The organism is Flavobacterium resistens (genome assembly GCF_900182645.1).
Lineage (GTDB): Bacteria > Bacteroidota > Bacteroidia > Flavobacteriales > Flavobacteriaceae > Flavobacterium > Flavobacterium resistens.
Genome location: NZ_FXTA01000004.1, coordinates 57,672 through 173,014, shown reverse-complemented (window position 1 = coordinate 173,014; position 115,343 = coordinate 57,672). Strand labels below are relative to the sequence as shown.

Below are 115,343 nucleotides of genomic sequence, written 5' to 3'. Positions count from 1 at the left end.
ATGTACCTAAAGCTAATCCAGAAATTATTGGTGTACTAGATGAAAAAGGAACTGTAGTTATTGTGGTTCCATCATTTTGCAATAAATTCCCTGACGCAGGTAAACCACTTAATTGCACACTTCCTGTTGGTGTAGTACAGGTTGGATTTTGCAGTACTACTACAGTTGGAGCGGCAAAATTTGGTTTTACAGTTAATGTTATATTTATAGTCGCTGAACAAGTATTTCCGTTTGTAATTGTCATTACTCCCGTGTAAGTTCCTGATGCAGTCCCTGCTGGAACCTTAATTCCTGTTATTGTTCCTCCTCCATTGACAAAAGTAAAAGAAGTAGAAGTCTGATCTGTTAATAAAGCCCAATCAATACTGTAACTTGTAGCATTTCCTGTTGAAGCAGTATAAGCCAAATCTGTAGTTTGAGCAGCTGCACTTGCACAGATTGGAGTTACCACTGCTGGAGTTGCGGTTGTTGTTATTGTTGGTAATGAATTTACTGTAATATTTATTTGCTGCGATTTTGTTCCGCTGCAACCACCTGTTATTGTATACACGATGTTCGTTGTTCCCGCTGCTACCCCGGTTACATTTCCTGAAGCATCAACTGTTGCAACACCTGTATTCGTACTGCTCCATGCACCTGTTCCTCCTCCCAACACAACACCGTTAGCCGTGTATGCAGTAGCCGTTCCTCCAATACAAATCGCACTTGGACCTGTAACTGAAGTAATAGCCGCATTTGGATTAACAGTAATACTTATTTGCTGTGATTTTGTTCCGCTGCAGCCGCCTGTTATTGTATAGACGATGTTTGTTGTTCCTGCTGCTACCCCGGTTACATTTCCTGAAGCATCAACTGTTGCAACACCTGTACTGGTACTGCTCCATGCACCTGTTCCTCCTCCCAACACGATACCGTTAGCCGTGTATGCAGTAGCCGTTCCTCCAATACAAATCGTACTTGGACCTGTAACTGAAGTAATAGCCGCATTTGGATTAACAGTAATACTTATTTGTTGTGATTTTGTTCCGCTGCAGCCACCTGTTATTGTATAGACAATATTCGTCGTACCTGCTGCAACCCCGGTTACATTTCCTGAAGCATCAACTGTTGCTACACCTGTACTGGTGCTGCTCCATGCGCCTGTTCCTCCTCCCAACACAGCACCGTTAGCCGTGTATGCAGTAGCCGTTCCTCCAATACAGATCGTACTTGGACCTGTAACTGAAGTAATAGCCGCGTTTGGATTAACAGTAATACTTATTTGCTGTGATTTTGTTCCGCTACAGCCGCCTGTTATTGTATAGACGATGTTTGTTGTTCCTGCTGCTACCCCGGTTACATTTCCTGAAGCATCAACTGTTGCAACACCTGTACTGGTACTGCTCCATGCGCCTGTTCCTCCTCCCAACACAATACCGTTAGCCGTGTATGCAGTAGCCGTTCCCCCAATACAAATCGCACTTGGACCTGTAACTGAAGTAATAGCCGCGTTTGGATTAACAGTAATACTTATTTGTTGTGATTTTGTTCCGCTGCAGCCGCCTGTTATTGTATAGACAATATTTGTTGTTCCTGCTGCAACCCCGGTTACATTTCCTGAAGCATCAACTGTTGCTACACCTGTACTCGTGCTGCTCCATGCGCCTGTTCCTCCTCCCAACACAGCACCGTTAGCCGTGTATGCAGTAGCCGTTCCTCCAATACAGATCGTACTTGGACCTGTAACTGAAGTAATAGCCGCGTTTGGATTAACAGTAATACTTATTTGCTGTGATTTTGTTCCACTGCAACCACCTGTTATTGTATAGACAATGTTTGTTGTTCCTGCTGCTACTCCGGTTACATTTCCTGAAGCATCAACTGTTGCAACACCTGTACTGGTACTGCTCCATGCGCCTGTTCCTCCTCCCAACACAACACCGTTAGCTGTATATGCAGTAGCCGTTCCCCCAATACAAATCGCACTTGGACCTGTAACTGAGGTAATAGCCGCATTTACGTTAGTTGTATTAATTGTAGCTTGGGGACTTGATGAACAACCAGCTGCATCTGAATAATTAAAAGTATAGGTTCCGGCATCTAAACCAGTTCTATTTAAAGTAGTTGCTGCGTCGTTCCAAGAAACATCCAAAACATTAACATCAATATAATGTTGTGGTGTAGTTATATTTTCAAAAAGGTCTACTGTTTTAGAATAAATAACATTATTCGATGCATCAAGTAATTCCAACAACATATTTTGACCTCTTGTTTGGCAACAATCAGCGCGATTATAAATACGTATATAATCTAAATTCTTTGCTGATGCCAAATCAACCGTTATGTATTCATTAATATTTGTAGAATTGCTATGCCATATACTAGCTAAATTCCCGTCAATTGCTCTCAATGGTCCATATATGGCAAGATTATTACTATAATAAGAACTAGATGTAGCCGTAGCACCATTTGAAGACAAAGCAACATTAGTTCCAGTAAAAATTTCAAAAGCCTGTATTTCTGCTACTTGTTGCCATGCATCTACATTAACATATTTTTGCGTTAGTTTAATGTATCTAATATTTGTAAGTCCTCCTGAAAGAGTTGGGGTTATAGTTCCATTATTTGGTGATGGACAAGCTTTATCAGTTTTATTTAATGTAATGGTTGGAGATGAATTTACAATTACCGTTGCTGAACCCGAAATTGTCGTCGAACAAGTTGGAGCCGATTGGAATGCAACGCTAACCAAATTATAGACAAATACTCCAGAAGTTGTAGTTGGTGCTGCAATATTTGCAGTAGAACTAGCAGGAACATTTACAGTAGAATTTGATCCTCCATTTATATTATAAGTAACAGTAATTGGTAAAGTTTGCGGATTTGTAAAAACCACATTTGGTGAACTTGCATTTAAACAAACATTTCCCCCCCCACCAATTGTAGCGGATGGATTAGCAACAACAACAGTTTGAACTGTAGAAGAAGCCGCACTAGGATTGTTTCCACAACCATTATAGGATCTTACTCTATAATAATAAGTTCCAACACTCAATCCTGTAACATTATATGAAGTTACAAATCCAACATCTAAATTATTAACAACAAAACTTGAAAAAGTGCTACTTGTTGACACATCTATCCTATAACTGGTAGCATTTAATATTGAACCCCAATTCGCAGTAAAACTAGAACAAGTTATGTTAGTCCCAGCTGCTGAAGTTGGTGCTACAGGCGCTGAATTATTAGGGCTCGTAATAATAGCAACTGCATTTGTACTATAAACACATGCAGCAGAGTTTGTCGTTGAACCTTTAACATTTCTCCTATAGTAAATTCGCGTAGCAGAAGCAGGTGTAGTTCCTGGAACAGTATAATCTTTTGCTGTCGCACTAGATATATCACTCCAAGTTACATTATCAATAGAAGATTGCCATTGGTATAAAACGGGAGCAATTGAATTACTACCTTGTGTTGCTACAGTTGAGCCTGTTAATGCTGTTGTAGTAGATGAACACCTTACGATTGGTCCAACTGGAGTAATCGTATTCAAACTTGCTATTGTTGCTGATGCAGGAGTAATAGAAAAAGTTGATGTATTATTACTGTTTTTTTCATAAAAATCAAAAACAAGTTGGCTGTTTCCATTTAAATAAACCAATACATTATCATAAGTTGTTTCCGCTTGTTGAACCCATGCATCAAATACCAAGGTTCCATCAATATATAAGCGAACACCATCATCTCCTTTTATAGTTACAAAATAGCAACCTGCAGGATAAACTGCCGAAGTAGTTTGCATTTTATAGCGAACAGCAAAGGTTTCCGTATAAACAGATTGTGACGTTCCTGCTGCGGTAATAGGAAAACAAGTTGCAGTTGATGTACTAGTATTATAATCCTGAGTAAAAGAAATAGTTGAACCAGACACTGTATTTGCTTGATTAAAATATCCTAAATAACTCGCAAACGCATCAGTATCAATAAGAGGACTGACACCAGCTGCATCTGAAAAATTATAAACATGTCCAATCCATGAATTTGTACCGTATGTATTTTGATTATCTGCGGTATTATTACCTCCGATATAACTAACAGTAATATCATCTGTTTGTGCACTAGTTTGGCAATTTGCAGTATTAAAAGCTACATACAAAACTCCTGTAAAATTAGAAGTCCAATCAATGGTTGCTGCAGTGGTAGCAGAACTAGCATTAACAGTAGCTAAAGCAGTTGCCGTATTGCTGCCATTAAATAATGTCAATCGTTTTGTAAAAGTTCTATTTGTTGCTGTTGTAGCAATACGATATTGTACACCCTGAATAACATTCACAGCTACATAACGATCAACCGGAACAGCAGAAAAAGTCACTCCTCCAGTAGCTGGAGGTCCAGTTCTAACTGTTGAATCATAACAAATTGATTGTGTCGTTCCAAATATTGTATTACTTGCAAAAGGACAAAATGCAGGCACTATTTCACCTGTGTCCAAGATAGCCGCGTCTCTATTTTCAGCACCCACCTGAAACTTTATTTGCGCCAATTGTGATGTTGTCAAACCTGCCGCTGAACTACCAAGAAAAATTCTTCCCGAAGAACCAGATACCCCTGTCCAACCTGTAATTGTTAAGATTTTACCAGAAGTCCAAGCTATTCCATTACTTGCAGCAAGGTTTATTGTATGATTTGCTGCACCTAAAGCTATTGTAGAATTATCATTCAAAGTCAAAGTCCCCATAGTTTCGCTAAAACCACCTGTAGAATAGCTTCCACCATTTAAAACAACCTTAGTAGCATCCGAAATTCGGTTAGCGCCACCTGGAGCAAGCACTGCCGTACCAGAAACAGTCAAATTATTACTGACTGTTACACTTGGAGCGATAGTTTTGTTTCCTGAACCTGAAAGTGTAAGATTGCTATATGTAAAATTTGAAACTGTCTGTGCTGTACCATTATATTCTACTGTACTTCCTGTAAAAGTGGTCAAAGTACCATCAGCAGGAAGAAACATAGTTCCTCCAACTTTCAAAGTTCCAGTTCCTGTAAATGTAATTGAACCACTAGTATTTCCCCCAGATCCAATAATATTTCCAGTGACAGTAACAGTTCCTGTGGAAATAGTAATTTCATGTCGTACATTATTCCCCGTACTAGGAAACGAAATGCTAGCTGCATTCAAATTTCCTGAACCAACTGCAATCAAATTTTTAAAACTGTTGTTACCTGTCCTTGGAATTGTGATTGCTCCACCGACATTTAGAGTAATTCCTGAATTAATAGTTACTGTAGAGTTAGTATTATTTCCAGAAGTAAAATCAAGACTTGCACAATTAGCTGCTACGTTAACAGTAACAGAAATTCCACTATTAATAGTAACAGCATCACTAATAGTTGGTGTAGCAGCAGAACCTGCCACTCCTCCCGCAGTTGAAGCCCATATAGCTCCATCCCAATTTCCTGATGTTACTGCGAAACGAGGTGCTGCACTAGCAACTAAACCAACAAAAAATACCCCCAAACAAAGCATCCTCAAACTCGGTGTAAAAGATCTTTCTTTAGAAGAATTAGAAAAGTTTAAAAATAAAGAACGAACGAACAAAAGTAGTTTTCGAAGCATAGGCGTGGTATTAGATTTGTTTTGGCGTTAAAAGAAAACTAAATGATATGGCTTTTTTCGGGGCAATACTTTAATTTTGGCTTTTAAACTTTGATGTTTTTAAGTTAAAACACTGTTTTTCAAACTGGTTTCAACTTGTGATATTATCGTACAAAAATATTATAATTCCGCACACTCACAACATTTTAGGTAATTTCTTTTTTAGAAAAAGTGTAAGAATCGACGGAAATTTAACATCAAAATGACTATTTTTAGTATTTATAGTTAAAAAGCAGGAAAAAACTCATGAATTCAATTTATACTCCAAAAGAAGCTTTACAGAAATTAGAACACTTTTGCGCCTATCAGGAGCGTTGTCATGACGAAGTAATTGCGAAATTGCAGAGTTTAAAAATGACTTCTGATGAAATTGACTTTATTGTAGTAAAATTGATTGAAGATAACTTCCTAAATGAAACACGTTTTGCCTGCAGTTTTGCCCGAGGAAAACATAGAATTAAACATTGGGGTAAAATCAGAATTACAAACGAACTCAAAGCAAGGCATATTTCATCGACAAATATAACTTTGGCGCTTAAAGAAATTTCTGCCGAAGAATATGAAAACACTTTTAACGATCTTGCTGAAAGATGCTGGAATAGTATTCAAGAAAAAAACATTTTAAAGAAACGAAAAAAGTTCTGCGACTATCTTCTTCGTCGTGGTTATGAAAGCAATTTTGTTTATGAAAAGGTAAAAATGATGGAGCTAGAATAAGCTCCATTTTTTTTGAGAACTATAGACTTAAATCATTCTCAAACACCTCTAAAACATCAGAAAATACTTTCCTATACAAATATCAAATTGTTGCGAATATTTAGGCATATCTCGCGTTTTTGCATCAAAAAGTTTAATTAATTGTAAAATACACACCGCATTTTACGATTTTTCTTATATTTAAAAATCGATATTTATAAGAATTTCCACAAGAACACTATTTTCTTCATGCACTTCAACGAGTAATTTTTACACTTCATCGATTATTCGGCCATTCTAAAACCATCCTTTTTCGAAACTCGTAGATGTATATATCTTTGTTGGGTTAAATCCTATGCCAGCATAACATCCTGATTGAAACCACTTAACATGACTATTTGGCTTCCTTTAGATGTTGCTTTTTTTTAAGTAATTGATGGCAAACGAACGTTAAACAAAACAAAATAAAAAAACAGTTTTTAAAATTAAATGCCACGATTTAATTATGATTAGAAAATTACTTTTAAGTTTTTTATTTTTCCTGTTGTCTCTTTTTACCTTTGGAAAAAATACATCAGCACTCAACATCCCCACAATTAGAGCCAATTACTTTTCGGATAAAATTTCCATTGTCGCAGGTACTATAACTTCTACAAGTACTGGAGGAAATTGGAATAGTGCTAGTTCATGGGTTGGTGGCGTAGTTCCCACAGCAACTGACGATGTTGTAATAGCTAGTGGTGCAACAGTAACCAGTACCGGAACCATCAATGCTAAAACATTGACAATCAGCGGAAAGCTTATAGTATCTGGCACCGTAACGCTTAATTCTATAACTCAATTAACAATTAACGGTTTACTTACTTTTGCGGACAACACAAGTAGTATATACCTGCCATCTGGCACAGCCGTAAAAGTTAATTCTCCAGGAAAAGTTGATGATAGTGTAGGTTGTTCAAACAATGTCGCTATCTATATCGGAAGTACAAAAATTGCTGCTTGTAAAGGAAATGGTGGCGGTGCAGTATATGATTTTGATGCTTTTAATAGTAGTGGTGGAACATTGAATGCAATTGCAAATTCAAATTCCCCTGTTTGTCAAAATGGCACGATTAATCTAATCGGTTCTTACTCAGGATCATCAGGAACGAAAACTTCAGGAGGTTCAGCAGGCGTAAACTACTCTTGGAGCATGAAAGCACCCGATGGAACTACAACTACAAGTAATACACAAAATTATAATTTGACCGCAAGTCAGACAGGTAATTATACAGCCATCTTAACTTGCACAACATACTACGGAAACGATTTATATACAAGTACAAGCACGATTACTGTAGCAGTAAGTCAAGCTTTTAGTCTTACTTCAGTAACGGCTGTAAAATGTACTGCTTCAAGCACTCCCATTGTTACCTTAAATTCAACCGCAAGTAGTTTACCCACTGGAACCTACACTGTAACCTATAACACAACTAATCCATCCGCAACAGCTAAAACAGCAACAATGACCGTTAGTGCAGCTGGAAGCGGAACTTTTACAACTACAGATTTAACCACAGCAAGCTCTAGCACTATAACAATTACAAATTTGGCAAGTGGCTCATGTAGTAATACAATTTCAAGTGGAAATACAGCAACTTTACAAACACCTCCCTCACCACAATCTGGATATTTAGCTTATGTTGCTCCAGCTTGCTTTAATTCTCCAATTACAATCAACTTAACAGGAACTATTGTAGGAGCAGTTGTTAGATGGGAAAAAAGATTAAGCCCATCTACTACGTGGACAACTATTGCCAACACAACTAATTCATACACAGAAACACCAGCAACTGCGGGAACTTGGGAATATAGAGTAATGGTTGGAGATGTTAACTGTGGGATAGTTTATACAGGTGTCCTACAAGTCGAAATACGACCAGAATTAACTGTAACACTTAATTCGACCAACTCTCCAGTTTGTAAAGATGGTGTAAGTAGTACTTTAACGTATAGTGCCACAACCGGCTCTCCAAATGGATATGCATTAGTTTTTGACAGTGCCGCTAAGTCAGCTGGCTTTGGAGATCAGGGTGGTTCCTTTACCGCTGGTACAGGCACAATTACCATAAATGTACCTTATGGCGTAGCTGTTGGCACCTATAATGCAACTGTTAGAGTATTTATTTATTCCACATCTTGCACGAGCGTAACCTATCCTGTAACTGTCACTGTATCTGCTCAAATATCATCTGTATCAATAGCCTCAACAACAACTCAAAATTTTTGTACAACAGGTAACCTTTTAACTGTTACTGAATCAGGAGGTACCATAACTTCGAGACAATGGGGAAAAAGATCGGCTTCAGGAGGAACAATAACTCCGATTTCGGGAGCAACTTCTACAACATATACTCCAACAACAGCATCCCTAGGAGTCGGGACATGGTATGTAGTCTGCACATCAACAAATGGTGGCTGTACTGTAACTTCTAATGAAGTAATCGTCAATGCTGGTAACATCGTTAGCACTGCTTCTTCAACGCCAACAACATGTATTGGAGTTAATATGACATCTATTACTCACACAACAATAAATGCGAGCGGAATAAATAGCAGCGGTATTACTGGCTTACCTGCCGGAGTTACTGCAATTTGGAATAATAATACGATAACAATTAGTGGAACACCTACTGCAACTGGAACTTTCACATATAGCATTCCATTAACTGGCTGTTCAAATGCAGTAAATGCAACAGGAACAATCAAAGTAAACCCAACCAATACTATAACTTTAACTTCTGCCACAGGAACTGACGCTCAGAACATTTGTAAAGGTAGCGCTATAACAACCATAAGATATACTACCACAGGAGCGACTGGAACAAACGTTACAGGATTACCAGCAGGAGTTACAGGAACTTGGGCTTCTAATGTTTTAAATATAACAGGAACTCCAACAACTACAACAGGAGGTACATTTAATTATACCGTAACATTATTAAACGGATGTGGAAACGTAACAGCAACAGGAACAATTACTGTAGCAGTTCCTAACAGAGGACAAGTACATGGTGGAAAACACATTTGCCTTGGAGATGACAGTCCACAATTATACATGAGTACTTTTAGCGGTACTATTGTTAAATGGCAATATAGTGATGATCCGGCGGAATCTAGTGGAAGCTGGATTGACATCCCAAATACAGCAAATTTAACTACCTATCAACCTGCAAAATTAACAGCGCTAAGAACCTTCAGAACGGTTGTACAAAACGGAGCATGCCCTGCAGAAACAGCAATTCAAACAAGAATTGATGTTGATACAAGACCAACATTTACAGTATCGCCTTCAGCAACAAGTTGTCCAAATACGGATGTAACCTATACTACACAATCTGGCCAAGGTAATTATATATGGACTGTTCCTGGTACTTTAGGAACTGACTATAGCATAACTTCAGGAGGAATTGGAACGTCTAATAGTACTGTTACTTTAAAATGGCTGACAGCTGGTTCAAAAACGGTAACTGTAACCTATTCGAATGCTTGTTCTAATAATCCAGCAGCTAGTTCTACTACTATGATAAACGAATATAGTGTTTCTGGCCCTCAAAGTTCATCAGTTTGCATTAACAACCAAATGAATTCGATTACACATACTATAAAGGGGTTTAATGGTATAGGCACGGGTTCTTATAATCTTCCTTCAGGTTTGACGGTAAGTTATGACAATACTTCTAAATTATTAACTATAAGTGGAACACCTACTAGCCAAGGAACTTTCAATTACACAATTCCTTTAACTGCCAGCGGGTGCACTATCACTGGTGAAGCAAAAGGAACAATTACTGTAAATGGACTTCCTGCAGCTCCATCAGCAAGTGTAACCACTCAGCCTACTTGTTCAGGAACAAAAGGAACTATAACAATTACAGCAACCGCTGGATATACTTATAGTATCAATGGAACTGATTATTACAATCAATCTGTTTTCAGCTCTCTTGATCCGGCATTCTATACTGTAACAGCAAAAAACGCTTCTGGATGCATCTCAACTGGAACACTTCTACAAGTAAATTCTCCTGCGTCGAAAACATGGACTGGAGCAACTAGCACAGATTGGAACACAGCAACCAACTGGAGTCCTTCTGGAATTCCAACTTCATCTGACTGTGTAATTATACCTTCTGGAGTAACAAAAAGTCCTGTTATATCTGATACTAGTATAGATTCTAACGCTTATACGCTAACCGTAAACGACAAAGCTTCTTTAGTTGTTGAAGCGAGCAACACTTTAAAAGTCTATGGTGCCGTAAAAGTACTTTCATCGGCTACAACTTCGGGATCACTTTTGTTTAAAAACAATTCAAGCTTAATTCAAACAGACACTAGTCCAAGTATTAACAGCGGTAATATTTCATATCAGAGAACAAGTCTTCCTATTCGTCAGGCTGATTATGTGTATTGGTCAACACCAGTTCAAAATCAAACTTTACGAGAAGTATCTCCACTAACTGACCCTTCTAAATTATATGCTTATGATGGCAGTCAATGGGTATTTACTCCAAATTGGACTATCATGACTGTTGGTAAAGGGTACATTATTCGTGGTCCTGAAAATTACTCCAATACAAATAGACAGTCTTATGCAGCTACATTCATAGGGACACCAAATAATGGAACATTAACAGGTGAAGCTGTCTTAGCAAACAAATTTTATTTGGTAGGAAATCCATATCCATCAGCTTTAGATGCAAATAAGTTTATACTTGAAAATAAAAATATTTTAAAAGGAACCCTATATTTTTGGACACATAACACACCAGTAGTTCTTGGCGGTGCATATCAATATAATACCGACGATTATGCGAGCTATAATGTTACTGGAGGTGTAAAGACAGCGGCTCCTACAGGAACAGTTTCAGGAAATAACAATGACAAACCATCAGGTCAAATTGGTGCCGGACAAGCGTTTTTTGTTGGAACAAATGGTGCTGGGACAATTGCTTTTACCAATTTAATGCGATCTGGAGGCAACGACAATAGTCAATTCTTCAAACCTGGAAATACTTCTAAAACGGCTTCTACTGAAAAACACCGTGTTTGGCTGAATATGACAAATGAAGGAGGGGCTTTCAAACAATTATTAGTAGGGTATGTTGAAGGAGCAACCAATAATGTTGAAACAATTTATGATGGTGCAACTTTTGATGGAAATAAATATCTGGATTTCTATAGTGTAAATGGAAGCAGCAAGCTTGTAATTCAAGGTCGTGCACTGCCATTTTTAGATACAGATATTGTACCTTTAGGATACAAAACTACGATTGCGGGAGAATTTACCATTGCTATTGATGAAGCCGATGGAAATTTAGCTACGCAGAAAATCTATTTAGAAGATAAAACAACGGGGACAATTAATGATTTAACACAAAGCAATTATACTTTTACAACCACAGCAGGAACTTTTGCTGATCGCTTTGTACTTCGTTACACTAATAAATCTTTAGGAACTGGAGACTTCGAAAATATTGAAAACGGCGTTTTAATTTCTGTAAAAGATAAAACTATAAAAGTGCTATCGTCTAAAGAAAACTTAAAAGAAATTTCGGTTTATGACATTTCTGGCAGAGTACTTTACAACAAAACAAAAGTAAATTCTACTGAATTACAGATTTCAAACCTACAATCAAGTAATCAGGTTTTAATTGTAAAAGTAACTTTAGATAATGATTTTACTATTTCTAAAAAGGTTATTTTCAATTAATTTCTAAAAGCCTATCAAAAATCCGACAGCAAAAGCTGTCGGATTTTTCTATATAACAAGCAAACACTCTGAAGCTTTAAAACCTACTAAATCTTCAGTTTCATTTTAACCCCCAAATCAAAACCGCCCCAAAATCGTATGAGCCAAAAATTGCTTTTACCCTCTCGCTTTCTATTTTCAAAAAAAATAGTTTTCTTTTTTCTTTTCGCTACATTTCAAATGAGTGGCCAAAGCGACATCACCAGAATCTACACCGACTGGAAAACTTACTGGACCTCCAATAAAGCAACTCTTGAAGGAAATCGCCCAGATGATGCCAACAATTTATTAGCCTTTACTTGGAAAAATAAAACCTACTCTACTGGTGTCAACAATACAATACTTGACACTAAAGGTGTATCTTACATTCCTCAAAAATTCAGGGCTTTAAAAATTCAAAGTTTAGGATCAAGTACTCAGACCTACTTTTTGCAGGGCTCTATGATAGATGGATCACTAACAACTACAAAACTTGACCCTCCAATAGCAGGATCAACTGCAACAGGCGCTGAACTTGCCTCACGACTTACCGATGGAAGTTTCGGATTATCACTTGGAACTGGTATTGCAAATATTCCCGTAGGTAAAGCAGAATTTAAAATTGGAACAAACAATTTGAATCTGACTGGGCTTGACGATGGGATTCCCGACTTAATCGTGACTCAAGTAGCAGATACAGGAGGAAATCCTGATCTGTTTAAATTTGTAGATGCCGCAGGAAACACAGTAGGAACAGAAATCTCATTTCTGTTTCAACCAGTTCAGGTTGTCGGCACCTATAGTCTTGATCTTTTCAAAGTTGATGGAACGCTTAGCAATTTTGCTCCCGCTTCAACACGAGATATTAGAATATTAGGAATCGAAACAAGTTCATTTGGAATAACAGATGCTAATGCTGCTCAAGTAGACCGATTTGTTGTTACTTTCTCTGGAAGTTCTGATTGTGCTTTTATTGCTTTCAACCGAAATTCATTAAAAATAGCTGAATTAACACTAACAAAAAAAGCTACACTTTCTAACTGTGGTAAACTTGGAGATAAAGTAAACTACGAATTTGAAGTCACCAATACTGGAGAAGTAACAATCACAGATATAAATGTTACAGACCCAGACTCAGGAACAGTGATTACAGGAAATCCAATTGCTTCAATAGCACCTGGAGCAAAAGTAACTTTAACCGGAGTACATACGATTACTGCAACAGATGTAAATCTTGGAAAGGTAATCAACAATGTGAAAGTTACAGGAACTGACCCTTCTTTGAATACAGTAGAAGATCTATCTATACCCTTGACAACTATTTTATTGACACCACCATCCATTGGAACGATCACCAACATAACTTGTACCAATTCAGGAACAGTCGTTTTAAATGATTTACCAACTACAGGGACATGGACACTTGAAAGAAGTCCATCCGGAGCACCAATCTATGGCACTGGTTCCACTACAACCATTTCGAATTTACCAGCTGGAACTTATACTTTCAGAGTCACAAACAGTAATGGATGCAAATCACCAGCAAGTTCAGAAGTCAAAATTACAAATCAATCTTCAACAACTTGGAATGGCTCAACTTGGTCAAGCGGGAATCCAGACATAACAAAGAATATAATTTTCACAGGCGCTTACAACGTTACAGCAGATCTAGATGCTTGTTCTTGTACCATTAATTCAGGGGTCAATCTAACGATTCCATCAGGAAAAACCTTAACTATTGCTAATGGACTTACCGTAGCAACTGGTGGATCTTTAACATTCGAAAACAGTGCTAGTTTATTGCAAACAAATACAAGCACAAATATAAACAGCGGCTCTATTTCTTATATTCGCAATAGCCTTCCTATACGTCAAGCTGATTATGTGTATTGGTCAACACCTGTGCAAGGGCAAACTCTTTCAGGAGTTTCATCTGCAACTGCAAGCGATAAATATTTAGCTTACAATGGTTCACAATGGGTAGCTGTGCCAAATACAAGTGTAATGACTGTGGGTAAAGGTTATATTATTCGCGGACCTGAAAATTATTCAAATACACTACGACAAGCTTATTCTGCAACATTTAAAGGCATACCAAATAACGGAACTTTATCTGGTGAAACTGTTGCTGCAAGCAAATATTATTTAGTTGGAAATCCATATCCATCAGCTTTAGATGGCAATAAATTCATTCTTGATGTTAATAATAGAGATATATTAAAAGGAACACTATATTTTTGGACACATAACACTCCTGTCGTTTTGGGTGGTGCATATCAATATAATACAGATGATTATGCTAGCTACAATGTTAGTGGAGGAGTGAGAACGGCCGCACTAAGCGGAAACGCTTCAAATAACAATGAAAAACCTAGCGGTCAAATTGCAGCTGGACAATCATTTTTTGTTGGCACAAAAGCTGCAGGTACTATTACTTTCAACAACACAATGCGATCAGGAGGAAGCAACAATAGTCAGTTCTTCAAACCTGGAATTTCTAAATCAACTGCAATAGACAGGCATCGTTTATGGCTGAATATGACAAATGCGGGAGGTGCTTTCAAACAATTACTTGTAGGATATATCGAAGGCGCTACCAACGATGTTGATTTTGGTTATGATGGCGCAACTTTCGACGGAAATAAATATCTGGATTTTTATAGTATTAACCAAAGTAGTAAACTAGTAATTCAAGGAAGAGCTTTACCTTTTTCAGATACAGATACAGTTCCTTTAGGATATAAAACAACAATTGCAGGAGATTTCACAATTGCTATTGATGAGGCCGATGGAGAATTAGCTACTCAGAAAATCTATTTGGAAGACAAGTCAACAAATACAATTCATGACTTAACGCAGAGTAATTATACGTTTACGACAGCTATAGGAACTTTTACAGATCGTTTAGTTCTGCGCTACACGAATAAATCTTTAGGAACTGGCGATTTTGAAAACATCGAAAATGATGTTTTAGTTTCTGTAAAAAATAAAACTATAAAAGTGCTATCATCTAAAGAAAACTTAAAAGAAATTTCTGTTTATGATATTTCAGGCAGAATACTTTACAACAAAACAAAAGTAAATTCTACCGAATTACAAATTTCAAACCTACATTCAAATAATCAAGTTTTAATTGTAAAAGTAACTTTAGATAATGATTTTACTATTTCCAAAAAGATTATTTTTCAATAGATAAATTAAAAAAAATCCAGTCTAAAACAGACTGGATTTTTTTTTAGAAGTATATTTTAATTATCGTTTTTCAATCAAAACACTAACAGCATTTCCGCCAAACCCTACAGCATTGATTAAAACCTTTTTAATTGGTTTGCTTTGTTTTTGTTTTTCTCCAAACGGAACTCCAATAAAAGTATCATGTTGCATCATCAAAAGCGCCAATTCTAAACTCAAAATCCCTGAAGCCCCAAACGTATGTCCGATTTTCCATTTATTTGTTGTTAACAGTGGCAAATTAATTCCGAAGACTTTTTCAATCGCACGCAACTCAGTCAAATCTCCTTTTATCGTTCCTGGCGCATGCATTACGATTGCGTCAACACTTTCTAAATCTTCATTTTCTAAAGCCATTTTCATCGATTTCTGAAAACAGGTTGCTTCCGCAGAAATTGAAATGTTATGTTCCAAAACTTCAGTCGCATAACCAATACCTGTTACATATGCAATTGCATTATCTTTTTCTCCGGCCTCTAAACAACAAACTGCCGCGCCTTCGCCCAAAATCATTGTATTTTGCGTCTTTTCAAAATCAAAAGCCAGATTTGGCCAGGCTTCCTGATCCTGATCAATACGCGAATAGATTTTCAAAGCTCTCATTTGTGCAATGGTAAAATCTGTTAAAGGCGCTTCACTTCCACCCACTAAAAACTTATCTGACATTCCAGATTTTAACCACGCAACTCCATTTAATAAAGCATGAAGTGCCGTTGAACAAGTTATAGAATGCGAAATCTCGGGACCAGAACTTTGCAAATCATGAGCAATCCAAGAAGAGATATTCCCTAAAGTTGTTGTTGGAGACGCTAAAGTCTGTGCTCTTCCTGTGTCGATATATTCCTTATAATGTTTTTCGAATAAATCTGTTGCTCCTCTCGAAGAACCAATATTAATTCCGAAAACATCTTCTGAACTCCAATTTGCTTGTTTCACAGCTTCTCGAGAAGCCGCTAAAGCGAATAAAACAGAGTCATCCAAAAAATTATATTTAGGATCTGATTCCCTGATTTCGGCGATAATTTTTTTTGATTTCGCACCAAGTGCTGCCGTTGAAGTTTCCTGCTGATCCAAAAATTGTTTTGAAAAGCAATGATTTTCGTTCAGATAATTTGCCCAAACTTCTTCAGCATTATTTCCTAATGGCGAAATAGATGAAAAAGCGGTTATGGAGATTTTTTTATTCAATGTAAATTATTTAACCGCAAAGTTCGCAAAAGTTTACGCAAAGTTCGCCATATTTAAATGCAAAATTCAACCATATAAGTGATATAAGTATTTTTAAACAGGTTTTGTTAAATGAACTTATATCACTTATATGTTAAAAGTTATACCATTTCAATTGCTTCTTCGATTGTTTTATAAACTTTCTGAAGTTGTTCGTCTGTCATTATGTAAGGCGGTAAAATGTAAACAATATTTCCTACCGGCCTTAAAACAACACCATTTTCAATAAAGAAATTATACAATTTAGTACGCATCGAACCATAATAACTTTCCTCAGAATCTGATTTTATCTCGACCGCAAAAATAACTCCGAGTGTCCTCGCGGTAATTACTTTTGGATGATTTTCAATTTTCTTCTGAAACGCTAAATGACTTTTATTTATTCGAATAATATTATCCTGCATTTCTTCTGTCTGCAATAAATCTATACTTGCCAAAGCCGCCGCACAACCCGTTGGATTTGCAGTAAAAGTATGTCCGTGAAACAGCGCTTTGTTAATGTCATCATCATAAAAAGCGTCAAAAACTTCCTGAGTAAAAGTGGTAATCGCCATTGGTATAGTTCCTCCCGTTAAAGCTTTCGACAAACAAATCATATCCGGATTAACATTTACATAATCCATTGCAAAGGTTTTTCCTGTTTTACCAAAGCCAGTCATTACTTCATCGGCAATGGTTAGAACGTTGTTCTCTTTACAAATTTCAATCAGCTTTTGCAATGCTTCTGGTTCGTACATAACCATTCCAGCTGCGCCTTGCACCAAAGGCTCAAAAATAAATCCAGCGCAATTGTGTTTCTGAATTACCTCTTTTAAAGCATCAAAACTTGCTTCCTCCTTCCCTTTTATCGGAACCGGAATTCGGACAACATCAATAAACATTCCCTGAAAAGCTTGCGTATAAAATGAGATTCCGCTTGCCGCCATTGCTGCAAAAGTATCTCCGTGAAAAGCATTTTCAAAAGCAATTATTGTAGTGCGTTTTTCATTTTTATTGAAAAAATACTGCAGTGCAACTTTAATTGCTACTTCAACTGCAGTTGAACCATTATCTGAAAAAAAGATTTTTTGCTGATTTTTAGGTAAAATTTCCATTAGTTTTTCAGCCACTTTTATTGCAGGTTCGTGAGTGAAACCTCCAAATAAAACGTGTTCCAATGTCGTCAGTTGTTTGTAAATCGCATCAGCAATAAATTTATTACTATGCCCAAAAGGATTTACCCACCAAGATGCAATTGCATCTATATATTCTTTATTGTTTTCGTCCCAAAGCAACGCTCCTTCGCCTCTTGAAATTGCAATTGGAGTTTGTGAAGTTTTGTGCTGTGTATATGGATGCCAAAGGTATTGACTGTCTTTTTCTGTTAAAGTCATATTGTGAAATGATTTTTGTTAGATGTCAGTTGAAAGAATTTTACTTCTCACAAAACACATCTTACATTTTTAATAGATTTTCGCGAAACAAATCAGCATATTCCTTAATTACATTCTGATCAAAATAAGGTTCTTCATCAATCCTTCCAATACATTTTATTCCGGTTTTATTCAGAATCAGACTTTCGGTCGATTTGTTTTCGCTTCCGCTGAATATAATTCCGTCAACTTTAAAACCTCGATTCTGAATCGCTTCAATAGTTAACAAAGTATGATTGATGCTCCCGAGATAATGTCTTGAAACTACAATTATCTTATAATCTTCCTGAATCAAATCGGCAATGGTATCTTTTTCGTTTAACGGAACAAAAATTCCTCCCGCTCCTTCAATAACCAAATGATTTTCTGTTTTTGGCTCCTGAATATTCTTCAGGTCAATTGAAATTCCATCAATTTCAGCAGCAAAATGCGGACTTGCAGGTGTATTTAATTTATAACTGTTTTCGAAGATTTTTGTTTTTGAATTAGAAATTCGGGCTTGTATCTTATGACTATCTGAATTATCTAAATCCCCAGCCTGAATTGGTTTCCAATAATCTGCTTCCAGCGCTTCAACCACAATTGCAGAAGTTATTGTTTTTCCAACATCGGTTGAAATTCCGGTTATGAATATTTTCATGGTGCTGTTTTATTATACAGCAAAAATACCAATAAAAACAACAAACCCATCAATTACGATGGGTTCTGTTTTATTCTTCTTTTAATTCGTCTATCACTTTTCTAATTTCCTTCGCATATTTTCCGTAAAATAATTTTGTATGTCCTTCAGTCATAAACCACATCAAAATGACAAATACAAATACAATCAAAATAACTATTACTAAAACATATTCTTGATTTGTATTTGAAATAAGATTTAACAGTTTTCCTGATTTTTTACCTAAAGGCAATAAAAACATATAAAACAATCCAAAAGGAAAAAAGGTATAACTAGCAGATTTATAGGTCTCAATAAACAATCTTATATTATAATATATTTCATATAAATTATCTTTGGTTGTTGCCGCAACATTTGCAAAATTTTTATAATAGATATGTAATCTTATTGCAAATGCAATTGAGATTATTATTGAAACTGCATACAGCAAATAGTAAGCAAGAAAAAAACTATATTTCAAATTGATAAATAACGGAATTATCGGGACTAAAATCATCGAAATTACCTGAACGATGAATTCTTTTTTTAAATTTTTTCTAATTTTATCCAAAGGCATATTAACCGATTGAATTTTTTCTAAATTATTTGGAAGAACAACATTTTCTGTTGGTTCATTTTTCCATGCGTTTTGTATATCGTTAAAATCCATATCCCTGATTTTTAATTATTTCTTTTAATTTTTCTTTTGCTCTGTTTAATTTCACTCTCGCATTTCCTTCAGAAATTCCTAGATTTTCACCAATTTCCTTATGAGAAAAGCCTTCTAACTGATAGAAAATAATGGCCTTGTCAATTTTTTCCAATTTCTGAACTGCTTTATAAAAATGATCCAGCTGACTTTCTTTTATATGCGAGTCGCCTTCGTCATCTTTAATATTTTCCGAAGCAATTTCATATTTGTCAACTTTTCGCTTTTCTTTTCTAAGGAAAACAATTGCTGTATTAACGGCCACTCGATACATCCAGGTCGAAAATTGGCTCTCGTTTCGAAACGTATCATACGATTTCCAAAGCTGACATACAATTTCCTGAAACAAATCCTGCTGATCATCATAATTGTCCATGTACATTTTTGAAACTTTGTACAAAATCCCTTTGTGACTTTCTATCCGATTTAAAAACTCTTGTTCTTTCTCTTTCAAAATAGTTTTAATTCATTACTGGTTTTACACTATATCCTGCTTTTCTCAATAAATTAATCACTCCAAAATCACCACCCAAATGCGCCACACCAAATGCAAAAAAGACACTTTCTTTTTTCATCATTTCCGGCATTTCTTTTACCCAGTTACTATTTCTTTTGTCTAAGATAACTTTATTTGTTTTCTCTCCTGCCTTTTTCCCATCGGTTGTAGCATTATACAATTCCGTTATATTTTCGTTTTTATAAAATGCAACAGTTTTAGCTGTTTCGGAGGTATTCAATTCGGCTAGCATATTAATAAGTTCATCATCACTATAGGCATTTTCTAATATTGCTGATTGCCCTTTTACGGTTTCAAAACCACTAATTTCGATATTCCTCTTTTTAGCCTTTTCAATAAATTCCATCTCATAAAACTTAATATCATTACAGCCAAACGTTTTTCCAGAAATTAAACTCATTATTGTTGCCAAGCTATAAGCGTCTAATTGTTTTACCGACATTCCTGTAGTTTGTTGTAAAATTGCATCCAATTTAGCCAATTGTGCTGCATTTAATTTTTTACTCAAAGGTTCTTTTCCCATCATCATTTGCTGTGCATCTACCATTTCTTTAGGATCTGCAAAATTAATTTCAAGAACCAATTCACTCGAAGCATCAAATGCACTTTTTGTTTTTTCAGAAAGAAAATAATCTACGGAGCAAATCGTATGAATTGTTCCATAAACATAAGAAGGTTTTTCTAATCCGTTTCCTGAAACTTCCCACAGAAGGGAGTTTTCTAGTTTTGAAGAATTTGTTTGCGCTTGCGTAGTAGCGCTAAAAACGAATAAGATTATTACGATTGTTGATGTAAATAAATTTTTCATAATGTTGATTGATTTTGATTGTTTGATTTTTTGATTGATGACTGAAACCCGCTGTTATTACTTCATGTTTTTTTTTCGCTGCCAGGAAGCAATTGAAATCACAAATAAACAAATCATTACAATAAGTGTTTCTGTTCTTGGTTTATCTAAAATAAAATGGTTCACTAAAGTGTACCCTAATCCGAGAGAAGTACAAAATATAAATGCAAAGTTGGAAGTTCTCTCTTTTTTTGAAGTTGATTGTGTTTTCATAATTATTTTGGTTTATTTGATTACGGCTCGTAAGTAATCGAATAATCAAAACGTTACAAAAAAATTTAAACTTTTTTCAAAAAGTGAGGAAATATAAGGCTTGAGAAAGCAAATGTTTTTTTATTCTATCGAAGAACATAAGAAAGACACTCAAAAACAACGCTGTCAATCTTCTCGAAATAACCTAATCTTAAAATACAAAATCTCGAAGTAATCCTAAAATCTGGCTAATTTCTTCTTGAGAATTATAACTGTGAATACAAAAACGAAGACGTTCCTGACCTTCAGGAACAGTTGGAGATAAAATTGGTTTTACATCAAAACCTTTATCCTGTAGTTGCTGAGCAATGCGTTTGACATTTTCATTGCCTGGAACAATTGCCGATTGAATTGCCGATTTGCTTCTGACAAACATTGGCTTTAAACCCAATAAATTTTTCTGTTGATTAAAGAAAATTATATTTTGGCGAAGCTCATTAATTGTTTCTTTTTCAATTTCCAAATGTTGATAAGCAACCAAAATTGTAGCAACAGAATGCGGAGACAATCCTGTCGTGTAAATAAAACTTCGGGCGAAGTTTACTAAATATTCAGTCAATTCGGGACTTCCCAAAACAACAGCTCCATGACATCCGAGACCTTTTCCAAAAGTCATAATTCGGGCAAAAATTCTATTATGCAATTGAAGATGTTGCATGAGTCCTTCACCTTTTTCTCCAAAAACACCTAAAGTGTGCGCTTCATCAACAACTAAATAACAATTGTATTTTTCCGATAACTGTACTAATTCTTCCAAATTCGGGCTATCGCCATCCATTGAAAAAACAGTTTCAGTAACTATGTAGATATTGGTATCAGGAAATTTTAGAATCAAACGTTCTAAATCTTCAAAATCATTATGATTGAATTTGTATGATTTCGCATTCGACATTACAATTCCATCACGAATAGAAGCATGACTTAATTCATCATACAAAATAACATCATTTCGTTGCGGTACAGCACTAAAAAAGCCCGCATTGGCATCATAACCCGAATTAAAAATTAAAGCCGATTCAGCATCATGAAATTGCATTATAAACAATTCTGCAATTTGGTACAAAGAATGATTACCTGAAATCAATCTTGAACCTGTCGCTCCATTCTGAATTATTTCATTTTCAATTAAGTAATGATGAGCCTGTTTAAAAATAGATTCCGATTTTGAAAATCCAATATAATCGTTTGAAGAGAAATCGACAAGATTATTAAAACTTGGCAATTTTCTTAACGAATTATTTTGCTTCCTATTTTCAAGCTTTTGAATAAGATTTTCAGGTAATTTCATGAAAGCAAAGTTATGAAATTGAAATTTGATATAAACAAACAGCGGGATTTGATGTTCCCGCTGTTTTCTAATTTACTCTAAAAGGCACTTATAAAAGGCGACTTGCAACTATAATTTGATTCGGTGATTTCTTTAACCATAAATCGAGCAATATCAAATGCGCTGATTTTATCTCCCAGACAATCTTCAAGATTTACTGCAATCTCCGAACTATTATCATTAAATTCAATAAACGGAACCCGAACTAATGTCCAGTTACTATCGCTTTGAACTAAAAGATCATAAGCCTTTTGACGATCTTCCTGAATTATTGGAAAATTAGCTTTCATCCAATCAGTTGCCATAATCGTTTTTGGGCTTTTTTTATCAAATGGAGTATCGATGTTAAGACCAGCAAGAAGAACATAACGATTAATTCCATGTTCTTTCATGGCCTTCAAGACATGTTTTGTAACCGTACTTGCAACAAGAGGCTCGTCTTTTCTTTGACCAATTGTACTTACAACATCCTGACAGTCTTTTAGCAATAATTGTATGGATTCAAAATCGAGCGCATCACCCTGAATAATTTCAATTTTAGAATTTTGAATTTCGAAATTTTGAGGATTTCTTAGTAAAAGTTTTAAACTAAATCCTTCATTTAATAACTGGTCTACAAGAAACTTTCCAGTTCTTCCGCCACCGCCAAGAACGGCAACTTTTGATATATTTTTCATGATATTCTTTATAAAATTTGACATAAATAATTTACGCCTTATCAGATTGATAAAACGAAACTGCAAAAGCTTACTGAGCTTTTACATCCTAATCAATATTTTATAAAGAGATTTTAATAATTCAAAAGTAAAAAATATTTTTCAAAAAGATTTAAAATAAAAAAAGCCAAACAAAATTGTTTGGCTTTTAAAACTTGTTTTGAAATTGTTATTAGTCAACTAAAACAATTACTTTATTATCTTTCATTTCGATTGTACCTGACGTAATCTCTAATGTATAGGTTTGGTCATTAACTCTCACAAATTTACTTGCTACCTCTTTAGAAAAATTAAAGCTTGATGCTGCAATTTTTATAGTTCCTTTCTCAAGAATAGAAACAATAGGAGCGTGATTATTTAAAATCTGAAAGCTTCCATCAACTCCAGGAACCGTAACTGAAGTTACTTCTCCCGAAAATAATTTTGCTTCTGGTGATACTATATCTAAAATCATCTTTTTTTAGTTGAGATATAAGTTATGAGTTATAAGTGAGATGATACTCATAATTTATAACTCATAATTCATAATTAATATTAAGCTTCAGCTAACATTTTTTCTCCAGCTTCGATTGCATCTTGAATAGAACCTTTCAAGTTGAAAGCAGCTTCTGGAAGGTGATCTAACTCACCATCGATAATCATGTTGAAACCTTTGATAGTATCTTTAATATCAACTAATACACCTGGAATACCTGTAAATTGCTCTGCTACGTGGAATGGCTGAGACAAGAAACGTTGTACACGACGTGCTCTTGATACAGAAAGTTTATCTTCTTCAGATAACTCTTCCATACCTAAGATCGCGATGATATCTTGTAATTGTTTGTATTTTTGAAGAATTTCTTTTACTCTTTGTGCACAGTCGTAGTGCTCGTTTCCTAAAATTTGAGGAGTCAAAATTCTTGAAGTAGAATCTAACGGGTCAACCGCTGGATAAATACCTAGCTCAGCAATTTTACGAGACAATACAGTTGTTGCATCTAAGTGGGCGAAAGTTGTAGCCGGCGCCGGGTCAGTTAAGTCATCCGCAGGAACGTAAACCGCTTGTACAGATGTAATAGATCCTTTGTTTGTAGATGTAATACGCTCTTGCATAGCACCCATCTCTGTCGCCAAAGTTGGTTGGTAACCTACTGCAGATGGCATACGACCTAAAAGTGCTGATACCTCAGAACCTGCTTGTGTAAAACGGAAGATATTATCAACGAAGAATAATACATCTTTACCTTGGTCAGATCCAGCTCCATCACGGAAATACTCAGCGATAGATAATCCTGAAAGTGCCACACGTGCACGAGCTCCAGGTGGCTCATTCATTTGTCCGAAAACGAAAGTAGCTTTAGACTCTCTCATTCCTGGCATATCTACTTTAGATAAATCCCATCCTCCATTTTCCATAGAGTGCATGAAATCATCACCATATTTAATAATTCCTGACTCTAACATCTCACGAAGCAAGTCATTTCCTTCACGTGTTCTTTCACCTACTCCAGCGAATACTGAAAGTCCACCGTGACCTTTTGCGATATTGTTGATCAATTCCTGAATCAATACTGTTTTACCAACACCAGCACCACCAAACAATCCAATTTTACCTCCTTTTGCATAAGGTTCGATCAAATCGATTACTTTAATACCTGTGAATAAAACTTCAGATGAAGTTGATAAATCTTCAAATTTAGGAGCTTGTCTGTGAATTGGCAAACCATTTTCTCCAGTTTTTGGCAATTCGCCTAAACCATCAATTGCATCTCCAACAACATTAAATAAACGTCCATATACATCTGGACCGATTGGCATTTGGATTGGATTACCAGTTCCAACTACTTCATATCCTCTTGACAAACCGTCTGTAGAGTCCATAGAGATTGTACGAACAGTGTTTTCTCCAATGTGAGATTGTACTTCAAGAACTAATAATGTTCCATCTTTTTTTGTGATTTCTAATGAATCATAAATTTTTGGAAGTTCAACATCTTTACCGTTGAAAACTACGTCAACTACTGGTCCAATGATTTGAGCAACTTTTCCTATTACTTTTGACATTACTTATGTATTTATTAAATAGCTATTTAGGTTTATCGAAAATACCTCTTTTTTCAGAGCGCAAAGATAATTTTTTAAAATATAAAATCAATTTTTTTTTCATAAAAAATACCATGATTTTGTTTGATTCCTAAAACTTAGGCCTCAAATAACTAAAATTGCATTTTTTAGCTAAATAAAAAAAGCCACTTCATTTTAAAAACGAGTGGCTTTTTACTAAAAAAAATTGGCATTATTGTATTACTTGCGGGTATTGAATTGGATATGTAGCCAAATCAACATGACGCAATGTAGAACCATATTTTGCATTGATTGCATCGACGAAAATATTAGCGATCAAAGCATAACCTCTTGCACTTGGGTGTACTCCGTCTAAAGAGAAAGCTCCACCTGTAGCAAAAGAAGAAGACATAACGAAATTTCCAAATCGAATACCTCCACTTGACAATTGTGTCAACGTTGCTTTTGTATCAACGAAAGCAAGATCTTTTGCTTTAGCAACTGACTCAATAGTTACGTTATAAGCATCAGTAGCTTTTTTAACCTCTGCTATTTCTGTTGGAACCAACACATGTTTATCCTGCAATGGATATGTTATTCCAAATTTGTCCAAAGGTGCCGGCGGTGCAATTCCTAAACCAGAATTCGCAGCAGTTGGAGCAGTACCGATATCAGCTCTTGTTGTTAAAACTACCAAATCAGTAGCTTTAGCTTGTCTTGCTTGCCCAAACACAGTACCATAAAAAGCAGCTGTTTGCGCTCCTAATGTTGGAGTGAATGCCGCAGTTAGTTGTGCTGATAAGTTAGTCAAACTTTCATCTTTTATTAAAAGCGGAAGATTTGCAGCTGTTTCAGATAATAAATTAATCCTGTCTCCTGCACCAAAAGCAGTCAATGCTTGTTTTAGCGGACCATATAATTGAGCGTTCAACGCCTGTATTGTTGCTTTACCCACTGTTTCATTACCATTCCCAAGAATTTTCGCCGTAAGCGGATTGTAAGGAACTGTTGTAAAGTAAGGCAGAGCCGTAATGTATGGCAAATTTGCTACCACTCCTTTTGCCCCTTTAGCAGTCAAACTTGTAGCTAAAGCATTATATGCATTCGCAAACACAGTTGGATCTGTAATGTCATTTCCTCCATATGTTGCTGGGTTTGTATTTCCTGTTTGATCTTTTCCTACTCCTCCCGAAGTTGCATAGGCTAAAACATCATTTCCACCAATAAACAAAGAGAAAAAAGTTGGATTTTGCGCAACTGCATCAGCCAAAACCGATGTTGTAGACGAACTAGCAAATCTAGCAAAATAAGGATTTGCAGCACCAGTAGCAACTCCGGCAACATTTCCATAACCAGCAGCTAATAAGTGAAAACTTTTTGCACCCGGAACACCTAAGTTACCAAATGTACCTGTAAGATGCGTAGTAACTTCTGTTGTTGGTTTTCCTGGTACGTTTGTCGGAGTTTGAGTTTGTCCAACAAAATATAAACGTGTTCCAGCAATTACGTTTCCGCCCAACAACAATCCTCCTATATTATCATTTGCTAAAGGACTTTTAAATTCTCCTCCTCCAGCAGCAACAAATTGTTGTGCTAAAATATTAGGATACGCATTACTCTGTCCTTTTATAAACAAAGCATTATCACTATATCCTGCAGCAAAAGAATCACCAAGCGCCACATATTTAGTTAAAACTGCAGACCCAGGAACAACCGGCACTTCTGCTGGCGCATCACTTTCGTCATTATTACATGCTGCCATAAAGGTTAAAGAAACCAATAAAAGCATTTTTATATTTTTTTTCATGTCATTTAAAATTTAAAAAATTAATACTTCCCTCTACTTCATTTTCAATCGAAAGAATAGAAAGAAAACCTACTTCATCAAATTAACTTCTTTTAATTATGGATTAATTGTCCAAGAAGCAAACCACATCTGACCAATTGCTCCGGCACCAATTACCTGAAGATAATCTTTTCCGAAAAGGTTAGTTGCTCCCACTTTAATAACTGATTTCAGTTTTGGAAGACCGTAATTAACCTGCGCATCAAGAACTGTATTTTCCGGAATCATTCCATCTCCGAAAGAAGATTGCCATAAATATTCTGTGTTCCATCTCACATTTACATTAAATCCTAAATTTTTAGCCACTTTTGCGTTTCCTAAAGAAGCTTTGATTCTATGTTTTGGTGTATTAAATCCAGCCACGAAACTAGGATCTTGAGATTGATCGAAATCAAACTGTGCATAATTATAATTAACACCGAATTCAAAATCTTTATATACTTTTTTAGACAAACCAACTCCAAAACCAAATGATGTAATCTGTGCAGTTGTATTTGTGTAAACCTGATAAACTCTTCTGTCACCAAAAGCAAGTGCAGCATAAGTCATTTGTACATTTGGATCAGCAGCATTTGTTCCTACTGTTCCATAGTAAGGAGAAATTACTCTTGCAGTATTCATAAAATCATTATAAATGTTGTAGTAAGCATTCAAATCGATTGATAAATCATTTTGAACTACAGAACGATATCCTGCCTCAAAAGCCTGAACTTGTTCTGGTTTTACTAACCCAATATTTGCAACTACAAGATCTGCCGGATTAGCAGACGCAGCAAATGCCTGAACAGAAGCCACAGTATAAGCATTATGATATGCATTTTGGCCTGACAAATTCACTGTAGCAGGAGCTCCAGCAGCCTGACCCGCTAAACTAACTGGCATTGTCTCTTGAAATCTGTCTAAGTTTTCAGGTGCAGAACCAATTAAAGCGAATGGTCCTAAATCTAAACCAATATATTGATCCTGTGTTGTTGGGTTACGGAAACCTGTTTGATAAGACACTCTGAAGTTATGTCTTTTAGATTCACCTGCAGCATATGTAAACGAAACTCTTGGTGAAATCTTACCATCAAAATTCTGGCTTTTGTCATAACGCAAAGATCCTGTAAATTTCAATCTGTCTTCTAACCATTTTTTCTGCAATTGTGCATATGCCCCATATTCTTTATACTCAATTGGACCATCATAATCTGTAAAGATTGTTCCTTCTGAGTCCATAATATATTTTCTCCAAGAACCTCCTACTTGAATTTCTGCCCATTTAACCATATCTCTAAAATTATAATTCACATCTGAATGGTATAATTTTGAGTGATCGATAAATTTTGCTCCCTGAGTCAAATCAGGATTAGCGATAACTTTTGCAAGTGCACTATTGAACTGTGCTGAACCTGGCTCAAATCTAGGAGAACCGGTTGGCTTTGGAAGAAAAGAAAGCGCAGGAGGAAGAATATTGTAATCAGCAAAATTTCTTGCAATTGCAGCAGATTCATTTGCATTTGTTCCCATTACAGCTCCAGAATATTGATAAGCAGTCGCATAATTTGTAAACCATTCTGTATCTGATTTTGCAGATCTGTTTACGTTCCATGCCGCAAATCTCATATCATAAGAATCCCCGGCATCTTCACTAGTAAAATAAACTCTACCAAAGAAGTTTTTACCTTTTACCTCAAATTTACCTTGTTGCATTAAGAAATCTTTCAAAGCATATCTGTTTGCTCCTTGGTAAATTGTACTTCCTGTACCAATTTTATATTGCAGAATAAATTCAGTATCATCTTTCCAAGGTTTGAAGTGCGCACTGAAATCGGCTTTCATACTTTTAACTTTATTATCAGTTAAATCTTGTTCGCGATATCCAGTTCTACTTACTTGCCCAACATTTGGAATAAAAGTAGTAACCTCGTCACCATAGATATTTAATCCATCATAATTCTGATTCACTGCATGACTATCACCTCCGCTTGTCATACTTCTTTTGTCAGCAGCAATCCACTCCGTAGCTTCCATATAAGTGAAATTAGCTTTCAAGGCAAAAGTCTCTGTGAAAGCTTTTGCAGCTCTAATTCCAAAATCATTGTAATCATTAGTTCCGGCTGCATCCTGAGATGTTTGACCGTATTTATAGTAAACACTAATTCCTTCATTAGTAAAAGGGCTTTTACTATTCATAAACATAATACCGTTAAAAGCATTTGCACCATAAAGAGCTGAAGAAGCTCCAGGCAAAAGCTCAACACTAGCCACATCAATATCTGAAACACCAATTAAGTTACCCAAAACAAAATTTAGTGCTGGTGATGAATTATCCATTCCATCAACCAATTGCATAAAACGGGTATTTGCTACGGTTGCAAAACCACGTGTATTTATTGATTTGAATGAAATACTACTGGTATTAAAATGCACCTCTTTCAAATTCTCTAAACCATCATAAAATGTAGGTGCTGTCGTGTTTTTAATTTCCTGAATTCCCATTCTTTCAACAGTTACGGGAGATTCGATGATTCTTTCAGGAGTTCTTGAAGCAGAAACCACAATTTCATCCAATTTAGTCTCTTCATCTTTCAATACTACATCAATTTTTTGACTTAAAGACGTAACACTAATTGTTTTAGTTTCAAAACCTACTGCTGAAACCTTAAGAGTAAAAGGTGGTTTAGAAGCAGTATTCAATTTAAAAGTACCGTCAAAATCAGTTGAAGTTCCACCTGAACTTCCCACTATGTTGACATTGGCACCAGGGATAGATTGTTTGTTACTATCGGTAACAGAACCAGTAATTGAATTCTGCGCAAAGGAAACGCCGCAGAAAAACAACATAATCAGCAAATACACTCTCATTTGGGTTAGGTTTTTGGTTAGTTTATCTAGCCAAAATACAAATATTTTTGATATTAATAAAAAAACGTTAAAAAAAATTAATATTACGCATTAAAATTGTTAGTATTTTAACTTTTTCACATTGTGTTTTATTCAATTAACAGCAACAACGAGGCTTTTCAAATCTTAAATAGTATGCATACATATAAAATTTAATTAAAAAATTGAGGATTTAATAAAAATAACGGGGTCATAAAAAAAATTCGACAATAAAAAAAAGCGAGACCTAAATCTCGCTTTTTTAACATTTATATATTTTAAATAATTACTCTACAGTAACTGATTTTGCCAAATTTCTAGGCTGATCTACATTACAACCTCTCATAACAGCAATATAGTATGAAAGTAATTGTAATGGAATTGTAGTAATAAGTGGTGATAATGCATCTGAAGTTTCAGGAATTTCGATTACATAATCTGCTAATTCACGAACCTGAGTATCACCTTTAGTAACAACCGCGATGATTTTACCACTTCTAGATTTAATCTCCTGAATATTACTTACAATTTTATCATAATGACCTTGTTTAGGTGCAATTACAATAACAGGCATATGCTCATCGATCAAAGCAATAGGACCGTGTTTCATTTCAGCAGCAGGATATCCTTCTGCGTGAATATATGAAATTTCTTTAAGCTTTAAAGCACCTTCAAGAGCAACTGGGAAGTTGTATCCACGACCCAAATAAAGACAGTTTGGTGCATCTTTGAAAGCTGCAGCAATTTCTTTTGCTCTATCATTTGTTTCCAATGCTTCAGCAACTTTTTCAGGAATGATTTCTAATTCTTGTAAATAAGTATGGAAATCAGTATTTGACAAAGTTCCTTTCGCTTTTCCTAGTCTTAAAGCAATCATCGTTAAAACTGTGATCTGCGTAGTAAATGCTTTAGTAGAAGCTACCCCAATTTCTGGTCCGGCATGTGTATAAGCACCGGCATGGCTTTCTCTTGAAATAGATGAACCTACAACATTACAAACTCCAAAAACAAAAGCACCATTCTCTTTTGCCAATTTGATTGCTGCCATTGTATCAGCCGTTTCTCCTGATTGAGAAATTGCAATTACAACATCATCTTTGTTTATAATTGGGTTTCTGTATCTAAATTCAGAAGCATATTCAACTTCAACTGGAATACGTGTAAACTCTTCAAAAATGTATTCTGCTACTAAACCTGCGTGCCAAGAAGTACCGCAAGCTACAATAAGAATACGTTTTGCGTTTAAGAATTTTTCAAGATTATCTTCAACACCAGCCATTTGAACAATTCCTTCATTTGCATGAAGTCTTCCTCTGTAAGTATCTTTAATTACACTTGGTTGTTCGTAGATTTCTTTCAACATGAAATGGTCGTAACCTCCTTTTTCAATCTGCTCCAAGTTCATTTGAAGCTCCTGAATATAAGGATCAACTAACGAGTCGTCTTTAATTTTTCTAACTTTAAGAGGTTTGTGCAATCTAATGTTTGCCATTTCACCATCTTCAAGATAAATTGCATTAGAGGTATATTCAATAAACGGAGAAGCATCTGAAGCAACAAAATATTCACCGTCACCCACACCAATTGCCAAAGGGCTACCTAGTCTTGCAGCAACAATTTCATCAGGATTTTTTTTATCAAAAACTGCAATTGCATAAGCTCCTACAACTTGATTTAAAGCAATCTGAACTGCTTTTCCTAACTTAATATTTTCATTTTTCTGAACTTCTTCAATCAGGTTTACTAAAACTTCTGTATCTGTATCCGATTTAAAAGTATAACCTCTCTTGATTAATTCTTCTTTAAGCGGTGCATAGTTCTCAATAATTCCGTTATGAATTATCACCAATTCACCAGAATTAGAAAGATGCGGATGTGAATTCACATCATTTGGCACTCCGTGTGTTGCCCAGCGCGTATGCCCTATACCAATCGTTCCGTTTGTTGCTAAGTTATCTTTCGCTTTAGCTTCAAGATCCGAAACCTTACCTTTTGTTTTACAAAGTTTTACTCCGGTTTCGTTGTCAAACAACATTACACCGGCACTGTCGTAACCTCTGTATTCGAGTCGTTTTAATCCCTTGATAACAATAGGATACGCCTCTCTATGGCCAATATATCCAACAATTCCACACATATATATTTATTAATTTGGTTTCGTGTAGTAAATTTCAAGTTTCAGTCTTTTATCATCTGGAACAGAAGATTTCCCTCCGTACAAAATAGTTCCTAATGGCCCCATAACTGATCCTCTTGGCGCTGCTGTAAAATATACATCAGGATTTGTTCCAATCTTAACCTTATTCTTCAGTCTATTTGAAGTAATCACACCAATATCTTCAGTAACAACTAAACCTAATTTTACATTAACAGTTGTTGTATCTTTAATAAGATTTCGAATATGATTGGTAATTCTTACCTTATAATAATTTCCTCTTTTAGTCGCTTCATCAATATTGATAATACCACCAAAAATATATTTTGTAGCTTTAGGATCACCTGTAAGTGCACCAGAAGTACCATCAGAATAATCAATCAAAGGTATGTTATTAGTCAAATCATACAAATAAACTCTTTTAGGTTCATCTGCCTGTACATTCCCACTACCTTTCACGCCCATTTTTTCAGTATCAATATTGAAAACTAAATTTGCCTCATTTACCAATCCTTTTTTAGTTCTGTAAGCAAGCCTCAATTCATCCAATACATCAGAAACTCCGTTTGGCTTATTCACCAATTCTCCTTTCTTATTATATCCAATTAAATCTTTTTTATCAAAAAGTTCTATTACTGCAGCAGATCCCTGCCCTCCTTTAATATAAAGACGATCATCGCCTTCTGTTCGATTTATATTTGCATCAGCTATTGCATTCGCATAATTGGCATTCTTCGCATCTTGCTGAAGACTAGCTGTAGCACCAGTCAAGTTAATCGTGATACTCTTATCCTCCGTTGTCGTGTCAGGATCTGTAGTAATTGCCGTTTTTGCCTTATATTTAATGACAATTTTACCTGCTGTTGCAAAATTAATCAAAGCTAAGTTTGCAGGATTTGCTCCCGATCTTGCTACTTTGAAATATAATCCTCTAAAATAATCCTGGAATACATTTGCTGATGATAATTTTTCTGCAGGAGCATTTAAAATTTTATCCATGAAGAAGGCTTTATCTAACATCAAGCGCATTTCCGGCGCTACTTTAGTCAAAACCACTTTTCCGTTAGCATCTATAGTCCTGTCCGTTATTTCAGCTTTATTAAAAAAGAATTCTGTATTTTGACTTTTACTACTTGAGTTATTAAGTTTTGCACCAATATTACCGTCAAAATCTGCATTATCATTAGCGCTTGTATAATACAATTGAGGCAATTGAGTACCATTATCAAAAAAACTATTGCGCATTGCAACTTTGGACTCATAGATACTTAAATCGATTTTTCCGTCAGCAGGCCCAAAAACAGAATCTAATTCAAAAGTACGCTTACCATCAGCATCAGTAGATACTACATGGCTAAAATAAGGAACACTCAAATATACACTATCAATAACAGCACCTTCGCCAATTGTTGGCGCATATTCTGACAAAGCAACCTGAGTAACATAACTTCCTGTTGTTGTACCTAAAACCGGATTATCATAAATACCCAAAGCATTTATTGCCAATCCGTTTGACTCAATAGGCGTTACTTCTTGGTTATAAGCCAAAACATCATATTTTTCAGGTGTCAAATCAAAATGATTATCTCCAATTAAATCATCACCAATCGCATTAAAATCTCTATCGCATGAATATAAAAAAACTACCGTTGCAGCTACTAGAATTTTCTTAATAAAAGAAGTATTGTACATTTTTAAAATTAAAGTTAATTAAAGACCCATTTTTCTATAGAAATTTGTATACGCTTCAGCGAATGCATCTTTCGGGGTGAAAGGTAAAAAAGGTTTTCCTGAAGATTCTATAAATTTTGTTAAACTTGGGGAAACATTTTCAGAGGCAATGATTACTGCATCTGAGTGTAATATACTTGCTTTTAAAACATTCTCATAATTTGGAACTTCCAAGTCAGAAACAGATTCATGCGGCACACCATCAAATTTAACTTTGTTGATCATCTCCATGTCTAAGTTTTCATCAAAAGATTGTCCGTAGACTGATGTAACGATTTTAGTTTCTGAAAACAAAGCTTCATTTTTATAATAATGCTTCATATAAATAGGAAGCATTGCTGCCAACCATCCGTGAACATGAATGATATCTGGAACCCAGTTCAATTTTTTAACGGTTTCAACAACTCCCTTAGCAAAAAAGATTGCACGTTCATCATTGTCAGGATACAACGCACCTTCTTCGTCAGCAAAAGTTGCCTTACGCTTAAAATACTCATCATTATCAATAAAATAAACCTGAATTCTTTCTTTTGGAATTGAAGCAACTTTAATAATCAATGGCATATCTAAGTCATTCACTACCAAATTCATTCCAGAAAGCCTGATCACTTCGTGTAATTGATGTCTTCTCTCGTTGATATTTCCATATCTTGGCATGAAAATTCTTATCTGACCTCCTTGATCGTTAATCATTTTAGGAACGTCATAAGACATTAAAGAAACCTCATTTTCAGCCAAATAAGGCACGACTTCAGATGATACATATAATATCCTCTTATCTTTCATAATAGTATTTTACTTAATTTTTGGTAATAAAAACGTCGCAAAATTACAAAATTTTATGCAGTTTATAACTAATATATTATGTTTGCACTAAATTTTAATAATACTGCCATGCATATTTTTTACGGTAAAGTAGCTTTGATAGCTTATTTAAAAACTATCAAAACCGCAAATTCAACCATCGGATTTGTACCAACCATGGGAGCTTTACACCAAGGGCATCTGGCTTTAATGCAACGATCACTTAAAGAAAACGACGATACCGTTGTAAGTATTTTCGTAAACCCTACTCAGTTTAATAATCCTGAAGATTTAGAAAAATATCCTCGAACTCTTGAAGAAGATGTAAAAAAAATGAGAGGATTAAGTGACAAAATAATTTTATATGCTCCTTCAGTAGAAGATATTTATGAAGGAAATACAATTTCGCAATCCTTTGACTATGATGGTTTAGAAAATCAGATGGAAGGAAAATTCAGACCCGGGCATTTTAACGGAGTCGGAACAATTGTAAAACGCCTTTTTGAAATCGTAACGCCTACAAATGCTTATTTTGGAGAAAAGGATTTTCAGCAACTACAAATTGTTAAAAAATTAGTCGAAAAAAACAATTTACCTGTAAATATTGTTGGCTGCCCAATTTTCAGAGAAGACAATCTTTTAGCGATGAGCTCTCGAAATGAGCGCTTAACAGCGGAAGAAAGAAAAGAAGCTGCCATAATTTATAAAACCTTGACAGAAGCAAAAGAAATATTTCAAACTAAATCACCTCAAGAAACCATTCAATTTGTTGAAGACGCTTTCAAAAACAATGAAAGATTTGAGCTGGAATATTTTGTCATTGCTGACGAATCAACATTATTATCAATTGATCATAAAATTAATGACAAAAAATACCGTGCGTTTATAGCGGTATTTGTTAATTCTATAAGGTTAATTGACACCATTTCATTAAATTAAATTACCTTTGCTCCATGCAAATTCAAGTTATAAAATCAAAAATTCATCGAGTAAAAGTTACTGGTGCCGATTTAAATTATATTGGCAGTATTACTATTGATGAAACTCTACTAGAAGCTTCAAATATTATTGAAGGCGAAAAAGTATCTATTGTTAACATTAATAATGGCGAGCGTTTTGAAACTTATGCTATAAAAGGCATAAAAAATTCGGGCGAAATCACACTTAATGGTCCTGCCGCAAGAAAGGTTCAAAAAGACGATATCATTATTATCATTTCATATGCGACCCTGGAATTTGAAGAAGCCAAAACCTTCAAGCCATGGATTATTTTTCCAAATGAAAACGATAATTCGTTAACATAAAACAATAAATTAATCCTTATTTTTACTCACAGTTTGTTCAAAATATTTTGTACAAACAGATTTTCTGTTGCCTAAAATCAAAAAAATAAGCGTAGGAAATCATTGCTTTTTTTTAAGTCCCAAAATACCAAAAAGCAAATAAAGTATTATATTGCCATACAATTTCCAATACTTTTTAATTCACTGAAATGCCACCAATCATGAAAAAAGTCTACCTACTGCTTGCATTCATATCTGTTTCTGTTTTTTCTCAGAAAAAATTCGATAATATAAAATCTGAAAAACTGGGAGAAGAACGAAGAATAACAATTGGGCTTCCGCCATCTTATGATGAGAAATCGGATAGAAAATATCCTGTTTTATATCTTTTTGATGGAGATTATTTATTTGACCCGTTTTCGGGAGCAGTAAGTTATGGCGCATATTGGGATGATATTCCGGAAATGATTATTATTGGAATACATCAAAATAAAGACGGCGAACGTGAAGACGATTCGACAATCGATCAAAATGAAGGTCTGCCTTTTGAAAAAGGAGCGAAATTCTTTGAATTTGTAGGTGCTGAATTAATCCCGTACATCGAAAAAAAGTACCATACTGCGCCTTTCAGAATTATTGCAGGCCATGACATAACAGCGAGTTTTGCGAATTTTTATTTATATAAAGAAGAGCCAATTTTTAACGCATATATCTGTTTAAGCCCAGAACTTGCACCAAAAATGGAAGTTAGAATTGCTGAGAAATTTGCAAAAATCCAAAAACCAATATTCTATTATCTTTCTGCAGGAGAAGGTGATAATAAAAGAATTAAAGAACCTATTGAAAAACTGAACAGCAATATTAAGGTTGCCAATAATCCGTTAGTGAATTTTAAATATGATGTATTTAAAGGCGCAACGCATTACACTGAGGTTTTACATTCAATTCCGAATGCGTTATATCAAATTTTTGAATCGTACAGACCAATTAATTCTGCTGAATACAATGAAAAAATTGCAGTTCTAGAATCTGGCTATTCAGATTATTTAGAAAAAAAATACGCTACAATGTCTGAAATTTTAGGATTTCAGGTTCCGGTAAGAATGAGTGATTTCAAAGTAATAGAAAATATTATTTTGAAAAAAAATGCTTATGATGAATTAGGAAAAATGGCGGAAATTGGAAATGTAAATTATCCAAAAGCCATGTTAGGAGAATATGAATTGGGCTTGATGTACGAAAAAATGGGCGACCCAAAACATGCTTCAAAAAAATACCAAAATGCTTCTCAAATGGAGCCAATCGGAGATTTGAACAAAGATTTGATGTATGAGAAAATCGACGAAATGAATACGCTTGCTAAAAAAACTAAATAATGTCAAAAGTTAAAACTTCCTTTTTTTGCCAAAACTGCGGCACCCAATATTCTAAATGGCAGGGGCAATGCAACGCGTGCAAAGAATGGAATACAATTGCTGAAGAAATTATTCAGAAACAAGAAAAAGTGGCTTGGAAAAGCGAACCAACTTCAACAAACAAAGCACCAAGACCTTTAAAAATTGACGAAATTGATTCGGCTCAGGAAATCCGAATGGATACAACCGATGGCGAATTGAATCGTGTTTTAGGAGGCGGAATTGTTCCGGGATCTTTAACGCTTTTAGGCGGAGAACCTGGAATTGGAAAAAGCACACTTTTACTTCAAATCTCATTAAAATTACCTTATAAAACTTTATATGTTTCCGGCGAAGAAAGTCAGAAGCAAATAAAAATGCGCGCCGAAAGAATTACACCAAATAGCGACAATTGCTATATTCTGACGGAAACAAAAACGCAGAATATCTTCAAACAAATTGAAGCCATTCAGCCGGAAATTGTAATTATCGATTCCATTCAGACTTTACACACTGATTATATCGAATCGACAGCAGGAAGCATTTCTCAAATTAGAGAAACCACGGCCGAACTGATCAAATTTGCCAAAGAAACCAATATTCCCGTTATTTTAATCGGACATATTACCAAAGACGGAAACATTGCCGGACCAAAAATTTTGGAACATATGGTCGATACCGTTCTTCAATTTGAAGGCGACAGAAATCACATTTACCGAATTTTGCGTTCACTGAAAAACCGTTTTGGTTCAACATCAGAACTCGGAATTTATGAAATGCTCGGAAGCGGTTTGCGTGAAGTAAGCAATCCCTCTGAAATATTGATTTCTCATAAAGACGAAGAATTATCCGGAACTGCCATTGCAACAACACTTGAAGGCATGCGTCCGCTGATGATCGAAATTCAATCATTAGTGAGTACAGCAGTTTACGGAACTCCACAAAGAAGCACAACGGGTTATAACGCCAAAAGATTAAATATGATTTTGGCCGTTTTGGAAAAAAGAGCCGGCTTCCGACTTGGAGCTAAAGATGTTTTCTTGAACGTAACAGGCGGAATTTCTGTAGATGATCCAGCAATTGATTTGGCTGTTGTCGCAGCAATTTTATCATCAAATGAAGATATTCCTGTTGGGAAAGGTTTTTGTTTTGCCGGCGAAGTTGGGCTTTCGGGCGAAATTCGTCCTGTAAATCGTGTAGATCAACGAATACAGGAAGCCGAAAAATTAGGCTTTGACACTATTTTTGTTTCTAAATACAATAAAATTGCTTTAAAAAATACGGGAATCAAAATTGAACTTGTGGCAAAAATTGAAGATGTTGCGAGTATTCTTTTTGGTTGATTTCTGATAAAAATACCACTATGAATTTTCCAAAACAAAAAATATACAAACTCCTAAAAATACTTGCCGTACTACTTGTTTTACTTTGCATCGGACTGTATTTTTTTCGTGATTCGCTTTTAAAACAAGCCATTGCAAAAGTAAAACACAAAATGGCAGTGAGTTACAATAGTGATTTTTCTGTAAAAGAAGCTTCTTTCGACGGCTTATCAAGCATTAAATTAACCGATGTTATTTTAGTTCCAAAAGGCGCTGACACACTTCTTAAAATTGAAAAAATTGAAACTAGTGTCAGTTTAAGCAATTTATTGATTGGTGATGTTCAGGTTGGAACTTTGAAAATCAACAATGGCTATATTCAATTGGTAAAAAAAGGAAAAATCAGAAATTTTGATGCTTTCTTAAAAAGAAACAGTGATGATTCTGAAAAAAGTGAAAAACGCAAATACGGCGCTTTTGCTTACCGAATTATTTCAAAACTCCTAAATCTGGTCCCGACCGACATGCATTTAGAGAAATTTCAATTCAAAATTGATGACAATGGAAAAACAGCGTCAATAGCAATTGATAAATTAGTTTTAAATGATAAACAACTCGAAACTAATCTTCATGTTCAAAGCAAAAATTTCGATCAGCGCTGGAACATAAAAGGTTTTGCCGATCCGAGAAATGAAAAAGCCGATATTCGATTCTTCAATTTAGATACAGGCGCTATTCGCGTTCCTTATTTGGACGAACGTTATAGCTTAAAAGCCAGTTTTGATTCCATTAGACTGAACGTCGAAAAAATTGACAAAAGCGGCAGTGAACTTCACATTGACGGCTTTACTTCTATCACCAATTTAAAAATCAATCATCCAAAAATCGCCAGCAAAGATGTTGTAATCAAAAATGCCCGTTTTGATTACCGATTTTTATTAGGAGATAATTTCATTTCGATAGACAGTACCTCAACAATGCAGTTGAACAAAATCAAAGTAAAACCTTATATTTCATATGATACAGAAGAAGATACGGTTTATACTTTGAAAGTAAATATTCCAAAGATGAAGGCGCAGGATTTTATCGTTTCGCTTCCTGACGGATTATTTACGCATTTTCAAGGAATGCAGGCAACTGGAAATTTTGATTATAAACTCGATTTCAAATTCAATAAAAACAAACCAAACACACTTGTTTTTGACAGTAAACTCAACAAAGAAGATTTACGAATTACAAAATACGGCGAAGCCGATTTAAACAAACTAAATGGTGAATTTGTTTATCGTGCGATAATTCAAAATGTATTGCAACGCCCAATTTTGGTTGGAAATGCAAATCCGAATTACACGCCTTTAGACCAAATTTCGCCTTATTTGAGAAAATGCGTTTTAACGACTGAAGATCCATCATTCTTCTCACATCGCGGTTTCATTAATGAAGCCTTCAAGCAATCGATTCTTAAAAACATCAGAACCAAAAAATTCTCACGCGGTGCAAGCACGATCAGCATGCAGTTGATTAAAAACGTCTTCCTGACGCGTGAAAAAACGCTTTCGCGAAAGCTAGAAGAAATCTTATTGGTTTATATTTTAGAAAACAACCGAATTGTAAGCAAAGAAAGAATGCTGGAAGTATATTTCAACATTATCGAATGGGGACCAAATGTTTATGGAATTGGCGAAGCGAGTCATTTTTATTTTCAAAAAAGCCCATCTGATCTAAATGTAGATGAATGTTTATACTTGGCAACTATAATTCCGAAACCGAGAAAATTCATGTATCAATTTAATGATCAAGGCAATTTGAAAGATTATGCAATTAAAAATCAGAAGTTTTTAAAGAATTTAATGTTCCGCCGAGGTTTGTTAGTTCCTGAAGATACGCTTGGTCAATTGCCGGTTTATATTTCAGGAAGTGCGCGTTCACTGATAAAAATCAAAGCTCCTGATTCAACTGCAGTTAAAAATGATTCGTTGGCTGTTGATGATGAATTTGATTTATAATTGTAGTAAAGTTTAACCGCAAAGTTCGCAATGCTTTGATTAAAAAAATAATGGTAAAGCACACAAAGATTTTCCTTTTATAAGTTGAAAAACTTTGTGTGCTTTGCGTAAATCTTAGCGAACCTTACGGTTAAATAATACTTTAAGGCGCCGGATCAGGAATTATAGCCTGAACAGCATCAATCTCAGCAAGAATTTCTTTCGAAAGGACTACATCAATTGTGTCAATATTTTCTTTTAATTGTTCCAATGTTGTTGCGCCAATAATTGCACTTGTCAGGAAAGGCTGCTGCAATACAAATCCCATCGCTAATTGCGTTAACGTTAAACCATGTTTTTTAGCGATTTCCTGATACAATTTAGTCGCTTGAGTACATTGATCACTATTGTAACGTTTATATTGCGGAAAAAGATTAATTCTCGCTTTCGGATGAGCTTCTCCTGTTAAGAATTTCCCTGTCAAAACTCCAAATGCCAAAGGCGAATATCCTAATAAACCAACATTTTCATATTTTGAAACTTCGGCTGAATTCACTTCAAACAAACGATTCAATAAAGAATATGGATTTTGAACAGTTTTGATTCTTGGCAAATTATTGTACTTGCTTTCTTCCAAAAGACGCATCATCCCCCATGAATTTTCGTTTGAAACTCCAATGTGTTTAATTTTTCCTTCTTTAATTAATCCATCGAAAGTTTCAAGGATTTCTCTAAAATTATCTTCCCAAACATCATTATGTCCATGAAAAGCGCGCTGTCCGAAATTATTGGTTTTTCTTTCCGGCCAATGCATTTGGTATAAATCGATATAATCTGTCTGAAGTCTTTTCAAACTGTTTTCAACTGCATATTTAATACTTGCCGATGAAAAATCCAGTTTCTCACGCATGTAACCAAAACTTGGATTTGGACCTGCAATTTTAGATGCTAAAACAATTTTATCGCGATTTCCGGATTTCTTAAACCAGGTTCCAATTATTTTTTCTGTACTTCCATAAGTCGCTTCACTCGCCGGAACCGAATACATTTCGGCTGTATCAAAAAAATTGACTCCGCGTTCTAAAGCATAATCCATTTGAGCATGCCCCTCGGCTTCTGTATTCTGCTGACCAAAAGTCATTGTTCCGAGATTAATTTTACTAACTTTTATATCGGTGTTTGGTAATGTAGTGTATATCATATTTTTTAAAAGGTTCTAAGATGCTAAGTTACTAAGATTCTAAGTTTTCTTATTTTTGAGTAATAAAGCTTCAAAGTTACGAAGCGATTGGACAAAGCAAAAGAAGACAAAAGTTAAAAAAAGAATAAGATTCTTTTTTAGATACTAAGTTGCTAAAATTTTCTTTTCTGAAATAAAAAAAGGCTCAAAGTAAAACTTTGAGCCTTTTTAAAAATCTTAGCTTCTTAGCAACTTAGAACCTTAGCATCATTAATTAATACTATTAAGCATCTCCGCAATCTCATCTAATCTTGGTGTTAAGATGATTTCGATTCTACGGTTTTTCGCTTTTCCTTCCGGAGTTGCGTTGCTTGCCAACGGAGAAAATTCGCTTCGTCCTGCTGCCGTAAGTTTTTGTTTGTTGATTTTTGTATTTTCACTTAAAATTGCCACAATTGCAGTAGCTCTTTTTGTAGATAAATCCCAGTTGTTTGCAATTGGTCCAGAACCAGCATATGGATCATCATCTGTATGACCTTCAATTAAAACCGAAAGATCTGGATTATCGCCTAAAACTTTTCCAAGTTCTACAACTGCTTTTCTTCCTTCAGTTCCAACAGCCCAACTTCCTGAATTGAAAAGCAATTTGTTTTCCATAGAAACATAAACTTTTCCGTTTTTCTGTTCAACTGTCAAACCTTTTCCTTCAAAACCGTTTAAGGCTTTAGATAAAGTCTCTTTTAGTTTACGCATTGATTCTTCTTTAGCAGCAATCATATCTTCAAGCTCTTTCAATCGGTTTGCTGTTTTGTCTAAACGCGCTTGTTCATCTGCCAGCTTTTTAGATTTTGCTTCTAATTGTGCTAACAACTCGCGGTTTTTAGCCATATTGCTTTCTAATGCATCGTTGCTGTTTTTTTCTAATGCATTATAAGAATCCTGCAATACTTTATATTTTTTTTGCTCCGCTGCAAGATCAGCTTTTTGTTTTGCAAGATCATCTTTTGTACTTGCCAAATCTTTAGTCAGTTTATCTTTGTCTAATTCTAACTGATTTTTTGCAGTTTTTAAATTCGCATTTTCATCTGCAATAGATCGGCTTTCCTTTTTTAAATCTGAATATTTTGTTTCAAGATCATTGTAAATCTTTTTGGATACACAAGAAGTTGCAGACAAAGCTAAAACTACTAATCCAATGGAGGCTTTTTTAATCATTTTACTTTAGGTTTTTATTTGGGGCTTTATTAATAATTCAAAAAAATCTTGTTCAAAGAACACATTTTCAAACTTGTTTTCTTTAAACCGATACATTCTTAACAAGAACAATACCAAACTTTAATCGATTTCGACTAAAACCGGGCAATGATCCGAGTGAACAGCATCTGGAAGAATAACAGCTCGTTTTAAACGGTGTCCCATCGAATCGCTCACTAAATTGTAGTCAATACGCCAGCCTTTGTTATTTCCTCTCGCTCCGGCACGGTAACTCCACCAAGAATAATGATGAGGATCTTTATTGAAATGACGGAAACTATCAATAAAACCTGATTTCATAAAAGCATCAAGCCACGCACGTTCTGCAGGCAAAAACCCAGAAACTGTTTTATTTCGAACAGGGTCATGAATATCAATTGCTTCGTGGCAAATATTATAATCTCCACAAATAATTAAATTCGGAATCGTTAATTTCAGTTCGTTGATATACGTTTGAAAATCGTCCATAAACATAAATTTATGATCCAGTCTTTCAATATTAGTTCCTGACGGAAGATACAAACTCATCACTGAAACATCTTCAAAATCAGCACGAAGATTACGCCCTTCAAAATCCATATGATGAATTCCTGTTCCGTAAACAACTGATTTCGGTTCTATTTTAGATAAGATTGCAACACCACTGTAACCCTTTTTGGTTGCCGGATAATAATATTGATAAGGATAGCCAGCGGCCGTTATAGCTTCAACCGGAATTTGATCCTGTGTTGCCTTAATTTCCTGAAGGCAGATAACATCTGGGCTAGCCGCTTGTAGCCATTCGATAAATCCTTTAGTAATTGCTGCGCGAATTCCGTTTACATTATAAGAAATAATTTTCATCTTGGTAATTTTTTTAGGATTCCAAATGTAATAAAAAAGTGGAAAGTTTATAATTGAATAAAGGAAAAGTAGAGTTTTTTGTTATCTTTGTTCGCTACTCTAATAATTTAAAAATAGTACATGGGTTTAGTTACCGCGAAAGAAGTTGCAAAGGCAATAAATGTTGATAAGTACGGAGTATTCGGTACTTTTTCAGGCTGGATTCTTATGAAGGTTCTTAAGATCTCTACCCTTAATAAAATTTATGATCATAATAAACATTTAGAGGATGTTGCGTTTCTAAACGGAATTTTGGATGAGATGGAAATCAAATTTGAAATCCCGGAAGAAGATTTAAAACGTTTGCCAAAAGATGGCGCTTATATTACCATTTCTAATCATCCGCTTGGAGGAATTGACGGTATTTTGCTTTTGAAATTAATGCTTGAAAGAGAGCCTAATTTCAAAATTATTGCAAATTTCTTATTACACAGAATTGTTCCACTTAAAAAATACATCATGCCGGTTAATCCTTTTGAAAATCATAAGGATGCAAAATCAAGCGTGGTTGGAATCAAAGAAACTTTACGTCATTTAAGTGACGGAAAACCGTTGGGAATTTTTCCTGCCGGAGAAGTTTCAACTTACAAAGATGGGAAATTAATGGTTGATAAACCTTGGGAAGAAGGCGCTCTGAAATTAATCAGAAAAGCCAAAGTTCCGGTTGTACCCATCTATTTTCATGCTAAAAACAGTAAATTATTCTATTGGCTTTCAAAAATAGACGACACTTTACGTACTGCAAAACTTCCATCTGAATTGCTTACGCAGAAAGACCGTGTTATTAAAGTCCGTATAGGAAAACCGATTTCTGTAAGCGAACAAAATGAAATTGAATCGTTTGAAGAATACTCAGAATTTTTAAGAAAGAAAACCTACATGCTGGCGAATCCTTTTGAAAAGGACACCAAACTTATCGATACAGCAAGCTTGAAAATTCCGAAAGCGCCTAAAAAAATTGTTACTCCGGTGAACGAATCGAAATTGATTGCCGAAGTTCAAGCTTTAAGAGATAATGATTCCCGATTTTTACAAAGCAAAAATTATGAAGTGTTTTTTGCAAAAGCAAAATCAATTCCGAATATCTTGCATGAAATTGGACGTCTACGCGAAATAACTTTCCGTGAAGTTGGCGAAGGAACAAACGAATCTATCGACCTTGACGAGTACGACCAGTATTACCACCATATGTTTTTGTGGGACGATGAAACAAAAAAAATCGCTGGAGCTTATCGAATGGGATTAGGTTCTGAAATTTACCGTAAATACGGCATCGAAGGTTTTTATCTTACTGATCTTTTCAGATTTGAACCTGAACTTCATGATATGATGAGCAAATCTATCGAGATGGGCCGTGCCTTTATCACTCGTGAATATCAGCAAAAACCAATGCCTTTATTTTTATTATGGAAAGGTATTATCCATACAACGCTTCGTCATCCTGAACACAAATATTTAGTTGGTGGTGTAAGTATTAGTAATCAATTTTCTGATTTCTCTAAATCATTGATGATTGAGTTCATGAAATCAAACTATTACGATCCGTATATTGCACAATATATCCATCCGAAAAAAGCATATAAAGTTAAATTGAAAGACGCAGACAAGGACTTTATTTTCGACGAAGCCGAATCTGATTTGAACAAATTTGACAAAATTATTGACGAATTAGAACCAGGAAATTTACGTTTGCCTGTTTTAATTAAGAAATATATCAAACAAAACGCACGAGTTGTCGCATTTAACGTAGATCCTTTATTCAACAATGCCATCGATGGTTTAATGTATATCAGAATTGCCGATATCCCGGAAAGCACTATGAAACCTGTTATTGAAGAATTTCAACTTGAGCTAGAAAGAAAACTATCTGAAAAAGAAGATTAATCAGAATCTATTAAACATAAAAAAATCCCATTCCAGAAAGAGTGGGATTTTTTTATGTTTAAAACCAGCCTTTATAACCAACTTGGTAAGTCTGATAAAATTCTTCGTCAGTTTTTGTCAAATATAAAATTCCTTCAATAATTCCGATTACACCACCAATTCCACACATAAGTCCTAAAAGAAGCTGAATAATACCTTCTTTTGTATAACCAAGATAAAATTTGTGAATACCTAGCGCTCCTATTAAAATTGCCAATATTCCTGCAACAACTTTTTTATTTTCTTGCTCGTATTGCGGCGGGTTGTTCCAATGTTCTGTTTTTGTATTTTCCATTTTGTAATCTTTTAAATTTCTAATATAATGAACAAAAAAAATCCCATTCGAATAATGAATGGGATTTAAATATATAATTTAGAACCAGCCTTTTTTGCCTACCTGGTAAGTTTGATAGAACTCTTCATCTGATTTTGTCAAGTAAATGATTCCTTCAATAAATCCGATTATTCCACCTAATCCACAAGTAACAATACTAATTACCACTTGAATGATTCCTTCTTGAGTGTATCCTAATATAAATTTATGAATTCCTAAGTAACCAAAAATTATTCCCATAATTCCGGCTAGAACTTTTTTATTCTCTTGTCTTGGCTGTGATGGGGTATTCCACGCCTCTTGTTTGCTTGTTTCCATATTTATCTATATATTAATCTAATTCAACTTTCCCAATTTCATTAATATCTTCAAAATCATCTTTTGGATCTGCACCATAGGCATTTGACCCTCTGTCTCCTTCAGTACATAGAAGCACTAATAACCAAATAACACCTGCTAGTGGCAAAAGGATAATAAGAAAAAACCAACCGCTTTTTCCAACATCATGCAATCTTCTAACCATTACAGCTAAACCTGGCAATAAAACCAATAAGCCATAGATAGCTCTTAAAATACCAGCTCCCGAATCTCCAATAGTCAAACCTAAAGAAAAATCAAGAATCGCTAAAATGATTGAAATAATTATCGTTGCTAGTGTGTAATACCAGTATTCACTTCTTCTAGCTCTTCCACTAAAATTTGCATAATTTTCAAAGACCACTTTTTTGTACCATTCAATCATATTTAATAAAATTAGTTAGTTAATGCCTACTCTTTATAGGATTTTCGGTTGCTCCTTATTAAAATTTTGTTAAAAAAACGAGGAACAATATTAAACAAAAATAATTTTAAAAACTAATTCTCATGATTACTTTTACAGAAAAAGCTTGTTATAAAGACAAAAGCAATTCAAACAACAAATCATAATTAACTAACAATCAGCATTACGCTATTTATCCGTATAAACTGCTTTGATTTTATCTACAATTACCTGAGCTAAACGTTCGTGACTTTCAAAAGTCCAGCCTGCGATGTGCGGTGTAAGTAAAACATTTTTTGCTTCTAATAAATATTGAAAGGCTTCTGGCGTATTTTTATCCTGAAAAAGTGTTTCAAAAGATAATTTTTCATATTCCAAAACATCCAAACCTGCTCCTAACACCTTTTTCGACTTCATAGCGTTAACCAAATCTGCTGTAACGATATTTTTACCACGAGACGTATTTATAATCCAAAATGGCTTCGAAAATGCGTTTATAAAATTGGCATCAACCATTTTGTCTGTTTCTGGTGTCCAAGGCAAATGAAGACTTAAAACATCAGCTCTTTTTTGTAATTCGGCTAAAGAAACTTGTTTGGCATTTTCATCTCCAATATTTTCTAAAATATCATAAAACAAAACTTCAGTATCAAAACCACGAAGTTTTTTGGCAAAAGCTTTTCCCATGTTTCCATAACCGATAATTCCAACCGTTTTTCCATCAAGTTCATGACCACGATTACTTTCTCGATTCCAATGTCCTGCTCTAACTTCGGCATCGGCCTGATTTAAATTATTGAAAAGTGATAATATAACACCAAGCGAATGTTCGGCAACTGCATTTCGATTTCCTTCTGGCGCTGCAATTAAATGAATTCCTTTTGCAGAAGCATATTCACAATCAATACTTTCAAGGCCTGCACCCACTCTGGCAATAAATTGCAAGTTAGTTGCATTATCTAAAAAAGTCTTGTCAATCTTGAAACGGCTGCGAATTACAATTCCGTTGTAGTCCTGAATTTTAGCTTCGATTTCTTCTTTAGAAGATTTAAAATCGGCGTGATTTTCGAAACCAGCTTCTTCCAATTGATTCCAAAGAATTGGATTATTGCTGTCGATATGAAGAATTTTTATGCTCATTTTTATTGTATTTTATTGAAAACAAAAATACGGTAATTCTATAGAATTTGCTTTTATTATCAATCCATAAAAAACGCAAAACCATAATTCGTTTTATTTTTTTTAACTTTGAAAATAGGAGATTGAAAAAATCAACTCTTTCACCTCTCTGGAAAATCTACCAAAATGAAACTGACCAAGACTTTTAATTCTTTTTTTAACAACGAAAAATCTGGAGGACTTCTCTTATTATTTGTTACGATTATCTCATTATATCTTGCAAATTCATCTTATTCAGCAGAATATGTTGCTTTTTGGGAAAAAGATTTAGGCGGGCATTCTATTACGCATTGGATCAACGATGGATTAATGACGATTTTCTTTTTATTGATTGGCTTAGAATTGGAACGCGAAATTTATCACGGAGAATTATCCAACATAAAAAACGCTTCTTTACCAATAATGGCAGCACTTGGCGGTATGTTGGTTCCAGCTGCGATTTTTCTGGCTTTAAATTTTGGAACAGCAACGCAAAACGGAGCAGGAATTCCTATGGCAACCGACATTGCTTTTGCTATTGGAATTTTATCGCTTTTAGGCAAAAAAGTTTCACCTTCTTTAAAAGTATTTTTAACTGCGCTTGCTGTTATTGATGATTTGGGTGCCATAATTGTTATCGCTATTTTTTACACTACGTCAATTGCTTTTGTAAATCTTGCAATTGCTTTAGGAATCTGGGGCTTTCTTTTTGTTTTAAATCGAATGAAAATCAACAACATAATTCCATATTTAATTGGAGGAATTGTGATGTGGTATTTTATGTTGAATTCCGGCGTACATGCAACTATTACGGGTGTGATATTAGCATTTGTAATTCCGTTTGGAGACGGTGGCGAAAATTCGTCTTCTTATAAATTGCAGCACTTTTTACATAAGCCTGTCGCTTTCCTAATTTTGCCTTTGTTTGCGATTGCAAATACCTGCATTGCAATAACTCAGGATTGGCACGAAGGTTTAAATCATACAAATACTTACGGAATCATTCTTGGTTTAGTAGTTGGAAAACCTTTAGGAATTGTATTGTTTTCTTCTATTGGTGTAACAGCAGGTTTGTGTGTTCTTCCTAAAAACTTAAAATGGGCGCATATTTTAGGTGCCGGAATGTTGGGCGGAATTGGTTTTACGATGTCAATCTTTATTACCATTTTGGCTTTTAAAGATCCTGAAACGATTGTTTTTTCGAAGATTGCAATTCTCATCGCTTCAATGTTATCAGGATTCTTTGGATTTATCTATTTAAAATACACTTTGAACAAACCAAAAGCCTGAAATTATGATCGCAAGAATCTGGCACGGAAAAACAAAAATTGAAGATTATGAGGCTTACACCGAATTTATAATCAAAACGGCAATTCCAGATTATGAGAAAACAGCTGGATTTGTAAAGCTTTCTTTTTTAAAAAATATTAAAAACAATGAAGGCCATTTCACGCTTATAACGTATTGGAAAAATTGGGAAGTAATTAAAAATTTTGCCGGAGAAAATATCGAAAAAGCGAAATATTATCCGGAAGATGAACATTTTCTTTTAGAATTCGAAGAGAATGTAGAACATTTTGAAATTTTTGCTTAAATCAAAAATTTGAGATATTATGAAAAAAATCAGAATCCTACTTTTTTCTTTGACAGCTATAATAGTAGTCTCAACTGGAATAATTATGTATCTGAAGATCTTCAAAAAATCTGAAATTCCAGAATGTGGAACGCACGATTTGCCTTCTTGTGGAAATATTGATTTAACAGAAAATCAAAAAAAAGGAAAAGAAGTATTTAATTCTAATTGTGCTGCTTGTCATAAATTGAACTCAAAAATAACTGGTCCAGCGCTTCATGAAGTTGATTCTATTGTTTTTGTAAATTGGCTTACTAATAAAAAACACAAAATTGACAGTTCAAAAGTAGAAATATTAGCTATCGATTACCATAAAACGGTATTTTCAAAAACGTTATCCAAAGAAGATATCGCTCATTTGATTGAATATTGTCATTCGAAATAAATTTCAAAAAAAAAATTCCAAACTCCATTTTTAAAATTGGAATTTGGAATTTGATATTTCAAAAATTAAAGTTTTATTTCAACAATCCTTTGATTTGCTTTAAAGAAGTTTTAATTCCTTTTATCAATGATGAACTGAATCCATTGTGTTCCATTTCATTCAAACCTACAATTGTACAACCTTGAGGCGTTGTTACACGGTCGATTAATTGTTCTGGATGTACTTTTTCCTCTAAAAGCATTTTTGCAGCTCCTTTTGCCGTTTGAGCAGCAATTGCTAAAGCTGTACTAGAATCAAATCCAATTTCGATTCCAGCTTGCATTGAAGCACGAATATATCGCAATGCATAAGCTGTTCCGCAAGCGCCTAAAACAGTTGCGGCATCCATTAGTTTTTCATCAATAACCGGAGCAGTTCCCAAATCCTGAAACAAATCTACAATTGGCATCGCTTCCTCACGATCTGTTTCAGGGAAAGAAATACAAGTTGCCGATTCTCCAAACTGTGCCGCAATATTTGGCATAATACGTACAACTGGATATTCATTTTTTGTTTTTTCCTGAAGCATATCCAAAGATAATCCACTTACTGCCGAAGCAATTGTTTTATTTTGAATAACGGGTAAAATTTCAGCCAAAACCGTATCAACCTGATAAGGTTTTATGGTTAAAATCACTACATCAGCTTCCTGGATATTGTGTTTATTATCATTAGACACTGTAATTCCATATTCAGATAAATATTGAATACTAGCAATATTTCTTCTTGTAACGGTAACTTGGTTGTTTTTCGAAAATTTAGCAATTCCCAAGGCAATAGAAACCCCAAGGTTTCCTCCTCCAATAATGTGTACTTTCATGTTGCTGGGTTTTAATTTATTTCAGGCATATGAAGGCCTTTTATTCCGTTTGCAAATTACACAGAATTTAAAGATCTTAAATCACTGCATCTTATTAATTTGTGCCAAAAATCTAAAATCCAAGAATCATTTTGGCTACACCGAAATAAAGCATAATTCCAAAAACATCATTTGTTGTAGTAATAAACGGTCCCGTCGCAATTGCAGGATCGATTTTATTTTTATGAAGAAAAAGAGGTACAAGTGTCCCTAAAGTTGCAGCAAACAGAATCACAACAATCATGGAAATGGAAATGGCCAATCCAACAGAATATTGTTGATACATAAGTGAATGATAACCCAAAAGAAGCAAAGAAATAATACTTCCCGAAATCATTGAAACGGTAAGCTCCTTGCTGAAATAACTGCGACTGAATTCTTTCAAAGTACCGTTAGCCAAACCCTGCACCACAATTGCCGATGCCTGAACACCAATATTTCCAGCAGTTGCAGAAAGCAAAGGCACAAAAATAATTAATGTTGAATATTTCTGAAAAGCAGCTTCATTGTCTTTCAATACAAAAGAAGCCACAATTTCAATCACCATTCCGATTAATAACCAAGGTAAACGCGCTTTTGTAAGTTCAAGAACACTGTCATTACTTTCAATGTCTTGTGTAATACCGGCCGCTAATTGGTAATCTTTATCAGCTTCTTCCTTGATTACATCCAGGATATCGTCGATTGTAATTCTTCCAACCAAACGTCCCAATTCGTCGACAACCGGAATTGCCTCCAAATCATATTTCTGCATGATACGTGCGACTTCAACATCTTCAGTATCTACATTTACAAAATTTAATTTTCGGATATAAACGTCTCCAATTTGAGTTTTTGTAGAAGAAGTCAATAAATCTTTAAGCGATAATCTTCCTTTTAATCGGTTTTCGTCATCAACAACGTAGATCGAATGTACTCTCGAAACATTTTCTGCCTGAATACGCATTTCTTTTACACAAGTCAGAACGTTCCAGTTTTCATTCACTTTTACAAGCTCTTTTCCCATCAAACCACCTGCCGTGTTTTCATCGTAACGCAATAATTCGACAATGTCTTTTGCGTGTTCAACATCAACAAGTTCTGAGATTACCTCTGCTTTAATTTCATGCGAAAGTTCAGCTATAATATCGGCAGCATCATTAGTCTCAAGTTCATCGAGCTCTTCAGCAATCTCTTTTGGTGATAATCGGCTTAAGATGTTTTCACGAAGATCATCTTCTAATTCAAGAAGAATTTCAGCTGTTTTATCACTATCTAAAACTTTGAAAATATAGGTTGCTTCGTCAAAATCTAATTCCTCAAGAATTTCGGCGATATCAGCATGGTGAAGGTCATTAAGTAAAACTTCAAGTTCTTTGTCGTTTTTCTTAACAATATGTTCTTCTAGTTGGTGGATTAATTCTTTGCTAACTTTGAACTCCATCGGCTTCTATTTTTTGAGTCAAAACAATAAACTCTTCAACGCTAAGTTGCTCGGGACGTTTATCAAAGATAGTGTCTTCTCGCAAATTATCTGATAAATTTAATGTTTTCAAACTGTTACGTAATGTTTTTCGTCTTTGCTGAAAAGCCGTTTTTACAACCGTAAAAAACAACTTTTCACCACACGGAAGGCTATAATCTTCCTTTCGGGTCATTTTCATCACACCCGACTTGACCTTGGGCGGAGGAATAAAAACATTTTCGTCTACAGTAAACAAATACTCAGTATCATAGAAAGCCTGTGCAAGTACTGACAGGATTCCGTAGGTTTTTGATCCTTTTTTCTCGCAGATTCGCTCTGCAACTTCCTTTTGAAACATTCCAGAAAACTCCGGAATCTGATCTCTAAACTCTAATGTTCTAAAAACAATCTGAGAAGAAATATTATAAGGGAAATTACCAATAATGGCGAATTGTTTGTTCTCGTAAACCTGGTTTATATTATATTTCAGAAAGTCTTCTGAAATGATATTGTCTTTTAATTTTGGATAATTCGCATCCAGATACGCAACAGATTCCGTATCAATTTCGATTACTCGCGTATGGATTGGTTTGTCAAGTAAATATTTAGTAAGCACACCCATCCCTGGTCCTATTTCTAAAACCTCATCGTATCCCTTTAAACTCAAAGTATCTGCAATTGCTTTTGCGATGCTTTCGTCTTTAAGGAAGTGCTGTCCTAAATGTTTTTTGGCTTTTACTTTTTCCATTTTCTTTTCTTGTTTTGCCGCGAGGGCGCAAAAGTATTCTTTTTGCTTCGAAGGCTAAAGCTTATTTCATGTTTTTTTGTCACTAAGACACAAAGAAACGAAGCTTATTCTTCTTTAATGTTCTGAAATAACCTCCAATTCTGTTCTAAAAGAAAGCATTTTGTCTGCAAATAACTCTAAAGCTTCTCTGTCAAATTTTGGTTGATCTTCCAAATAATATTTTTCAAGAGTATCTTTACTATCTGTTGTATATTGAACCGAATATGTGATTCCGCCCATTTCTTCTTCAACTAAAACCTTAACAATTCTTGCCGATGAAAATTTTTCTGTCGCAAGAATTTCCGGAATATGTTTTTCCTGCATCCATTTCAACCATTGGTCGTGAACGCTTTCGTGTATATTTGTGGTGATGTTGTAAATAATCATTTTTTATTGTTTAATCGTTAATTCGGTTAACCGGTTAATCGATTCACCGGTTAAACCAAATTATAAATTCTTATCTCCTCTTAACTCGCGGTATTTTTTTCTTGCATCAACAAAGTAAATACTGTCCTGATGATTGAAAATTACCTTTTCATACAAAGGCTTTGCTTTTTCTGTATCTTTTAGTTCATCATTGTAAATTTCTGCCGAAAAAAACAATGCTTCATCAACATAAATGCCATCTCCATGATGATCAATGATCTGCTGATATTGGCTTAAAGCCGAATTATAATCTTTCAGACTTTCGTAAATTTTACCTAAACGCAACATTGTAACAGCTTCTATTTCCTGACCTTTATAGGTTTTCAGAATGTTTTGAAATTGCGTAATTGCTTCTGATTTTTTATTTTGATAAATTAAAAAATCACCTTTTGCAAACTGTTTTAATGCGGTTTGTGTCGAATCAGCGGCGGTGTTATCGTTTATCAACAAGAAATATTCAAGAGCATCATTGGCGATCAATTGCGTATTTGCCGATTTTAATTCTTTGAACTGTTTCAAAGCCCATTCAAAATCAGTTTTATAATAACTTGTTTTCGCCGCTTTCAAACTCGCTTCATGCGCCATAACATCATTCTTCAAATCCAATTGAATCTGCGAATAATAAATAAGCGCCTGATTGAATTTTTCCTGCAAAAGCAAAATATCTCCCAATTCCATTTTGGCATCTGCCTCCTGATAATCATTTAAATTGAGTTCTAAAGCACGTTTTACAATCGCAATACCTTCTTCTGGCTTTTTCAGATTAAAAGCAGTGAAATGCGCTTTAATCAATTGCAAAGATAAAGTAAAAGGCGTTATATCGTACGTTGTGAGCAATTGCTGTAGTTCGGCATCAATTGTCGGATAATCTTTTTCCTGTGCTTTGTCTATTTTGATTTCCATCAAATAATAATTGGACTGCACCAACAAATCTAAATCTTTGGTATTTAAAAGAATAAAATTCAGGATTTCAGCTGCAGTTTCAGTATCGTCTTCATTCAGTGCAAACTGACTCAAATTGACGATGCTCGAAAGTGATTCAGGTTCGCGTTTGTAAATCGCTTTTTCCTGAATAAAGGCTTTTTCAAATTCTTTCTGCTGAACATAAAACCAGCTTAAATAGTGATTCCAGAAAACATCCTGATCTTTCTGTGTTTTTAAAATCAGGGCTTTTCGCATAGCATCTTTAAACGCAGTATTATCCGTTTCGCCATTCATGAAACGTGATAATTGGGTCTGAATCAAATTAGCATTTTGCGGATTTTTATACGATTCTGTCAACAGAAGATCAATCATTTCGTCTGTCTTTCCTAATTGACCATACAACATTCCGATCTGGAAATTAAAATTGTAGTTCGGCTGAATTTGCATTGCAGTCTGATAGGCTTTTAAGGCATATTCGATCAATACTTTTTTCTCGAACGAATTTCCAATTCCATAAACATCATTCGGATTGGCTTTGATTTTTTCAATTGCCTGATCGTAATAATTTCTTGCTTTGGATTCGTTTTTTTGCAATTGGAAATTATAGCCCAATTCAACTAAAAAAACACCTTGTTTGTATTTGCTATAACGATCCTGAATTGCCTTTTCAGCCACAGCATATTGCTGTAATTGCTGATAGCAGTCGACAACTCTTAAAAAATATTGGGTATTTGATGGCACGCTGGCTAAAAGCTCTTCATAACTGACTTTTGCTTTTTCGAAATCGCCTTTGTCGAAATAATATTGAGCCAATTGCTCATTTTGGGAAAATGTAAGACTTGACCACAACAAAACGATATAGATAAAGATGTTTTTCATATTTCTATTTTTTAATGTGGTATTTTAAATAATTAAGAAATCTACGTAGTTTTAAAATCCCTTATTAATTTCAAGTTTTGACTTCCAAACAATCAAAGTTAATCCAATTAAAATAAAGGGAATACTTAAAATTTGTCCCATATTTATAATCATACTATTTTCAAAAGTTTCCTGATTTTCCTTGAAAAATTCAATTATAAATCTAGCCAAAAACAATAATGTTAGAAAACATCCGAATAGTAATCCGCTAGTTTTCTTTATTTTATCTGATTTGTACATCCAAAATAAAATTCCAAAAATCAACAGATACGAAAATGCTTCGTACAACTGCGTTGGATGTCTCGGAATTAAATCATCTCTTTGAAAAACAACACCCCAATTTCCATTAGTAGGTTTTCCGTAAATCTCCGAATTCATAAAATTTCCGAATCTAATAAAAGCACCTGTAACAGGAACGCCAATTGCCATTCGATCCAATAGCCATAAAAACTTTACTTTATATTTTCTACAATATAAAATCATCGCAATTAAAACCCCTATTGTTCCGCCATGACTTGCTAATCCCTGAAAACCAACAAACTTGTAAATTCCACCAATTTTCTGAATTGGCAAAAGTATTTCTATTGGATGCTTAAGAAAATATTCAGGTTCATAAAAAAAGCAATGTCCTAATCTTGCTCCTAAAATGGTTCCTACAATTACGTAAACCAATAAACTATCCAGATTTTCTATGGAAATATTTTCTTTTTTATAAATATTTCTAACAATATAATAGCCTAATAAAAGTCCAGAGGCAAAAAGAGCCCCATAATATTTCAGAGGAAAACTATCTGTAATCATTACTATTACAGGATCTACATCCCAATTTAAAATTGCGCTCATGTTGTTTTATTTATGCTCATTATTAAAACTAAGAAACCTAACAGGTTTAAAAACCTGTTAGGTTTAATTCCCTAAATTACGAAAAATTTAGTTTATAATATCAAATCCACAGTAAGGACGTAAAACTTCTGGAATTACGATTCCTTCTGGAGTTTGGTAATTTTCTAAAATTCCGGCCAAAACTCTTGGTAAAGCCAATGAACTTCCGTTTAATGTATGAGCCAATTGATTTTTTCCATCTTTATCTTTGAAACGTAATTTCAAACGATTTGCCTGAAAAGTTTCGAAGTTAGAAACAGAACTGATCTCTAACCAACGATCCTGCGCTGTAGAAAACACTTCAAAATCATAAGTCAAAGCCGATGTGAATCCCATATCGCCTCCGCAAAGACGTAAAATTCTGTATGGCAATTTTAATTCCTGAAGAATATTTTTTACGTGTTCAACCATTCCGTCAAGTGCTTCATACGACTTTTCAGGATGTTCGATACGTACAATTTCAACTTTGTCAAACTGGTGCAAACGGTTTAATCCACGAACGTGAGCTCCATAAGAACCTGCTTCACGACGGAAACATGGCGTGTAAGCAGTATGTAAAACTGGTAATTCGCTTTCGTTTAAAATAACGTCACGGAATAAATTTGTAACCGGAACCTCAGCAGTTGGAATTAAATATAAATCATCAACCGTTGCATGGTACATTTGTCCTTCTTTATCTGGCAATTGCCCTGTTCCGTAACCTGAAGCTTCATTTACCAAATGCGGCACCTGAACTTCATTATATCCTGCAGCAGTATTTTTATCTAAAAAATAATTGATCAAAGCACGTTGTAAACGAGCACCTTTTCCTTTGTAAACCGGAAAACCTGCACCAGTAATTTTTACACCCAATTCAAAATCGATGATATCATATTTTTTTACCAATTCCCAGTGCGGCTGTGCGCCTTCGTGTAAAACCGGAACTTCGCCTTCTTCAAAAACATTCAAATTGTCATCCGGAGTTTTTCCTTCAGGAACAATATCTGCTGGAAGATTTGGTAAAGTGTATAATTTATTTGTCAATTCAACAGCAAGAGCTTCGGCTTTTTCACCAAGTTCTTTGCTTTTTTCTTTTAATGAAACTGTTTTTTCTTTTAAAATCGCCGCTTTTGATTTCTCTCCAGCTTTCATTAATTCGCCGATGTCTTTGGACAATTTATTAGATTCAGATAAAACATTGTCTAATTCTACTTGCGCAGCACGACGGTTTTCATCTAATTGCACCACCTCTTCAACAACACTTTTAGCATCGATATTTCGTTTTGCCAAAGCCTTGATTACTTTCTCTTGATTCTCTCTAATAAATGCGATTTGTAACATAGCTTAATTTTTGTAACTATTTTATTTTATAACGGAAGCAAATTTAAGGAAATGTTTGTTAACAATCAGGACAAACTTTATGGTTTGATTTCTTTTTGTTACTTTCCGATTGAAATCTCTTCTAACTTTAAATATTAATTTCTTCCAAATCTAAAAATATACATTTTAAACTCTTAACGCTATTTCTATATATTTGTAATTGATCTTTTACAAAGCTTAAACCTATGAAAAAAACAATACTTTTCTTTTTAATTATTTTTTCGTTTGCAATCACAAGTTGTAATCAACAGACTCTTGAAACCTACAATAATACAATTGTTCGTGCCCATCAAAAATTGCTTTTCATCAATGATAATTTCTATGAAAAAGCAACAACTTATATAGGAAAACCGGAATCTAAAAAATTGTTAGCTGACTTAATCGAAGAAACAAAAAGAAAAGTAATAGAAGATAGAAAAGCGGTTGAAAATTTAGTTCCTTTTAAAGATCATGGTTTAAGAAGAACCATTTTAGAAATGTATTCTTCTACTGAAAATGCCATGTTCTTTTATGCCGCAAATACTGACCTGATTACAAAAACAGGCAATGCTGAAAAAGCATTCAAATTATTTGAAAAACCTCTCTCAGAATTCAGAGAACTCGATCAACTTATCCGTGAATTACAGGTTCAGTACGCTTATTACAACAAAGGTCAATTAAGATAAACCTAAACTATAAAAAAAACGGAAATAACTTTTAAAAAAGCCATTTCCGTTTCATTATAAATCCTGACAATTCAAGATTTAATTTTTATAAGATTATCTGGTATATACCGTAATCTTTCCACTTGCATCTCTAAGTTTAAGTTCTGAAAGCGTAAGATTTACAATATCTTGCGTTGTACTTGCACCACCTGTAATAGAAATGGTTAAATTATTATGTGATCTTGAATAGATTCCGGTTTGAGTTGTTAAAGCACAAGCGCTCACAGTTGAATCATAATCTCCGATTGTTGCAGTATTATCTAATTTCAACTGCAGATAATCTCTGTCGCATCCGCTTTGATTTTGTGGCGCATCGATTAAAGTTTCTGTACCTCCTACTACGGTTCCTGTTTTACTAAGATTCCATTTTCCTTCTAGGGGAATTAGCGTTTCTCCTTCATTATCATCACTACTGCACGAAACAGTTGATAATCCAATACATAGTAATAACCCGAATAATATACGTTTAGTTTTCATGTTTGATTTCTTTAAAAATTAATACTGCTAAATTAATTTTAAAGCTTCGCAGGTTTGTTACATAACTTGCTCAAACGTTTATATAATTATTACAAATTCGTAAGTAAATTCATAAAAATCATTAAAAATCTTAAATAATTAAAAATCAATCCTGTGAAAATTATATTATAAAGATAACTTACTAAAATAATTCTGATATATTTGTTTTAACAATAATTTACAACGTCAAAACTTATGAAAAAAATTACTTTATTGCTCTTATTTATTATTTCTACAACGTTTATAAGTTGTAATCAACAGACTACTACGAGTTATAACAATCAAATTGTTGATGCTCATAAAAAGCTTTTTGAAGCAAATGACGCATTCCTTACAAGTAGTTTAAACTATATTGGAAAGCCAGAATCAAAAAAAGATTTTCTGAAATTGATTGCTTCAACAAGAAATAAATTAGTTGCCGCACAAAAACCTGTTGATCTTTTAATGCCGTTAAGCACAGATAAAGGTCTTAGAAAAACAATGCTGGATATGTTTGACATTAGCATAGCCTCAATGGATGGTTTTGAAGCCAACATCGATATTTTAACAACTAAAGATAACGAAGTGAAAGCAGCCACAATGATGCAAGGTGCTTTTAGTGGATTATTAGAACTTGACGAAGAAATTAAAGCAATTCAGGTTGAATATGCAGATTCTAACAATGCTCAATTAAGGTAAAATCTTAATTGGGCATTTGTCCTTTTATTTTCCTTCGAAGATTTTTTAATCAGGATTATATTTACAATCCTTTATCTTCTGTCAGCAATTCTTTCAACTCATTTGTTTTTAAAAAAGCGGCAAAACGCCCGGCCAATAATAGCATTTCTTTTTCTTCTGGAGTTGTTTTCAGTTTTGTTTCAACGTGCGAAGTATATTCATAAAGCATCAAAAGTTCCTTTGCTCCAAAATCCTTAAACGTTTCTTTTTCTAAACTAGAAAGTAATATTTGACCATTTTTATCTTTCTTAAAATGGTCATACCCAAATTTTTCAATTAACTGATTTCTGAAATCCTCATAAAGCTTAAGCCAGCTTGCAGCTTCATCATCCGTATTTTTCAGTTGTAAAGCCAAATTTTCGTATCCCTGATCTTTTTTTAGTGTCAACAGATAATCACGCAAAGTTGTAAAACCAATAATCTGGTAATTTGAAGTGGGGATTTTATATCTGTCCAAAACATTTTCAACATCTCTTTCAAAAGTAATATATCGGGTTTGAACCGTATATAAAGATGCTGTTTCCAACAACGAAATCAATTTGATTTTCTCATCATTTATAAAAGGCGCTTTTTTTCCCGGTCCCAAACAATCAATAAAAAGAGCTTTTTTATTTTTGTCTTTTACTTTCGTATCGCTATGTAGCAATTCAATCAAAGTTTCATAACCCATATTGTCCGACGCGCCACCATCGATCACGCACAAAATTTTTTCCTGATTTTTGATTCCGAATTTAGTTTTTGGAAGAACTCCCGGAAAAGCAGAACTTGCCGTAATAGCATAAGTCAGCGGAAAATCATAACCATTATTGATCTGATTTCCGTCAAGCGGAAGCGATGCTTTATTTGGTGCTAAAGACGAATTGATTTTCAAGGCATGAATAATGTGCGGCATAAACGGAAAACGTTCTCCGTTGTTATACGCCGTTCCGTTGGCAACCATCATGGGCAATTGCGGATTTAGCTTGCTTTCTTTCGGAATAAAAAAATCAGACAAAAGCATTTGACTTTTAAATTTATTCTCGTTTTCCGGATTTGTACTATCATACTGCAAAACCTCCAAATCTAATCGTTGCGACATTGAAACTTTTTCGCCTTTTTCATTTCGGCTGTTATTGAGAAGAGAAAGAAGCGTAGCCGATTTATTTACATCAGATTTATAGGCATCATTCTTGGAAAAATAAAATTCATTGAACGTACAATTATCATATTGCAATTTGTTTTTCAGAATAGTCAAATAATATCCAGCCGAATAACAACCTCCCGAAACCGTTGAAAAATAATCGATTTCATTCAAAAAATTACGATTTGAATTATCTTCCTGAACTTCTTCCAAACCCAAAAGTACGCCCAGACTAAAAAACTGCGCGCGTGATCCACCACCAGAAATCCCAACTCCTAAAGCAATATTCGGATTTTGCAATTGGCTGCTGCGGTCTTGTACCGATTTATAATCGTTTAAAGAAACAGCTGGAATCGAATTATAATTGATCTCTGAAAAAAGATTGATTTTGTTTTGAGAAAATCCAATTTGCATCAAAAGAAAAAACAATATCTGACTGCATTTATATCTCATTTTGAAACTATTAAAAAGCTTAATCCATTCAAGCGAATTTACAAGAATATGGATAAAATTAAAAACCAAATCCTTAAATCTTTTTTACTCAATATTGAACAATCGTAAAATATAAGACAGCTCGTAAACGATAAACAAAACTGCCAAAACAGTATGAAAAACTTTATTATGAATTTTAATCGCCACCAGACAAAGCAAAATATGGATAATAATCCTAACGTAATATTCCGTTTGGTTATATAAAAAATAATCGCCGCCTTTAATCGCCGTATCAATCATATCAGCAATAAAACTGATCGCCAGGATGGCAAAAAACCAATTTTTCCTTGAGTAAAAATAATCTTCATATCCCGTATAATCAACCAAATCATCAGGATATAAAATCGCACAAAGCAAATAATAGATTAAGATATAACAGATTATAAAGAAATAATCGGCAAAATACCATTCGTGAATTAATTTGAGATTAAACTCCCACCACCAAAAATGAATAAGAAGCAAAAAAACATAAAACACCCAGAGCGAGTGCACAAAATAGATTTTTTTTCGTCCCGGATGCTGAATAAAAATAACCGAACCTTTAATTAAATGCGTTAAACCCAAACCCAAAATAATCCCAATAACCGATTTGATATGTGTAAGTTCTTCCATAAAATTCTCCAGATTTTAGAAACAACTAAAATTAAATCAATTAATTGAAATACAATAATTTACAAAACACTTTTCATCAAAAACCTTTGAGCCTTTGCAACTTTATAACTTTGTAAGTAAAAAGCTAAGCTCTTTTAATCTCATGCCCAACAAATTCCTCCAAAACCGAGAAAATTTCATCAACCGGAAGCACTTCAAAATCGGGATGATTTTTCAGGAAATTCGCATTCATTTCTGTTAGATTTTCATCCAATGCAAAAAAAGCATTGTTGTTCAATAAATCCCTGGTCGGATTTACACCTTCAAATTTGCCCTTTAAAAATTTAGCAATTTTAACCGTACTCAATAACTTCACTCTTTTTGATTGCGACTGAAACAATTGTAAATGTTTTTCGGCACCAATTAAAGCAAGACCTTCTTCAATAAGTTCATTCAATTCCTTATTCCAACCCGAATTATAAACAAACTGCGAAAAATTTCCCGCTGCATATTGTTGCGTATAAAAATCCAGATAATAACTCATTAAAGCATCTTCATGAATCAAATCATCATCGACTTTTTCCTCGCGCATTAAATTAATTACCGAAATATTTGAATTGATAATATCCTGCGCATTACCACTATTCATTGCCGTTTCTGAAACTATTATTCTACCGAATTCCTCCATTATATATTATTTTGTATTGTTTAAACTAAAACCGAAAAATCTGCAAGCTGATTTACTTGCTCTCCGATTCGCCGTTTTTCTTCTGTTCATTTATTTTTGCAACTAACGCCTTCAAGCGAAGTTTCTGCGCTTCTTTCTCCTCACGAAGTTTTGCTTTTTTCCTATTCAGCAATTTAGTATGCAAAGCCTTGTTTTTCGTGTTTTTTTCAGGTCCTTTTGCCATGATTTCTCTTCTTTAATTATAAAGCGCTTTTTGTTCCGGAATTGTTTTGCAAATTTCGGATAAATAGTAATAGCTTCGAAAATATTTTTTTGGGCGTTTCCCGCTGCGGCGGGCCGGGCTATCCGCTACAAGTCCTCGCACTTCCTTCGTCAGGCTGTGGGCTTTCCACTACTATCCCTAACGCAATCCCCGTTTCATCAGAGAAAAATCATTTTTTTATGTTTTTCAAAAAGATTAAAATTGATACGCAACCTTTTAACAAAAAAGCTATCTGTTTAATTAATAAACTATTACAATTAAATTTTCAACCTAAAAACCAAAACCATGAAACAGATTATTTTATTTTTAACCCTTGCATTAACATTAGCAAGTTGCAGCAATAACGATGATGAAAGATCAGATGTTGCGTTTACAACAATTTACCAAAGAGACACTTACGGAGCATACCCCGGAACGATTCCTAAATCAAATCTGGTAATCACAAGTCAAACCGACTGGAATGCTTTATTAGAAAAATTAAATATCATTACGCAAGCTTTATATATTTCACCTGACACAAATATCGATTTTAGCAAATATCAGGTTATTGCTGTTTTTGATGAAGTGCGCAAGAGTGGCGGTTATTCAATCGACATTACCAAAATTTCACAATCAAACAGCCAGATTATAGTCAAAGTCGAACAATTAAACAAAGGCAATCTGACTTCAATAATTACACAGCCTTTTCATATTGTTAAAATAGCAAAATCAAACAAAAAGGTGGTTTTTAAATAATTGCGTTTTTTCTGTTATTTATAATACTTTTACAAATAACAATAACGGAATAAAATGGAACCAACCTTCTTCTCCACTCAAGAAAAATTCAGAGCTTGGTTAGAAAAGCATCATAAAACAGAAACTCAACTCGTAGTAGGTTTCTACAAAGTAAAAAGCAAAAAACCTTGCATGACCTGGTCAGAATCTGTTGATCAGGCGCTTTGTTTTGGCTGGATTGACGGCATCCGAAAAACTATTGACGATGAAAGTTACACCATCCGTTTTACGCCAAGAAAAAAATCAAGTATTTGGAGCGCTATCAACATTAAAAAAGTCGAAGTACTCACAAAAGCCGGATTGATGATGGAAGAAGGCAAAAAAGCTTTCGAATTAAAATCTGACGAAAGATCCAAAATTTACTCGCATGAAAATGAAGCATATGTTCTCGATCCTGAACTCGAAAAGCTATTTAAAGCCAATAAAACAGCTTGGGAATATTTTAGCAATCAGGCACCATCGTACAGAAAAGTAATAATTCACGTGATTATGAGCGCCAAACAAGAAAAAACCAGAATTTCGAGATTGGAAAAAGCAATAAAATTTAGTGCCGAAGGAAAACGAATGTTGTAATACCTATTGCTTTAGTATAGTATAAACAGTAACTTTATTCCGTCTAAAAAAAAGAAAAAGGAATGGAAGGAAGAAAAGCATTAGAATATTACGTTTTAGATGTATTTTCAAACGAAAGCTATAAAGGAAATCCGCTTTCTGTGGTTTTTACAGATGGCAATCTAAAACTAGAAACTTATAAAGATATTTCTAAAGAATTTCGCTATTCCGAAACCTCTTTTGTCTATTATTCTACAAGAGATAAAGCACTTATAGTTCGTTCGTTTACCCCAACCGGAATCGAAATCGACGGTGCCGGACATAATTTACTCGGTGCAGTCTGTGGAGCTCTTCTAAAAGGAATGCCCATTTTTGACGAACAAAATGAAAGCGAACCTTTTGTAATTATGAAACATTCTGCAATTCCGTTGACTGTAAGTTTTGACACCAATACCTTTTATCCTGTCGTGCAAATGCATCAAAAATCGGCAGTCATCAAACAGGAAATTCCAACCTATAGAATTGCCGTAGCACTCGGCTTAAAAATTGAAGATTTAGATGTAAATGCTTTTGTTCCAACGATAGTTAAAACAGAAGTTGCACACATAATGGTTCCTATAAAAAACAGTTACTTGCTCAACAGCTTTGTTCCGGACAATCAGCTTTTGATTGAAATATCAAAAGAATATAATTTTGAAGGTTTTTATTGTTTTACCATCGCTGATGAAGGCCAAGAACATATAGTAGAAACAAGATTTTTCAACCCGATAATCGGAATTATTGAAGATCCGGCGACAGGAACTGCTGCAGGACCTTTAATTGGTTTTTTAACCCAAAAGAAATTCACCAAGTCTGACAAAGAATATAAAATTCTTCAGGGCGTAAAATTAAAACAGGCCTCAATGATTGAAGTCATGAATCGTGAAGAAGATATTTTAGTTGGCGGTTCTTCGATTATAACCATGAAAGGGGAACTTTATATTTAACTACAAAATATTCGCATAATTTGACACCAAATTAAAACAGTAATTGTTAAAAGATGGATAAAAACAATATATTTGGGTTAATTTAACATTTAACCCATAATCTACTTTTAACAACTATTAATATGGATCGAATTATAATTCTTACCCGACTTGCAGTAGCAATCTTTCTATTTTACATACTTAATTACTTATTATACAGTTCATTTAATCAAATTCCATTTTTTATAAGCGCTCCAATAAATGGAATTTTAATAATTGGTGCGTTGTATTACATTTTTAAAAGTAGAAAACAATTTGTTATTGATAATGAAGATGAAGAAGGAATGCCTGTTCATTTAGAAAAATCAAGTTATTTCTTTATACCGCTAGGAGCTGTAATCGCATTTTTTCTTGTTTCTTCTAGTTTTAGAACGACACTTTACATTGACAATGGAAAATCTACTCCTGTAGAAATCAAAATAGCTTCAGAAGCAGCACAAACCATCGCTCCAAATAGTTTTATTAAAACTGAAGTTCCTATTGGCAAAAATGAATTAATCATCGATGGGAAAACAAAAACCATAAACATACTTGACAAAGGAGAATGGGTTTATAATGTTGATAATTTGAATTCTTATATCGAAGGAACCGTAGATTATGCAGATCAGTCGATAAGAAATATAAACAATATAAAAGATACTACTACTACAAAACTCTCGGCAGATAAAATCATTCATAAAGAATTTTTCAAACTAGAATCCGATTTTATTTTTGAAGCTCCTGAAACCATATCTGTTTCAAAAAACGCCCAAACAGGAACAGTACATACACAAACTGTTCTATATAGATTACCAAAAGGGATATCTCAAGTAAAATAAATTCATAAAAAAAAGCTGCATCTAGAAAATGCAGCTTTTTTTATATCCAATATTTTAATTCTTAATCTCTTGCTTAATTGGTTTTAGTGGTTCTGGTTGAGGCGGAATTCTCTTTTTCAAAAATAAAATTTGTCCCAAATGACTAGATTGATGTTCCATAACATGAAACCAGCAATACTGATTGCTTATATCATATTTCATTTGAATTGTCGCAAACCATTCATCATCTCTTTTCTTTAATTCCGAAATGGTTTTTGCTCTTACTTCATTATAAATATCAAGATAATATTGAATATCGTGCCCTTTAAATTCATCTCGCGCGCCTTGGTCGAGATTCAAAGCGGTCTCCCATTTTTTCTTTTCTTCTTCGTTAAATTCTCTATTTTCAAAAGTAAAAACCTGATAGTATTTTTCGGCTGCAGCCAAATGCATTACAAGTGCTCCAATTCGGTTGGCTTTTTCATCGTGCAAGTAATCAATTTCGTATTGATCCATGTTTTTAACCGTGTATTCAACACGATCTTTAAGGTCTTCGAGCATCGAAATCATATCAGCAATTTTTGGTGAAGCGCCTGGAACATTTCCTATTTTTCCGGTTTCTTTTATTATGATACCTTTTCCTTCAAGTAGTAATGAACGTTTACCATCTACGCTTGATTTATCTGAAGAAATGGTATATTCCTTAACCTTAGCATTTTTTTGTTTGGGTGTACCTAAACTCCATTTTGGAATATCTGTATTGGTTGCAGGCGTTTCAAAACTTGAATTTAAAATGGTTACCGGTTCAAAAACACCTTTTGCATTTTCGATAAATAATTGAAATTTATCAAAATAAAATTTTCCGTTCAACGACGAAACCCCTCCAAAAACTAATGTCTGGCTGTTCTCATCAATTGTTCCTTCAACGGTGTACGATTGCCATTCTTTCGATTTTATTGGTCTATCGTTCATGTTATCAAAAAAACCATCTTCATCATTTTTATTGTAAACTCTTACATAAAGTCCTGACCAGGCTTTTGGTTCATCTGATTCTACTTTTGCCGAAGCAATAACCTTAAATTTTTTCTTTACTGGAGTTTGAATATCTATTGTTTGGCGAAAAACCATCCAATCGTTAGAAATTATTCTCTGTGTTTGAGCTTTTGCCGACATTAAACTTAAAAACAGGAACAGTATTACAAATCTTTTCATTTTTTTTATGTTTTAACATTTTTTTGTAAATATATACTGTTTTTAAGATTAGAAAACAATTATTTATTCGAAAATTCTTTCAAATTGAGGAAATAAAAAAAGCTGCAATAAATGCAGCTTTTACTATAACAGAAATAGAATTTCTTAATTTGTTTTCATCGGAGGTAAATCAAACGCAACAGAATCGTGTTCGAAATTGTTTCTGTGTCCGCCATCGCAAAATGGTTTGTTGTTTGATAATCCACAGCGGCAAAGACCTAGTGCTTGTCTTCCTTGTAAACCGTAAACTGTTCCTTCTGGATCCATGATTTCAAAATCACCTTCAATTTTGATTGATCCGTTTTTATTGATAATTAATTTTGTCTTGCTCATAAAACTTGTTTTTTGTTTTTTTTTCGAAGGGCAAAGATTGCGAAATAAATCCTGAAGATTTTACTGTGAATGCTAGTTTAAACTGGTTCTATTTTAAGGCGTTTTTCTTAAGAGATTCAAGAAGATTTACAGTGTTGTCAGGCTGAGCGAAGTCGAAGTCACATGTGCTGAATCACTTTGCGGGGTTTCGACTTCGCTCAGCCTGACAATCGCAATGTCTTTTCAAAATCAATTCATCTATTTTTATAAAAATCTTTGCGACTATGCGTCTTTGCGTGATTAAAAACTTCAGCGAATCTCCGCGTAATAACAAAATCTCAATTCTATTGCTTATTTTTGCACTCAATAAAATTGAGTTATGATACAGAATCCAAAAAGATATACAATCACAGCAGCATTGCCTTACACAAATGGACCAATCCACATTGGGCATTTGGCGGGGGTTTACGTGCCTGCAGATATCTATTCGAGATACTTGCGTTTGCAGGGAAAAGACGTTGCATTTATTTGCGGAAGCGATGAACACGGCGTTGCAATTTCGATGAAAGCCAAAAAAGAAGGAATTACACCACAGGAAGTTATCGATAAATATGACGGGATTATCCGCAAATCGTTTTCTGATTTCGGAATTTCATTCAACAATTATTCCAGAACTTCGGCAAAAATCCATCATGATACGGCTTCAGAATTTTTCAGAACTTTGTATGATAAAGGCGATTTTATTGAAGAAGTTACAGAACAATTGTACGATGCAAAAGCAAATCAGTTTTTAGCAGATCGTTTTGTTGTTGGAACTTGCCCGAAATGTGGCAATGATGGAGCTTATGGTGATCAGTGCGAAAATTGCGGATCTACTTTGAACGCAACGGATTTGATTAATCCAAAATCGACAATTACGGGTGAAACTCCAATTTTAAAAGAAACAAAACATTGGTTTTTACCTTTAGACAGATATTCTGATTTCTTAACCAAATGGATTTTAGAAGGTCATAAAAACGACTGGAAAACGAATGTTTACGGACAGGTTAAATCCTGGATCGACGCTGGATTAGAGCCTCGTGCCGTAACGCGTGATCTTGATTGGGGAATTGACGTTCCGGTTGAAGGTGCGGAAGGAAAAAAATTATACGTTTGGTTTGATGCACCTATCGGCTATATTTCTTCTACAAAAGAATGGGCAGCACGCGAAGGAAAAGACTGGGAGCCATATTGGAAAGATGAAGAAACGAAATTGGTTCACTTTATTGGAAAAGATAATATTGTTTTTCACTGTATCATTTTCCCGGCAATGCTAAAAGCGGAAGGAAGTTATATTTTACCAGACAACGTTCCGGCAAATGAGTTCTTGAATTTGGAAGGAAATAAGCTTTCGACTTCTAAAAACTGGGCAGTTTGGTTACACGAATATTTAGAAGAGTTTCCAGATAAACAGGATGTTTTGCGTTATGCTTTAACATCAAACGCGCCGGAAACAAAAGATAATGATTTTACGTGGAAAGATTTCCAGGCTAGAAATAACAATGAATTAGTTGCTGTTTTCGGAAACTTCGTGAATCGTGTTGTAGTTTTAACCAACAAATATTATGATGGTGTAATCCCAACGCCAAATGAATTTACTGAAGTTGATGAACAAACTTTAGCAGAATTAAAAGCGTATCCGGCTGTTATTTCAAGTTCGGTTGAGCGTTACAGATTCCGTGAAGCTTTAGGCGAATTAATGAATGTTGCCCGTTTAGGAAACAAATATCTTGCCGACGAAGAGCCTTGGAAAGTGATGAAAGACAATCCGGAGCGCGTAAAAACGCAAATGTATGTGGCGCTGCAAATTGCTGCTGCTTTAAGCATTTTAGCTGAACCATTTTTGCCTTTTACAGCTGCTAAACTTTCTAAAATATTGAATTTAAATGATCTTAAAGAGCATTTTGCAGGATTCAGCAAGTTCCTTAAAGAAAAAGATCGCGATGCAAAAGACATTGTTATTGACAAAACTTTAGGTTGGAATGACATTTCTGAAAATTCAGATTTAATTCCGGCTGGACATAAAATTGGTGAAGCAGAATTGCTTTTCGCTAAAATTGAAGACGAAGAAATACAAAAACAAATAGATAAATTGGAAGCAACAAAAACAGCAAATCTTGCTGAAAGCAAACAACCAGAACCACAAAAAGACTTAATTCAATTTGAGGATTTTGCGAAAATGGATATTCGTATCGGAACTATTTTAGAAGCTGAAAAAATGCCAAAAGCAAACAAACTTTTAGTTCTTAAAGTTGATACAGGAATTGACGTTCGTACAATTGTTTCGGGAATTGCTGAGAGTTTTTCTCCAGAAGAAATCATTGGAAAACGTGTTTCTGTTTTAGCAAACTTGGCTCCAAGAGCTTTACGTGGTGTTGAAAGTCAGGGAATGATCCTAATGACAACAAATGCTGAAGGAAAACTGGTATTTGTAAATCCAGATGCTGACGCTCCGAATGGATCGACTGTAAACTAAAGATTTATATCCTTATATAAATTGCGTGAGTCGATTATTCTTAATTGATTCACGCAATTTTATTTTTAAACTATACGCCAAAAAACTTGAAAAATAAACAAAAATGAAACTCACCAAACCAAGATTAGCCTTAATCTGCGGTATACTCTGCATTTCGATTTTCCCCATATTAGTAAAACTACGTTTAACGCCTGGCCTAATTTCGGCTTTTTACCGAATGTTCTTTGCTGTTATTTTGCTTTTGCCTTATACACTGTTGAGCAAAAACTTTAAACTTCCAAGTTTAAAATTTACACTTTTGGCGATACTTTGCGGTGTTTTATTCTCATCTGATGTTGCAGTTTGGAATATCGCAATTCAGGAATCGAGTGCAACACAAGCTTCTCTATTGACAAATTTATCTCCAGTTTGGGTTGGTGTCGGTTCTTTCTTTTTTTTGAAAGCAAAACTGGCAACGAATTTCTGGATCGGAACATTGGTCGCTTTATTCGGAATGATAACTTTAGTTGGTTTTGAGTTTTTCATCGACTTAAACTTCGATAAAGCATTCCTGTTTGCCGTTTTATCTGGCATTCTGTATTCCATTTATCTTTTGGTCAGCAAAAATGTGCTTTCAGAAGTTGATGTACTTTCATTTATGACGATCAGTTTATTGTCATCAAGCCTTTATTTAGGGATTCTTTGTTATTCATTAAACGAACCTTTTACCGGATTTTCAAATACCGGTTGGTTTGTATTGGTTTTGCAGGCAGTAATTTGTCAATTATGTGCATGGCTTTCGATAAGTTATGCAACGCAGCACATGCGCGCAACAAGAGTTTCGTTGAGTTTATTAAGCCAAGCAGTAATTACATCTATTTTGGCTTGGTTGTTTTTGGAAGAAAAAATAACTTTACAAATGGTTTTAGGTGGAATCATTTTGCTTTTCGGAATCCGAATTACTTTTTACGATAAAACAATTTCTTTAAAAAGGCTGTTTTCTAAGGATTGAGAAATGGCACACTGATGACGCAGATTTTAACTGATTTACGCAGATAATTTGTGTAATTCATAGTACATTTTACAGATTAAGCAGATAAAAATTAGTTTAATTCGTGAATTGCTTCGCCTGTTCGCTATCGCTCGGGTCGTGGCAAAAAATTGAAACCTGACCCGAGGCTTTAGCCGAACAGGCGAAGCAAACAAAGAAAACTTGAAACAAAAAAACATTATGTTACATAAAACTAAAATTCCAAACTTAAAAGTAATCGCATTTGATGCTGATGATACTTTATTTGTGAACGAACCCTATTTTCAGGAAACCGAACATAAATTCTGTGCTTTGATGGAAGATTATCTTTCGCATCAAGGTATTTCTCAGGAATTATTCAAAATTGAAATTGCCAATCTGCCTTTATACGGCTACGGAATCAAGGGTTATATTCTTTCGATGATTGAAGCAGCGATGAACATTTCAAATAATACAATTCCGATTGAAGTAATTGAAAAAATTATTCAATATGGAAAAGAATTGCTCGAAAAACCAATCGAACTTCTTGATGGAATCGAAGAAACTTTACAAGCTTTACATGGAAAATACAAACTGGTCGTTGCTACAAAAGGTGACTTAAAAGATCAGCACAGCAAATTACACCGCTCAGGTTTGGGACATTATTTTCACCATATTGAAGTAATGTCAGACAAACAGGAAATTGATTATCAAAAGCTACTTGGTCGTTTGGATATTCAGGCACATGAATTTTTGATGATCGGGAATTCATTAAAATCTGATGTTCTTCCTGTTTTAGGAATTGGCGGTTACGCCGTTCATATTCCGTTTCACACCACTTGGGAACATGAAAAAATTAATCACACTATAGAACACGAGCATTTTAGTTCATTTGAAACTATTGCAGAAGTAGTTCCGAATTTATTATAATGAAAACACTTTTAGATTTAGAAAACTGGAACAGAAAAGAGCATTTTGCCCATTTCAGTCGAATGGAAGAACCATTTTTTGGCGCAACTGTTGAAATTGATTGTACAAAAGCGTATCAAAGTGCAAAAGAACTGAATGTTTCCTTTTTTATTTATTACCTGCACAAAACATTGGTCGCTGTAAATTCGGTTGAAAATTTTAAATACCGAATTTCAGAAGATAAAATATACATCAATGATCGTATTGATGCTTCAGCAACAATTGGCCGTGAGGACGGAACTTTTGGATTTTCTTTAATTGAATATAATCCCGATTTTAAAATCTTCGAAAAAAATGCTTTGGCCGAAATCGAACGTATTCAAAACACAAGCGGACTTTTTACAAGAGAATTTAATGATGATAATCTAATCCATTTTTCAGCAATTCCGTGGTTAAATTTTACATCACTTACACATGCGAGAAGTTTTACTTTCCCTGACAGTTGCCCAAAAGTTTCTTTCGGAAAAATGATGGTGTCTGAAACTGGAAAAAGAACAATCGCAATGGCCGTTTACGCTCATCATGGATTAATGGATGGATTGCATTTGGGTCAATTTGTCGATTTCTTTCAAGAATTGATGAACAAATAATATCTATTTTTAGATTAACCTTATAATGTTATAATTGTGACTTTTATTAGACGATAATTCCTACTATACATTGTTTTTTTGGGGCAAATTTTAAATCTCAAATAACAATGAAAAAAATTGTAATTACTCTGGCATTTGCATTAAGCATTATGCGTGTAAGTGCACAAACAGAAACGAAAGCGGCAGATAATTTTAATAAATGGTCCGTAGAACTTGATGGCGGTTTTAACAAAGCACAGCGTCCGTTTACTTCAAATAATTATTACAATTCGCGAATTAGTCCTTTTACTGCTGATTTAGGAGTAAGATATATGCTTAACAATAAGTTTGGTTTAAAAGCTGATTTTGGATACAATCAATTAACAGAGCAAAAAAACAGCTCACTTCCTTTTGATTCAAAATATTACAGAATTGACTTGCAGGCAGTAGCAAACTTAGGTCGTATCATGAATTTTGAAACATGGACTAATACGTTTGGTTTATTAGCACATGCCGGTTTTGGAGTTGCTCAATTAGAAAATAAGGAATACCATTTTAGAGACAGAATTGGAAACGCAATTGCCGGTTTGACAGGGCAAGTAAGATTAACTGATAGAGTTGCTTTAACAGCAGATATGAGTACAATCTTAAATGCGTACCAAGATCGCACTTTTGATGGTGGTGCTGCAACAAATGCAAGAGGATTTTCAGGTTTATTATTTAACGGAACTGTTGGTGTACAAGTTTATTTAGGAAAAAACACAAAACATGCTGACTGGGTTGTGACATCTAATAATGCCGACATCGCTGCTTTAGAAAACAAAGTTGCAGGTCTTGAAGAGCAAATCAAAAGGACTCCAGAAAAACAAGTAATTGTTGAAAAACCAGTAAATAATACTGTTGTAAACGACAAAGATGTTGTTAAAGAAATGATCAACGATAAATACTACAGTGTTTATTTTGATTTCAATAAATCAACACCAATCGAAAATTCTACTTCTGTAATTGATGTAGTTTTGTCTTATTTAAGAAAAAACCCATCTGCATCACTTGATATTGTTGGCCACGCCGATCAAGTAGGAAGTTCAGAGTACAACAACAAACTTTCGAATTTAAGAGCTACAAATGTTAAAACCATTTTAGAGAAAGCTGGTATTTCATCTTCAAGACTGAATGTTATCTCTGAAGGAGCTGACACTTCAATCCAAAAAGATTCTGAAGAAGCAAGAAGATTAGCAAGAAGAGTTACTTTTAGAATAAAGTAATAGCTTTTCTATTCCAATGAATTAAGCCCTGTAGAAAGTTCTGCGGGGCTTTTTTTATCATTAAAAAACAAAGAATTATCTTTAAGAGCTTTAAATATTCCTTTGCAAAAAATCATTTTATTTCATTAATTTTGAAAATATATCCACCAAATCCTAATGAAAAAATTACTGCTTCTAGGTCTTTTGCTTTCACAATCTATATTGTTGAGCCAAACTATATTAAATTCTGCTGTTTTAAATTTAAATAAGCCTTATGAAAATGGTCAGCTTATAAATGCTGAAAACACCAAAACCCACGAAGTATATGTTTTTGCTTCTGATAATAAGACTATCAATATTTTAAAATATAGTAAATCACTATTTCTTTCTAATCAATTCAAGGATACTTTACGAAGTGAACAAAAACGAATCCTGATGGGTTACAGTTTTGGTGAAGACAAAAATCCAACATTATATTGGGGTTCTGAAAATCATAAAAATATCCGAATTGTGAAATACAATTTGGAAACCAAAACATCCAGCACTTTAAGTTTTGATTTTCCGGCAAATACAGGAACCATAATCACTTCTTTCCAAAAAAACAATGCTTTTTATGTTCTTTCTAAAGAAAAAGATCAAGAACATTTGCTGTTATTTGAATTCCGAAATGAAAAATGCGAAATAAAAATGTTCAATTTTACTCCTTTTTCTTTTAAGAACGAAAAAGGACAAGGTGTTTCATTCAGTGCGCTTGTTCAGTATCATTATCCAATTGAAGAAATCGAATCTGAAGATTTTTCTTCTTTGGATAAAAGCGAGAAAAAAAGTAAAATGTACGTACAGGATGATCGCATTATCCTGACTTTTGATTACAATTCGAAACATACGCAGGTTTTTAATCTTGATTTGCAGACAAATGAGGTAACAGAAAAAATCTTTGAGACGCCAGAAACTCAGCCATCATCCAAAAGCACAAACTCTTTTTACCTGGAAAACAAATTATATCAAATTAGTGCAAATGCAGAACAGCTTTTATTCAGTATAAAAGATTTTGATTCTGGCAAAAGCATCAAAAATATTTCGGTTTCAAAAAATGATTCGATCACTTTTAAAAACTCACCAATGTTTTTGCAGATTAACGGAGAAAAACCTCAGAAATTAAAAACAACAGCCAAATTTCTAAAACAATTATCGACTGTAAATACAGCACTTTCAGCTTTTAAAAACAAACAAAATATTTTTGTCACTTTTGGCGGATTTGCTTCCTATCAATCTCTGAGTGTAAATTATGGACCAAATGGTTTTCTTGACGGTTTTAATAACGTACAAAATGCAAGCAAAATGGTCTTTTTTGATTCTGCATTAAATCCCAATTTTGAATTTGTAAGCAATACTAATTTAGATCCTTTAGCGATTGACAATCTTAACTATTTCATGAATACTAGCAAAAACATTTCTTTGGTAAGTATTCTAAAATTAACCGATTTTTATATTTTAGGCTATTATGACACAGTCGAAAAAAGCTATATTATGCGCAAATTTACAGATGGTTTTATGGATCAAAACCCAGGAAATCCTATTATGAATAAGTCAATGTTTTCAAAATCTATTCCTTTAAACAGAAATTAATATTGAGAATCCATCCAAATGTCCATTGTTTTAGCCATTTCTAAAAAGTGGAATGAATTATTTTCGTTAATTTTACAAAAAAGACATCATTATGCTATCAAAAAATATTGAAACAGCTTTAAACAAGCAAATTCGCATAGAAGCAGAATCTTCGCAAACTTACCTTTCTATGGCTTGTTGGGCTGAAGTACACGGATTAGAGGGAATCGCTCAATTTATGTACACACAATCAGATGAAGAGCGTGCACACATGCTTAAATTAATTAAGTACGTAAACGAACGCGGAGGACACGCTCACATAACCGATTTAAAAGCGCCAAAAACAAGCTATTCTACTTTTAAAGAAATGTTTGAGGAACTTTATAGTCATGAACTTTTTGTTTCAAAATCTATCAACGAATTAGTGCATATCACTTTTGAAGAAAAAGATTATGCAACACATAATTTCTTACAATGGTATGTTTCTGAACAAATCGAAGAAGAAGCTACAGCTAAATCTATTTTGGATAAAATCAACTTGATTGGTGATGATAAAGGCGGACTTTATTTGTTTGACCGTGATATTCAGCAATTAACAGTTACAAGCTCGATTGCTATCAATCCAAAATAAAAAAGTTAAAGTTTATTTAGAACACTTAAAAATAACTTTTTTGCTATATATTTGCCACTGTTTTTATAATACAGAGGAAAATTGAGCAAGAAAGAAAAAGACAAGGACAAGAAAAAGGATAAAAAGAAAAAGAAGAATAAAGTTATCCTTGAAAACATTAAGAAGTTGGAAAACTGTAAATCTTCTTGCTGTGAGAAATATAAAAAAAGTGAAAAGAAGCGTTGCTCGCGCTGTCCTATGTTTGATTTATTCAAAAAAACTGCTTAACGATATAAAACAAAACCCATCAGATTTCTCTGGTGGGTTTTTTAGTTCTAAATTGCAGCTTGCTTCTGATTTTTAAATTTAATTATGGAAAACAATATTACGATCCCAAAATCTAGTCTTGACTTTTTGGTTCAACTCAAAGAAAACAACAACAAACCTTGGTTTGAAGCCAACAAACCACAATATTTAATCGAATTAAATCATATTGAGAATTTTGCTGGCGCTTTACTAAAAGAACTTTCCAAAACGGATGTTTTAGAAAACACTTCGGGCAAAAAAAGTGTTTACAGAATTTATCGTGATATCCGTTTTTCTAAAGATAAAACCCCTTTTAAACATTTTTGGGGAGGAAGTTATACGCGTGCAACTGCAGCCAGACGCGGCGGATATTATTTTCATTTGGAGAAAGGAAATAGTTTTTTTGCTGGAGGATTTTGGGGGCCAAATGCCGCAGATTTAAAACGAATCAGAACAGAATTTGCATTAGATCCTGAAGCTTTTCAGAAAATATTGAACGCAAAATCTTTCGTCAGCAACTTTGGAACTTTGCAAGGCGAGCAACTCAAAACAAAACCAAAAGGATTCGATGTTGATCATCCAGCAATTGATTTACTGCGTTTCAAACAATTTCTGGTTATAAAACGTTTTACTGACGAAGAAGTATTGAGTTCGCAATTTCTAGAAATGGCTTTAGATGCCTTTAAAAATATGAGACCGTTTTTTGATTATATGAGCGAAGTGCTTACTACTGATATAAACGGCGCTTCTATTTTATAAATATATTCGGCGCAAAATTAAACCCGACAGCTTTTTGAAACTTGTCGGGTTTGACTATTTTTAATTAATGATTATTTACTGAGCAATAAAACATCATTTACAATAACTTCTGTAACATATCTTTTCTCGCCGTTTTTATCATCATAACTTCTATGTGTTAATTTACCTTCAACAGCAATCTCTTTTCCTTTTACTACATATTTTTCAATAATTTCAGCAACTTTTCCCCAAGCGGTTACGCGATGCCATTCTGTTTGCTGCACTTTTTCACCTTTGTCATTTTTGTAATAATCATTTGTTGCGATGGTCAAATGTGCAACCTTTTTTCCTGTTTCTAAAGTCCTGATTTCTGGCTCACCTCCTACGTTCCCAATTAATTGTACTCTGTTTTTCATTTCATTCATGGCTTATACTTTTTAATGTTTTTATAAAAGCGAATCTGTTTTTCAAATTCAACGATGCAAAGATGTATTCACCTTCAAACATTAGTCGGTAGTAAACTATTTACTTTCGATTGTAACTATTTGTAAGCGTTTGTAAATGGAAAAAATTTTGTATATTTGAGATAAATCCTACGATATGCAGACAAAAATCAATAAAGTTGAGCTTCGTAATTTAGAGATCGAAGACTATAAGCAATTAAAAAATTCGATGATTCAATCCTATCCTGAAATGGCAAATTCATATTGGGAATCGAAAGAAATCGAAAAACTATTAGCCATTTTTCCAGAAGGTCAATTGGTCATTTTAGTAGACGGCATAGTGGTAGGATCGGCATTATCTCTTATTGTTGATGAAAAACTCGTTGACAAAAGACACAATTACAGTCAGATTCTAGGTAATTATACATTCTCTACGCACAATATTGATGGAGAAATCTTATACGGAATTGATGTTTTTATTCATCCAAATTACCGCGGTTTGCGCTTGGGTCGACGTTTATATGATGCACGCAAAGAACTCTGCGAACAGCTAAATTTAAAAGCTATTGTTTTTGCAGGAAGAATTCCGAACTACGCACAACATTCTAAAAAATTAACTCCAAAAAATTATATCGAAAAAGTAAAGCATAAAGAACTTTATGATCCAGTGCTTTCTTTTCAGCTAAGTAATGATTTTCATGTTTTGAGAATTATAAAAAATTATCTGGAAGGCGATGAAGAATCAAAAGAATTTGCCGTTTTACTGGAATGGAATAATATTTATTATGATGAAAGTCCGAAGCTAATCAATCTTGAAAAAAGCGTCATCAGATTGGGTTTGATTCAATGGCAGATGCGTCAATTGAATAATCTGGAAGAGTTTTTTGAACAAGCAGAGTTTTTTATTGATGTTGTTTCGGGTTATGGAAGCGATTTTGCCTTATTTCCAGAACTTTTCATTGCTCCATTGATGGCCGATTACAATCATTTATCTGAAGCTGAAGCTATTCGGGAACTTGCCCGATATTCAGACCCCATCAGAAAACGTTTCCAGGAATTTTCCATTTCATACAATATCAACATTATAACCGGAAGCATGCCTCTTATGGAAAATGGCAATTTGTATAATGTTGGTTTTTTATGCAAACGAGACGGAACTTCGGAAATGTATACCAAAATCCATATCACGCCAAATGAAGTGGTGCATTGGGGAATGAAAGGCGGTTCAGAATTCAAAACTTTTGATACCGATTGTGGTAAAATTGGAATTTTAATTTGTTATGATGTCGAGTTTCCAGAGCTTTCAAGACTATTAGCCGATGAAGGAATGAATATACTTTTTGTTCCTTTTCTCACCGATACACAAAATGGTTATACGCGCGTCAAACATTGCTCCCAGGCACGAGCAATCGAAAATGAATGCTATGTTGCCATTGCCGGCTGCGTTGGGAATCTTCCGAAAGTGAATAATATGGATATTCAATATGCGCAGGCATCTGTTTTTACACCTTCAGATTTTGCTTTTCCGAGTAATGGAATTAAGGCAGAAGCTACTCCAAATACAGAAATGACATTAATTGTCGACGTCGATTTAAATTTATTAAAAGAACTTCACGAGCACGGAAGTGTCCACACTTTAAAAGACAGAAGAACAGATTTATATGAAATTAAAAAACTAAATTCATGAAGACTTGCCTCGAATGTTCCGAAAAAATTGTTGGCAGAGAAGACAAAAAATTTTGCTCAGACAGCTGCCGAAATACCTACAACAACAAAATAAATAAAGACAGCACTAATTTTATGCGAAATGTAAACAATAAATTACGCAAAAATTACCGTATTTTGGCTGAGTTAAATACCGAAGGGAAATCGAAAGCAACGAGGGAAAAAATGATAAATAAAGGTTTTGATTTTGATTTCTTTACCAATATCTTGCAGACCAAAACAGGGAATACCTACTATTTCTTGTACGACCAAGGATATCGATCTTTGGATAACGATTATTTTATGCTAGTTAAAAAAGAAATATAGACTATTCATCATGAAAAAAAACCCCACCTCAATTCTTGGATTTCTTTGTGTATTAGGCATTTTGGGCATTATTTATGCCACAATGATGCCACAATATATTTCTCGGGAAGAAGAAGCACTCGCTGAATTCTCGACAGAAAGAGCCTTGAATCAGGTAGAAATAATTGCGCAAAAACCGCATTATGTAGGGTCGACCAATCATGAATTAGTTGCTAATTATTTAATACTTGAACTAAATAGAATTGGTTTAGAAACTTCAGTTCAGGAAGGATTTACACTTAATGACAGAGGTCTTTTGGTAAAATCTAAAAATATTCTGGCGCGTATCAAAGGAACTAATAACTCAAAAGCACTTTTACTTCTTTCACATTACGACAGTGCTCCACATTCTTTTTCAAAAGGTGCCAGCGACGATGCTTCTGGAGTTGCTACCATTCTTGAAGGAATTCGTGCTTTTTTATATGCTAAACAGCCTCATAAAAATGATATTATAATTCTTTTTTCTGATGCAGAAGAATTAGGTTTAAATGGCGCGGCACTTTTTGTAAACAAACATCCTTGGGCAAAAGATGTTGGGTTAGTACTAAACTTCGAAGCAAGAGGCTCATCTGGTCCGAGTTATATGTTGATGGAAACCAACAAAGGAAACAAAGCTCTTGTAAAGGAATTTGCAAATGCAAAAGCGGCTTATCCAGTTTCTAATTCATTGATGTACAGCATTTACAAAATGCTTCCAAATGATACCGATTTAACCGTTTTTAGAGAACAAGGCAAAATTCAGGGTTTCAATTTTGCTTTTATTGACGGGCATTACAATTATCACACACAGCAAGACGACGTACAGCATTTGAATAAAACTACTTTGGCACATCAAGGATCCTACTTGATGCCTTTATTAAAATATTTATCAAATGCCGATTTAAATGCTACTGATTCTACTGAAGACGATGTTTATTTCAGTGTTCCATTTTCTTTCATCAGTTATCCTTTTTCGTGGGTAACACCAATGACGCTGATTGCTTTAGGATTACTTATCCTTTTTATTTTTATCGGAAAAGCCAAACATATCATCAGCTTCAGAGAAATTTTCAAAGGCTTTGTACCACTTTTAGGAGCTGTAGTCATTGCAGGATTAGTGACTTTTTTAGGATGGAAAATTGTTTTGGAAATCTATCCACAATATTCTGATTTATTAAACGGATTCACTTATAATGGCCACGCGTATATTGGCGCATTCGTTACGCTAAGCATAGCTATTTGCTTTGCTTTCTATCATCATTTTTCTGAACCAAAATCATCGATGAATCATTTTGCCACTGCATTGCTGCTTTGGATTATCATAAATGGTTTTATTGCCAATAGTTTGGTTGGAGCTGGTTTCTTAATTGTTCCGGTTTATTTTGGTATAATTTTATTCGGAATTTATGTTCTTACCGGACACAATAGTTTAGCATTAAATCTATTGTTTTCTATCCCGGCTTTAATCATCATTACACCATTTATTGTAATGTTTCCAATTGGTTTGGGATTAAAAATTCTTTTTGGAAGCGCAATACTAACCGTTCTTGCATTTGGCTTACTTCTTCCTGTATTTGGCTCTTTTATTAAAAAAGGAGTTTGGACGATGTTCTTCTTTGCCATTTCAATTGGTTTTTTCATCTATGCGGGTTATCATTCTGGATACGAACACGGAAAAGCAAAATCAAACAGTTTATTATACGTTTATAATGCCAATACCAATTCGGCTGTATGGACAACTTATGATGTTAATTTAGACGATTGGACAAAATCATATTTGGGCGAAAAAAATCAAAAAGCAGTTGGGTTAAATAGTCTTCCGCTTGCCAGCAAATACAATTCTGGTTTTACTTACAGCGCGATTGCTCCTGTTGTTGATGTTCCGAAACCAACAATTTCTTTCCTTAGAGACAGCGTAATAGGCAACAAAAGATATATAAAAATCAGAATAACACCAAACCGAAAAGTAAACCGTTATGACATTTTTGCCAACCCAAAAATGACGTTTTATAACTTTAAGGCAAACGGTGTTGCTACTTCAGGCGAAAAAACCAATAAACTTGAACGAGAAGGTGCAAAAATATTATGTTATTATGTTGTAGGCAATGAACCTCTGGAAATGGAATTCTACATTAACAAATCATCGATTTTTGATATGGATTTAATTGAGAGCTCTTTCGATTTAATGACTAATCCGTTACTTAAAGTCAAACCAAGAAGCGATTGGATGATGCCAACTCCATTTGTATTGAATGATGCTATTTTAGTTCAGCAAAAAATAAAAAGATACACAGCGCCAGTGCCTCAATTACCTGTTGCTCCGGTAACAGACAGTTTAGCCGTTGTGAAAGACAGTTTGAAACCAGCAATTGTTAAACCAGAATAAAAACAAATTCAGCCTAATTTTAATTATTTAAGATGAAAAAAAACTTCTTGCTTTTTTTAACTTTTACAAGCCTTTCAACACTTCAAGCACAGACGGTTGAAGAAAAAATCGCAGCAAAATCCTGTGAATGTTTAGAAAAAAGTTCAAAAATCACAGAAGATGTTTACAGAGATTGTCTCACAAAACCAATGGCCGAACTGATTTTAACAGATAAAGACCCAAAAGTCCGAGAATCGATAAATACAGTTGATGGAATTAAAACCATGATTCTTAAAATTCAAGGTGTCGTTTCTAAAAAATGTCCCAACTTGGTTCCGAGTTTAACGGAAAACAAAGACGATGTTTTTTACGGCGAATCAAAAAATAAAAAAGCGCAGAATTTTTATGTAATTGCGAAAGATTTTATGCAAAAGAACAATTACAAACTGGCTATTGAAAGTTTTCTGCTGGCTCTAAATGAAGATTCAAATTTTGTTCTTGCACTTGATGATATCGCAGTTTCCTACCGACAATTAAATGATTACGATAACGCGATAAAATATTATAAGAAATCATTAGAAGTTTATCCCGAAGGGAATTTTGCTTTGATGAATATTGGCGTTGTTTATACGTTCAAATCCGATTATAAAACTGCAATCAGCTATTATGAAAAACTGATTCAATATCATCCAAATAATGCTGAAGGCTACTTTGGTGCCGGAAAGAACTATTTTCTAATGAAAGACGATGAAAAGGCTTTAGACAATATTTTTATGGCGCATATTATTTATACGAATGAAAATTCAGATTATCAGAAAGATTCTGAGCAAATGCTGGGTGCTATTTACCAGAAGATGAAATCGGAGAACAAAGAAGATTTATTCAAAAAAATTGCAGAGAAAAACAATGTTAAAATAGAATAAAATGGCAACAAATATTTCTACAATCGTTCTGAATGCCCCAATCGAAAAAGTATGGAATGCCTTGACAAAACCTGAATTGGTCAAACAATGGCAATATGGAAGCGACCTCGTCACAAACTGGGAGAAAGGCAGTGAAATACGATTTAGAAATGAATGGGAAGGCCAGGTTTTTGAACAATGGGGAGCAATTTTAGAAGTTGTCCCAAATCAGAAAATCAGTTACTCCTTATTTTTCCCAAGACCGGGATTAGAAGACAAACCGGAGAACTATTTCATCATGAATTATGTTTTATCTGAAGAAAATCAAAAAGTAAAACTCCAAATTATTCAAGAAGACAATCGTCCCGGAGCCGTTCAGGAAGAACCACAAGGCGAAGAAAATCCAATTTTGCAAGGTTTAAAAGCTTTAATTGAGGCTTAAAAATAGGTACTAAGACGCTAAGATTCTAAGGTACTAATTTTTTTTAGCAAACACGTAAAACAACAAAAAGCACTATGAAAATAATGCTTTTTGTTGTTTTAAATATTCTGAGAAACCTTAGTACCTTAGAATCTTAGCATCTTAGAACCTTTAAAGTCTTAACATGCACATTCAATTTTCAATCCTTCTTTCACTCCTTTTGTGCCTTCTGTTGCATAACCGTCAATTTTCCACCATTCTAGTCCTCCAATTAATTCTTTTACCTTAAATCCCAGTTTTGTCATATTTAACGCTCCTTTTGTCGATGCGTTGCAACCAATTCCTGTGCAATAGGTAACATACAAAACGTTTCTGTCTAAATGTTGTGTCGTTTCTAAATTCATTTCGCGATGCGGAATATTAATCGAATTTGGAATATGTTCTTCATCATAACCAAAAGCTCTTCGGGCATCGATCACAATAATATTTTCACCTTCGTTCAAGGCATCAAATAAATCAGAAGGATCCATTTCAAAGGCCAGTTTATTTTCGTAATGTTTGATTTGCGCTTCCATAGTTTGTTGTTTTAAAGGTTTTTGTTTTTCCAAAATTAAAACGGTTTTAGCTTTCATAAAAACGAAAAGAATTCATGCAGAACATTACTTTTTTTCATACAAAAGCCACTCTAAAATTTTGTTACTTTGTGTATTAATAGTCTAAAAATGGAAATACGTCACTTAAAATTGATAAAAGCAATTGTTGAAGAAGGAAGCATCACAAAAGCAATTGACAAACTTCATTTGACACAATCGGCATTGAGTCATCAGCTCAAAGAAGCAGAATATCAATTGGGTACGGCCATTTTTTTGCGAACCAATAAAAAATTGGTTTTGACAAAAGCAGGCGAAAAAATCTACGATTTAGCCAATGAAATCCTGAACAAACTCTCAGAAACACAAACACAAATCAAACAAATGGTTTTTGGTGAATATGGTGAAATCCGAATCAGTACCGAATGTTTTTCCAGCTATCACTGGCTTCCATCAGTTATGAAACAATTTCATTTGCTGTATCCTAATGTCGAATTGAAAATTGTAGCCGAAGCGACTCATATTCCGCTTCAAAAACTTTTGGATAATACTATCGATATTGCCGTTGTAAGCGATACCATCAAAGACAATAATATTAAATACACCGAGCTTTTTCAAGACGAAGTTGTAATGGCAGTTTCTGAAAATCATCCGTGGGCTGATAAAAAATATGTTGTTGCAGAGGATTTTATAAATGAACATTTGATTATTCATTCGCTTCCGATGGAAACCGTAACCATTCATCAATTTCTTTTGGCTCCAGCCAAAGTTTCACCAAAGAAAATAACACCGATGCCACTGACAGAAGCTTCTCTGGAAATGGTAAAAGCCGATATGGGCGTTATGTCAATGGCAAAATGGGCGCTTCAGCCACATCTAAAATCAAGCCCAATCAAAGCGATTAAAGTCGGGAAAAATGGTTTGAAACGAAAACATTTCATCGCAACCCGCGCCAATGAAAATTATCCGGATTATTTCCATCATTTTATCAATTTTCTTCAAACCGAAATTAATTTACAATGGAATATTTAATCCGAAATTGTGAAATCACAGATTTACCTAAACTCTTAGTTTTACTTCAGAAACATGCAGAATTCGAAAAAGCCGAATTTTCATCTGAAGGAAAAGAAGAAAATCTAAAGAATGCTTTATTCAGTGAAAATCCCAAATTATTCTGTTTGGTTGTTGCCACAAAAGAAACAATTGTTGGTTATGTTTCGTATACTTTTGATTTCTCAACCTGGGATGCCTCGACATTTTTATACATGGATTGTTTGTTTTTAGAAGAAGAAGCGCGAAGTTTTGGAATTGGTGAAGTTTTAATTGAAAAGCTCAAGGAAATCGGAACTCAAAACAATTGCGTAAATATTCAATGGCAAACTCCAGAATTTAATGAACGAGCAATTAAATTTTACAAGAGAATTGGTGCAAAAGGAAAAGATAAAGTCCGATTTACGCTAACTTTGTAATCGCAGATTTTTTTAATTGAAATAAAAATCTTTGCTTCTTTGAACCTTTGTAACTTTGCACCTTTAAAAGAAAAAATGACAAAAATAAGTATACTTGGTTGTGGTTGGCTAGGATTTCCTTTGGCAAAAAAACTGATTGAAAAAGGAAATTCGATAAACGGCTCAACAACTTCAGAAAATAAACTTGCAATTTTAAAAGACTCGGGAATAAACCCATTTTTGGTTGCGCTTGAAAGCGAAAGCATATCTGAATCCGTTAATTCTTTTTTATCCGAAAGTGAAATCTTAATTATAGATATTCCGCCAAAATTGAGAGCGGTCGATCCAAACGCTAAAAAGAAAGTTTTTGTCGAAAAAATCAAGAATCTAATTCCGTTTATAGAGAAATCATCTGTTGAGAAAGTACTTTTTGTAAGTTCAACTTCCGTTTACAGCGATGAAAATGATTTCATAAACGAAGAAACCATTCCTAATCCTGAAACAGAAAGCGGCAAACAATTATTTTTGGCTGAAAATATTCTTCTTGAAAACAAAAACTTCCAAACAACAATTTTACGTTTCGGCGGATTAATCGGCGAAGACCGTCATCCTGTAAAACATTTATCAGGAAAAGAAAACCTTGAAAATCCTGATGCTCCAGTAAATTTGATTCATCAAAATGACTGCATCGGTATTATTGAAGAAATCATAAACCAATCAAAATGGAACGAAGTTTTCAATGCCGTTGCACCTTTTCATCCAACAAGAGAGGAATATTATACCCAAAAAGCAAAAGAACAAAATCTGATTTTACCGAAATTCAGTTCTGAAAAATCGAATATTAAAAAGGTTATTTCAAGCGAAAAAATTGAGCAATTTTTAGATTATAAATTTGGATTGGCTGATTATTAAAACTTAGAATTCACAGTTTTTAAAATAAAAACACTATTTTTCCTTCATAAAAATAATTGTTTTTCAACATGAAAAAACTCCGCTTTCTATTTTCAATTTGCTTTTTATTACTTTCATTTTTCCAAAGTTACGCTCAGGACGAAGCTTATTCTTCAGATGAAAATCCCGAAAAGATAAAACAATTTCACGCAGACATTCTCTTAAAAGAAAATGGAAATATTATCGTTACAGAAACGATTAAAGTTTATGCGAAAGGTGAGCAAATCGATCATGGTATATTTAGAGAACTTCCGTTGACGACTGACTCGCCAAAAGTTTCTAAAAATAATTTTTACACTGTTTTAAATGTTACCCGCGACGGTCTCAAAGAATTATATCATATCGATGCAGATAATGAAACATTTAAAATCTATATTGGCGACAAAGATTATTCTCTTCCAGAGGGAACTTACACTTACAAAGTCACCTATGAGGTTGAGGCGCAAACACATTCTTATGATGAATTTGATGAAATTTACTGGAATGTTACCGGAAACTACTGGCAATTTGAAATTGAAAATGTAACCGCAAAAATAATTTTACCAAAATCTGCTAAAGCCTTTCAAACATCTTGTTACACCGGAATTTTAGGTTCGAAAGCACATGAATGCAACTCTAAAATAGTTGACAATTGCATTTATTTTACTTCCAAAAACCTAAAAAAAGAAGAAGGTTTTACTGTTGCAGCAGGCTTTCCAAAAGGAATTGTTCATCAGCCATTTTTCTCTCCTCATTATAAAATGGAAGAATTCTTAGCGCTAGATAAAATACTACTTGCAATCGGTGTGGTTTCGATTTGCTTTGCATTTTATTATTTTTCGTGGAAAAGATATGGTGAAGATCCGTTGTTAAAAAATGAAAACAGCAAAATCGATCTGAAAAACCTCTATTCTGCAACTTCATTACACTACATAAAAGAAAGATATGTCAGTTCGCAAACGCTTTTAATTGCAATAATTAATCTTTCAAAAAAAGGAGCCATTGAAATTTCCGATAACGGAAAAGAAAATTGGGCAGATGGGTTTCAATATTCCCTTAAAAAAGGAAGTATAACGACAAATTTATCCAAAGAAGAAAATGCAGTTTTAAAAGCTTTATTCGAAGAAAATGATTCTTTTGAAATTGATAAAAAAACCTATTTAATCTTTGATAAAGCCAAAGAGGCACTTGAGAAATCGCTTGAAAGCCAATACAATTTAAAAGACTATTTTTCGAGCAATTACAAACAAATTTTAGTAGGTTTTGCAATTACAATTCCGGCATTATTGGGATATTGTTACGTTGCAAAAGGAACCATCTTCTGGGCCGCTATTTCTGGATTTATGTTTCTAATATTGACAATTTTGCTTCTAAGAGGCGCTTTCCTGTCAATTTTGAAAGTTGAATTCGGTGGAATTTTACTTTGTCTCTTCTTTTCTGTTTTTACAGGCGTTTTTTGCTTTGCATCATTTTTTGCAGTCAATGTAGACAAAAGCTATTCTGTCTTGAATTTGCTGGTTCTCTTTCTAGTAATTTTCGGATTTAGTATCTATTTAAGTTTGATAAGCGTTTATACCCAACTCGGAATTGAAACAAAATTTCAAATCAAAAAACTAAAACAGTACTTATTAGATTACAAACCCGAAGAAAATGCAACTTCAATACACATTTATGAAGAAAATTTGCCTTATGCCTTTGCATTAGGAATTGAAGACAAATGGAATCTAAAATTCACTGATATTTTAAAAAAACTGAACTACACCAATAATTGGATAAAAACCTCTGAAGGTTCTTCGGGATTTTCGATTAAAATGATGACACATTTTAGTTCTACCTACAATACATTTTCAAGCAGTTCAAGTAGTGGAAGTTCTGGCGGAGGAAGCTCCGGTGGCGGAGGTGGCGGTGGCGGAGGCGGAGGCTGGTAAAATCTGCATTAAATTGTAAATGAATTTATAGAACATATGGTTCAAAAATATTCGCGAACTTTGTGATTAAATTAAAAAAATGGAAACAGCTTACATCAACTCGCCTTTAGGAATCACCAAAATTGTTGGAGATGAAAATGGTATTGCCGTGATTTCTGTTTCTGATGTTGGCACAAATGAAGTTTCTAAAAAAATCCCAAAAGTTTTAAAGGATGCTGTTTCTCAATTAAATGAATATTTTGAAGGCAAAAGAACTGATTTCGACTTAAAACTGAATCCGCAAGGAACCGAATTTCAACAAAAAGTCTGGAAAGCATTATTGGAAATTCCGTACGGAAAAACAGTAAGTTATATGGATCAGACCAAAAAATTGGGAGATGTAAAAGCAATTCGCGCTGTAGCATCAGCAAATGGAAAAAATCCGCTTTGGATTGTAGTTCCTTGTCATCGCGTTATCGGGACAAACGGATCTTTAACCGGATACGCCGGCGGATTGTCTCGTAAAAAATGGCTTTTGGAACATGAAAGTCCAAGTAAACAGCAAAGTTTATTTTAAAAAATAAGTTAATTCTTATGTAAAGATTGATTTTTTGTACTTTTATAAATCTAAGAAGTCTAAAAATCTAACATCTAAGATGTCTAAATAATGATTGAAAAAATAAACCTCAATAACATTTTATTTCTTGATATTGAAACCGTTCCGGAAGAAGAAAACTTCAATTCGCTTGACGCGGAAATGCAATCGCTTTGGGATTTAAAAACACAATATCAGCGAAAAGATGATTTTACACCGGAAGAATTTTATGATCGCGCCGGAATTTGGGCGGAGTTTGGTAAGATTATCTGTATTTCGGTTGGCTTTTTCACCATCAAAGGGGATATTCGAAACTTTAGAGTAACTTCTTTTTTTGGAGAAGAAAAAAAGATTCTGAAAGACTTTAATAATCTTCTGAATAATCATTTCAATCAGCCGCAGCATCTTTTGTGCGGACATAATGCAAAGGAATTTGATATTCCGTTTATTGCGCGCCGAATGATCATCAACCAAATTGCGATTCCGGACAAACTGAATTTATTTGGGAAAAAACCTTGGGAAATTCCGCATTTAGATACTTTAGAATTATGGAAATTTGGTGATTACAAACATTTTACATCTTTAAAATTATTGACAAAAATTCTTGGAGTTCCTTCTCCAAAAGGCGATATCGACGGAAGTCAGGTGGCGCATGTTTTTTACGTCGAAAAAGATATTGACCGAATTGTAACATATTGCGAAAAAGATACTATTGCTGTTGCCCAGATTTTTCTTCGTTTACGACGTGAAGATTTATTGATTGATGACGAAATTATTCATGTCTGATTTTTTTAAGATGCTAAGGTTCTAAGTTGCTAAGATACTGAGGTTTATTATCATGAACTTATATCACTTAATGGTTTAATAAAAAGTTTTAAAAATGGTTCATTCTGAAATTTCACATCATCGTTTGGTTGCTCAAAAGCTTTATAAATCAAGTCCTTGTTTACCACAGGAAATTGTGAAGCATTTTGGAGCAATGCAGGCTCAGGATTATGCGATGGCAAAATGGGCGATTGGTTCCCGTTGTGATGCGACCGAAAAAGAGATTGAAGAAGCGATAAATTCGGCTAAAATTATTCGGACACATATTTTGCGACCAACTTGGCATTTTGTTTCTGCTGAAGACATTTATTGGATGTTGGATCTTTCTGCGCCACAAGTGAAACGTTTTACAGCTTCTGCAGCCAAAAAATTTGATTATGACGACAAAAAACTAAATCAGGCAAATGTCGCAATTGAAAAACTTTTATCTGGAAATAATCATTTAACGCGTGACGAAATCATGCAGGAACTCAATATCAAAAAAACTTCTAGCGCTGATTTTTTAAGTGCTGCCATTATGATGAATGCCGAATTGGATGGTTTGGTTTGTAATGGAAAAATGAAAGGCAAACAAATCACTTATGCTTTACTTGAAGAAAGAGTTCCGAAGCCAAAAAACAAAATAACAAAAGAAGAAGCTTTAGCAAAACTTGCTCTACGATATTTTGAAAGCCATGGTCCGGCAACTTTGCTAGATTTTTCGTGGTGGTCAGGTTTTCCGCCTACTATTTGCAAAAAAACCATTGATGCAATTATGTTGCAATTAAATAGTATTGAAATCGAAAATAAAAATTATTATTTTGTTAATCAAGGAATTGAAAACGATAACTTCAAGGAAAGCATTCACTTTCTTCCTGCTTTTGATGAAATTTTAATTTCGTATAAAACTCGTGAAGCTTCCTTTTTGGCACAAAATCAATCAAAGGTTTTTACCAATAATGGCATTTTCAAACCGATAATTTTAGAAAACGGAAAAGTAATCGGAATCTGGAAAAGAACGATTAAAAAAGATCATGTCAGAATTGAAGCTGAATTTTTCGACGAAACTGAATCAAGCAAAAAACAGCTTCTTTTCGAAGAAATTAAATCTTTTGAAAAGTATCTGGAAACAAAAATTATTATCGAATAAATAGGATTTTAAGTGAAGAATTGTTCTTTTTAGCGATTACTTCCCGTTTCGATACTTAAATCTTTATGCTTATTATTGCTAAATAATTACATTTACAAAAAATTACAATTATGGTATTAAGCAGATTTTGGTTAGCGATTTTTATTTCTTCTATTCTCTTTATTGTAGTCAGTTTATTCACTGCCAATACTTACACTATTGATTCTGTATTGAATGGAAAAAAAGACGACCCAATTTTAGTTTCTGAAAAATACATCGAAGAACTTCCTGCTTTCATCAAAGACAGTATTTCAAAAGCGAAAGATCAAACCATGATTATCAATCGTGATACGCTAAATGCCGACACGACTTACGTTTACAAAAACAAAACCGTAAAAATTTACAGTGGTCTTCAAAAATCTGATGGTTTATTGCCGACTTGCAAAAGCACTTTGGTTGATTTAATTCTTCCTTTAATTGCTTATTTAGCCTTTTTCTGCGGATTAATGGAACTTTTAATTATTTCCGGAGCATCAGGAAAATTAGCTAAAACTTTAAGCCCTGTTTTTGTAAAAGTGTTTCCAAGTATTCCTAAAAATCACCCGTCGATTTCCTATATGACATTAAACTTTGCTGCCAATTTCTTGGGATTAGATTCGGCCGCAACACCATTTGGATTAAAAGCAATGGAAAGTTTACAGGAAATAAACCCAGAAAAAGATAAAGCCAGCGATGCGCAAATCATGTTCATGTGTCTACATGCATCTGGTTTGACTTTGATTGCTACTTCAATTATTGGATATCGCGCTGCTGCAAACGCAACAAATCCAGCCGATGTAATTCTTCCATGCGTTATTACTTCATTTATTGGTACAATTGCAGCTTTTCTTATTGTTGGAATCAAACAAAAAATCAATTTCAAAAGTGCTTCACTTGTAATTGGTTTGATTACTATGATTGCTGCAATTGTAGGTTTACTGATGTATGTGAATCATTTGGATTTAATTGGAAAAAACTACTTTACTTCTAACCTTTCAGGTTTAATTTTACTTACAATTGTTCTTTTTACTTTGATTTTCTCTTTCACGCACGAGAAAAAATTCAAAGAAGCTGACACTACTGTTTTCGACACTTTTGTAGTTGGAGCAAACAACGGAGTTAAAACAGGAGTTACGATTTTCCCTTATGTTTTGGGAATGTTGGTTGCAATTTCATTATTCAGAAACAGCGGATTATTCGAAATCATCAGTGACGGAATCGGATTTGTATTTTCAAATTTAGGCGTAAGCAAAGAAATCACAAATGCGTTACCAGTTGCGATGCTGCGTCCATTTAGTTCAGCAGGATCACGTGGATTCTTAATTGATTCGATGAATACTTTTGGTGCCGATTCTTTAACAGCGCGATTGAGCAGTATTTTCCAGTGTAGTGCAGAAAGTACGTTTTATGTGATTGCGGTTTATTTTGGCTCTGTGAATATTAAAAATACGCGTTACGCTTTGGGAACGATGCTTTTGGTCGATTTGATTTGTGTGATTACGGCAATTTTTGTGGCGACTTGGTTTTTTTAAAATACAGAAAAAACCATGTCGGAAGTTTTTATTTCAGCAAGCACGTTTTTCATTTTGAGTTTTGTTTTTCATTATTTCCAGAAAATTTGTGAACGTGATTATATCAAAGCCAAAGAAAACTTTGAGCTTTTGATCAAAAATAAACAACACTCTGAATGGGAATATAACATCAAAAAATACCAAATGGATACTAATAAAACACGAAAGTGGTGTGCTTTTATTTTTAAATATCTCTGTTTTGTCTTTTCAATTTTAATTTTCATAACTCTAATAATAAAATAATTTCTTCATCGAAAGCCTTATTTTAAAATGAGTTTTATTGACTTACATTACACTTCTTAAAGTTTCTAAAACAGCCTTATTCAAATTCTTTCTTAGGTAAATAATTTCTAACTTTGTAAAAAACAAAACAATGATTGATTTTATATACCAAGATCCTTATCCAATTTTAAAGGATGAGACACAATACCGCAAAATCACCTCTGATTTTGTAAAAGTTGAAAAATTTGGAGAACGTGAGGTTTTAACAGTAGATCCAAAAGGTTTAGAATTATTGGCTGAAGAAGCTTTAACAGATGTTTCGTTCATGCTTAGAACGACACATTTACAAAAATTAAGAAACATTCTTGACGATCCAGAAGCTACAGACAACGATCGTTTTGTGGCGTACAATTTACTGCAAAATGCTTCTGTTGCTGCCGAAGGTCAATTACCAAGCTGTCAGGATACCGGAACGGCAATTGTAATGGCGAAAAAAGGTGAAAGTATTTTCACTGGTGTTGATGATGCAGAATGGTTAAGCAAAGGAATTTTCAATACGTACCAAAAACGTAACTTACGTTATTCTCAAATCGTTCCGATTTCGATGTTTGAAGAAAAGAACTCCGGTTCAAATCTTCCGGCTCAAATTGATATTTATGCTAAAAAGGGAGCTTCATACGAGTTCTTGTTTATGGCAAAAGGTGGAGGATCTGCAAATAAGACTTATTTATACCAACAAACAAAATCATTATTGAATGATAAATCTTTGGATGCATTTATTCGTGCAAAAATCAAAGATTTAGGAACTTCGGCTTGTCCTCCTTATCACTTGGCTTTGGTTATTGGTGGAACTTCTGCGGAAGCGAACCTAAGCGCCGTTAAAAAAGCATCTGCAGGATATTATGATCATTTGCCAACTTCAGGAAACATGGCCGGTCAGGCATTTCGTGATTTAGAATGGGAAGAACGTGTTCAGAAAATCTGCCAGGAAAGTGAGATTGGCGCTCAGTTTGGTGGAAAATATTTTACACATGATGTTCGTGTAATCCGCTTGCCTCGTCATGCGGCTTCTTGTCCGGTTGGATTAGGTGTTTCTTGTTCTGCGGATAGAAACATTAAAGGAAAAATTACAAAAGACGGAATCTTCGTTGAGCAATTGGAGGTAAATCCGAAACAATTTTTACCGGAAACAGCGCCACATTTAGAAGCGCCGGTTGAAATTGATTTAGATCAGCCAATGGCCGATATTTTGGCGAAATTATCTCAATATCCTATCAAAACACGTTTGAAACTAAACGGAACTGTGATTGTTGCCCGAGATATTGCACACGCAAAAATCAAAGAATTATTAGACGCCGGAAAACCAATGCCGGAATACTTTAAAAATCACCCGGTTTATTACGCTGGTCCGGCAAAAACTCCGGAAGGAATGGCTTCAGGAAGTTTTGGTCCAACAACGGCTGGACGTATGGACGTTTATGTTGATGAATTCCAGAAAAATGGTGGAAGTATGGTGATGTTGGCAAAAGGAAATCGTACCAAACAAGTTACGGATGCCTGCAACAAATATGGCGGATTCTATTTGGGTTCAATTGGAGGTCCTGCTGCGATTTTGGCTCAAGACAATATTTTAAAAGTTGAAGTTGTTGATTTTGAAGAATTAGGAATGGAAGCTGTTCGTAAAATTACTGTGAAAGATTTCCCTGCTTTTATCATTACTGATGATAAAGGAAATGATTTCTTTGAAAATTTATAGTCTAAGATACTGAGATTCTAAGTTTCTAAGAACAAAAAACCGTCCTAGTGGACGGTTTTTCATTTTATAACTTGCGCTCTTTGTGTTTAAAAATTAAGCACTAAATGCATTTTTCTCAAATGCTATAAAATGAGAAACTTCTCCTTTCGAATTATAAACAGGAAAACCGTTGATGTGACAACTGTATACTTTTCCGTTTTTTTTGTAGTTTTCAATTGTCTTCTCAAACGAAGTTTTTAACTGAATTGCTTCTCTGATTTCTTGCAAAGCATGTGGACACGTATCCGGGCCTTGAAACATTTTGGGTGTGTTTCCTAAAATTTCCGCTTCGGTATAACCCGTCATTCTTTTAATTTTACTGGAGGCAAAAACGATTTTTAAATTCAAATCGGTTATTACAATTACTTCATTTTTAATTCGTTCTTCTATTTTAAGTTCTCTTTCGTTCCATGCATATTGAGATGAAATCGTATGCAACCTTTTCAGATCGGCAGTCATGGCTTTCAATTCATTTATATATTCATAGTGAAAATCCCAAGCCAAGATTGGAACCGAATAACGATAAGATGCTTCTTCAGGGTTAGCGTTTTTCATATTGGAGCGATTTAAAATAGATGACTTTTCTCTCAAAGATAAGACGAAAACTTGAATTTTCTTTACGGAAAACCGTAATTTCAAAGATTATAACAAATCAAAAAGAAAATTTCAATTGCACAACAACTGCTTTCTTTTCCTCTGTATTTAAGTTACTTAGCGAAATCCCGAGCAATCTTACAGAATCTTTCATTCGCTCTTGATACAACAATTCTTCCACAATTTCTAAAATCAGACTTTTATCTGAAATAAAATAAGGAAGTGTTTTGCTTCGGGTTTGTTGTGTAAAATCACTGTATTTTATTTTAAGAGTAACTGTTTTACCTGAAATTTTGTGCTTTTTCAACCGTTTTTCTAATGAAGCTGCAATTCTATCGAGCTGTTCGAGCATAAAAATTTCAGAAGATAAATTGACATCAAAAGTATGTTCGGCTGCGACCGATTTTGTTATGCGATGCGCTTTTACTTCGCTATTATGAATTCCGCGAACCACTTTATAATAAAAAGCGCCAGATTTCCCGAAATGTTTTTCCAGAAATTCTATTGTTTTGCTTTTTAAATCGGCTCCGGTAAAAATCCCAAGTTGATACATTTTTTCGGTGGTTACTTTTCCAACGCCATAAAATTTCCGAATTGGCAATTCTTCCAAAAAAGCTAAAATCTCATCTGGATTTACCGTTTTTTGTCCGTTAGGTTTATTCACATCACTGGCAATTTTAGCAACAAATTTGTTTACTGAAATTCCGGCAGATGCCGTAAGTCCAACTTCATTAAGAATTCGCAGTCTGATTTCCTGAGCAAGCAAACTCGCACTTGGATTTCCTTTTTTATTTTGCGTTACATCAAGGTAAGCCTCGTCAAGCGAAAGCGGCTCAACCAGATCAGTATATTCATGAAAAATTTTATGGATTTTGGAAGAAATCTCTTTGTAGCGGTCAAATCTCGGACGAACAAAAATTATTTCAGGACAATATTTCTTGGCCAAAACTCCGCTGATAGCACTCCGAACACCAAATTTCCTGGCTTCGTAACTTGCAGCCGAAACCACTCCTCGATTCTCAGAACCACCAACTGCCACAGGTTTTCCTCGCAAAGCAGGATTATCCATCTGCTCGACAGAAGCATAAAAAGCATCCATGTCAATATGAATAATTTTTCGATATGTTGGCACTTCTGACATATTGCAAATTTAAAAAGTAAAGCAATAAAAAGTCACGGCAAATAGTTATAAATAATACCAATCTTTAAAGAATAAAAAATCATTGAGTTGAAACCAATTATTCTTTCTATTTTTGTTCTTCTACTCGAAAATTTAAATAATGCGAACATTTGTTATAGGCGACATACACGGAGGATTACGCGCACTTGAGCAAGTGTTGAATAAAGCCAAAGTTACTACCGAAGATACTCTTATTTTTCTAGGTGATTATGTAGACGGCTGGAGTCAGTCTGCTGACGTCATCGATTTTTTAATTGACCTTAAAAGCAAACAAAAATGCATTTGCATCAGAGGAAATCATGATCAGCTGGCACTAGACTGGCTCGAAAACAGACATGAAGATTTTGATGAAGAAATGTGGTACAAACATGGCGGAAAAGCTACTGTTGAAGGATATTCTAAACTTTCTGAAGAAAAAAAGAAAACTCATATTGCTTTTTTAGAATCTCTGAAAGACTATTATCTCGATGATGAAAACCGTCTATTTGTTCACGCCGGATTCACCAATTTAAATGGTGTGGTCTGGGAATATTTTCCGAAATTATTTTATTGGGACAGAACACTTTGGGAATCGGCACTGGCTTTGAACCCAGCTTTAAAACCCGATGATTTATATTATCCAAAACGTTTTACGGTTTATAAAGAAATTTACATTGGACACACTCCTGTTACGCGAATTGGAGAAACGGTTCCTGTAAACAAAGCTTGTGTTTGGAATGTTGATACAGGCGCTGCTTTCAAAGGGCCTTTGACGATTATGAATGTGGATACAAAGGAGTTCTGGCAAAGTGAACCGTTAAATGAATTATATCCTGACGAAAAAGGTAGGAATTAAAATATTAAATATACATTTGCACCGCAAAATAATTAATATTTAATTTTATGAAAAAAGTTATTACACTCTTGTTTTTAGTATCATTCGGATTTGTTAATGCTCAGAAAGCTTTTACAGGCAAAGGAGATATCAGAGTAAATGTTGGTGCTAACCTACAAGATGGTGGTTCTGGAATTCAAGGTTCTGTTGATTTTGGTTTAGGAGAAAATTTCTCTTTTGGTTTTGTGTCAAATTATTTACTTGGTGTAAACAATTTTAACGGAATTTATGGCGATCACCCAACCCCATACAATGATTACAAACCAGAATTCAAAGATCGTTTTGATGCAAAAGCAAGAATTAATGCTAACTTAAGCAGCGTTATTGGAGTAGAGCAATTAGATGTCTACCCAGGTTTAAGTTTAGGTTTGAAAAATTTTGGAGGTCACATCGGAGGTCGTTATTTCTTTACTGATGGATTTGGTGTTTTCACAGAAATTGGTTTTCCAATTGCAAAATACAGCAGTGATAATGATGTATTTGATCACTTAAATAATCAAGCTACTTTCAGTTTAGGAGCTTCATTTAATTTAAATTAAATTTTTAGTAGCTAAGATAACTAAGCCCCTAAGTTTAAAAATATAAAACCGCCCAAATAGGCGGTTTTTCTTTTTTACTTTTCTTCAAAATCACTTTGTTACTTTGAATCTTTGCAACTTTGTACCTTATTTAAAAAATCATTTCAGGAATTTCACCTTCAATAATCAAATTAGCTTCCGTTGAAGCGATGATATGCTCGACAGAAACGCCTGGTGCTCTTTCTAAGAGCTTAAATCCATTTTTAGTCACTTCGAGAACTGCAAGCTCAGTTACGACCTTTTTAACGCATCCTACGCCTGTTAATGGCAAAGTACATTTTTTTAAGATTTTAGATTCGCCTGCTTTGTTCACATGCATCATGGCAACGATGATATTTTCAGCAGAAGCTACTAAATCCATTGCGCCTCCCATTCCTTTTACCATTTTTCCCGGAATTTTCCAATTGGCAATATCGCCGTTTTCAGAAACTTCCATTGCGCCCAGAATCGTTAAATCGACTTTTTGGCTACGAATCATTCCGAAACTAAAAGCCGAATCAAAAAAACTTGCTCCCGGCAAAGTCGTAATGGTTTGTTTTCCTGCATTAATAATATCGGCATCTTCTTCACCTGCAAAAGGAAATGGCCCCATTCCGAGAACACCATTTTCACTTTGAAATTCTACCGCAATATCTTCTCTAACATAATTCGCAACCAATGTCGGAATTCCTATTCCAAGGTTTACAAAATATCTGTCTTTAACTTCTTTTGCAATTCGTTTTGCTATATCTTCTTTACTAAGTGCCATATTTATAATGTGTCAATTAGAGAATTTGATAATTAGATAATTCAAAAAACAATTATCTAATTGTCGCATTATCTCAATTATCTAATTCTTAACTCTAACAGTTCTTTGCTCGATTCTCTTCTCGAATTTTTCTCCTTGAAAAATACGTTGTACCATAATTCCTGGAATGTGAATTTGATTTGGATCCAAAGTCCCGACAGGAACCAGTTCTTCAACCTCAGCGATTGTTATTTTTCCTGCACCGGCCATACATGCATTGAAGTTTCTGGCAGTTCCTTTAAAAATAAGATTCCCGGCTTCATCGCCTTTCCATGCTTTTACAATTGCAAAATCGGCTTTGAAGGCTTCTTCCATAATATGCATTTTGCCATTGAATTCACGTGCTTCTTTTCCCTCGGCAACTTCTGTTCCGTAACCTGCCGGAGTAAAAAAAGCAGGAATTCCGGCCTGAGCTGCGCGACATCTTTCTGCTAAAGTTCCTTGAGGTGTAAGTTCGACTTCTAGTTCTCCTGAAAGCATCTGACGTTCAAACTCCGCATTTTCGCCAACATAAGAGGAAATCATTTTCTTGATTTGTTTCTTTTGCAAAAGCAATCCTAAACCAAAATCATCAACTCCTGCATTATTCGAAATACAAGTTAAATCTGAAATTGTGGTGTTAACTAATGCGGCAATAGTATTTTCAGGAATACCACATAAACCAAAACCGCCAAACATTATTGTCATATTGCTTTCAATTCCTTGAATTGCCTCATGAACATTATTTACTTTTTTTGTTATCATAACAAAGTGTCTTTATTACTATATATTTTTGATAAAAATAAGATTTTTAGATTAAATTATATCGATTTCGTAAAAAATAAAATATCCCATAAAAAAATATCCTTTTGTCTTCTTCTAAGTTTAGAAGATTTCAAAAGGATAAATTTATTTTAAAACTGAATTGAATTTACAACTCAAATTCATCTGTATTTTGATCTGTCTGTGTAGTGTCTTTTACTACTGCAGGTCTTTGATAACAATCCACTTTTATCGAAAGGTTAGCCGGACGCTCAAATTCAGATTTTGAGACCTGAAGTGCTTCATCGGCGTAGCATTTTTTCATAAAATAAGCCCAAACCGGCAATGCTGCTGTAGCACCTTGCCCGTAAGTCAAACTTTTGAAACGAGCTGAACGGTCTTCACAACCAACCCAAACACCAGTTACTAAATTCGGAACCATTCCCATAAACCAACCATCTGACTGATTTTGCGTTGTTCCGGTTTTACCCGCAATTGGATTTTTGAACATATAAGGATATCCTGTCCAACGGTTATCTCCGCTTCCACCACCCTGAGTACGTAAACGTGCTCCAGAACCAGTTTCAGTAACACCTTCTAATAATTTAATTACTGCAAAAGCAATATCTTTATTTAAAACATCATGAGATTCCGGAATTGGCTCATAAATAACCTCGCCGCTTTTATTCTCAATTCTGCTTAAAAATTGTGGTTTTACATAAACTCCCTGATTTGCAAATGTACTATATGCAGCAACCATATCTTCAACTGTAATATCAACCGCTCCAAGAGCAATTGAAGGCTGAACCGGGATTTCAGTTTTAACTCCTAATTTTTTTGTCAATTCAACAACAGCTTCAGGACCTGTTCTATCAATTAATTTAGCTGAAACCGTATTAATAGAATTCGCCAAACCTTGTTTCAACGTTACCATTCCACGATATCTGTTATCAGAGTTTCTTGGTTCCCAGTCTTCTGTTACGTGATGACGTCCTTTATGAATCATAAAAGGGCCATCAAGAATAGAATCACAAGGAGACATATTCAATTGTTCAATAGCAGTTGCATAAACGAATGGTTTAAAAGTAGAACCAACTTGTCTTGCGCCCTGACCAACGTGATCGTATTGAAAATATTTGTAATTGATACCACCAACCCAAGCTTTGATATTTCCTGTTTGAGGCTCCATTGCCATCAAACCAGACTGTAAAAAGTGTTTATAATAACGAATAGAATCTAATGGTGTCATGATGGTATCACGCTCTCCTTTCCAAGTAAAGATTCTCATTTGCGTTTTTACTTTGAATGATGCTATAATATCATCTTCGCTTTTATCCATATCTTTCATGATAGCCCAGCGCGAAGAATTTTTCATTGCCTGCATCATGATTCTATCTGTTTCAGCCTGAGTGATATTTACGAAAGGCGCATTTTTATTGGTTTTCATTTCAATAAAAAATTGCTGTTGAAGGTTTTTCATGTGTTCAGAAACTGCTTCTTCCGCATAAAGCTGCATTCTTGAATCGATAGTGGTATAAATTTTCAAACCATCTTTGTAGATATCATAATCAGAGCCATCTGGTTTTTTATTTTCTGCTACCCATTTTTTCATGTAATCACGAAGGTATTCTCTGAAATAAGTAGCCGTTCCTTCACGGTGACTTTCAAGCTTGAACTTCAATGTAATTGGCAAAGCCTGTAATCTCAATTTTTCTGCAGTAGAAATCATCTTTGCTTTTTCCATCTGCGAAAGCACGACATTACGACGATTTTTTACGCCTTGCGGATTACGAACTGGATTGTATAATCCAGAGTTTTTGAACATTCCGACTAAAATAGCCGATTCATCCATTGTTAAATCTTTTGGATCTTTAGAGAAATAAGTCTGCGCCGCCGAACTTACTCCAACAGAATAATTTCCGAAATCGTAGACATTGCAATACATGGCCAGAATTTCGTTTTTGGTATATTGTCTTTCCAGACGAATCGCAATAATCCATTCTTTTATTTTCTGAACAATTCTGAAAGGCAAAAATTTAGAACCTTCACCGTGAAATAATTGTTTTGCAAGCTGTTGTGTTAAAGTACTCGCACCACCATTTGTTCCTAAGGTAAAAATGGCTCTTAGAGTTCCACGTCCGTCAATTCCTGAGTGTTCGTAAAAACGTGCGTCTTCAGTTGCGACCAAGGCTTCGACCAAACTTTTTGGCAAATCTGAATATTTCAGCTGTGATCTATTGGTTTTGAAATATTTACCAATTACGACTCCGTCAGAAGAAATAATTTCAGTAGCTAAATTTGAATCCGGATTTTCCAAATCTTCAAAAGATGGCATTGAACCGAATAATCCCCAAGAGGCAAATAAAAAGAAGGCTAAAATACCTAGCAAAGTATAAGCAAAAACCCGCCAGAACTTCTTTTTATAGTAATTAATATCTTTAACGCTATTTGATTGATTGTTTTTCTTAGCTGCCATAATTATTTCTAATCTTTTTGTTCTATTCTAAAACCTACGTCTGTAATACCTTCTAAAGCTTCAACACCAGGAATTTTGCCTGATTCTCTAACAGCTTGTTTAATATGAACTTTATATTTTCCTTTAAACTTCACATCTTCTTTATAAAACAACTTGCTTTCTTTTATGTCTGTAAAACCGTTTCCTAACAAGGTTCCATCTGGATTTGCCATTTGATATTCTAACGTATCTACTTTTGTAAAACCACTTGGCGTTTCAATAGCAACAATCAAAAACAAATTATTGAAAGGATAATTGTTGTTATCTCTCAAATTTACAAATAAGTTGTATTTTTTGGTAGAATCTAAAACTGGCAAATCAAAAGTAACAACGCTGTCTTTGTGCCAAGCACTCCCAACGGATTTGTACTCATCAAACACTCTTTTCTTATCACAAGAGAAGAGTAGTATTGCAACCAAAAGAAGAATTCCGCTATTTTTTATTCTCATTTTTAGTAATAATTATTGGTTTTCTAGGCTCAGCAGGCTTATTTTCATTCTGTTTATTTTCGTTTTGCTTGTTTTTATTAGAATGATTTTGCTTGTTGTGAGGCTTGTTCGATTTATTCGGATTTCCTCCGCCTTGCTTATTATTGTTGTTATTATTTCCTTGCTGTGGTTTATTACTTGGCGCTGCTGCAACTACTGCATTTTCAGCATTTGGTTTGCGTTTGCGATTTGGTTTTTTCTTTCTTTTTGGTTGGTCAAAACGAGTTAAACTTTCCTGACCCATTGCATTATTAAAGTCTTTTTCAGGTTCTGAAGTTACTTCAATTGCAAAATCTTCTAACGAAGAAACTTTGTTTTTCTGTTTATTCTCAGCAATAATTTCTTTTACCTGATCAATTTTTAAAACATGCCAGTTTGCAAAATTGTTGGTATAAGCGAACCACATTAATCCTTTAAAAATATCTTGTTTTTGGCAAACAGCATCTCCTTTTTCGGTTACTAATTTAGTATCATAATCCGGAAAATCTTTTAAGGCATCCATGTAAGTATCTAACTCATAGTTAAGACAACATTTAAGTTTACCACATTGTCCAGCCAATTTCTGAGGATTTAGAGATAACTGCTGATAACGTGCAGCAGATGTATTTACACTTCTAAAATCAGTTAACCAAGTTGAGCAGCAAAGTTCACGTCCACAAGAACCTACTCCACCTAAACGCGCTGCTTCCTGACGGAAACCAACTTGTTTCATTTCTACTCTGGTACTGAATTCTTTCGCAAAATCCTTGATCAGCATTCTAAAGTCGACACGATCATTTGCTGTGTAATAAAACGTTGCTTTTGATCCATCTCCTTGAAATTCAATATCAGAAATTTTCATTTCTAATTTATGCTGAATTGCCAATTCACGTGCACGAACTTTCATTGGTTCTTCACGATCACGCGCTACTGACCAAATATCGATATCTTTTTGAGATGCTTTTCTGTAAATTTTTGGAACTTCATTACTTTCATGATTTACTCCTTTTTTCTTCATTTGAATTTTTACCAATTCACCTGTAAGAGTAACAATTCCAATATCATGTCCTGGTGAAGCAACAGTTGCTACAATGTCACCAATACTTAAAGTTAGTTTCTCAGAATTTCTAAAAAATTCTTTGCGTCCGTTTTTGAAACGAACCTCAACACAATCAAAAATTGCCTCTCCATTAGACGGACTCATGTTTGAAAGCCAGTCAAAAACAGTCAATTTATTGCAGCTATCGGTGCCGCAAGTCCCATTATTTTTACAACCCTTTGGTGCGCCACCATCTGAGGTTGAACAACTTGTACATGCCATAATTATATATGTAGTGTTGCAAAAGCAACTTAAGTTCATAAACGTTTAATCGGTAAAGATAGTATTTTTTTTATTCTGCTATATATCGATTAAAACTAATGGTTTGTTAAATAAAAAAAGAAATTTTCTGTCTTTAAATAATTCTGAAAGAGAACTAAAATTTGTTAAGTTTACTAGTACAAAAAAACATTTTAAACCAACCCAAAAACAAACCTTAACCACTAAATGAATACTGAAATTTTATTAGACAAACCAGAAGAAAGAACAAACTACTTTTATAATTTTAATTTTTCAAAGTTTAAAACGATTCTTTATCCTCTAGCGATCGTTGCCTTTCTTTTTATTATCAAGCAATTTATTATTAATAATTTTCACATTCCAGGAATGCCAGGAATGATGGGCTTACTTGGTGCGTTTGATTCCTTTAATTCAGCGAAAGAACTACCTATTTGGGCAGAAATCATAAACAGATTTATTGATATATTAATTCTCGTAATTATGCTTTGTTGGGAAGCTGTTTATGAAAAAAAGTACGACAAAATTAAATTTATTCTCTTAATCTGCTTGCCATCAATAGTTTTGAATACACTACACTTTTATACAAATCTTGGTAAATCAGAAACTTCAGAGTCCATTTTATCTATTTTTTTCATTATAAATTTTTTCCCTACCTATGCATTATACGGTGCATTGAGAGGAAAAATACTTTATGGAAAAAAATTAAGTTTAATAGGTTATTTCATTGGACTAATTTGTATAGTAAGTATCAGCACAATCTATCAAAAAATTGGATCATCGATACTCGTTAACGATTTCTATATTTCTATTTATTCTTACGGAAGCGCACTTGTAAAAGTTTTTTCCCCGCTTTCTTTTTTCTATTTCCTATTTCTGTCAGATGCGGGATTCTCTTTTAAGAATTTTATAAAAATGCCCTCTGTTTCTTTATTATCAAACAAAAGTTTTACGATACATTTTACAATCCTTTTTACTTCTTTACTCGCTCTTCATTTGAATTTCACAGAAAACTTTTCTGAACATTGGTTTGGAGACTTAAATTCTAGGCTTTCAATTATTGTATATAGTATATTTGAGTTTTTAAGCATTATTTTACAAATTGCATTTGTATATTTATTATTCTCTCAACTACTGCTATTACAATTGACCGCATTGAGAAGAAGACCTTTATGGATTTATTTGTTTAGTTTCATTCCTGTAATTAATTTAATTCCTCTTGTTTTCTTTTTCCGAAAAAGCATTCCCTTGACCAATACTGAATATTTTGAAATGGAAGATAATGAACAACGAAACAGATCTTTGCTTCAGTTCTTTATTTTATTTTTAGCAAGCGTATATGGAATATATAAATTTATTGGACTGGGATTGAGTCGCGAAAACTTAATTTACCTGATCTTAACCTTTATCTCCCTTTATATTTTAATATTATATATTAGAATTGGTGTTTGGATTGCTTTTACACTTTTAAGCATAGCAACGATATTCTTTTTATTCCAAGATATGCCAACTAGTTTGTATTATACTTGCGTATTGTTTTATGGCGGTATCGGCTTATACAATCTCCATATTGCTTTATTTTGGAAAGCCAAAGAATGGGATGAAATCGATGAAAATATTGTAACTCAAAACACTGAAGAAGTCTAAAAATAAAAAGAGCCGCAAATTGCGGCTCTTTTTTATATGTTCAATTATGTATGATAGAACTATTCCAAAATCTTATATACTTTATCTGACAATCTAATTCTGAATGGAACTTCAAAAGTAACCTTATCACCAATCTTAGCAGATTGAGTTTCTGCACCATCAACAATAATTTTATTCAAAATCAACTCTTGCTCTCCTGTTGTTGGGCCAGAAATAAGGATTTTATCACCGCTGTTTAATTCGTGATTTTCTATTGTGAATTGTCCAACTTGCGCTTTTACATAATAATGTTCTGCTTTTCCAAGAAGTACTTTCTTAACTTTTATTTTCTGACGGATGTCAGCTGGCTTTTGTGCTGTAGCCAAAGCAGTTTCTGGCAATTCACCTGAATGTTTGAATTTTAGATTTTCAGATTTCCCTTTTCTGAATACTTTATTTCCAACTTGTTTTCCAGTTCTCAAACGAACCTGGTCAACCAAAGGCATGTGGATTATCTCTAAACATTCTGTAGAACAGCAGTTTTCCATTGCGGCTTTACATTCATCACATTGAATAAACAATAAATGACATCCATCATTTTCACAGTTGGTGTGATTATCGCAAGGTTTTCCACATTGGTGGCATTGTGAAACAATATCATCTGTGATTCTTTCGCCTAGACGATTATCAAATACAAAGTTTTTACCAATGAATTTACTTTCTAAACCTTCTTCTTTTAATTGTTTAGCATAGTTGATGATTCCACCTTCTAATTGATAAACATTTTTGAAACCTTGGTGTTTAAAATAAGCACTTGCTTTCTCACAACGAATTCCTCCGGTACAATACATTACCAGATTTTTATCTTCTTTATGGTTTTGAAGCTGTTCGTTGATGATTGGTAAACTCTCTCTGAAAGTTTCAACATCTGGCGTAATCGCGTTTTTAAAATGTCCAACTTCACTTTCGTAATGATTTCTAAAATCAACTACAATTGTGTTTGGATCATCTAAAATTTCGTTGAATTCTTTGGCTTTCAAGTGAACGCCAATATTTGTTACATCAAAAGTTTCGTCGTTCAAACCGTCGGCAACGATTTTGTGACGTACTTTAATAGTTAGCTTTAAAAAGGAATGATCATCATGTTCTACAGCTTCATTTAAACGAATGCCTTTCATGAAATCATAAACTTCAAGAGTTGCTCTAAAAGCTTCCAAATTTTCTTCAGGAATACTCATTTGAGCATTTATTCCTTCGTTGGCAACATAAATTCGGCCTAATGCATCAAGGGCATTCCAGGCTACAAATAAATCATCGCGAAATTTTTTAGGATCTTCAATTTTGGCATACGCATAGAAAGACAACGTTAGTCGTTGTTGTCCTGCATCATCGATCATGATGGCTCTTTCTTCTGCGCTCAAAGTGTTATACAGTTGCATGCTATAAACAGTTTTAAGTTAAGAATATTTTTCTGAGCGGCAAAAGTACGGAAAAAGGTTCATAGTTCCAAAGACACAAAGCGACAAAGGTTTGACATAATAAGACATTTATTTTTCATCAAGTAATGCTTGCTTGACTGCATTTAATTCCGCTATTTTTTCGGCACTTACTTTAGGATATTCCAAATCCATCTCATCTAATGCATGAATTATAGCTGAAGCAATAGCAATTCGGGCATAATATTTATTGTCGGCTGGAATTACGTACCACGGTGATTTTTTGGTTGATGTATTTTTGATCAATTCTTCGTAAGCGAACATATAATCATTCCAATAGCCTCTTTCCTTAGCATCGGCGGCGCTGAATTTCCAGTTTTTATCTGGATTGTCTACGCGTTCAATGAATCTCTTTTTTTGTTCTTCTTTCGAAAGATTTAAAAAAAACTTGATTACAACTGTCCCGTTTCTGTTTAGGTATTTTTCAAAATTTCGAATGTCTTGAAAACGCTGATCCCAAATATCTTCGGTAATCAACTTTTCAGGGATTTTTTGCCCCTTTAAAATTTGTTCATGAACACGAACTACTAAAACTTCTTCATAATATGAGCGATTAAAAATTCCGATTCGTCCTCTTTCCGGCAAATGTTTTTGGCAACGCCAAAGATAATCATGATCTAATTCTTCCGAGCTCGGGCCTTTAAAAGAAGAAACCTGACAGCCCTGCGGATTTATACCCGACATTACGTGTTTAATAGCACCGTCTTTTCCGGCGGCATCCATTGCCTGAAAAATAATCAAAACCGACCATTTATCCTGAGCATAAAGAATGTCCTGCATAGCAGCCAGCGCTTTTACTCCCATTTGCAAAGTTTCTTTAATCGCTGATTTTGATTCATTACCAAAATAAGAAGTGGGTTTGTCTTTTAACGTAAAATCTTTATCATCTCCAACACAATATTCCTCTGAAAACTTCTTGGCTCTATGCAGCAATTCTTTTTTACTTAATGATTTTAGATTGTCTGAAACTAAGTTCAATTTATTCGATTTTATTTTATCTTTTTTTGACATAACGGTGGCTATTTTAAATTGAAACGAATAGTATCTAAATTTTATTCTTACAAAAAACGTGTTTTGACGATGTTTTTGGTTATTTAGTCGATTTTATTAACACTTGAATATCAATTCAATATAAATTTAATAAAAAATCAAAATGAAAATAATATTTCAAATCTTAATTAAAAAAATGTTAACTTAGCTAAGGAATTATTTGGTTTTTAGTTAGTTGAGTTTTAATAAAATTTAATAAAAAATTAAAAATGAACAAAATCTACCCTCCAGCAATTTTCTTACTTTTTTTATTGTTATCCTGCAAAAAAGAAGCCCCACCACAACCCAAGCCACTTGAAATTTCAGTTACAACCGTTTTACAGCAAGATGTTAAAATAGAATCTGAGTATACTGGACAAACTTTTGGTCAATCCGATATTCAAATTAACCCTCGCGTTGATGGCCTTATCGAAAGTATAAATTTTAAAGAAGGTAGTTTTGTTTCCAAAGGACAATTACTCTATACCATTGATCCTTTGCCATATAGAGCCAAACTTAATGAAGCAGAAGGAGGCGCGGCAGAATCTCAAGCACGCTTATCAAAAACAAAATCAGATTTGGACATGATTACGCCATTGGCAAAAATGAATGCGGTCAGCCAGAGAGAATTAGTTTCGGCCAAATCTGCCTATACTGCTTCGATTGCTCAGATCAAAGCATCGGACGCATCCGTACAAAATGCAAAAATTGAATTAGGCTATTGCCGAATCGTTGCTCCTATTTCCGGATTAATCGGAATCTCGAAAGTGAGAGTTGGCGATTATGTACGTCCGGGTCCGGCTTCAATTTTAAATACCATTTCTGACTTAGGCGATGTGAGGGTTCGTTTCACGATGAGTGAGCAGGAATTTTTGCGTCTTTACAGAGAATTCAACAAACCAAATTCGACTTTAAAAGGTTCAGGAGCATCTGTTACTTTAAAATTGTCGGATGGTTCAATTTATCCGCAAACAGGAAGAGTAAGTTTTACCGACAGACAAATAGATCCTGCAACTGGCGCCATCACATTTGAAGCCGCATTCCCTAATCCAGATAAATTACTTCGTCCGGGGCAATATGCAAAAATTGCATTGCTTACAGACATTCGTAAAGATGCCATTGTAATTCCGCAGCGCGCCGTTATTGAAGTGCAAGGAATTTATCAGGTTTATGTTTTAGGAAATGACAACAAAGTGCAAATGCAAATTGTTAAACCTGGTCCCGCAGTTCAAAATGGATATATCATCGAAGAAGGCTTAAAACCCGGCGACAAGATAGCTATGGGAGGTACTTCATTACTGAAAAATGGAAGCGTTATTACACCAAAAGTCACACAATGGCAATTAGGTGATACAGAAACTACAGTTACTAAATAATAATCTAGATACATAGTATTATGGGAGAATTTTTCGTTCGAAGACCAATCGTTGCTATTGTAATCAGTATTATTATTGTGATACTTGGATTACTGGCTTTACAAAAAACGCCTATTTCGCAATATCCGGATATTAATCCTCCTGTTGTAAAAATTACTACATCTTTTACAGGAGCAAATGCCCTGAATGTTGAGCAGGCAGTCGCAACGCCAATTGAGCAAAAAGTAAATGGTGTTGAAAACATGTTGTACATGAAATCCATCAACACTTCTGATGGCGCCTGTACCATTGAAGTAACTTTTGATGTGGGAACCAATTTGGATAATGCCAATATGCTTACGCAGAATAGACAAAACCAATCGGCTCCTTTTATGCCTTCTAGTGTTAAACAACAGGGAGTTGTGGTAAAGAAATCTTTGTCTTTCCCGATGATGTTGTTTACTGTTACCTCAACCAATCCAAAATATGATGCGAAGTTTTTAAACAACTACGCGAGCATTAATATTGTAGATCAATTGGCTCGTATCAAAGGAGTTGGAGAAGTTACACTTTTTGGAGGAAGTGATTATTCGATGAGAATTTGGCTTAAAGCCGATATGATGAGCAAACTCGGCATCACAGTCGAAGATGTAAAAAATGCACTGAATGCTCAAAACATGATTAGCCCGGGAGGAAAATTTGGCGCTGAGCCAGCTCCTGCCAATACCGAATTCACATACGGTGTTACACTTCAAGACCGATTAGTTACTGAAAAAGAATTTGGAAACATCGTAGTTCGAAGCAAAGAAGACGGAGCACAAGTTCTAATGGGTGACATTGCCCGAATTGAATTAGGAACAGAAAATTACAGCTCAACCGCCCGAAGAAACAGTTCACCAAGTGCTGTTGTTGCGGTGTATCAAATGCCTGGAAGTAACGCACTTGATGTAGCTGAAACTGCAAAAAGCACCATGAAACTTCTATCTGAAAAGTTTCCAAAAGATATTGAATATCAGGAATCTTTAGATACCACTTTAGCCATTACCGCCGGAGTTGATGACATTGTTCACACACTTTTTGAAGCTATTATATTGGTAATTTTAGTAGTATTCATTTTTCTTCAAAACTGGCGCGCTACTTTAATTCCGCTGATTACTGTTCCTGTTTCTCTTATTGGAACTATTGCTGTTTTCCCATTATTAGGATTTTCCATCAATACATTATCACTACTCGGATTAGTACTCGCAATTGGTATTGTGGTCGATGATGCAATTGTGGTTGTGGAAGCCGTAATTCATCATATCGAACATGGCAAAAGTCCGAAAGATGCTACCGTTCAGGCAATGCGAGAAGTTTCGGGTCCTGTAATTGCGATTGCCTTAATTTTATGTGCCGTGTTTATTCCGGTTGCGATGACACCGGGAATTACCGGACGATTTTATCAGCAATTTGCCATAACGATTGCCGTCTCGGTCGCGTTCTCGGCATTTAGTGCGTTATCATTAAGTCCCGCGCTCTGCGCGATGTTATTAAAACCAACCAAACCGATTGAAGAACAAACTGGCTGGCTAGCGAAGTTTTTTGCCGGATTCAACAGAATCTTCGAAAAAGTCACTGGAAAATATATCAGCGGAGCAACTTTTTTTGCTAAAAAAGCAATGCGAATTATCCTTTTACTTGTAGTCATTCTAGTTGCAACTGCTTTTTTAGGAAAGAAAATTCCATTAGGATTTATTCCTGAAGAAGATCAGGGCTATGTTTTAGTCAATATTGCATTACCGCCTGCATCATCATTACAACGTACAGATGAAATATCTAAAAAAGTCGATAGTTTCCTAAAAGAAGAAAAATCCATTTTATCTTATACAACAATCAATGGATTTAGTATGCTTACGAACTCCTATCAGCCGAACAATGCGTTTATTTTCATCTCATTAAAACCTTGGGAAGACAGAGAAGAAACAGCCAAACAATTTGTGGACAGATTTAACATGAAACTTGCCACCCAAATTACAACAGCAACCTGTTTTTCATTTGGTCCGCCGGCAATTCAGGGTTTAGGTGCATCAGCCGGTTTTAGTTTAATGCTTCAAGACAGAGGTGGAAATACGCCACAATACTTAGCCGAACAAACCCAGGCTTTTATCGCTGCCGCACAACAACGCCCAGAAATAAAACGAATTTATACTACTTTTAATGCAGGAACTCCACAGATTAAATTAGATATTGACAATGACAAAGCCATGAAATTAGGAATTCCTGTTTCTAAAGTTACCGAAGCTTTGGGAGCCTTTTTAGGAGGAAGTTATGTAAACGACTTCAACCGATTTGGCCGTCAATACAAAGTTTATCTTCAGGGTGAAGCCGCTGATCGTGTTCGACCAGAAGACCTAAATTTAATTTACGTCAAAAACAATGCTGGCGATATGTTGCCAATATCAACGCTTGTTACAGCAACGAAAGTTACAGGTCCCGATTTTACCAATCGCTTAAATTTATTCCGATCGGCAGAAATTGGAGGAAGTCCAAATGACGGTTATAGTAGTGCGCAAGCTTTGACAGCGCTCGAAGAAGTCGCCAAACAAACTTTGCCGGCAGATATGAGTTTCGATTACATCAACTTGTCTTATCAGGAAAAACATTCGCCGGGAGGAGGTTCGGTTTTTATAATGGCACTGGTCTTTGTATTCTTAATTCTTGCCGCTCAATATGAAAGCTGGAAACTGCCTTTCAGTGTATTGCTTGGAGCTCCTTTTGCCGTTTTTGGTGCCTTTTTAGGATTGATGCTCGCAAGATTTGGAAGCGATGCTTACGTGAATAACGTTTTTGCCCAGATTGGACTCGTATTATTAATTGGATTAGTGGCCAAAAATGCCATTCTGATTGTAGAGTTTGCCAAAGAAGAATACGAAAAAGGAAAACCACTTTACGAATCGGCGATGGTTGCGGCAAAACTGCGTTTCAGGCCAATTTTAATGACAGCATTTGCATTCATTCTCGGAGTAGTTCCTTTATTAACTGCTACTGGCGCGGGTTCGCAAGCCCGTATCGTAATGGGAATGGCAGTGTTTAGCGGTATGTTAATCGCCACAGTTTTGGGTGTATTAATTGTACCTGGTCTATTTGTTATGATTGAAAACATCGGAAAAAAGAAAGATGCGACAATCGTGACCGAAGGAAATAATGTGGAATCAAATACTTCTGACCATGATTAAGAGACACAAAATAATCGTTGTTATATTTATCCTGATACTATTTCCTTTTGGATGTATGGTTGGTCCAAAATATAGCAAACCAGAACAACAAAAAACAGATTCGTATAAAAACGAAAGAAACTTAGATAGTCTCGCGAATGTTACCAATTTAAAATGGTTTGATCTTTTTAATGATGACGTTTTAAAAGATCTAATTAAAAAAGGATTGGAAAACAATTACGATCTAAAAATCGCCGTTTCCAGAATTGATCAGCTTCGTGCCCAATTAGGCTATGCTAAAGCCGATTTATTTCCAAGTTTTCAATACGGAGCAACGATAAACAGCAACGATAAAAACTTTACGCCCTCAACGGCCGGAGCAAGTATGTCGTGGGAACTTGATTTTTGGGGGAAATATCGCCATGAAAATAATGCTGTACAAGCCGAACTCTTAGCTACTGAAGAAGCTCGTAAAGTTGTACTTTCAGACATTGTCAGCAATATTGCATATGCTTACTTTCAAATGCGAAATCTTGATGAACAACTGGAAATTACCAAATCAACGCTTGAAACAAGAGAGAAATACTATGAAATTATAAACCAAAGATTTAAAAACGGTTATATCTCTGAAGTTGACAAAGTACAAATCGAACAACAAGTTGCCATTGCAGAAGCTGCAATTCCAAACATCCAAAGACAAATAACGTATCAGGAAAATACAATTGCGTTGCTCACTGGCCAGCTTCCAACTGAAATCCCAAGAGGGAAAAGCAATACCGAACTTCGAATTGTTAGTGAAATTCCACTTTCACTTCCATCGGCATTATTAGAAAACAGGCCCGATGTAAAAGCTGCCGAATTACGATACAAAGCAGCAAATGAAAGAATTGGTGTAGCTCAGGCAATGCGTTTTCCATCTTTGAATTTGGCTGCCATCGCCGGATTTGCAAGTGCTGATTTAAGCAATTTATTTCTGGGAAGTTCGTATTTGCAAAATGCATCGGCAGGAATTGCAGGTCCGATATTCGCCTTTGGAAAAAACAAAAGAAGAGTCGAAATCAACAGACAACAAGCCGAACAATTTAAATTCATTTATCAAAAAACCTATATCGGCGCTGTTTCTGAAGTAGAACAATCCATACAAAACATCAAAACCTATAAAGAAGAATGGAAAGCACGCGACAGACAAGTTAAAGCTGCCTTAATAAACTTTAATCTTTCCCGAGAAAGATATGACAGTGGCTACGTTTCGTACTTAGAGGTTTTAGATGTGGAAACCAACTTATTCAATGCACAATTAAGTCTTTCACAATTATCTGAAAGACAATTAAGTTCAATGGTTGAGTTATACAAAGCACTTGGCGGAGGATGGAATCTCTAAAGTTTCTAAGTTGCTGAGATTCTAAGGCGCTAAGTTTTTCAAACACTTTATAAAAACAACAAAAAGCACTATTTTCATAGTGCTTTTTGTTTTAGTCTTTTTACCTTGAATCTTTGCTCCTTAAAAAAAAATCTTAGAATCTCAGCAACTTAGAATCTTAGAATCTTCAAAAAATTAGCAAAACTCGTTAAACGCATCTTGCAAATTCTCAGCGATCATTTCAGCTGGACGTCCTTCGATGTGGTGACGCTCTAACATGTGAACCAATTCTCCGTTTTTAAACAAAGCCATAGATGGCGATGATGGAGGAAAAGGAAACATATGTTGTCTTGCAGCATCAACAGCTTCTTTGTCAACACCAGCGAAAACTGTAATAAGGTGATCTGGTTTTTTAGCGCCTTCTAAACTCATTTTTGCTCCCGGACGTGCATTTCTAGCAGCACAACCGCAAACAGAGTTTACAACAACTAAAGTGGTACCTTCTGCCTTGATAGCATTCTCAACAGCTTCGGCACTATGTAAATCTTGAAAACCAGCAGAAGTTAATTCAGCTTCCATTGGTCTTACCATTTCTTGTGGATACATATTGTTTATTTTTAAATTTTACTTTTGAACTGCAAAGTTACAAAGTTTACCCGCAACTAGTTAATTTGAAGTATAAAGTTTTGTTATAGTTCGATATCAAATTTTAAATCACTGATTTTGTAAATCTCTAAACTATTATTGTTTCATCATTTTACGAGGAAATTGATAATTGTATTTTTTCAAATGACTATATCTACCTTTTCTCTTATGATTTGTAGTTAAAACAGTTGTCTTATCTTGCTCAGAAATTTCAATTGTTGAGAGATAGCTGGTTAAGTATTTTTTAAGAATTTGCATCTTATCAACTTCGATCGAGTAAATGATTTTCTTTCCTTCATTTTTTATATTTACAAGATTTGCTTTTTTCAATTCTAATAAATGTTTAGATATTGTTGATTGTGCCAGCGGAATTAATTCAACAATTTCGCCACAAGTTCTATTATCTCTTTTCCATAATAATGTCATAATTTGTACTCGCGTTGGATGTCCCAGTGCTTTGCAAATTTTTCCTATTACTTCTGTTTCTTCATCAAAATTTAAGCGTTTGCTCATTCCCATAAATCGCCTCTTAATTCATTATCGTAAATAATCGATAATCTTAGACCTACAAAGTCTTTTCGTAATTTTCTCTCTTTTTTGAGAATGCAAATCTAAATGTGAAAATATTTTTTAACTGTCGTTAAAAGTCATTAAAACATAAAAATAAGACCATTTGAACAATTGAAATTAAGCCGGAATTCCATTTTTTAGGAATAAAACATTTTATCACTTAAATAAAAAAGTGTGATTTCCAAAATACGATTATACCAAACAAGCTATCAGTTTTCGGGTTCTAAAAGATGTAAAAAATTATTTGAATAAAACTCGGAATAATGCCTTAATAAAAAGGAATTTTGGGCATTTCAAAATCACTTTAAAATCTTCAAACAGATTCGTTTCTTCATCTAAAAACTTAAAAATCAGCTTGGGATTTCCTTTTTTGAATAACGAAGAAAAAATTGAACTCCCCAATTCATTATGACGATATAAGATATCTAAAAGCAGTAAATCATAAAACCAAAATCTATTCCTCTTATAAAACATTGTCATCCTGAGCGAAGTCGAAGGAACACCAAGAAATTTCACCAATTCTGAAGATTTCTTATCCGAGTTTTTAAAAGTATAACCCGTACTCGCTTTTGTCCAACCGCCGGCAGTACCAATATTTAAAACTCTTTTTGTGCTCTTTTTCCAAAATGGATAAGAAGTCATCGGGATACTTCCCTGTTCTTTTTCTATAATTTCATATTGAGAAATTCCCAGTTTTTCCAAATAGATTTGAATCTCCTTTTCATATTCATCTTTCGTCAGAAGATTTTCTGAAAACAAAGTATATTCTATCAAAGCTTCAGATTTTGAAGTCGGTAAAACATACATAAACCTTGTATTTCCTTTTTGTTCAACCGAAAAATCCATGAAAGTGACTTGTTCCGGAT

Annotated in this window: 99 protein-coding genes (2 of these 99 cut by a window edge); 47 read left to right on the top strand and 52 right to left on the bottom strand. The window is 34.4% G+C overall.

Annotated elements, in window-relative coordinates:
• A protein-coding gene (locus tag FN795_RS15515) for an Ig-like domain-containing protein (protein ID WP_142451438.1) crosses the window boundary here: on the bottom strand, positions 1-5,596 show its 5' portion. The gene continues 1,676 nt to the left of window position 1, outside the view; the window shows 5,596 of its 7,272 coding nt (coding positions 1-5,596); the start codon lies at positions 5,594-5,596; its stop codon lies beyond the left edge, outside the window.
• Between the two features lie 285 nt (positions 5,597-5,881).
• Between FN795_RS15515 and FN795_RS15510 the strand changes: the two genes are divergently transcribed.
• The 3 genes from FN795_RS15510 (at position 5,882) to FN795_RS15500 (ending at position 15,290) form a co-directional block, all read left to right on the top strand.
• Entirely contained in the window at positions 5,882-6,352 is a 471-nt protein-coding gene (locus FN795_RS15510; protein WP_142451437.1) for a regulatory protein RecX, read from the top strand.
• A 484-nt stretch (positions 6,353-6,836) separates the two neighbouring features.
• A complete protein-coding gene (locus FN795_RS15505) occupies positions 6,837-12,080 on the top strand; it encodes a T9SS sorting signal type C domain-containing protein (protein WP_142451436.1) in 5,244 nt (1,747 codons plus the stop codon).
• Positions 12,081-12,299: 219 nt separating this feature from the next.
• A complete protein-coding gene (locus FN795_RS15500; RefSeq protein ID WP_167498087.1) occupies positions 12,300-15,290 on the top strand; it encodes a DUF7507 domain-containing protein in 2,991 nt (996 codons plus the stop codon).
• Positions 15,291-15,350: 60 nt separating this feature from the next.
• Here the strand turns inward: FN795_RS15500 and FN795_RS15495 are convergent, their stop codons facing one another.
• The 16 genes from FN795_RS15495 to FN795_RS15420 form a co-directional block, all read right to left on the bottom strand.
• Positions 15,351-16,517 carry a beta-ketoacyl synthase N-terminal-like domain-containing protein gene (locus FN795_RS15495; RefSeq protein ID WP_142451434.1) on the bottom strand — a complete coding sequence of 389 codons (1,167 nt, stop codon included), beginning with the start codon at positions 16,515-16,517 and terminating at the stop codon, positions 15,351-15,353.
• Between the two features lie 140 nt (positions 16,518-16,657).
• A complete protein-coding gene (gene bioA, locus FN795_RS15490; RefSeq protein WP_142451433.1) occupies positions 16,658-17,929 on the bottom strand; it encodes an adenosylmethionine--8-amino-7-oxononanoate transaminase in 1,272 nt (423 codons plus the stop codon).
• Positions 17,930-17,990: 61 nt separating this feature from the next.
• On the bottom strand, positions 17,991-18,608 hold the full coding sequence (gene bioD / locus FN795_RS15485; RefSeq protein WP_142451432.1) for a dethiobiotin synthase: 618 nt from the start codon (positions 18,606-18,608) through the stop codon (positions 17,991-17,993).
• Between the two features lie 70 nt (positions 18,609-18,678).
• A complete protein-coding gene (locus FN795_RS15480) occupies positions 18,679-19,296 on the bottom strand; it encodes a hypothetical protein (RefSeq protein ID WP_142451431.1) in 618 nt (205 codons plus the stop codon).
• A complete protein-coding gene (locus tag FN795_RS15475; protein WP_035652894.1) occupies positions 19,286-19,789 on the bottom strand; it encodes an RNA polymerase sigma factor in 504 nt (167 codons plus the stop codon). The genes FN795_RS15480 and FN795_RS15475 overlap by 11 nt, the downstream gene beginning before the upstream one ends.
• 7 nt (positions 19,790-19,796) lie before the next feature.
• Positions 19,797-20,660, bottom strand: a complete 864-nt coding sequence (locus tag FN795_RS15470) for a TraB/GumN family protein (protein WP_142451430.1) — start codon at positions 20,658-20,660, stop codon at positions 19,797-19,799.
• 57 nt (positions 20,661-20,717) lie between these two features.
• Positions 20,718-20,912, bottom strand: a complete 195-nt coding sequence (locus tag FN795_RS15465) for a hypothetical protein (protein WP_142451429.1) — start codon at positions 20,910-20,912, stop codon at positions 20,718-20,720.
• Positions 20,913-21,102: 190 nt separating this feature from the next.
• Positions 21,103-22,239 (bottom strand): aminotransferase class I/II-fold pyridoxal phosphate-dependent enzyme, encoded by a 1,137-nt coding sequence (locus tag FN795_RS15460; RefSeq protein WP_142451428.1) that lies wholly within the window; start codon positions 22,237-22,239, stop codon positions 21,103-21,105.
• Between the two features lie 77 nt (positions 22,240-22,316).
• A complete protein-coding gene (locus FN795_RS15455; protein ID WP_142451427.1) occupies positions 22,317-22,955 on the bottom strand; it encodes an NAD(P)-dependent oxidoreductase in 639 nt (212 codons plus the stop codon).
• A gap of 211 nt (positions 22,956-23,166) precedes the next feature.
• Positions 23,167-23,448 carry a F0F1 ATP synthase subunit epsilon gene (locus tag FN795_RS15450; protein ID WP_035652883.1) on the bottom strand — a complete coding sequence of 94 codons (282 nt, stop codon included), beginning with the start codon at positions 23,446-23,448 and terminating at the stop codon, positions 23,167-23,169.
• A gap of 80 nt (positions 23,449-23,528) precedes the next feature.
• Positions 23,529-25,040, bottom strand: a complete 1,512-nt coding sequence (gene atpD / locus FN795_RS15445; RefSeq protein WP_035652881.1) for a F0F1 ATP synthase subunit beta — start codon at positions 25,038-25,040, stop codon at positions 23,529-23,531.
• Positions 25,041-25,272: 232 nt separating this feature from the next.
• Positions 25,273-26,847, bottom strand: coding sequence for an SGNH/GDSL hydrolase family protein (locus tag FN795_RS15440; RefSeq protein WP_142451426.1), 1,575 nt, complete (start codon positions 26,845-26,847; stop codon positions 25,273-25,275).
• 96 nt (positions 26,848-26,943) lie between these two features.
• Positions 26,944-29,733 (bottom strand): TonB-dependent receptor, encoded by a 2,790-nt coding sequence (locus FN795_RS15435; protein WP_142451425.1) that lies wholly within the window; start codon positions 29,731-29,733, stop codon positions 26,944-26,946.
• Between the two features lie 304 nt (positions 29,734-30,037).
• Complete coding sequence (gene glmS, locus FN795_RS15430) at positions 30,038-31,888, bottom strand: glutamine--fructose-6-phosphate transaminase (isomerizing) (protein ID WP_035652875.1); 1,851 nt, start codon at positions 31,886-31,888, stop codon at positions 30,038-30,040.
• A gap of 9 nt (positions 31,889-31,897) precedes the next feature.
• Positions 31,898-33,598, bottom strand: coding sequence for a DUF4270 domain-containing protein (locus tag FN795_RS15425; protein ID WP_142451424.1), 1,701 nt, complete (start codon positions 33,596-33,598; stop codon positions 31,898-31,900).
• 18 nt (positions 33,599-33,616) lie between these two features.
• Positions 33,617-34,423: a glycogen/starch synthase gene (locus FN795_RS15420; protein ID WP_035652871.1), complete on the bottom strand. Its 807-nt coding sequence runs from the start codon at positions 34,421-34,423 to the stop codon at positions 33,617-33,619.
• A 78-nt stretch (positions 34,424-34,501) separates the two neighbouring features.
• Here FN795_RS15420 and panC point away from each other — a divergent pair, with 78 nt between their 5' ends.
• The 5 genes from panC (at position 34,502) to FN795_RS15395 (ending at position 40,446) form a co-directional block, all read left to right on the top strand.
• Positions 34,502-35,380 (top strand): pantoate--beta-alanine ligase, encoded by an 879-nt coding sequence (gene panC, locus FN795_RS15415; RefSeq protein WP_035652868.1) that lies wholly within the window; start codon positions 34,502-34,504, stop codon positions 35,378-35,380.
• Between the two features lie 14 nt (positions 35,381-35,394).
• Complete coding sequence (gene panD, locus FN795_RS15410) at positions 35,395-35,745, top strand: aspartate 1-decarboxylase (protein WP_035652866.1); 351 nt, start codon at positions 35,395-35,397, stop codon at positions 35,743-35,745.
• A 200-nt stretch (positions 35,746-35,945) separates the two neighbouring features.
• Entirely contained in the window at positions 35,946-37,100 is a 1,155-nt protein-coding gene (locus tag FN795_RS15405) for an alpha/beta hydrolase (RefSeq protein WP_142451423.1), read from the top strand.
• Positions 37,100-38,461: a DNA repair protein RadA gene (gene radA, locus FN795_RS15400; RefSeq protein ID WP_035652862.1), complete on the top strand. Its 1,362-nt coding sequence runs from the start codon at positions 37,100-37,102 to the stop codon at positions 38,459-38,461. The genes FN795_RS15405 and radA overlap by 1 nt, the downstream gene beginning before the upstream one ends.
• A gap of 20 nt (positions 38,462-38,481) precedes the next feature.
• Positions 38,482-40,446, top strand: a complete 1,965-nt coding sequence (locus tag FN795_RS15395; protein WP_142451422.1) for a transglycosylase domain-containing protein — start codon at positions 38,482-38,484, stop codon at positions 40,444-40,446.
• Between the two features lie 142 nt (positions 40,447-40,588).
• Here FN795_RS15395 and FN795_RS15390 read toward each other — a convergent pair whose 3' ends face one another.
• From FN795_RS15390 to FN795_RS15380, 3 genes are all read right to left on the bottom strand, one after another.
• Positions 40,589-41,626, bottom strand: a complete 1,038-nt coding sequence (locus FN795_RS15390; RefSeq protein ID WP_142451421.1) for an aldo/keto reductase — start codon at positions 41,624-41,626, stop codon at positions 40,589-40,591.
• Between the two features lie 249 nt (positions 41,627-41,875).
• The gene (locus FN795_RS15385; RefSeq protein ID WP_142451420.1) at positions 41,876-42,820 is read right to left on the bottom strand and encodes an OmpA/MotB family protein; all 945 of its coding nucleotides are present in this window, start codon (positions 42,818-42,820) and stop codon (positions 41,876-41,878) included.
• Between the two features lie 120 nt (positions 42,821-42,940).
• The gene (locus FN795_RS15380; RefSeq protein WP_142451419.1) at positions 42,941-43,702 is read right to left on the bottom strand and encodes an exodeoxyribonuclease III; all 762 of its coding nucleotides are present in this window, start codon (positions 43,700-43,702) and stop codon (positions 42,941-42,943) included.
• A gap of 120 nt (positions 43,703-43,822) precedes the next feature.
• Between FN795_RS15380 and FN795_RS15375 the strand changes: the two genes are divergently transcribed.
• Positions 43,823-45,625, top strand: coding sequence for a GNAT family N-acyltransferase (locus FN795_RS15375; protein WP_035652842.1), 1,803 nt, complete (start codon positions 43,823-43,825; stop codon positions 45,623-45,625).
• A 58-nt stretch (positions 45,626-45,683) separates the two neighbouring features.
• Here FN795_RS15375 and FN795_RS15370 read toward each other — a convergent pair whose 3' ends face one another.
• The 4 genes from FN795_RS15370 to FN795_RS15355 form a co-directional block, all read right to left on the bottom strand.
• Positions 45,684-45,959, bottom strand: a complete 276-nt coding sequence (locus FN795_RS15370) for a TM2 domain-containing protein (protein WP_142451418.1) — start codon at positions 45,957-45,959, stop codon at positions 45,684-45,686.
• A 78-nt stretch (positions 45,960-46,037) separates the two neighbouring features.
• Positions 46,038-46,316 carry a TM2 domain-containing protein gene (locus FN795_RS15365; protein ID WP_035652835.1) on the bottom strand — a complete coding sequence of 93 codons (279 nt, stop codon included), beginning with the start codon at positions 46,314-46,316 and terminating at the stop codon, positions 46,038-46,040.
• A gap of 13 nt (positions 46,317-46,329) precedes the next feature.
• Positions 46,330-46,740, bottom strand: a complete 411-nt coding sequence (locus FN795_RS15360) for a DUF805 domain-containing protein (protein ID WP_142451417.1) — start codon at positions 46,738-46,740, stop codon at positions 46,330-46,332.
• 207 nt (positions 46,741-46,947) lie between these two features.
• Positions 46,948-47,898, bottom strand: coding sequence for a 2-hydroxyacid dehydrogenase (locus FN795_RS15355; protein WP_142451416.1), 951 nt, complete (start codon positions 47,896-47,898; stop codon positions 46,948-46,950).
• 165 nt (positions 47,899-48,063) lie between these two features.
• On the opposite strand from FN795_RS15355, the gene nhaA reads away from it, so the two are divergent.
• From nhaA to FN795_RS15340, 3 genes are read left to right on the top strand one after another with little or no spacing between them, the layout of a single operon-like run.
• Positions 48,064-49,206, top strand: coding sequence for a Na+/H+ antiporter NhaA (nhaA, locus tag FN795_RS15350; RefSeq protein WP_142451415.1), 1,143 nt, complete (start codon positions 48,064-48,066; stop codon positions 49,204-49,206).
• 4 nt (positions 49,207-49,210) lie between these two features.
• On the top strand, positions 49,211-49,510 hold the full coding sequence (locus tag FN795_RS15345) for an antibiotic biosynthesis monooxygenase (RefSeq protein WP_154275362.1): 300 nt from the start codon (positions 49,211-49,213) through the stop codon (positions 49,508-49,510).
• A 19-nt stretch (positions 49,511-49,529) separates the two neighbouring features.
• Positions 49,530-49,934, top strand: coding sequence for a cytochrome c (locus FN795_RS15340; protein ID WP_142451413.1), 405 nt, complete (start codon positions 49,530-49,532; stop codon positions 49,932-49,934).
• A 73-nt stretch (positions 49,935-50,007) separates the two neighbouring features.
• Here the strand turns inward: FN795_RS15340 and proC are convergent, their stop codons facing one another.
• The 7 genes from proC to serS form a co-directional block, all read right to left on the bottom strand.
• A complete protein-coding gene (gene proC / locus FN795_RS15335) occupies positions 50,008-50,793 on the bottom strand; it encodes a pyrroline-5-carboxylate reductase (RefSeq protein ID WP_035652818.1) in 786 nt (261 codons plus the stop codon).
• A 112-nt stretch (positions 50,794-50,905) separates the two neighbouring features.
• The gene (gene mgtE, locus FN795_RS15330; RefSeq protein WP_142451412.1) at positions 50,906-52,255 is read right to left on the bottom strand and encodes a magnesium transporter; all 1,350 of its coding nucleotides are present in this window, start codon (positions 52,253-52,255) and stop codon (positions 50,906-50,908) included.
• On the bottom strand, positions 52,239-53,024 hold the full coding sequence (gene rsmA, locus FN795_RS15325; protein WP_142451411.1) for a 16S rRNA (adenine(1518)-N(6)/adenine(1519)-N(6))-dimethyltransferase RsmA: 786 nt from the start codon (positions 53,022-53,024) through the stop codon (positions 52,239-52,241). The genes mgtE and rsmA overlap by 17 nt, the downstream gene beginning before the upstream one ends.
• 114 nt (positions 53,025-53,138) lie before the next feature.
• Complete coding sequence (locus FN795_RS15320; RefSeq protein ID WP_035652807.1) at positions 53,139-53,450, bottom strand: DUF4286 family protein; 312 nt, start codon at positions 53,448-53,450, stop codon at positions 53,139-53,141.
• 60 nt (positions 53,451-53,510) lie between these two features.
• Positions 53,511-55,292 (bottom strand): tetratricopeptide repeat protein, encoded by a 1,782-nt coding sequence (locus tag FN795_RS15315; RefSeq protein ID WP_142451410.1) that lies wholly within the window; start codon positions 55,290-55,292, stop codon positions 53,511-53,513.
• 51 nt (positions 55,293-55,343) lie between these two features.
• Complete coding sequence (gene lgt / locus FN795_RS15310; protein ID WP_142451409.1) at positions 55,344-56,174, bottom strand: prolipoprotein diacylglyceryl transferase; 831 nt, start codon at positions 56,172-56,174, stop codon at positions 55,344-55,346.
• A gap of 87 nt (positions 56,175-56,261) precedes the next feature.
• Complete coding sequence (gene serS, locus FN795_RS15305; protein WP_142451408.1) at positions 56,262-57,533, bottom strand: serine--tRNA ligase; 1,272 nt, start codon at positions 57,531-57,533, stop codon at positions 56,262-56,264.
• Between the two features lie 224 nt (positions 57,534-57,757).
• Here serS and FN795_RS15300 point away from each other — a divergent pair, with 224 nt between their 5' ends.
• On the top strand, positions 57,758-58,237 hold the full coding sequence (locus FN795_RS15300; RefSeq protein ID WP_142451407.1) for a hypothetical protein: 480 nt from the start codon (positions 57,758-57,760) through the stop codon (positions 58,235-58,237).
• Positions 58,238-58,330: 93 nt separating this feature from the next.
• Here FN795_RS15300 and FN795_RS15295 read toward each other — a convergent pair whose 3' ends face one another.
• Positions 58,331-58,753, bottom strand: coding sequence for a lipocalin-like domain-containing protein (locus FN795_RS15295; protein ID WP_142451406.1), 423 nt, complete (start codon positions 58,751-58,753; stop codon positions 58,331-58,333).
• Between the two features lie 234 nt (positions 58,754-58,987).
• Between FN795_RS15295 and FN795_RS15290 the strand changes: the two genes are divergently transcribed.
• On the top strand, positions 58,988-59,470 hold the full coding sequence (locus FN795_RS15290) for a hypothetical protein (RefSeq protein ID WP_142451405.1): 483 nt from the start codon (positions 58,988-58,990) through the stop codon (positions 59,468-59,470).
• Positions 59,471-59,531: 61 nt separating this feature from the next.
• Here the strand turns inward: FN795_RS15290 and FN795_RS15285 are convergent, their stop codons facing one another.
• The 4 genes from FN795_RS15285 to FN795_RS21435 form a co-directional block, all read right to left on the bottom strand.
• Entirely contained in the window at positions 59,532-61,082 is a 1,551-nt protein-coding gene (locus tag FN795_RS15285; protein WP_142451404.1) for a patatin-like phospholipase family protein, read from the bottom strand.
• Between the two features lie 84 nt (positions 61,083-61,166).
• Positions 61,167-61,733, bottom strand: a complete 567-nt coding sequence (locus FN795_RS15280; protein ID WP_142451403.1) for a hypothetical protein — start codon at positions 61,731-61,733, stop codon at positions 61,167-61,169.
• Positions 61,734-61,857: 124 nt separating this feature from the next.
• A complete protein-coding gene (locus tag FN795_RS15275; protein WP_142451402.1) occupies positions 61,858-62,400 on the bottom strand; it encodes a DMP19 family protein in 543 nt (180 codons plus the stop codon).
• Positions 62,401-62,452: 52 nt separating this feature from the next.
• Positions 62,453-62,623, bottom strand: a complete 171-nt coding sequence (locus FN795_RS21435; RefSeq protein ID WP_167498086.1) for a hypothetical protein — start codon at positions 62,621-62,623, stop codon at positions 62,453-62,455.
• A 324-nt stretch (positions 62,624-62,947) separates the two neighbouring features.
• Between FN795_RS21435 and FN795_RS15270 the strand changes: the two genes are divergently transcribed.
• The 4 genes from FN795_RS15270 (at position 62,948) to FN795_RS15255 (ending at position 65,831) form a co-directional block, all read left to right on the top strand.
• The gene (locus FN795_RS15270) at positions 62,948-63,397 is read left to right on the top strand and encodes a protease complex subunit PrcB family protein (RefSeq protein WP_142451401.1); all 450 of its coding nucleotides are present in this window, start codon (positions 62,948-62,950) and stop codon (positions 63,395-63,397) included.
• A 54-nt stretch (positions 63,398-63,451) separates the two neighbouring features.
• Positions 63,452-64,009 carry a YdeI/OmpD-associated family protein gene (locus FN795_RS15265; RefSeq protein ID WP_142451400.1) on the top strand — a complete coding sequence of 186 codons (558 nt, stop codon included), beginning with the start codon at positions 63,452-63,454 and terminating at the stop codon, positions 64,007-64,009.
• A 62-nt stretch (positions 64,010-64,071) separates the two neighbouring features.
• Positions 64,072-64,974, top strand: coding sequence for a PhzF family phenazine biosynthesis protein (locus FN795_RS15260; RefSeq protein WP_142451399.1), 903 nt, complete (start codon positions 64,072-64,074; stop codon positions 64,972-64,974).
• Positions 64,975-65,096: 122 nt separating this feature from the next.
• Positions 65,097-65,831, top strand: coding sequence for a hypothetical protein (locus FN795_RS15255; RefSeq protein ID WP_142451398.1), 735 nt, complete (start codon positions 65,097-65,099; stop codon positions 65,829-65,831).
• Positions 65,832-65,885: 54 nt separating this feature from the next.
• Here FN795_RS15255 and FN795_RS15250 read toward each other — a convergent pair whose 3' ends face one another.
• The gene (locus FN795_RS15250; protein WP_142451397.1) at positions 65,886-67,022 is read right to left on the bottom strand and encodes a mycothiol transferase; all 1,137 of its coding nucleotides are present in this window, start codon (positions 67,020-67,022) and stop codon (positions 65,886-65,888) included.
• Between the two features lie 144 nt (positions 67,023-67,166).
• Entirely contained in the window at positions 67,167-67,394 is a 228-nt protein-coding gene (locus tag FN795_RS15245) for a CDGSH iron-sulfur domain-containing protein (RefSeq protein ID WP_142451396.1), read from the bottom strand.
• Between the two features lie 358 nt (positions 67,395-67,752).
• Between FN795_RS15245 and metG the strand changes: the two genes are divergently transcribed.
• From metG to FN795_RS15200, 9 genes are all read left to right on the top strand, one after another.
• Positions 67,753-69,888 (top strand): methionine--tRNA ligase, encoded by a 2,136-nt coding sequence (gene metG, locus FN795_RS15240; protein ID WP_142451395.1) that lies wholly within the window; start codon positions 67,753-67,755, stop codon positions 69,886-69,888.
• A gap of 103 nt (positions 69,889-69,991) precedes the next feature.
• Positions 69,992-70,879, top strand: coding sequence for a DMT family transporter (locus FN795_RS15235; protein WP_142451394.1), 888 nt, complete (start codon positions 69,992-69,994; stop codon positions 70,877-70,879).
• Positions 70,880-71,098: 219 nt separating this feature from the next.
• Positions 71,099-71,806, top strand: a complete 708-nt coding sequence (locus tag FN795_RS15230; protein WP_142451393.1) for an HAD family hydrolase — start codon at positions 71,099-71,101, stop codon at positions 71,804-71,806.
• Entirely contained in the window at positions 71,806-72,435 is a 630-nt protein-coding gene (locus FN795_RS15225; RefSeq protein ID WP_142451392.1) for a chloramphenicol acetyltransferase, read from the top strand. Before FN795_RS15230 ends, FN795_RS15225 begins: the two co-directional genes overlap by 1 nt.
• A 107-nt stretch (positions 72,436-72,542) precedes the next feature.
• On the top strand, positions 72,543-73,679 hold the full coding sequence (locus FN795_RS15220; protein WP_142451391.1) for an OmpA family protein: 1,137 nt from the start codon (positions 72,543-72,545) through the stop codon (positions 73,677-73,679).
• A gap of 156 nt (positions 73,680-73,835) precedes the next feature.
• Positions 73,836-75,287, top strand: coding sequence for a hypothetical protein (locus FN795_RS15215; protein WP_142451390.1), 1,452 nt, complete (start codon positions 73,836-73,838; stop codon positions 75,285-75,287).
• A 91-nt stretch (positions 75,288-75,378) separates the two neighbouring features.
• Entirely contained in the window at positions 75,379-75,897 is a 519-nt protein-coding gene (locus FN795_RS15210; protein ID WP_142451389.1) for a ferritin, read from the top strand.
• A gap of 81 nt (positions 75,898-75,978) precedes the next feature.
• Positions 75,979-76,164 (top strand): hypothetical protein, encoded by a 186-nt coding sequence (locus tag FN795_RS15205; RefSeq protein WP_056188713.1) that lies wholly within the window; start codon positions 75,979-75,981, stop codon positions 76,162-76,164.
• An 84-nt stretch (positions 76,165-76,248) separates the two neighbouring features.
• Complete coding sequence (locus tag FN795_RS15200) at positions 76,249-76,941, top strand: DUF2461 domain-containing protein (protein ID WP_142451388.1); 693 nt, start codon at positions 76,249-76,251, stop codon at positions 76,939-76,941.
• 71 nt (positions 76,942-77,012) lie between these two features.
• On the opposite strand, the gene FN795_RS15195 is transcribed toward FN795_RS15200, so the two are convergent.
• Entirely contained in the window at positions 77,013-77,336 is a 324-nt protein-coding gene (locus tag FN795_RS15195; protein WP_167498092.1) for a single-stranded DNA-binding protein, read from the bottom strand.
• Between the two features lie 184 nt (positions 77,337-77,520).
• On the opposite strand from FN795_RS15195, the gene FN795_RS15190 reads away from it, so the two are divergent.
• The 5 genes from FN795_RS15190 to FN795_RS15170 are packed head-to-tail and all read left to right on the top strand — an operon-like array spanning position 77,521 to position 83,121.
• A complete protein-coding gene (locus tag FN795_RS15190) occupies positions 77,521-79,050 on the top strand; it encodes a bifunctional GNAT family N-acetyltransferase/carbon-nitrogen hydrolase family protein (protein WP_035652749.1) in 1,530 nt (509 codons plus the stop codon).
• Complete coding sequence (locus FN795_RS15185; RefSeq protein WP_142451386.1) at positions 79,047-79,394, top strand: hypothetical protein; 348 nt, start codon at positions 79,047-79,049, stop codon at positions 79,392-79,394. Before FN795_RS15190 ends, FN795_RS15185 begins: the two co-directional genes overlap by 4 nt.
• A gap of 10 nt (positions 79,395-79,404) precedes the next feature.
• Positions 79,405-81,798 carry a M28 family peptidase gene (locus FN795_RS15180; RefSeq protein ID WP_142451385.1) on the top strand — a complete coding sequence of 798 codons (2,394 nt, stop codon included), beginning with the start codon at positions 79,405-79,407 and terminating at the stop codon, positions 81,796-81,798.
• 32 nt (positions 81,799-81,830) lie between these two features.
• Positions 81,831-82,700 (top strand): tetratricopeptide repeat protein, encoded by an 870-nt coding sequence (locus FN795_RS15175; protein WP_142451384.1) that lies wholly within the window; start codon positions 81,831-81,833, stop codon positions 82,698-82,700.
• A 1-nt stretch (position 82,701) separates the two neighbouring features.
• Positions 82,702-83,121, top strand: coding sequence for an SRPBCC family protein (locus FN795_RS15170; RefSeq protein ID WP_142451383.1), 420 nt, complete (start codon positions 82,702-82,704; stop codon positions 83,119-83,121).
• A 158-nt stretch (positions 83,122-83,279) separates the two neighbouring features.
• Here FN795_RS15170 and FN795_RS15165 read toward each other — a convergent pair whose 3' ends face one another.
• Entirely contained in the window at positions 83,280-83,708 is a 429-nt protein-coding gene (locus FN795_RS15165; protein WP_394345180.1) for a rhodanese-like domain-containing protein, read from the bottom strand.
• 114 nt (positions 83,709-83,822) lie between these two features.
• On the opposite strand from FN795_RS15165, the gene FN795_RS15160 reads away from it, so the two are divergent.
• From FN795_RS15160 to FN795_RS15120, 9 genes are all read left to right on the top strand, one after another.
• On the top strand, positions 83,823-84,722 hold the full coding sequence (locus FN795_RS15160) for a LysR family transcriptional regulator (RefSeq protein WP_142451382.1): 900 nt from the start codon (positions 83,823-83,825) through the stop codon (positions 84,720-84,722).
• Positions 84,710-85,159 carry a GNAT family N-acetyltransferase gene (locus FN795_RS15155; RefSeq protein WP_142451381.1) on the top strand — a complete coding sequence of 150 codons (450 nt, stop codon included), beginning with the start codon at positions 84,710-84,712 and terminating at the stop codon, positions 85,157-85,159. The genes FN795_RS15160 and FN795_RS15155 overlap by 13 nt, the downstream gene beginning before the upstream one ends.
• Positions 85,160-85,234: 75 nt before the next feature.
• Positions 85,235-86,050 (top strand): Rossmann-fold NAD(P)-binding domain-containing protein, encoded by an 816-nt coding sequence (locus tag FN795_RS15150; RefSeq protein WP_142451380.1) that lies wholly within the window; start codon positions 85,235-85,237, stop codon positions 86,048-86,050.
• A gap of 68 nt (positions 86,051-86,118) precedes the next feature.
• The gene (locus FN795_RS15145) at positions 86,119-87,996 is read left to right on the top strand and encodes a DUF2207 domain-containing protein (protein ID WP_142451379.1); all 1,878 of its coding nucleotides are present in this window, start codon (positions 86,119-86,121) and stop codon (positions 87,994-87,996) included.
• Positions 87,997-88,075: 79 nt separating this feature from the next.
• Positions 88,076-88,552: a methylated-DNA--[protein]-cysteine S-methyltransferase gene (locus FN795_RS15140; RefSeq protein WP_142451378.1), complete on the top strand. Its 477-nt coding sequence runs from the start codon at positions 88,076-88,078 to the stop codon at positions 88,550-88,552.
• Positions 88,553-88,642: 90 nt separating this feature from the next.
• Positions 88,643-89,356 (top strand): 3'-5' exonuclease, encoded by a 714-nt coding sequence (locus tag FN795_RS15135; RefSeq protein ID WP_142451377.1) that lies wholly within the window; start codon positions 88,643-88,645, stop codon positions 89,354-89,356.
• Positions 89,357-89,450: 94 nt separating this feature from the next.
• The gene (locus FN795_RS15130; protein WP_142451376.1) at positions 89,451-90,524 is read left to right on the top strand and encodes a winged helix DNA-binding domain-containing protein; all 1,074 of its coding nucleotides are present in this window, start codon (positions 89,451-89,453) and stop codon (positions 90,522-90,524) included.
• A gap of 110 nt (positions 90,525-90,634) precedes the next feature.
• Positions 90,635-92,074 carry a nucleoside recognition domain-containing protein gene (locus tag FN795_RS15125; RefSeq protein WP_142451375.1) on the top strand — a complete coding sequence of 480 codons (1,440 nt, stop codon included), beginning with the start codon at positions 90,635-90,637 and terminating at the stop codon, positions 92,072-92,074.
• A gap of 412 nt (positions 92,075-92,486) precedes the next feature.
• Positions 92,487-94,091 carry a fumarate hydratase gene (locus FN795_RS15120; protein WP_142451374.1) on the top strand — a complete coding sequence of 535 codons (1,605 nt, stop codon included), beginning with the start codon at positions 92,487-92,489 and terminating at the stop codon, positions 94,089-94,091.
• Between the two features lie 93 nt (positions 94,092-94,184).
• Here the strand turns inward: FN795_RS15120 and FN795_RS15115 are convergent, their stop codons facing one another.
• Entirely contained in the window at positions 94,185-94,685 is a 501-nt protein-coding gene (locus FN795_RS15115) for a PAS domain-containing protein (RefSeq protein WP_142451373.1), read from the bottom strand.
• Positions 94,686-94,782: 97 nt separating this feature from the next.
• Entirely contained in the window at positions 94,783-95,865 is a 1,083-nt protein-coding gene (gene dinB / locus FN795_RS15110; RefSeq protein ID WP_142451372.1) for a DNA polymerase IV, read from the bottom strand.
• A 139-nt stretch (positions 95,866-96,004) separates the two neighbouring features.
• On the opposite strand from dinB, the gene FN795_RS15105 reads away from it, so the two are divergent.
• Together FN795_RS15105 and FN795_RS15100 are read left to right on the top strand one after the other, a co-directional pair.
• A complete protein-coding gene (locus FN795_RS15105; protein ID WP_142451371.1) occupies positions 96,005-96,739 on the top strand; it encodes a metallophosphoesterase family protein in 735 nt (244 codons plus the stop codon).
• A gap of 47 nt (positions 96,740-96,786) precedes the next feature.
• Positions 96,787-97,317 (top strand): DUF6646 family protein, encoded by a 531-nt coding sequence (locus FN795_RS15100; RefSeq protein WP_035652704.1) that lies wholly within the window; start codon positions 96,787-96,789, stop codon positions 97,315-97,317.
• 130 nt (positions 97,318-97,447) lie between these two features.
• Here the strand turns inward: FN795_RS15100 and FN795_RS15095 are convergent, their stop codons facing one another.
• The 5 genes from FN795_RS15095 to FN795_RS15075 all read right to left on the bottom strand — a co-directional run bounded on the left by FN795_RS15095 (position 97,448) and on the right by FN795_RS15075 (position 103,187).
• Complete coding sequence (locus FN795_RS15095) at positions 97,448-98,104, bottom strand: 3-oxoacid CoA-transferase subunit B (RefSeq protein WP_142451370.1); 657 nt, start codon at positions 98,102-98,104, stop codon at positions 97,448-97,450.
• Positions 98,105-98,185: 81 nt separating this feature from the next.
• The gene (locus tag FN795_RS15090) at positions 98,186-98,887 is read right to left on the bottom strand and encodes a CoA transferase subunit A (RefSeq protein WP_142451369.1); all 702 of its coding nucleotides are present in this window, start codon (positions 98,885-98,887) and stop codon (positions 98,186-98,188) included.
• A gap of 166 nt (positions 98,888-99,053) precedes the next feature.
• Positions 99,054-101,360, bottom strand: a complete 2,307-nt coding sequence (locus FN795_RS15085) for a penicillin-binding protein 1A (RefSeq protein ID WP_142451368.1) — start codon at positions 101,358-101,360, stop codon at positions 99,054-99,056.
• 8 nt (positions 101,361-101,368) lie between these two features.
• Positions 101,369-101,848: a gliding motility lipoprotein GldH gene (locus tag FN795_RS15080; RefSeq protein ID WP_142451367.1), complete on the bottom strand. Its 480-nt coding sequence runs from the start codon at positions 101,846-101,848 to the stop codon at positions 101,369-101,371.
• Positions 101,832-103,187 carry a PSP1 domain-containing protein gene (locus FN795_RS15075; protein WP_142451366.1) on the bottom strand — a complete coding sequence of 452 codons (1,356 nt, stop codon included), beginning with the start codon at positions 103,185-103,187 and terminating at the stop codon, positions 101,832-101,834. Before FN795_RS15075 ends, FN795_RS15080 begins: the two co-directional genes overlap by 17 nt.
• A 225-nt stretch (positions 103,188-103,412) precedes the next feature.
• Between FN795_RS15075 and FN795_RS15070 the strand changes: the two genes are divergently transcribed.
• Positions 103,413-104,849, top strand: a complete 1,437-nt coding sequence (locus tag FN795_RS15070) for a hypothetical protein (RefSeq protein WP_142451365.1) — start codon at positions 103,413-103,415, stop codon at positions 104,847-104,849.
• A gap of 59 nt (positions 104,850-104,908) precedes the next feature.
• Here the strand turns inward: FN795_RS15070 and trhO are convergent, their stop codons facing one another.
• Complete coding sequence (gene trhO, locus FN795_RS15065) at positions 104,909-106,267, bottom strand: oxygen-dependent tRNA uridine(34) hydroxylase TrhO (protein ID WP_142451364.1); 1,359 nt, start codon at positions 106,265-106,267, stop codon at positions 104,909-104,911.
• A 108-nt stretch (positions 106,268-106,375) separates the two neighbouring features.
• Complete coding sequence (locus FN795_RS15060) at positions 106,376-107,335, bottom strand: polyphosphate kinase 2 family protein (RefSeq protein ID WP_142451363.1); 960 nt, start codon at positions 107,333-107,335, stop codon at positions 106,376-106,378.
• A gap of 248 nt (positions 107,336-107,583) precedes the next feature.
• Here FN795_RS15060 and FN795_RS15055 point away from each other — a divergent pair, with 248 nt between their 5' ends.
• The 3 genes from FN795_RS15055 to FN795_RS15045 are packed head-to-tail and all read left to right on the top strand — an operon-like array spanning position 107,584 to position 113,283.
• Positions 107,584-108,729 (top strand): efflux RND transporter periplasmic adaptor subunit, encoded by a 1,146-nt coding sequence (locus tag FN795_RS15055; RefSeq protein WP_142451362.1) that lies wholly within the window; start codon positions 107,584-107,586, stop codon positions 108,727-108,729.
• Positions 108,730-108,749: 20 nt separating this feature from the next.
• Positions 108,750-111,923: an efflux RND transporter permease subunit gene (locus FN795_RS15050; protein ID WP_142451361.1), complete on the top strand. Its 3,174-nt coding sequence runs from the start codon at positions 108,750-108,752 to the stop codon at positions 111,921-111,923.
• Positions 111,916-113,283, top strand: coding sequence for an efflux transporter outer membrane subunit (locus FN795_RS15045; RefSeq protein WP_142451360.1), 1,368 nt, complete (start codon positions 111,916-111,918; stop codon positions 113,281-113,283). Before FN795_RS15050 ends, FN795_RS15045 begins: the two co-directional genes overlap by 8 nt.
• A gap of 174 nt (positions 113,284-113,457) precedes the next feature.
• Here the strand turns inward: FN795_RS15045 and FN795_RS15040 are convergent, their stop codons facing one another.
• The 3 genes from FN795_RS15040 to FN795_RS15030 all read right to left on the bottom strand — a co-directional run.
• Positions 113,458-113,868, bottom strand: coding sequence for a BrxA/BrxB family bacilliredoxin (locus FN795_RS15040; RefSeq protein WP_142451359.1), 411 nt, complete (start codon positions 113,866-113,868; stop codon positions 113,458-113,460).
• A 135-nt stretch (positions 113,869-114,003) separates the two neighbouring features.
• Complete coding sequence (locus tag FN795_RS15035) at positions 114,004-114,426, bottom strand: ArsR/SmtB family transcription factor (protein WP_142451358.1); 423 nt, start codon at positions 114,424-114,426, stop codon at positions 114,004-114,006.
• A gap of 291 nt (positions 114,427-114,717) precedes the next feature.
• Positions 114,718-115,343, bottom strand: partial view of a lycopene cyclase family protein gene (locus tag FN795_RS15030; protein ID WP_142451357.1) — the 3' portion only. Its footprint extends 541 nt past the window's final position; 626 of the gene's 1,167 nt are visible here — the last part of the coding sequence; its start codon lies off the right edge, out of view; it ends in the stop codon at positions 114,718-114,720.

Coding starts and splice junctions, on each gene's coding strand:
- dinB (WP_142451372.1), bottom strand. CDS start 95,865: ATGTCAGAAGTGCCAACATATCGAAAAATTATTCATATTGACATGGAT.
- atpD (WP_035652881.1), bottom strand. CDS start 25,040: ATGTCAAAAGTAATAGGAAAAGTTGCTCAAATCATTGGACCAGTAGTT.
- FN795_RS15145 (WP_142451379.1), top strand. CDS start 86,119: ATGAAAAAACTCCGCTTTCTATTTTCAATTTGCTTTTTATTACTTTCA.
- metG (WP_142451395.1), top strand. CDS start 67,753: ATGATACAGAATCCAAAAAGATATACAATCACAGCAGCATTGCCTTAC.
- FN795_RS15510 (WP_142451437.1), top strand. CDS start 5,882: ATGAATTCAATTTATACTCCAAAAGAAGCTTTACAGAAATTAGAACAC.
- FN795_RS15300 (WP_142451407.1), top strand. CDS start 57,758: ATGAAAAAAACAATACTTTTCTTTTTAATTATTTTTTCGTTTGCAATC.
- FN795_RS15365 (WP_035652835.1), bottom strand. CDS start 46,316: ATGGAAACAAGCAAACAAGAGGCGTGGAATACCCCATCACAGCCAAGA.
- FN795_RS15505 (WP_142451436.1), top strand. CDS start 6,837: ATGATTAGAAAATTACTTTTAAGTTTTTTATTTTTCCTGTTGTCTCTT.
- panD (WP_035652866.1), top strand. CDS start 35,395: ATGCAAATTCAAGTTATAAAATCAAAAATTCATCGAGTAAAAGTTACT.
- FN795_RS15320 (WP_035652807.1), bottom strand. CDS start 53,450: ATGATTATTTACAACATCACCACAAATATACACGAAAGCGTTCACGAC.
- FN795_RS15370 (WP_142451418.1), bottom strand. CDS start 45,959: ATGGAAAATACAAAAACAGAACATTGGAACAACCCGCCGCAATACGAG.
- FN795_RS15295 (WP_142451406.1), bottom strand. CDS start 58,753: ATGAAAACTAAACGTATATTATTCGGGTTATTACTATGTATTGGATTA.
- FN795_RS15385 (WP_142451420.1), bottom strand. CDS start 42,820: ATGATTAAAAAAGCCTCCATTGGATTAGTAGTTTTAGCTTTGTCTGCA.
- FN795_RS15200 (WP_142451388.1), top strand. CDS start 76,249: ATGGAAAACAATATTACGATCCCAAAATCTAGTCTTGACTTTTTGGTT.
- mgtE (WP_142451412.1), bottom strand. CDS start 52,255: ATGGAGTTCAAAGTTAGCAAAGAATTAATCCACCAACTAGAAGAACAT.
- FN795_RS15355 (WP_142451416.1), bottom strand. CDS start 47,898: ATGAGCATAAAAATTCTTCATATCGACAGCAATAATCCAATTCTTTGG.
- FN795_RS15425 (WP_142451424.1), bottom strand. CDS start 33,598: ATGTACAATACTTCTTTTATTAAGAAAATTCTAGTAGCTGCAACGGTA.
- FN795_RS15085 (WP_142451368.1), bottom strand. CDS start 101,360: ATGGCAGCTAAGAAAAACAATCAATCAAATAGCGTTAAAGATATTAAT.
- FN795_RS15040 (WP_142451359.1), bottom strand. CDS start 113,868: ATGTATCCACAAGAAATGGTAAGACCAATGGAAGCTGAATTAACTTCT.
- FN795_RS15185 (WP_142451386.1), top strand. CDS start 79,047: ATGAAGACTTGCCTCGAATGTTCCGAAAAAATTGTTGGCAGAGAAGAC.
- FN795_RS15155 (WP_142451381.1), top strand. CDS start 84,710: ATGGAATATTTAATCCGAAATTGTGAAATCACAGATTTACCTAAACTC.
- FN795_RS15345 (WP_154275362.1), top strand. CDS start 49,211: ATGATCGCAAGAATCTGGCACGGAAAAACAAAAATTGAAGATTATGAG.
- FN795_RS15045 (WP_142451360.1), top strand. CDS start 111,916: ATGATTAAGAGACACAAAATAATCGTTGTTATATTTATCCTGATACTA.
- rsmA (WP_142451411.1), bottom strand. CDS start 53,024: ATGGAAAAAGTAAAAGCCAAAAAACATTTAGGACAGCACTTCCTTAAA.
- FN795_RS15265 (WP_142451400.1), top strand. CDS start 63,452: ATGGAACCAACCTTCTTCTCCACTCAAGAAAAATTCAGAGCTTGGTTA.
- FN795_RS15070 (WP_142451365.1), top strand. CDS start 103,413: ATGAATACTGAAATTTTATTAGACAAACCAGAAGAAAGAACAAACTAC.
- radA (WP_035652862.1), top strand. CDS start 37,100: ATGTCAAAAGTTAAAACTTCCTTTTTTTGCCAAAACTGCGGCACCCAA.
- FN795_RS15275 (WP_142451402.1), bottom strand. CDS start 62,400: ATGGAGGAATTCGGTAGAATAATAGTTTCAGAAACGGCAATGAATAGT.
- glmS (WP_035652875.1), bottom strand. CDS start 31,888: ATGTGTGGAATTGTTGGATATATTGGCCATAGAGAGGCGTATCCTATT.
- FN795_RS15130 (WP_142451376.1), top strand. CDS start 89,451: ATGGTTCATTCTGAAATTTCACATCATCGTTTGGTTGCTCAAAAGCTT.
- FN795_RS15210 (WP_142451389.1), top strand. CDS start 75,379: ATGCTATCAAAAAATATTGAAACAGCTTTAAACAAGCAAATTCGCATA.
- FN795_RS15375 (WP_035652842.1), top strand. CDS start 43,823: ATGGGTTTAGTTACCGCGAAAGAAGTTGCAAAGGCAATAAATGTTGAT.
- bioD (WP_142451432.1), bottom strand. CDS start 18,608: ATGAAAATATTCATAACCGGAATTTCAACCGATGTTGGAAAAACAATA.
- FN795_RS15235 (WP_142451394.1), top strand. CDS start 69,992: ATGAAACTCACCAAACCAAGATTAGCCTTAATCTGCGGTATACTCTGC.
- FN795_RS15260 (WP_142451399.1), top strand. CDS start 64,072: ATGGAAGGAAGAAAAGCATTAGAATATTACGTTTTAGATGTATTTTCA.
- FN795_RS15195 (WP_167498092.1), bottom strand. CDS start 77,336: ATGAAAAACAGAGTACAATTAATTGGGAACGTAGGAGGTGAGCCAGAA.
- FN795_RS15150 (WP_142451380.1), top strand. CDS start 85,235: ATGACAAAAATAAGTATACTTGGTTGTGGTTGGCTAGGATTTCCTTTG.
- FN795_RS21435 (WP_167498086.1), bottom strand. CDS start 62,623: ATGGCAAAAGGACCTGAAAAAAACACGAAAAACAAGGCTTTGCATACT.
- FN795_RS15215 (WP_142451390.1), top strand. CDS start 73,836: ATGAAAAAATTACTGCTTCTAGGTCTTTTGCTTTCACAATCTATATTG.
- FN795_RS15285 (WP_142451404.1), bottom strand. CDS start 61,082: ATGAGATATAAATGCAGTCAGATATTGTTTTTTCTTTTGATGCAAATT.
- FN795_RS15455 (WP_142451427.1), bottom strand. CDS start 22,955: ATGAAAAATATATCAAAAGTTGCCGTTCTTGGCGGTGGCGGAAGAACT.
- FN795_RS15080 (WP_142451367.1), bottom strand. CDS start 101,848: ATGAGAATAAAAAATAGCGGAATTCTTCTTTTGGTTGCAATACTACTC.
- FN795_RS15270 (WP_142451401.1), top strand. CDS start 62,948: ATGAAACAGATTATTTTATTTTTAACCCTTGCATTAACATTAGCAAGT.
- FN795_RS15245 (WP_142451396.1), bottom strand. CDS start 67,394: ATGAGCAAGACAAAATTAATTATCAATAAAAACGGATCAATCAAAATT.
- FN795_RS15170 (WP_142451383.1), top strand. CDS start 82,702: ATGGCAACAAATATTTCTACAATCGTTCTGAATGCCCCAATCGAAAAA.
- FN795_RS15115 (WP_142451373.1), bottom strand. CDS start 94,685: ATGAAAAACGCTAACCCTGAAGAAGCATCTTATCGTTATTCGGTTCCA.
- FN795_RS15090 (WP_142451369.1), bottom strand. CDS start 98,887: ATGATAACAAAAAAAGTAAATAATGTTCATGAGGCAATTCAAGGAATT.
- trhO (WP_142451364.1), bottom strand. CDS start 106,267: ATGCAACTGTATAACACTTTGAGCGCAGAAGAAAGAGCCATCATGATC.
- FN795_RS15450 (WP_035652883.1), bottom strand. CDS start 23,448: ATGATTTTAGATATAGTATCACCAGAAGCAAAATTATTTTCGGGAGAA.
- FN795_RS15405 (WP_142451423.1), top strand. CDS start 35,946: ATGAAAAAAGTCTACCTACTGCTTGCATTCATATCTGTTTCTGTTTTT.
- FN795_RS15250 (WP_142451397.1), bottom strand. CDS start 67,022: ATGAAAAGATTTGTAATACTGTTCCTGTTTTTAAGTTTAATGTCGGCA.
- FN795_RS15120 (WP_142451374.1), top strand. CDS start 92,487: ATGATTGATTTTATATACCAAGATCCTTATCCAATTTTAAAGGATGAG.
- FN795_RS15135 (WP_142451377.1), top strand. CDS start 88,643: ATGATTGAAAAAATAAACCTCAATAACATTTTATTTCTTGATATTGAA.
- FN795_RS15460 (WP_142451428.1), bottom strand. CDS start 22,239: ATGAAATTACCTGAAAATCTTATTCAAAAGCTTGAAAATAGGAAGCAA.
- FN795_RS15105 (WP_142451371.1), top strand. CDS start 96,005: ATGCGAACATTTGTTATAGGCGACATACACGGAGGATTACGCGCACTT.
- FN795_RS15500 (WP_167498087.1), top strand. CDS start 12,300: ATGAGTGGCCAAAGCGACATCACCAGAATCTACACCGACTGGAAAACT.
- bioA (WP_142451433.1), bottom strand. CDS start 17,929: ATGACTTTAACAGAAAAAGACAGTCAATACCTTTGGCATCCATATACA.
- FN795_RS15125 (WP_142451375.1), top strand. CDS start 90,635: ATGGTATTAAGCAGATTTTGGTTAGCGATTTTTATTTCTTCTATTCTC.
- proC (WP_035652818.1), bottom strand. CDS start 50,793: ATGAAAGTACACATTATTGGAGGAGGAAACCTTGGGGTTTCTATTGCC.
- FN795_RS15465 (WP_142451429.1), bottom strand. CDS start 20,912: ATGAAAACACAATCAACTTCAAAAAAAGAGAGAACTTCCAACTTTGCA.
- FN795_RS15255 (WP_142451398.1), top strand. CDS start 65,097: ATGGATCGAATTATAATTCTTACCCGACTTGCAGTAGCAATCTTTCTA.
- FN795_RS15380 (WP_142451419.1), bottom strand. CDS start 43,702: ATGAAAATTATTTCTTATAATGTAAACGGAATTCGCGCAGCAATTACT.
- FN795_RS15140 (WP_142451378.1), top strand. CDS start 88,076: ATGGAAACAGCTTACATCAACTCGCCTTTAGGAATCACCAAAATTGTT.
- FN795_RS15100 (WP_035652704.1), top strand. CDS start 96,787: ATGAAAAAAGTTATTACACTCTTGTTTTTAGTATCATTCGGATTTGTT.
- FN795_RS15480 (WP_142451431.1), bottom strand. CDS start 19,296: ATGGATTTTAACGATATACAAAACGCATGGAAAAATGAACCAACAGAA.
- FN795_RS15055 (WP_142451362.1), top strand. CDS start 107,584: ATGAACAAAATCTACCCTCCAGCAATTTTCTTACTTTTTTTATTGTTA.
- nhaA (WP_142451415.1), top strand. CDS start 48,064: ATGAAACTGACCAAGACTTTTAATTCTTTTTTTAACAACGAAAAATCT.
- FN795_RS15180 (WP_142451385.1), top strand. CDS start 79,405: ATGAAAAAAAACCCCACCTCAATTCTTGGATTTCTTTGTGTATTAGGC.
- FN795_RS15440 (WP_142451426.1), bottom strand. CDS start 26,847: ATGAAAAAAAATATAAAAATGCTTTTATTGGTTTCTTTAACCTTTATG.
- FN795_RS15315 (WP_142451410.1), bottom strand. CDS start 55,292: ATGAAAAACATCTTTATCTATATCGTTTTGTTGTGGTCAAGTCTTACA.
- FN795_RS15225 (WP_142451392.1), top strand. CDS start 71,806: ATGAAAACACTTTTAGATTTAGAAAACTGGAACAGAAAAGAGCATTTT.
- FN795_RS15050 (WP_142451361.1), top strand. CDS start 108,750: ATGGGAGAATTTTTCGTTCGAAGACCAATCGTTGCTATTGTAATCAGT.
- FN795_RS15390 (WP_142451421.1), bottom strand. CDS start 41,626: ATGATATACACTACATTACCAAACACCGATATAAAAGTTAGTAAAATT.
- FN795_RS15420 (WP_035652871.1), bottom strand. CDS start 34,423: ATGAAAGATAAGAGGATATTATATGTATCATCTGAAGTCGTGCCTTAT.
- FN795_RS15290 (WP_142451405.1), top strand. CDS start 58,988: ATGAAAAAAATTACTTTATTGCTCTTATTTATTATTTCTACAACGTTT.
- FN795_RS15095 (WP_142451370.1), bottom strand. CDS start 98,104: ATGGCACTTAGTAAAGAAGATATAGCAAAACGAATTGCAAAAGAAGTT.
- FN795_RS15190 (WP_035652749.1), top strand. CDS start 77,521: ATGCAGACAAAAATCAATAAAGTTGAGCTTCGTAATTTAGAGATCGAA.
- FN795_RS15435 (WP_142451425.1), bottom strand. CDS start 29,733: ATGAGAGTGTATTTGCTGATTATGTTGTTTTTCTGCGGCGTTTCCTTT.
- FN795_RS15360 (WP_142451417.1), bottom strand. CDS start 46,740: ATGATTGAATGGTACAAAAAAGTGGTCTTTGAAAATTATGCAAATTTT.
- FN795_RS15220 (WP_142451391.1), top strand. CDS start 72,543: ATGAAAAAAATTGTAATTACTCTGGCATTTGCATTAAGCATTATGCGT.
- FN795_RS15340 (WP_142451413.1), top strand. CDS start 49,530: ATGAAAAAAATCAGAATCCTACTTTTTTCTTTGACAGCTATAATAGTA.
- lgt (WP_142451409.1), bottom strand. CDS start 56,174: ATGAGCGCAATTTTAAATTGGGATGTAGATCCTGTAATAGTAATGATT.
- FN795_RS15470 (WP_142451430.1), bottom strand. CDS start 20,660: ATGAAAAATTTATTTACATCAACAATCGTAATAATCTTATTCGTTTTT.
- serS (WP_142451408.1), bottom strand. CDS start 57,533: ATGTTACAAATCGCATTTATTAGAGAGAATCAAGAGAAAGTAATCAAG.
- FN795_RS15280 (WP_142451403.1), bottom strand. CDS start 61,733: ATGGAAGAACTTACACATATCAAATCGGTTATTGGGATTATTTTGGGT.
- FN795_RS15075 (WP_142451366.1), bottom strand. CDS start 103,187: ATGGCATGTACAAGTTGTTCAACCTCAGATGGTGGCGCACCAAAGGGT.
- FN795_RS15060 (WP_142451363.1), bottom strand. CDS start 107,335: ATGTCAAAAAAAGATAAAATAAAATCGAATAAATTGAACTTAGTTTCA.
- FN795_RS15035 (WP_142451358.1), bottom strand. CDS start 114,426: ATGGGAATGAGCAAACGCTTAAATTTTGATGAAGAAACAGAAGTAATA.
- FN795_RS15175 (WP_142451384.1), top strand. CDS start 81,831: ATGAAAAAAAACTTCTTGCTTTTTTTAACTTTTACAAGCCTTTCAACA.
- panC (WP_035652868.1), top strand. CDS start 34,502: ATGTTTGCACTAAATTTTAATAATACTGCCATGCATATTTTTTACGGT.
- FN795_RS15160 (WP_142451382.1), top strand. CDS start 83,823: ATGGAAATACGTCACTTAAAATTGATAAAAGCAATTGTTGAAGAAGGA.
- FN795_RS15230 (WP_142451393.1), top strand. CDS start 71,099: ATGTTACATAAAACTAAAATTCCAAACTTAAAAGTAATCGCATTTGAT.
- FN795_RS15395 (WP_142451422.1), top strand. CDS start 38,482: ATGAATTTTCCAAAACAAAAAATATACAAACTCCTAAAAATACTTGCC.